General features: G+C 73.1%; 103 protein-coding genes, 3 tRNA genes, 3 rRNA genes, 1 other RNA gene and 1 pseudogene (2 of these 111 running past the window's edge). 39 read left to right on the top strand and 72 right to left on the bottom strand.

What is annotated here, in order from left to right; genetic code table 11:
• The 35 genes from ATL31_RS15760 to ATL31_RS15590 all read right to left on the bottom strand — a co-directional run.
• On the bottom strand, window positions 1-358 hold the beginning of the coding sequence (locus tag ATL31_RS15760) for an HAD-IIA family hydrolase (protein WP_101396894.1). 584 nt of this gene lie to the left of the window's left edge; 358 of the gene's 942 nt are visible here — the first part of the coding sequence; it begins with the start codon at window positions 356-358; its stop codon lies off the left edge, out of view.
• A complete protein-coding gene (locus ATL31_RS15755; protein WP_101396892.1) occupies window positions 355-1,086 on the bottom strand; it encodes a tetratricopeptide repeat protein in 732 nt (243 codons plus the stop codon). The genes ATL31_RS15760 and ATL31_RS15755 overlap by 4 nt, the downstream gene beginning before the upstream one ends.
• 454 nt (window positions 1,087-1,540) lie before the next feature.
• Window positions 1,541-1,657 (bottom strand): 5S ribosomal RNA (rrf, locus tag ATL31_RS15750).
• 74 nt (window positions 1,658-1,731) lie between these two features.
• Window positions 1,732-4,849, bottom strand: a 23S ribosomal RNA gene (locus tag ATL31_RS15745).
• 340 nt (window positions 4,850-5,189) lie between these two features.
• A 16S ribosomal RNA gene (locus tag ATL31_RS15740) occupies window positions 5,190-6,713 on the bottom strand.
• The 16S, 23S and 5S rRNA genes sit together here, the layout of an rRNA operon.
• 673 nt (window positions 6,714-7,386) lie before the next feature.
• Window positions 7,387-8,661, bottom strand: coding sequence for a tyrosine--tRNA ligase (gene tyrS / locus ATL31_RS15735; RefSeq protein WP_101396890.1), 1,275 nt, complete (start codon window positions 8,659-8,661; stop codon window positions 7,387-7,389).
• A 231-nt stretch (window positions 8,662-8,892) separates the two neighbouring features.
• Window positions 8,893-9,498 (bottom strand): DNA-3-methyladenine glycosylase, encoded by a 606-nt coding sequence (locus ATL31_RS15730; protein ID WP_425440343.1) that lies wholly within the window; start codon window positions 9,496-9,498, stop codon window positions 8,893-8,895.
• Between the two features lie 2 nt (window positions 9,499-9,500).
• On the bottom strand, window positions 9,501-10,952 hold the full coding sequence (gene argH / locus ATL31_RS15725; RefSeq protein WP_101396886.1) for an argininosuccinate lyase: 1,452 nt from the start codon (window positions 10,950-10,952) through the stop codon (window positions 9,501-9,503).
• Window positions 10,949-11,452, bottom strand: coding sequence for an arginine repressor (locus ATL31_RS15720; protein WP_101396884.1), 504 nt, complete (start codon window positions 11,450-11,452; stop codon window positions 10,949-10,951). Before ATL31_RS15720 ends, argH begins: the two co-directional genes overlap by 4 nt.
• Window positions 11,449-12,396: an ornithine carbamoyltransferase gene (gene argF, locus ATL31_RS15715; protein ID WP_101396882.1), complete on the bottom strand. Its 948-nt coding sequence runs from the start codon at window positions 12,394-12,396 to the stop codon at window positions 11,449-11,451. Before argF ends, ATL31_RS15720 begins: the two co-directional genes overlap by 4 nt.
• Window positions 12,393-13,589, bottom strand: coding sequence for an acetylornithine transaminase (locus tag ATL31_RS15710; protein WP_101396880.1), 1,197 nt, complete (start codon window positions 13,587-13,589; stop codon window positions 12,393-12,395). Before ATL31_RS15710 ends, argF begins: the two co-directional genes overlap by 4 nt.
• On the bottom strand, window positions 13,586-14,494 hold the full coding sequence (gene argB / locus ATL31_RS15705; RefSeq protein WP_245862793.1) for an acetylglutamate kinase: 909 nt from the start codon (window positions 14,492-14,494) through the stop codon (window positions 13,586-13,588). The genes ATL31_RS15710 and argB overlap by 4 nt, the downstream gene beginning before the upstream one ends.
• 65 nt (window positions 14,495-14,559) lie before the next feature.
• Window positions 14,560-15,711 carry a bifunctional glutamate N-acetyltransferase/amino-acid acetyltransferase ArgJ gene (gene argJ, locus ATL31_RS15700; RefSeq protein ID WP_101396878.1) on the bottom strand — a complete coding sequence of 384 codons (1,152 nt, stop codon included), beginning with the start codon at window positions 15,709-15,711 and terminating at the stop codon, window positions 14,560-14,562.
• A 49-nt stretch (window positions 15,712-15,760) separates the two neighbouring features.
• Window positions 15,761-16,804, bottom strand: coding sequence for an N-acetyl-gamma-glutamyl-phosphate reductase (gene argC, locus ATL31_RS15695; protein ID WP_101396876.1), 1,044 nt, complete (start codon window positions 16,802-16,804; stop codon window positions 15,761-15,763).
• A gap of 66 nt (window positions 16,805-16,870) precedes the next feature.
• On the bottom strand, window positions 16,871-17,686 hold the full coding sequence (locus ATL31_RS15690; RefSeq protein WP_245862555.1) for an SDR family oxidoreductase: 816 nt from the start codon (window positions 17,684-17,686) through the stop codon (window positions 16,871-16,873).
• Window positions 17,683-20,232, bottom strand: a complete 2,550-nt coding sequence (pheT, locus tag ATL31_RS15685) for a phenylalanine--tRNA ligase subunit beta (RefSeq protein ID WP_101396874.1) — start codon at window positions 20,230-20,232, stop codon at window positions 17,683-17,685. Before pheT ends, ATL31_RS15690 begins: the two co-directional genes overlap by 4 nt.
• On the bottom strand, window positions 20,232-21,326 hold the full coding sequence (gene pheS, locus ATL31_RS15680; protein ID WP_101396872.1) for a phenylalanine--tRNA ligase subunit alpha: 1,095 nt from the start codon (window positions 21,324-21,326) through the stop codon (window positions 20,232-20,234). Before pheS ends, pheT begins: the two co-directional genes overlap by 1 nt.
• Window positions 21,327-21,557: 231 nt before the next feature.
• Window positions 21,558-22,691, bottom strand: a complete 1,134-nt coding sequence (locus ATL31_RS15675; protein WP_245862552.1) for an MFS transporter — start codon at window positions 22,689-22,691, stop codon at window positions 21,558-21,560.
• Window positions 22,692-22,866: 175 nt separating this feature from the next.
• Window positions 22,867-23,934 (bottom strand): sensor histidine kinase, encoded by a 1,068-nt coding sequence (locus ATL31_RS15670; protein WP_101397742.1) that lies wholly within the window; start codon window positions 23,932-23,934, stop codon window positions 22,867-22,869.
• Window positions 23,935-23,944: 10 nt separating this feature from the next.
• A complete protein-coding gene (locus tag ATL31_RS15665) occupies window positions 23,945-24,754 on the bottom strand; it encodes a TrmH family RNA methyltransferase (protein ID WP_101396868.1) in 810 nt (269 codons plus the stop codon).
• 14 nt (window positions 24,755-24,768) lie between these two features.
• Complete coding sequence (gene rplT / locus ATL31_RS15660) at window positions 24,769-25,146, bottom strand: 50S ribosomal protein L20 (protein WP_101396866.1); 378 nt, start codon at window positions 25,144-25,146, stop codon at window positions 24,769-24,771.
• A gap of 45 nt (window positions 25,147-25,191) precedes the next feature.
• Window positions 25,192-25,386 (bottom strand): 50S ribosomal protein L35, encoded by a 195-nt coding sequence (gene rpmI / locus ATL31_RS15655; RefSeq protein WP_055812035.1) that lies wholly within the window; start codon window positions 25,384-25,386, stop codon window positions 25,192-25,194.
• Window positions 25,387-25,435: 49 nt separating this feature from the next.
• A complete protein-coding gene (gene infC / locus ATL31_RS15650; protein ID WP_245862549.1) occupies window positions 25,436-26,128 on the bottom strand; it encodes a translation initiation factor IF-3 in 693 nt (230 codons plus the stop codon).
• Between the two features lie 323 nt (window positions 26,129-26,451).
• Entirely contained in the window at window positions 26,452-27,195 is a 744-nt protein-coding gene (locus tag ATL31_RS15645) for an SseB family protein (protein WP_101396863.1), read from the bottom strand.
• Window positions 27,192-27,935 (bottom strand): bifunctional 1-(5-phosphoribosyl)-5-((5-phosphoribosylamino)methylideneamino)imidazole-4-carboxamide isomerase/phosphoribosylanthranilate isomerase PriA, encoded by a 744-nt coding sequence (priA, locus tag ATL31_RS15640; RefSeq protein WP_101396861.1) that lies wholly within the window; start codon window positions 27,933-27,935, stop codon window positions 27,192-27,194. The genes ATL31_RS15645 and priA overlap by 4 nt, the downstream gene beginning before the upstream one ends.
• A gap of 61 nt (window positions 27,936-27,996) precedes the next feature.
• Window positions 27,997-28,638, bottom strand: coding sequence for an imidazole glycerol phosphate synthase subunit HisH (hisH, locus tag ATL31_RS15635; RefSeq protein WP_101397740.1), 642 nt, complete (start codon window positions 28,636-28,638; stop codon window positions 27,997-27,999).
• On the bottom strand, window positions 28,635-29,294 hold the full coding sequence (locus tag ATL31_RS15630; protein WP_101396858.1) for a hypothetical protein: 660 nt from the start codon (window positions 29,292-29,294) through the stop codon (window positions 28,635-28,637). Before ATL31_RS15630 ends, hisH begins: the two co-directional genes overlap by 4 nt.
• 4 nt (window positions 29,295-29,298) lie before the next feature.
• Window positions 29,299-29,913, bottom strand: coding sequence for an imidazoleglycerol-phosphate dehydratase HisB (hisB, locus tag ATL31_RS15625; protein WP_101396856.1), 615 nt, complete (start codon window positions 29,911-29,913; stop codon window positions 29,299-29,301).
• Window positions 29,910-31,034 (bottom strand): histidinol-phosphate transaminase, encoded by a 1,125-nt coding sequence (locus tag ATL31_RS15620; protein WP_101396854.1) that lies wholly within the window; start codon window positions 31,032-31,034, stop codon window positions 29,910-29,912. The genes hisB and ATL31_RS15620 overlap by 4 nt, the downstream gene beginning before the upstream one ends.
• Window positions 31,035-31,209: 175 nt before the next feature.
• Entirely contained in the window at window positions 31,210-31,800 is a 591-nt protein-coding gene (locus ATL31_RS15615) for a hypothetical protein (RefSeq protein ID WP_101396852.1), read from the bottom strand.
• Window positions 31,801-32,219: 419 nt separating this feature from the next.
• Window positions 32,220-33,569 carry a histidinol dehydrogenase gene (hisD, locus tag ATL31_RS15610; protein ID WP_101396850.1) on the bottom strand — a complete coding sequence of 450 codons (1,350 nt, stop codon included), beginning with the start codon at window positions 33,567-33,569 and terminating at the stop codon, window positions 32,220-32,222.
• A gap of 46 nt (window positions 33,570-33,615) precedes the next feature.
• A complete protein-coding gene (locus ATL31_RS15605) occupies window positions 33,616-34,263 on the bottom strand; it encodes a PAS and ANTAR domain-containing protein (RefSeq protein ID WP_245862789.1) in 648 nt (215 codons plus the stop codon).
• A 68-nt stretch (window positions 34,264-34,331) separates the two neighbouring features.
• Window positions 34,332-37,328, bottom strand: a complete 2,997-nt coding sequence (locus tag ATL31_RS15600; protein ID WP_101396845.1) for a bifunctional [glutamine synthetase] adenylyltransferase/[glutamine synthetase]-adenylyl-L-tyrosine phosphorylase — start codon at window positions 37,326-37,328, stop codon at window positions 34,332-34,334.
• A 10-nt stretch (window positions 37,329-37,338) separates the two neighbouring features.
• Window positions 37,339-38,676 carry a type I glutamate--ammonia ligase gene (glnA, locus tag ATL31_RS15595; protein WP_101396843.1) on the bottom strand — a complete coding sequence of 446 codons (1,338 nt, stop codon included), beginning with the start codon at window positions 38,674-38,676 and terminating at the stop codon, window positions 37,339-37,341.
• A 132-nt stretch (window positions 38,677-38,808) separates the two neighbouring features.
• On the bottom strand, window positions 38,809-41,121 hold the full coding sequence (locus ATL31_RS15590) for an immune inhibitor A domain-containing protein (protein WP_101396841.1): 2,313 nt from the start codon (window positions 41,119-41,121) through the stop codon (window positions 38,809-38,811).
• A 198-nt stretch (window positions 41,122-41,319) separates the two neighbouring features.
• On the opposite strand from ATL31_RS15590, the gene panB reads away from it, so the two are divergent.
• Together panB and ATL31_RS15580 are read left to right on the top strand one after the other, a co-directional pair.
• Window positions 41,320-42,204, top strand: coding sequence for a 3-methyl-2-oxobutanoate hydroxymethyltransferase (panB, locus tag ATL31_RS15585; RefSeq protein WP_101396839.1), 885 nt, complete (start codon window positions 41,320-41,322; stop codon window positions 42,202-42,204).
• 8 nt (window positions 42,205-42,212) lie between these two features.
• Window positions 42,213-42,887, top strand: a complete 675-nt coding sequence (locus tag ATL31_RS15580; RefSeq protein WP_211284048.1) for a class I SAM-dependent methyltransferase — start codon at window positions 42,213-42,215, stop codon at window positions 42,885-42,887.
• A 4-nt stretch (window positions 42,888-42,891) separates the two neighbouring features.
• Here the strand turns inward: ATL31_RS15580 and ATL31_RS15575 are convergent, their stop codons facing one another.
• Window positions 42,892-43,092: a methionine aminopeptidase gene (locus ATL31_RS15575; protein ID WP_101396837.1), complete on the bottom strand. Its 201-nt coding sequence runs from the start codon at window positions 43,090-43,092 to the stop codon at window positions 42,892-42,894.
• Between the two features lie 42 nt (window positions 43,093-43,134).
• Between ATL31_RS15575 and map the strand changes: the two genes are divergently transcribed.
• Both map and ppgK read left to right on the top strand, forming a co-directional pair.
• Window positions 43,135-44,010: a type I methionyl aminopeptidase gene (map, locus tag ATL31_RS15570; protein ID WP_101396835.1), complete on the top strand. Its 876-nt coding sequence runs from the start codon at window positions 43,135-43,137 to the stop codon at window positions 44,008-44,010.
• A complete protein-coding gene (gene ppgK / locus ATL31_RS15565) occupies window positions 44,007-44,786 on the top strand; it encodes a polyphosphate--glucose phosphotransferase (RefSeq protein ID WP_101396833.1) in 780 nt (259 codons plus the stop codon). Before map ends, ppgK begins: the two co-directional genes overlap by 4 nt.
• A 4-nt stretch (window positions 44,787-44,790) precedes the next feature.
• Here the strand turns inward: ppgK and ATL31_RS15560 are convergent, their stop codons facing one another.
• Window positions 44,791-45,447: an MBL fold metallo-hydrolase gene (locus ATL31_RS15560; RefSeq protein ID WP_101396831.1), complete on the bottom strand. Its 657-nt coding sequence runs from the start codon at window positions 45,445-45,447 to the stop codon at window positions 44,791-44,793.
• Between the two features lie 50 nt (window positions 45,448-45,497).
• The gene (locus tag ATL31_RS15555; RefSeq protein WP_158239858.1) at window positions 45,498-46,181 is read right to left on the bottom strand and encodes a cobalamin B12-binding domain-containing protein; all 684 of its coding nucleotides are present in this window, start codon (window positions 46,179-46,181) and stop codon (window positions 45,498-45,500) included.
• Between the two features lie 262 nt (window positions 46,182-46,443).
• Between ATL31_RS15555 and ATL31_RS15550 the strand changes: the two genes are divergently transcribed.
• On the top strand, window positions 46,444-47,169 hold the full coding sequence (locus ATL31_RS15550) for a ZIP family metal transporter (protein WP_425440342.1): 726 nt from the start codon (window positions 46,444-46,446) through the stop codon (window positions 47,167-47,169).
• A 42-nt stretch (window positions 47,170-47,211) separates the two neighbouring features.
• Here the strand turns inward: ATL31_RS15550 and ATL31_RS16350 are convergent, their stop codons facing one another.
• From ATL31_RS16350 to ATL31_RS15540, 3 genes are all read right to left on the bottom strand, one after another.
• Window positions 47,212-48,069, bottom strand: coding sequence for an alpha/beta hydrolase family protein (locus tag ATL31_RS16350; protein WP_158239857.1), 858 nt, complete (start codon window positions 48,067-48,069; stop codon window positions 47,212-47,214).
• 416 nt (window positions 48,070-48,485) lie between these two features.
• Window positions 48,486-48,866: RNase P RNA component class A (gene rnpB, locus ATL31_RS15545), an RNA gene on the bottom strand.
• A gap of 45 nt (window positions 48,867-48,911) precedes the next feature.
• Window positions 48,912-50,360 (bottom strand): RNB domain-containing ribonuclease, encoded by a 1,449-nt coding sequence (locus ATL31_RS15540; RefSeq protein ID WP_101396827.1) that lies wholly within the window; start codon window positions 50,358-50,360, stop codon window positions 48,912-48,914.
• A gap of 32 nt (window positions 50,361-50,392) precedes the next feature.
• Between ATL31_RS15540 and ATL31_RS15535 the strand changes: the two genes are divergently transcribed.
• From ATL31_RS15535 to ATL31_RS15525, 3 genes are all read left to right on the top strand, one after another.
• Window positions 50,393-51,139 (top strand): YaaA family protein, encoded by a 747-nt coding sequence (locus ATL31_RS15535; protein WP_101396825.1) that lies wholly within the window; start codon window positions 50,393-50,395, stop codon window positions 51,137-51,139.
• Window positions 51,136-52,233 carry an SLC13 family permease gene (locus tag ATL31_RS15530; RefSeq protein WP_101396823.1) on the top strand — a complete coding sequence of 366 codons (1,098 nt, stop codon included), beginning with the start codon at window positions 51,136-51,138 and terminating at the stop codon, window positions 52,231-52,233. Before ATL31_RS15535 ends, ATL31_RS15530 begins: the two co-directional genes overlap by 4 nt.
• Window positions 52,234-52,322: 89 nt before the next feature.
• Window positions 52,323-53,210, top strand: coding sequence for an oxygenase MpaB family protein (locus tag ATL31_RS15525; protein WP_211284047.1), 888 nt, complete (start codon window positions 52,323-52,325; stop codon window positions 53,208-53,210).
• On the opposite strand, the gene ATL31_RS15520 is transcribed toward ATL31_RS15525, so the two are convergent.
• From ATL31_RS15520 to ATL31_RS15510, 3 genes are read right to left on the bottom strand one after another with little or no spacing between them, the layout of a single operon-like run.
• Complete coding sequence (locus ATL31_RS15520) at window positions 53,194-53,661, bottom strand: SRPBCC family protein (RefSeq protein WP_101396821.1); 468 nt, start codon at window positions 53,659-53,661, stop codon at window positions 53,194-53,196. The genes ATL31_RS15525 and ATL31_RS15520 overlap by 17 nt on opposite strands.
• Window positions 53,662-53,710: 49 nt before the next feature.
• Window positions 53,711-54,937, bottom strand: coding sequence for an O-succinylhomoserine sulfhydrylase (locus ATL31_RS15515; protein ID WP_101396819.1), 1,227 nt, complete (start codon window positions 54,935-54,937; stop codon window positions 53,711-53,713).
• Window positions 54,938-54,944: 7 nt separating this feature from the next.
• Window positions 54,945-55,358 (bottom strand): rhodanese-like domain-containing protein, encoded by a 414-nt coding sequence (locus tag ATL31_RS15510; protein ID WP_101396817.1) that lies wholly within the window; start codon window positions 55,356-55,358, stop codon window positions 54,945-54,947.
• Between the two features lie 220 nt (window positions 55,359-55,578).
• On the opposite strand from ATL31_RS15510, the gene ATL31_RS15505 reads away from it, so the two are divergent.
• Entirely contained in the window at window positions 55,579-57,045 is a 1,467-nt protein-coding gene (locus tag ATL31_RS15505; RefSeq protein ID WP_101396816.1) for an HNH endonuclease signature motif containing protein, read from the top strand.
• Window positions 57,046-57,060: 15 nt separating this feature from the next.
• Here the strand turns inward: ATL31_RS15505 and ATL31_RS15500 are convergent, their stop codons facing one another.
• From ATL31_RS15500 to ATL31_RS15460, 9 genes are all read right to left on the bottom strand, one after another.
• Window positions 57,061-57,534, bottom strand: a complete 474-nt coding sequence (locus ATL31_RS15500) for a GNAT family N-acetyltransferase (RefSeq protein ID WP_101397728.1) — start codon at window positions 57,532-57,534, stop codon at window positions 57,061-57,063.
• A gap of 13 nt (window positions 57,535-57,547) precedes the next feature.
• Entirely contained in the window at window positions 57,548-58,507 is a 960-nt protein-coding gene (locus ATL31_RS15495) for a reverse transcriptase-like protein (protein WP_101396815.1), read from the bottom strand.
• Window positions 58,504-59,244, bottom strand: a complete 741-nt coding sequence (locus ATL31_RS15490; RefSeq protein WP_101396814.1) for a zinc ribbon domain-containing protein — start codon at window positions 59,242-59,244, stop codon at window positions 58,504-58,506. The genes ATL31_RS15495 and ATL31_RS15490 overlap by 4 nt, the downstream gene beginning before the upstream one ends.
• Window positions 59,241-60,092: a Nif3-like dinuclear metal center hexameric protein gene (locus ATL31_RS15485; protein WP_101396813.1), complete on the bottom strand. Its 852-nt coding sequence runs from the start codon at window positions 60,090-60,092 to the stop codon at window positions 59,241-59,243. Before ATL31_RS15485 ends, ATL31_RS15490 begins: the two co-directional genes overlap by 4 nt.
• A 1-nt stretch (window position 60,093) precedes the next feature.
• Window positions 60,094-60,166, bottom strand: a tRNA-Val gene (locus ATL31_RS15480).
• Window positions 60,167-60,228: 62 nt separating this feature from the next.
• Window positions 60,229-60,708 carry a peroxiredoxin gene (locus tag ATL31_RS15475; protein WP_101396812.1) on the bottom strand — a complete coding sequence of 160 codons (480 nt, stop codon included), beginning with the start codon at window positions 60,706-60,708 and terminating at the stop codon, window positions 60,229-60,231.
• A 51-nt stretch (window positions 60,709-60,759) separates the two neighbouring features.
• A complete protein-coding gene (locus tag ATL31_RS15470; RefSeq protein WP_101396811.1) occupies window positions 60,760-61,200 on the bottom strand; it encodes a DUF3052 domain-containing protein in 441 nt (146 codons plus the stop codon).
• A 37-nt stretch (window positions 61,201-61,237) separates the two neighbouring features.
• Window positions 61,238-62,794, bottom strand: coding sequence for a PH domain-containing protein (locus ATL31_RS15465; RefSeq protein ID WP_101396810.1), 1,557 nt, complete (start codon window positions 62,792-62,794; stop codon window positions 61,238-61,240).
• Window positions 62,791-63,309 carry a PH domain-containing protein gene (locus ATL31_RS15460; protein ID WP_101396809.1) on the bottom strand — a complete coding sequence of 173 codons (519 nt, stop codon included), beginning with the start codon at window positions 63,307-63,309 and terminating at the stop codon, window positions 62,791-62,793. The genes ATL31_RS15465 and ATL31_RS15460 overlap by 4 nt, the downstream gene beginning before the upstream one ends.
• A gap of 64 nt (window positions 63,310-63,373) precedes the next feature.
• On the opposite strand from ATL31_RS15460, the gene fdhD reads away from it, so the two are divergent.
• The 3 genes from fdhD to ATL31_RS15445 all read left to right on the top strand — a co-directional run bounded on the left by fdhD (window position 63,374) and on the right by ATL31_RS15445 (window position 67,427).
• Window positions 63,374-64,201, top strand: coding sequence for a formate dehydrogenase accessory sulfurtransferase FdhD (gene fdhD, locus ATL31_RS15455; protein ID WP_101396808.1), 828 nt, complete (start codon window positions 63,374-63,376; stop codon window positions 64,199-64,201).
• A 137-nt stretch (window positions 64,202-64,338) separates the two neighbouring features.
• Window positions 64,339-67,122, top strand: coding sequence for a pyruvate dehydrogenase (acetyl-transferring), homodimeric type (aceE, locus tag ATL31_RS15450; protein WP_101396807.1), 2,784 nt, complete (start codon window positions 64,339-64,341; stop codon window positions 67,120-67,122).
• A gap of 2 nt (window positions 67,123-67,124) precedes the next feature.
• Entirely contained in the window at window positions 67,125-67,427 is a 303-nt protein-coding gene (locus ATL31_RS15445; protein WP_101396806.1) for a thiamine-binding protein, read from the top strand.
• 107 nt (window positions 67,428-67,534) lie between these two features.
• Here ATL31_RS15445 and katG read toward each other — a convergent pair whose 3' ends face one another.
• Entirely contained in the window at window positions 67,535-69,790 is a 2,256-nt protein-coding gene (gene katG, locus ATL31_RS15440; protein WP_101396804.1) for a catalase/peroxidase HPI, read from the bottom strand.
• Window positions 69,791-69,819: 29 nt separating this feature from the next.
• Window positions 69,820-70,251 (bottom strand): Fur family transcriptional regulator, encoded by a 432-nt coding sequence (locus tag ATL31_RS15435; RefSeq protein ID WP_101396802.1) that lies wholly within the window; start codon window positions 70,249-70,251, stop codon window positions 69,820-69,822.
• A gap of 125 nt (window positions 70,252-70,376) precedes the next feature.
• Here ATL31_RS15435 and argG point away from each other — a divergent pair, with 125 nt between their 5' ends.
• The 7 genes from argG to ATL31_RS15400 all read left to right on the top strand — a co-directional run bounded on the left by argG (window position 70,377) and on the right by ATL31_RS15400 (window position 77,350).
• Entirely contained in the window at window positions 70,377-71,804 is a 1,428-nt protein-coding gene (gene argG, locus ATL31_RS15430; RefSeq protein WP_101396800.1) for an argininosuccinate synthase, read from the top strand.
• 46 nt (window positions 71,805-71,850) lie between these two features.
• The gene (locus tag ATL31_RS15425; protein WP_245862545.1) at window positions 71,851-73,038 is read left to right on the top strand and encodes a PucR family transcriptional regulator; all 1,188 of its coding nucleotides are present in this window, start codon (window positions 71,851-71,853) and stop codon (window positions 73,036-73,038) included.
• A gap of 98 nt (window positions 73,039-73,136) precedes the next feature.
• Complete coding sequence (locus ATL31_RS15420; protein ID WP_101396798.1) at window positions 73,137-74,051, top strand: ACP S-malonyltransferase; 915 nt, start codon at window positions 73,137-73,139, stop codon at window positions 74,049-74,051.
• Entirely contained in the window at window positions 74,048-75,064 is a 1,017-nt protein-coding gene (locus ATL31_RS15415) for a beta-ketoacyl-ACP synthase III (RefSeq protein WP_101396796.1), read from the top strand. The genes ATL31_RS15420 and ATL31_RS15415 overlap by 4 nt, the downstream gene beginning before the upstream one ends.
• 79 nt (window positions 75,065-75,143) lie before the next feature.
• Window positions 75,144-75,389 carry an acyl carrier protein gene (locus ATL31_RS15410; RefSeq protein ID WP_055811906.1) on the top strand — a complete coding sequence of 82 codons (246 nt, stop codon included), beginning with the start codon at window positions 75,144-75,146 and terminating at the stop codon, window positions 75,387-75,389.
• Between the two features lie 99 nt (window positions 75,390-75,488).
• The gene (gene fabF / locus ATL31_RS15405) at window positions 75,489-76,730 is read left to right on the top strand and encodes a beta-ketoacyl-ACP synthase II (protein WP_101396794.1); all 1,242 of its coding nucleotides are present in this window, start codon (window positions 75,489-75,491) and stop codon (window positions 76,728-76,730) included.
• A gap of 56 nt (window positions 76,731-76,786) precedes the next feature.
• Window positions 76,787-77,350 carry a hypothetical protein gene (locus ATL31_RS15400; protein WP_101396792.1) on the top strand — a complete coding sequence of 188 codons (564 nt, stop codon included), beginning with the start codon at window positions 76,787-76,789 and terminating at the stop codon, window positions 77,348-77,350.
• A gap of 43 nt (window positions 77,351-77,393) precedes the next feature.
• Here the strand turns inward: ATL31_RS15400 and ATL31_RS15395 are convergent, their stop codons facing one another.
• The gene (locus ATL31_RS15395) at window positions 77,394-77,909 is read right to left on the bottom strand and encodes a DUF3145 domain-containing protein (protein ID WP_101396790.1); all 516 of its coding nucleotides are present in this window, start codon (window positions 77,907-77,909) and stop codon (window positions 77,394-77,396) included.
• 221 nt (window positions 77,910-78,130) lie between these two features.
• Between ATL31_RS15395 and ATL31_RS15390 the strand changes: the two genes are divergently transcribed.
• A tRNA-Ile gene (locus ATL31_RS15390) sits at window positions 78,131-78,207 on the top strand.
• Here the strand turns inward: ATL31_RS15390 and ATL31_RS17015 are convergent.
• A pseudogene (locus ATL31_RS17015) lies at window positions 78,164-78,460 on the bottom strand (hypothetical protein); the annotation flags it as partial. The gene ATL31_RS15390 and the pseudogene ATL31_RS17015 sit on opposite strands and share 44 nt — an antisense overlap.
• A gap of 146 nt (window positions 78,461-78,606) precedes the next feature.
• Here ATL31_RS17015 and ATL31_RS15380 point away from each other — a divergent pair.
• The 3 genes from ATL31_RS15380 to ATL31_RS15370 all read left to right on the top strand — a co-directional run bounded on the left by ATL31_RS15380 (window position 78,607) and on the right by ATL31_RS15370 (window position 83,056).
• Window positions 78,607-80,673 carry a hypothetical protein gene (locus ATL31_RS15380; protein ID WP_101396788.1) on the top strand — a complete coding sequence of 689 codons (2,067 nt, stop codon included), beginning with the start codon at window positions 78,607-78,609 and terminating at the stop codon, window positions 80,671-80,673.
• A gap of 550 nt (window positions 80,674-81,223) precedes the next feature.
• On the top strand, window positions 81,224-82,411 hold the full coding sequence (locus tag ATL31_RS15375) for an IS30 family transposase (RefSeq protein WP_425440338.1): 1,188 nt from the start codon (window positions 81,224-81,226) through the stop codon (window positions 82,409-82,411).
• 216 nt (window positions 82,412-82,627) lie between these two features.
• Window positions 82,628-83,056 (top strand): hypothetical protein, encoded by a 429-nt coding sequence (locus ATL31_RS15370; RefSeq protein WP_143598408.1) that lies wholly within the window; start codon window positions 82,628-82,630, stop codon window positions 83,054-83,056.
• 180 nt (window positions 83,057-83,236) lie between these two features.
• Here ATL31_RS15370 and ATL31_RS15365 read toward each other — a convergent pair whose 3' ends face one another.
• Window positions 83,237-84,223, bottom strand: a complete 987-nt coding sequence (locus tag ATL31_RS15365) for an aldo/keto reductase (RefSeq protein ID WP_101396784.1) — start codon at window positions 84,221-84,223, stop codon at window positions 83,237-83,239.
• Window positions 84,224-84,505: 282 nt separating this feature from the next.
• On the opposite strand from ATL31_RS15365, the gene ATL31_RS15360 reads away from it, so the two are divergent.
• From ATL31_RS15360 to ATL31_RS15350, 3 genes are read left to right on the top strand one after another with little or no spacing between them, the layout of a single operon-like run.
• Window positions 84,506-85,723 carry an alpha-hydroxy acid oxidase gene (locus tag ATL31_RS15360; protein ID WP_101396782.1) on the top strand — a complete coding sequence of 406 codons (1,218 nt, stop codon included), beginning with the start codon at window positions 84,506-84,508 and terminating at the stop codon, window positions 85,721-85,723.
• Window positions 85,724-85,743: 20 nt separating this feature from the next.
• Window positions 85,744-86,745, top strand: coding sequence for an acetamidase/formamidase family protein (locus ATL31_RS15355; protein WP_245862541.1), 1,002 nt, complete (start codon window positions 85,744-85,746; stop codon window positions 86,743-86,745).
• A 33-nt stretch (window positions 86,746-86,778) separates the two neighbouring features.
• Window positions 86,779-87,537 (top strand): SDR family NAD(P)-dependent oxidoreductase, encoded by a 759-nt coding sequence (locus ATL31_RS15350; protein WP_101396778.1) that lies wholly within the window; start codon window positions 86,779-86,781, stop codon window positions 87,535-87,537.
• Between the two features lie 42 nt (window positions 87,538-87,579).
• Here the strand turns inward: ATL31_RS15350 and ATL31_RS15345 are convergent, their stop codons facing one another.
• Window positions 87,580-88,986 carry an NAD(P)/FAD-dependent oxidoreductase gene (locus ATL31_RS15345; RefSeq protein WP_101397724.1) on the bottom strand — a complete coding sequence of 469 codons (1,407 nt, stop codon included), beginning with the start codon at window positions 88,984-88,986 and terminating at the stop codon, window positions 87,580-87,582.
• A 132-nt stretch (window positions 88,987-89,118) separates the two neighbouring features.
• On the opposite strand from ATL31_RS15345, the gene ATL31_RS15340 reads away from it, so the two are divergent.
• From ATL31_RS15340 to ATL31_RS15325, 4 genes are all read left to right on the top strand, one after another.
• The gene (locus ATL31_RS15340) at window positions 89,119-89,859 is read left to right on the top strand and encodes an amino acid ABC transporter ATP-binding protein (protein WP_101396776.1); all 741 of its coding nucleotides are present in this window, start codon (window positions 89,119-89,121) and stop codon (window positions 89,857-89,859) included.
• A gap of 70 nt (window positions 89,860-89,929) precedes the next feature.
• Entirely contained in the window at window positions 89,930-90,769 is an 840-nt protein-coding gene (locus ATL31_RS15335; RefSeq protein ID WP_101396774.1) for a glutamate ABC transporter substrate-binding protein, read from the top strand.
• Window positions 90,770-90,865: 96 nt separating this feature from the next.
• Window positions 90,866-91,531: an amino acid ABC transporter permease gene (locus tag ATL31_RS15330; RefSeq protein WP_101396772.1), complete on the top strand. Its 666-nt coding sequence runs from the start codon at window positions 90,866-90,868 to the stop codon at window positions 91,529-91,531.
• Window positions 91,528-92,397 carry an amino acid ABC transporter permease gene (locus tag ATL31_RS15325; RefSeq protein ID WP_101396770.1) on the top strand — a complete coding sequence of 290 codons (870 nt, stop codon included), beginning with the start codon at window positions 91,528-91,530 and terminating at the stop codon, window positions 92,395-92,397. The genes ATL31_RS15330 and ATL31_RS15325 overlap by 4 nt, the downstream gene beginning before the upstream one ends.
• A 52-nt stretch (window positions 92,398-92,449) precedes the next feature.
• On the opposite strand, the gene ATL31_RS15320 is transcribed toward ATL31_RS15325, so the two are convergent.
• The 7 genes from ATL31_RS15320 to ATL31_RS15290 all read right to left on the bottom strand — a co-directional run bounded on the left by ATL31_RS15320 (window position 92,450) and on the right by ATL31_RS15290 (window position 99,117).
• Window positions 92,450-92,522 (bottom strand) — tRNA-Asn (locus ATL31_RS15320).
• Window positions 92,523-92,607: 85 nt separating this feature from the next.
• Window positions 92,608-93,138, bottom strand: a complete 531-nt coding sequence (locus ATL31_RS15315; RefSeq protein ID WP_101396768.1) for a hypothetical protein — start codon at window positions 93,136-93,138, stop codon at window positions 92,608-92,610.
• Entirely contained in the window at window positions 93,135-95,075 is a 1,941-nt protein-coding gene (gene dnaG / locus ATL31_RS15310; protein ID WP_101396766.1) for a DNA primase, read from the bottom strand. Before dnaG ends, ATL31_RS15315 begins: the two co-directional genes overlap by 4 nt.
• Window positions 95,076-95,119: 44 nt before the next feature.
• Window positions 95,120-96,361, bottom strand: coding sequence for a deoxyguanosinetriphosphate triphosphohydrolase (locus ATL31_RS15305; protein ID WP_101396764.1), 1,242 nt, complete (start codon window positions 96,359-96,361; stop codon window positions 95,120-95,122).
• Between the two features lie 4 nt (window positions 96,362-96,365).
• Window positions 96,366-97,034 carry a YdeI/OmpD-associated family protein gene (locus tag ATL31_RS15300; RefSeq protein ID WP_245862538.1) on the bottom strand — a complete coding sequence of 223 codons (669 nt, stop codon included), beginning with the start codon at window positions 97,032-97,034 and terminating at the stop codon, window positions 96,366-96,368.
• Window positions 97,035-97,102: 68 nt separating this feature from the next.
• Window positions 97,103-98,320: a tRNA dihydrouridine synthase DusB gene (gene dusB / locus ATL31_RS15295; RefSeq protein ID WP_101396762.1), complete on the bottom strand. Its 1,218-nt coding sequence runs from the start codon at window positions 98,318-98,320 to the stop codon at window positions 97,103-97,105.
• Window positions 98,317-99,117, bottom strand: a complete 801-nt coding sequence (locus ATL31_RS15290; RefSeq protein WP_101396760.1) for an alpha/beta fold hydrolase — start codon at window positions 99,115-99,117, stop codon at window positions 98,317-98,319. Before ATL31_RS15290 ends, dusB begins: the two co-directional genes overlap by 4 nt.
• A 54-nt stretch (window positions 99,118-99,171) precedes the next feature.
• On the opposite strand from ATL31_RS15290, the gene ATL31_RS15285 reads away from it, so the two are divergent.
• Together ATL31_RS15285 and ATL31_RS15280 are read left to right on the top strand one after the other, a co-directional pair.
• Window positions 99,172-99,780 carry a dihydrofolate reductase family protein gene (locus ATL31_RS15285; protein ID WP_101396758.1) on the top strand — a complete coding sequence of 203 codons (609 nt, stop codon included), beginning with the start codon at window positions 99,172-99,174 and terminating at the stop codon, window positions 99,778-99,780.
• A gap of 49 nt (window positions 99,781-99,829) precedes the next feature.
• Entirely contained in the window at window positions 99,830-100,663 is an 834-nt protein-coding gene (locus ATL31_RS15280) for a sulfurtransferase (RefSeq protein WP_211284046.1), read from the top strand.
• Window positions 100,664-100,679: 16 nt separating this feature from the next.
• Here ATL31_RS15280 and ATL31_RS15275 read toward each other — a convergent pair whose 3' ends face one another.
• Complete coding sequence (locus ATL31_RS15275; RefSeq protein ID WP_101396754.1) at window positions 100,680-102,446, bottom strand: SigE family RNA polymerase sigma factor; 1,767 nt, start codon at window positions 102,444-102,446, stop codon at window positions 100,680-100,682.
• A 112-nt stretch (window positions 102,447-102,558) separates the two neighbouring features.
• On the opposite strand from ATL31_RS15275, the gene ATL31_RS15270 reads away from it, so the two are divergent.
• Together ATL31_RS15270 and ATL31_RS16470 are read left to right on the top strand one after the other, a co-directional pair.
• Complete coding sequence (locus ATL31_RS15270) at window positions 102,559-104,355, top strand: HSP90 family protein (RefSeq protein ID WP_101396752.1); 1,797 nt, start codon at window positions 102,559-102,561, stop codon at window positions 104,353-104,355.
• Window positions 104,356-107,202 (top strand): hypothetical protein, encoded by a 2,847-nt coding sequence (locus ATL31_RS16470; protein ID WP_158239855.1) that lies wholly within the window; start codon window positions 104,356-104,358, stop codon window positions 107,200-107,202.
• 18 nt (window positions 107,203-107,220) lie between these two features.
• Here the strand turns inward: ATL31_RS16470 and ATL31_RS15260 are convergent, their stop codons facing one another.
• Window positions 107,221-108,627: a glycine--tRNA ligase gene (locus ATL31_RS15260; protein WP_101396750.1), complete on the bottom strand. Its 1,407-nt coding sequence runs from the start codon at window positions 108,625-108,627 to the stop codon at window positions 107,221-107,223.
• Window positions 108,628-108,639: 12 nt separating this feature from the next.
• On the opposite strand from ATL31_RS15260, the gene ATL31_RS15255 reads away from it, so the two are divergent.
• From ATL31_RS15255 to ATL31_RS15235, 5 genes are all read left to right on the top strand, one after another.
• Window positions 108,640-108,984 carry a DUF6703 family protein gene (locus ATL31_RS15255; protein WP_342749484.1) on the top strand — a complete coding sequence of 115 codons (345 nt, stop codon included), beginning with the start codon at window positions 108,640-108,642 and terminating at the stop codon, window positions 108,982-108,984.
• 61 nt (window positions 108,985-109,045) lie between these two features.
• Window positions 109,046-109,948 carry a metal ABC transporter substrate-binding protein gene (locus tag ATL31_RS15250; RefSeq protein WP_101396746.1) on the top strand — a complete coding sequence of 301 codons (903 nt, stop codon included), beginning with the start codon at window positions 109,046-109,048 and terminating at the stop codon, window positions 109,946-109,948.
• On the top strand, window positions 109,939-110,760 hold the full coding sequence (locus tag ATL31_RS15245) for a metal ABC transporter ATP-binding protein (protein WP_245862535.1): 822 nt from the start codon (window positions 109,939-109,941) through the stop codon (window positions 110,758-110,760). Before ATL31_RS15250 ends, ATL31_RS15245 begins: the two co-directional genes overlap by 10 nt.
• Window positions 110,757-111,743: a metal ABC transporter permease gene (locus ATL31_RS15240; protein WP_101396744.1), complete on the top strand. Its 987-nt coding sequence runs from the start codon at window positions 110,757-110,759 to the stop codon at window positions 111,741-111,743. Before ATL31_RS15245 ends, ATL31_RS15240 begins: the two co-directional genes overlap by 4 nt.
• Entirely contained in the window at window positions 111,740-112,159 is a 420-nt protein-coding gene (locus tag ATL31_RS15235) for a Fur family transcriptional regulator (protein WP_101396742.1), read from the top strand. Before ATL31_RS15240 ends, ATL31_RS15235 begins: the two co-directional genes overlap by 4 nt.
• On the opposite strand, the gene ATL31_RS15230 is transcribed toward ATL31_RS15235, so the two are convergent.
• The 4 genes in view from ATL31_RS15230 to ATL31_RS15215 are tightly spaced (at most 48 nt apart) and all read right to left on the bottom strand, a layout consistent with a single transcriptional unit that may run on beyond the window.
• A complete protein-coding gene (locus ATL31_RS15230; RefSeq protein WP_101396740.1) occupies window positions 112,143-112,937 on the bottom strand; it encodes an isoprenyl transferase in 795 nt (264 codons plus the stop codon). The two genes, ATL31_RS15235 and ATL31_RS15230, sit on opposite strands and share 17 nt — an antisense overlap.
• Window positions 112,934-113,659 carry a DNA repair protein RecO gene (gene recO / locus ATL31_RS15225; protein WP_101396738.1) on the bottom strand — a complete coding sequence of 242 codons (726 nt, stop codon included), beginning with the start codon at window positions 113,657-113,659 and terminating at the stop codon, window positions 112,934-112,936. The genes ATL31_RS15230 and recO overlap by 4 nt, the downstream gene beginning before the upstream one ends.
• A 48-nt stretch (window positions 113,660-113,707) precedes the next feature.
• The gene (locus ATL31_RS15220; RefSeq protein WP_245862532.1) at window positions 113,708-114,589 is read right to left on the bottom strand and encodes a DNA-3-methyladenine glycosylase 2; all 882 of its coding nucleotides are present in this window, start codon (window positions 114,587-114,589) and stop codon (window positions 113,708-113,710) included.
• A gap of 41 nt (window positions 114,590-114,630) precedes the next feature.
• Window positions 114,631-114,651: the end of an SDR family NAD(P)-dependent oxidoreductase gene (locus ATL31_RS15215; RefSeq protein WP_101396734.1), read on the bottom strand. Its footprint extends 666 nt past the window's final position; 21 of the gene's 687 nt are visible here — the last part of the coding sequence; the start codon falls outside the window, past its right edge — the gene reads right to left on this strand; it ends in the stop codon at window positions 114,631-114,633.

The following is a 114,651-nucleotide window of genomic DNA, read 5'->3' as shown; positions in this document are numbered from 1 at the left end:
CGAAGCCGTCATGGTCACGCGGGGCGACGCCGACGAAGCCCGCCGCCTCGAGCGCGACGACCACACCCGGGCCTCCGACAGCGAGCACCCTCGAGCCCGCCTCGGCGTCGCGGACCAGGAGCCACGCCGCGGCGTCGCTGCTGGTGACCACCTGCTCGGGGGTGCACCCGAGCCCGAGCTCTTGGAGGTGGGCAGCCACGTCCGCCGGCGGCCGCGAGGCGTTGTTGGTGGCGTAGACCACCGGCACGGTCAGTGCACCGAGCGCGTCGACGGCATGCGGGACCGCCGCCGGGCCGCGGTACACCACGCCGTCGAGGTCGCACACCAGCGCGGCGTACCGCGCGGCGAGGCTGGTCACGCCGGCGTGGGTCGGCCGTCGCCCTCGGCCGACGGCGGCTCCGGCGACGGCACCACGTCGTCCTCGTCCGGCCCGAGGTCGGTGAGGTCGATGCCGTCGAGCTCGTCGAGGCGCTCGACCGCGTCGGTCTCGTTCTCGATGTCGCCCTCGACCGCCTTCTGGAACCACTCCCGCGCCTCGTCGACGCGGCCCAGTGCCACCAGGGTGTCGGCATAGGCGTAGTGCAGACGGTGCACGCCGGCCTTGGACCCGCGCTTGAGAGCAGGGACCTGGAGGGCGAGCAACGCGGCGTCGAGCTGGCCGAGGTCGCGGCGGACACCGGACACGACGATCGCGAGCTCGAGCCGCTCGTCGTCCGCGAGCGTCCGCGCCTCCGGGGTGGCGGCGAGCTCGAGGGCCCGCGAGTGCCGACCCAGCCCCCGCTCGCAGTCGACCATCAGGGGCAGCAGGTGCGAGGAGCCACTCAGCCGCCGCACAGTACGGAACTCGTTCAGCGCACGCGCGAAGTCACCCATGCGGTACGCCACCATCCCCAGGGCCTCGCGCGCCGCGGGAACGCGGCCGGCGCGGCGCACGGCGGTCTCGGCGTGCGCGAGGGCGGCCTCGATGTCGTCCGCCTCGAGCTGCACCGCCGCCATCACCAGATGTTTGGCGACCCCCTCGGCGTTCTCCTTCGAGAGGGTGCGCAGCTGGACGTGCACCGAACGGTCGAGCTCCTTGCCGGTCACCTCGTCAGGGATACGCGGCTCGGGAAGCCGCGGGCCCTTGGGCGTGAGGCGGGACGAGCCGCGCTGCTGGTCGCCGGCCGCGCTCGGGCCGTCACGTCGCGGTCCGCGGTCGTCACGGGCGCCGGGCGGTCGGCCCCCGTCACGACGCCGCGGGTCAGCACCACGGCCGGCATCCGAGGATGGACCGCCTCGACGGTTCGCCGGGGGCCCGTCCTGGCGGCGCGGCCCACCGCCGCCACCCCGCTGCCCGTCGGGCCGCCCGGATCCTGCGCCTCGCGGGCGCTGCTGGTCGTCTGCCACGGATGGTCCTTCCTCGTCCTGCTGGGCGGCCCGTGCCGCGGGTGTCAGTCTACGAAGGCCAGGGCCGAAAGCGTCACCGCCGTAGCCGGCCTCTTGCCGGAAATGGACATGAGAAAGGGCCCGTCGCGAACGACGGGCCCTTTCTGGAAAGTATGTCCGGCTGCGTCCTACTCTCCCACACCGTCACCAGTGCAGTACCATCGGCGCTGAAGGGCTTAGCTTCCGGGTTCGGAATGGAGCCGGGCGTTTCCCCTTCGCTATGACAGCCGAAACTCTATGGAGATGTCAGTCTTCCCGACCGTATCTCGGGAACTGCACAGTGGACGCGAACAAAAGTCTTGAGTGTGAGTCAAGTTATCGGCTTATTAGTACCAGTCAGCTACATGCATTGCTGCACTTCCACATCTGGCCTATCAACCCGGTAGTCTAGCCGGGAGCCTCTCGGGGTAAACCCCATGGAAACCTCATCTTGAAGCGTGCTTCCCGCTTAGATGCTTTCAGCGGTTATCACTTCCGAACGTAGCTAATCAGCGGTGCCCTTGGCAGGACAACTGACACACCAGAGGTTCGTCCATCCCGGTCCTCTCGTACTAGGGACAGCCCTTCTCAAGTTTCCTACGCGCACAGAGGATAGGGACCGAACTGTCTCACGACGTTCTAAACCCAGCTCGCGTACCGCTTTAATGGGCGAACAGCCCAACCCTTGGGAGCAACTCCACCCCCAGGATGCGACGAGCCGACATCGAGGTGCCAAACCATGCCGTCGATATGGACTCTTGGGCAAGATCAGCCTGTTATCCCCGGGGTACCTTTTATCCGTTGAGCGACGGCGCTTCCACAAGCCACCGCCGGGTCACTAGTTCCGACTTTCGTCCCTGCTCGAGATGTCTCTCTCGCAGTCAAGCTCCCTTGTGTACTTACACTCGACACCTGATTGCCAACCAGGCTGAGGGAACCTTTGAGCGCCTCCGTTACATTTTAGGAGGCAACCGCCCCAGTTAAACTACCCACCAGGCACTGTCCCTGATCCGGATCACGGACCGAGGTTAGATATCCAGAACGACCAGAGTGGTATTTCAACGTTGACTCCACACACACTGGCGTGCATGCTTCACAGTCTCCCACCTATCCTACACAAGCCGTACCGAACACCAATACCAAGCTATAGTAAAGGTCCCGGGGTCTTTCCGTCCTTCTGCGCGTAACGAGCATCTTTACTCGTAGTGCAATTTCGCCGAGTTCGCGGTTGAGACAGTGGAGAAGTCGTTACGCCATTCGTGCAGGTCGGAACTTACCCGACAAGGAATTTCGCTACCTTAGGATGGTTATAGTTACCACCGCCGTTTACTGGGGCTTAAATTCTGAGCTTCGACCCTAAGATCTAACCCGTCCTCTTAACCTTCCAGCACCGGGCAGGCGTCAGTCCGTATACATCGTCTTGCGACTTAGCACGGACCTGTGTTTTTAGTAAACAGTCGCTTCTCCCTGGTCTCTGCGGCCCTTTCCCCTAGGACGTGAAGTCCTTCAAGGTCTGGGCCCCCCTTCTCCCGAAGTTACGGGGGCATTTTGCCGAATTCCTTAACCACGATTCACTCGATCGCCTTGGTATTCTCTACCTAACCACCTGAGTCGGTTTGGGGTACGGGCGGCTAGAACCTCGCTAGAAGATTTTCTTGGCAGCATAGGATCACCCTGCTTCCCGCATACGCGGTCACTATCAGGTCTCAGGATATGTGTGACACGGATTTGCCTATGTCACTCCCTACACCCTTGGACGTGGACTACCATCGCCACGCGGAGGCTACCTTCCTGCGTCTCTCCATTGCTTGACTACTACAACCTAGGGTCGCGCGCTCCACTCAGGTCGTCACCCGAAGGATCAGACAAGAGCTTCAGGCGCTTAGCATCAGAAGGTTCGTCATGGGCGGTTCTTCGCCGGTTCCGGAATATCAACCGGATGTCCATCGACTACGCCTGTCGGCCTCGCCTTAGGTCCCGACTTACCCAGGGCAGATTAGCTTGACCCTGGAACCCTTGGTTATTCGGCGGACGGGTTTCTCACCCGTCATTCGCTACTCATGCCTGCATTCTCACTCGTGTGGCCTCCACAGCTGGATCACTCCGCCGCTTCCCTGGCCACACGACGCTCCCCTACCCATCGACACGCTTGGACCGTGAACCCTCAGGTGTCACGGCCGGGCAATATGTCAATGCCACAGCTTCGGTGGTGTGCTTGAGCCCCGCTACATTGTCGGCGCGGAATCACTTGACCAGTGAGCTATTACGCACTCTTTAAAGGGTGGCTGCTTCTAAGCCAACCTCCTGGTTGTCAATGCAACTCCACATCCTTTCCCACTTAGCACACGCTTAGGGACCTTAGATGGTGGTCTGGGCTGTTTCCCTCTCGACTACGGAGCTTATCCCCCGCAGTCTCACTGCCACGCTCTCACTTACCGGCATTCGGAGTTTGGCTAACGTCAGTAACCTGGTAAGGCCCATTAGCTATCCAGTAGCTCTACCTCCGGTAAGAAACACGTGACGCTGCACCTAAATGCATTTCGGGGAGAACCAGCTATCACGGAGTTTGATTGGCCTTTCACCCCTACCCACAGCTCATCCCCTCAGTTTTCAACCTAAGTGGGTTCGGTCCTCCACGACGTCTTACCGTCGCTTCAACCTGGCCATGGGTAGATCACTCCGCTTCGGGTCTAGACCCAGCGACTCATTCGCCCTATTCGGACTCGCTTTCGCTACGGCTTCCCCACACGGGTTAACCTCGCCACTGAGCACTAACTCGCAGGCTCATTCTTCAAAAGGCACGCTGTCACCCCACAAGGAGGCTCCAACGGATTGTAGGCACACGGTTTCAGGATCTATTTCACTCCCCTCCCGGGGTGCTTTTCACCTTTCCCTCACGGTACTTGTTCACTATCGGTCACCAGGGAATATTTAGGCTTAGCGGGTGGTCCCGCCAGATTCACACGGGATTTCTCGGGCCCCGTGCTACTTGGGATGGTTCTCTGGAGTTCGCGTCATTTCGTCTACGGGGGTCGCACCCTCTGTGCCGGACCTTTCAATGTCCTTCGACTATGGCGCGAATTTTTGACTCCATGTCAGCTTGTCAGCACTGACTGAGAAGTCCCACGACCCCGACCATGCAACGCCTGACAGCTATCACACATGATCGGTTTAGCCTCTTCCGCTTTCGCTCGCCACTACTCACGGAATCGCGGTTGCTTTCTCTTCCTGTGGGTACTGAGATGTTTCACTTCCCCACGTTCCCTCTACCCGCCCTATGTGTTCAGGCGGGAGTGACTGGACTTGCCTCCAGCCGGGTTTCCCCATTCGGAAATCCTCGGATCACAGTCTGGTTATCGACTCCCCGAGGCTTATCGCAGATTCCTACGTCCTTCTTCGGTTCCTGGTGCCAAGGCATCCACCGTGTGCCCTTAAAAACTTGAGCCACAAAGATATAAGATGCTCGCGTCCACTGTGTAGTTCTCAACATACGGGCGGGCCTTCGTCGGTCTCGGCGCCTACCGGCAATGCCGGCGGTTCGTCCGCAACGAAGGTCCTGGGCCGTAACGGCCTGAGGTGAGCGTTTCCGCCCGAGCCCTCAGGACCCAACAACGTGTCAGGCACTGTGCCTCACCCGGTCGTTGTCCACTCTCCCGAAGGAGCTGTACTGACGAACCGGCCGAAGCCCAGTGCCAAATAATCGATGTTCCACCCTTGAGCTCCTGGTGCTCGACATGTGCGAACAAACCAGGCTCTGGATCGCAGTTGCGACCAGTGCTCCTTAGAAAGGAGGTGATCCAGCCGCACCTTCCGGTACGGCTACCTTGTTACGACTTAGTCCCAATCGCCAGTCCCACCTTCGACGGCTCCCTCTCAAAGAGTTGGGCCACCGGCTTCGGGTGTTACCGACTTTCGTGACTTGACGGGCGGTGTGTACAAGGCCCGGGAACGTATTCACCGCAGCGTTGCTGATCTGCGATTACTAGCGACTCCGACTTCATGGGGTCGAGTTGCAGACCCCAATCCGAACTGAGACCGGTTTTTTGGGATTCGCTCCACCTTGCGGTTTCGCAGCCCTTTGTACCGGCCATTGTAGCATGTGTGAAGCCCAAGACATAAGGGGCATGATGATTTGACGTCGTCCCCACCTTCCTCCGAGTTGACCCCGGCAGTCTCCTATGAGTCCCCGCCATTACGCGCTGGCAACATAGAACGAGGGTTGCGCTCGTTGCGGGACTTAACCCAACATCTCACGACACGAGCTGACGACAACCATGCACCACCTGTATACCGACCTTGCGGGGCACCCATCTCTGGGTGTTTCCGGTATATGTCAAGCCTTGGTAAGGTTCTTCGCGTTGCATCGAATTAATCCACATGCTCCGCCGCTTGTGCGGGCCCCCGTCAATTCCTTTGAGTTTTAGCCTTGCGGCCGTACTCCCCAGGCGGGGAACTTAATGCGTTAGCTGCGGCACGGATCTCGTGGAATGAGACCCACACCTAGTTCCCAACGTTTACGGCGTGGACTACCAGGGTATCTAATCCTGTTCGCTCCCCACGCTTTCGCTTCTCAGTGTCAGTTATGGCCCAGAGACCTGCCTTCGCCATCGGTGTTCCTCCTGATATCTGCGCATTTCACCGCTACACCAGGAATTCCAGTCTCCCCTACCACACTCTAGTCTGCCCGTACCCACTGCAAGTCCGGGGTTGAGCCCCGGATTTTCACAGCAGACGCGACAAACCACCTACAAGCTCTTTACGCCCAATAATTCCGGACAACGCTCGCACCCTACGTATTACCGCGGCTGCTGGCACGTAGTTAGCCGGTGCTTCTTCTGCAGGTACCGTCACTTTCGCTTCTTCCCTGCTGAAAGAGGTTTACAACCCGAAGGCCGTCATCCCTCACGCGGCGTCGCTGCATCAGGCTTTCGCCCATTGTGCAATATTCCCCACTGCTGCCTCCCGTAGGAGTCTGGGCCGTGTCTCAGTCCCAGTGTGGCCGGTCGCCCTCTCAGGCCGGCTACCCGTCGTCGCCTTGGTGAGCCATTACCTCACCAACTAGCTGATAGGCCGCGAGTCCATCCCAGACCGAAAAACTTTCCAGACGGTAGAGATGCCTCTCCGTCTCGTATCCGGTATTAGCTCCGGTTTCCCGGGGTTATTCCAGAGTCTGGGGCAGGTTACTCACGTGTTACTCACCCGTTCGCCACTGATCCGGTAGAAGCAAGCTCCCACCTTCACCGTTCGACTTGCATGTGTTAAGCACGCCGCCAGCGTTCGTCCTGAGCCAGGATCAAACTCTCCGTTGATGTTTGACTCTCGGCAGAACCGAGAAATCGTTACCCTGTGGAGGGTTGTTTCACTGGCTGAGCACGAACAACCAGCTTTCGCTGTTGTTCGTTGTCCAACCAAAGGATTTTCGTGCATCGATCCGTCTCACCGGCCTGTGGCCGGCTCCTCCGGGACGATGCGACGAGGTAATTGGCATCGATTTTTGACACGCTGTTGAGTTCTCAAGGTTCGGACGCGCACCCACGATTGGCTCAGTGAGCTCGTCGTCGGGGCTACTCCGTGTGTTCTCCCAGTCGCTGGAAGCAACCGGTCAAACGTACCCGCGTCCATGCTTGGGCGTCAAATCCGTGACCCGCTCGATGAGCGGCCGGGTTGATCGCGCTTGGATCTCTGCGGTGGTTCCCACTCTAGCATCCCTTCCGGGGCGCTTCCTCCACCAGGCTTTCCGGCCGCTGTGCGTCCGGGCGAACCCTTCGGAGTGGGAGTCAGCTCGTGGGACCGGCCTACTTGGTGCGGGGCTGTTCGGCCCTGCCGCTTGGTGTCCGTTCCTCCCTCTCGGGCTGACGTCGAGAACATTAGAGGACGATTCGCGGCGAACACAAATCGCCCTGCCCCGGAGACGGGTCCGCCGCCGCCGCACAGCCCCAATTCGGCTGTGCGACAGCGGCGGAGAGTCGCTGAGGAACCTGCTCAGGTGGCGTCGGGACCCGTCAGACGGCCCGCCGCGAGGTTCTTGCGCCCCCTCCGAAGCACCACCACGTCGCCCGGGAGCACGTGCTCGGTCGTCAGGACCATCTCCGGGTCGGTCACCTTGCGGCCGTTGACCGATGCTCCGCCCTCGCCGATGGTTCGACGGGCCGCGTTGCGGGAGTCGACGAGCCCCACGGCCACCAGGGCGTCGACCAGGGACATCCCCACGGCCACCGGTCCCCCGGGCAGCTCGGCCGTGGCGTCGCGCAGCGTGGCGGCATCGAGGCCGGCGAGCTCGCCCTTGCCGAACAGCGCCTCGCTGGCCGCCTGGACCGCCGCCGTGGCCTCGGCCCCGTGCACCAAGGTGGTGACGTCGGCGGCCAGGGTCCGCTGGGCCGCGCGCTTCCACGGCTCCTCGGTGACCTGCCGCTCCAGCGCGGCCACCTCGTCGCGGCCGCGGTCGGTGAACACCCGCAGCAGCGTGCCCACCGAGGCGTCCTCGACGTTGAGCCAGTACTGGTAGAAGGCGTAGGGGCTGGTCATCACGGGGTCGAGCCAGATCGCGTTGCCCGCGCTCTTGCCGAACTTCTCGCCCGAGGAGTCGGTGAGCAGGGGCGTGGTCAACAGGTGCACCGACCGGCCCTCGACCCGGTGGATGAGGTCGGACCCCGCGGTGAGGTTGCCCCACTGGTCGTTGCCCCCGGTCTGCAGCGTGCACCCGTACTGCCGGTACAGCTCGAGGTAGTCGAGCCCCTGCAGGAGCTGGTAGCTGAACTCGGTGTACGAGATCCCCTCGTCGCTGTTCAGCCGGGCTGCGATGGCGTCCTTCTTGACCATCTGGTTGACCCGGAAGTGCTTCCCCACGTCGCGCAGGAAGTCGAGCGCACTCAGTCCGGCGGTCCAGTCGAGGTTGTCGACGAAGACCGCGGGGTTGGCCCCGCCGTCGTCGAGGAAGGGCCGCACCTGCCGTTGGATGTTCGCCACCCACGCGGCCGTCTGCTCCTTGGTCTTGAGGACCCGCTCCGCCGACGGCCGGGGGTCGCCGATCAGGCCCGTCGAGCCGCCGACCAGGCAGATGACCCGGTGCCCGGCCCGTTGCAGGTGCCGCAGCACCACCAGCTGCACCAGGTTGCCGAAGTGCAGGGACGGCGCGGTGGGGTCGAAGCCGCAGTACGCCGTGATCGGGCCCCCCGCGAGTGCCTCACGCAGCGCGGACTCGTCGGTGGTCTGCGCCACCAGTCCCCGCCACTGCAGCTCGTCGAGGATGTCGGTCACGGTGCTGGTCCTTCCCGCTGGGTGCACACCGGCGGCCACCGGCGCCTCCAGCCTGCCATGCAGCACCCCCGGCACGGCGCCGGCACCACCGGATGGGACGACGGTGCCCCGCTGCCACGACGCCGCCGCCCTCCTGCACCGCGACGGTGGACGTGGTGGTCCGCGCGTCGCTGGTGACGCGGGTCGCGACGGCCGAGCACGGCGCGGGGCTGCGCGACCTGATGCAGCGGCTCAGTCCCGTCGGCGCCGCACCGCGGGGCGGTAGACGCTGACGGTGGGCTCGTCCGCCAGCCAGAACCGCCACGGGAAGTCGTCGCCGTCGCCGCCGGGCCCGCTGACCCCCACGCGCGGGCCGGTGCGCACCGCGCCGGTCGGGGGCGGTTCGGCCGGTGGCTCGAGGCGCCCCGGCCCGGCGGGGTCGAGCAGGTCCAGGCCGTTCTCGTCGCGCCCGAAGGCCAAGGTCCTGGCCAGCCGGGCCGGCCCTCGCGCCCAGTCGCGCTCGCGCACGCCGGGCCGCCGCGCGGCCGCCACCTCGTGGCCGGCGACGACCTCGCCCGCGCGCAGCAGGACGGCCGACGCCTGCCCCTCGGGGCCGGTGACGACGTTGGCGCAGAAGTGCATCCCGTACGTGAAGTAGACGTACAGGTGCCCGGCCGGGCCGAACATCACCGCGGTGCGCGGGGTGCGGCCGCGGAAGGCGTGCGAGCCGGGGTCGACCGCACCCGCGTAGGCCTCGACCTCGGTGAGCCGCAGCGTGACCCCGGCGTGGGTCAGGCGCGCGCCGAGCAGCGCGGGCGCGACCTCGAGGACGGGGCCCGCGAGCACGTCGCGCCGGATGCTCACCGGGCCTGCGGAACCGCCGCCGCCCAGCCCCGAGCCCGCCCGACCGCCGCGACGACGCGCTCGAGCTGCTCGGCCACCCGCACCGGTGCGGTACCGCCCTGCCCGGACCGCGAGGCCAGCGACCCCTCCACGGACAGCACCTCGCGCACCCCCGGCGTCAGGTGCTCGCTGACGGCGGCGAGGTCGTCGTCCGAGAGGTCCCAGAGCTCGATGCCGCGCACCTCGCACACCCGCACGCAGGCCCCGGCCACCTCGTGGGCGACCCGGAACGGCACCCCCTGCCGGACCAGCCACTCGGCGATGTCGGTGGCGAGCGAGAACCCCTGGGGGGCCAGGGCCGCCAGCCGGTCGGTGTTGAACACCAGGGTGGCGACCATCCCCGAGAAGGCCGGCAGCAGGACCTCGAGGGTGTCGACCGCGTCGAAGACCGGCTCCTTGTCCTCCTGCAGGTCACGGTTGTACGCCAGCGGCAGGCCCTTGAGCGTGGTCAGCAGCCCGGCCAGGTCACCGACCAGCCGGCCGGCCTTGCCGCGGGCGAGCTCGGCGACGTCGGGGTTCTTCTTCTGCGGCATGATGCTCGACCCGGTCGAGTACGCGTCGTCGAGGGTGACGAACGAGAACTCCTTGGTGGCCCACAGGACGACCTCCTCGGCCAGCCGCGAGACGTCGACCGCGGTCATCGCGCAGACGAAGGAGAACTCGGCCACGAAGTCGCGCGACGCGGTGCCGTCGATGGAGTTCTCGACCGCGCCGGTGAAGCCCAGGTCGGCGGCCACGGCCTCGGGGTCGAGCCCCAGGGAGGAGCCCGCCAGCGCGCCCGAGCCGTACGGCGAGACCGCCGCGCGGGCGTCCCAGTCGCGCAGCCGGTCGACGTCGCGCAGCAGCGCCCATGCGTGGGCCAACAGGTGGTGCGAGAGCAGCACCGGCTGGGCGTGCTGGAGGTGGGTGCGCCCCGGCATCGCCACCCCGAGGTGCTCGCGCGCCTGCGCCACCAGGGCGTCGACCACGTCGAGCACCAGCCCGGCGACGACCCGCGCGTGCTCGCGCAGGTACATCCGGAACAGCGTCGCCACCTGGTCGTTGCGCGAGCGCCCGGCCCGCAGCCGGCCGCCCACGTCGGCGCCGGCGCGCTCGATGAGCCCGCGCTCCAGCGCCGTGTGCACGTCCTCGTCGTCCTCGGCCGGGACGAACGCGCCCGAGGCCACGTCCTGGCGCAGGCGCTCGAGCGCGTCGAGCATGGCCTCGAGGGTCGCGTCGTCGAGCAGCCCGGCGGCGTGCAGCACCCGGGCGTGCGCCCGGGACCCCGCGATGTCGTGGGGAGCCAGGCGCCAGTCGAAGTGCGTCGACTTCGACAGTGCCGCCAGCGCGTCGGCCGGGGCGCCGGTGAAGCGCCCGCCCCAGAGGCTGACGGGGGCGGCGGGGCCGGGAGCGGCGTCGGGCGGGGTCACGGGGTGTCCTTCCGGGTGTACGACAGGAGCCGGGCGACGACCTCGCGGCTGCGCGCGGACCCGGACGTGATGACCATGATGGTGTCGTCGCCGGCGATGGTGCCGAGGACCCCCTCGACGGAGGTGTGGTCGATGGCCGACGCGAGGAAGCTGGCGGCCCCTGGCGGGGTCCGCAGCACGACGAGGTTGGCGGAGTGCTCGGCCGAGACCAGCAGCTCCTGGCAGCGCGACGCCAGCCGCGAGCTGCGCTCGTCGTCGTCGGTGGCGGCCCGCACGGTGCGGTCGCCCCCCTCTCCCGGCACGGCGTAGACGAGCGACTTGCCGACGCGGACGCGCTCGGCGCCCACGTCGACCAGGTCGCGCGAGAGGGTGGCCTGGGTGACCTCGATGCCGTCGGCCGCCAGCAGGTCGAGCAGCTCGGTCTGGCTGCGCACCGGCGTGGCCATCAGGATCTCGACGATGCGCTGGCGCCGGGCGGCCCGCGAGGTCGAGACGGTCATCGCGACCCCTCGGCCTGCTCGAGCAGCCACGCCAGCAGCGCCTTCTGCGCGTGCAGCCGGTTCTCGGCCTCCTGCCACACCAGCGAGCGGGGGCCGTCGATGACCTCGGCGGCCACCTCGAGGCTGCGGTACGCGGGCAGGCAGTGCAGGAAGACGGCGTCGGGGCCGGCCTGCGCCATGAGGGCCTCGTCGACGGAGAACCGCGCGAAGGGGCTCGCCGCGCCCTTGCGCTGGTCGGACTCGGCCTCCTGGCCCATCGACACCCACGTGTCGGTCGCGACCACGTCGGCGCCCCGCACGGCCTCGACGGGGTCGTCGCTGACCAGCACCGAGCCCCCGGTCTCGGCGGCCCGCTGCCGGGCCCGGGCTAGCACGTCGGCGGCGGGCTGGTGCGACGTGGGGGTGCCCACGCGGACGTGCATCCCGGCCGTCGCGCCACCCAGCAGGTAGGAGTGGGCCATGTTGTTGGCCCCGTCGCCGACGTAGGTCAGCGTGCGCCCGGCGAGGTCGCCGAGGGCCTCACGCACGGTCAGCAGGTCGGCCAGGATCTGGCAGGGGTGGTAGTCGTCGGTCAGCGCGTTCACGACCGGGACGCCGGCGAAGGCCGCCATCTCCTCGAGCCGGCTCTGCGCGAAGGTGCGCCACACGATCGCCGCCGACTGCCGCCCGAGCACCCGGGCCACGTCGGCCACCGACTCCCGCTCCCCGACGCCGGCCAGCCGCCCGTCGACCACCATCGGGAAGCCGCCCAGGGCCGAGACCGCACCGACGAACGACACCTGGGTGCGCAGTGTCGGCTTGTCGAAGAGGATCGCGACGGTGCGCGGGCCCTCGAGAGGGCGCTCCGCGAAGGGCGCGGCCTTCAGGGCCGCCGCGCGGTCGAGCACCGCGGCCTGCTCGGCGGGCGTGAGGTCGTCGTCGCGCAGGACGTGGCGCAGGGTCATCGGGTCTCCTCCGTCGCGAGGTCGAGCAGCCCGGGCAGGGCGTCGACGAACAGGTCGAGCTGGTCGGCGGTGACGACCAGCGGCGGGGCGAGCCGGATGGCGTCGGGGGACACCGGGTTGAGGATGAGGCCGGCCTCGCGCCCGTGGGCCGCGACGGCCGCGGCCCAGGGCCCGGCGAGCGTGACGGCCCGCAGCAGCCCACTCCCCCGGATGCCGGTGACGCGCGCGTCACCCAGACCGAGCACGCGCTCCCCGAGGTGCTCCCCCATCGCCCGGACGTGCTCGAGCAGCCCCTCGGACTCGATGGTGTCGAGGACGGCCAGCCCGGCCGCGCACGCCAGGGGGTTGCCGCCGAAGGTCGACCCGTGCTGGCCGGCGCCGAGCATCGCCGAGACGTCGGGGCCGAAGGTCACCAACGCCCCGATGGGCACGCCGCCGCCCAGGCCCTTGGCCAGCGTCATCGCGTCAGGGACCACGCCGGCCTGCTGGAACGCGAACCAGGCGCCGGTGCGCCCCACGCCGGTCTGGATCTCGTCGAGGACCAGCAGCGCGCCGGCCTCGGTGGTCAGCGCCCGGGCGGCCCGCAGGTACTCCGGCGTCGACGGGACGACGCCGCCCTCGCCCTGGATGGGCTCCAGCACCACGGCCGAGGTCGCCGGACCGACCGCCGCCTCGAGGGCCGCGACGTCGCCCCAGGGCACGTGCACGACGCCGGGCAGCAGCGGCTCGAACGGCTCGCGGTAGGCGGCCTTGTGGGTCAGGGCCAGCGCCCCGGTGGTGCGCCCGTGGAAGGCACCCTCGGCGGCGATGATGCCGGTGCGGCCGGTGCGCCGGGCCAGCTTGACCGCCGCCTCGATCGCCTCGGCGCCGGAGTTGCAGAAGAAGACCGCCGACCCCTCGGGGGCGCCGGCGACGGCCAGGATGCGCTCGGCCAGCTGCACCTGCGGGACCGAGGTGTAGAAGTTCGACACGTGCACGAGCTGGCCGGCCTGCTTCGAGACGGCCGCCACCAGCGCGGGGTGGTTGTGGCCGAGGGCGTTGACGGCGATGCCGCCCACGAGGTCGAGGTAGCGCCGGCCGTCGACGTCCCAGACCCAGGCGCCGTCGCCGTGCTCGAGCACCAGCTGCGGGCGGCCGAACACCTGCATCAGCGAGCGCTCGTAGCGGGCCAGCAGGTCGTCGGTGGCGCTCATGTCCCGTCCCCGTCCCGGTCCGGCAGGACCATGGTTCCGATGCCCTCGGAGGTGAACACCTCGAGGAGGAGGCTGTGCGGCTGGCGGCCGTCGACCACGTGGGCCTGCGGTACGCCGGCCTCGACGGCGCGGATGCACGCCTCGAGCTTGGGGATCATCCCGGCGTCGACCCGGGTCAGCAGCTCGCGGGCGGCGCTCAGGCGCAGCTGCGACAGGAGCGAGCCGCGGTCGGGCCAGTTCGCGTAGACGCCCTCGACGTCGGTGAGCACCACCAGCTTGCGGGCGCCCAGGGCCACGGCGAGCGCGGCGGCCGCGGTGTCGGCGTTGACGTTGAGCACCTGGCCCTCGTGGTCGAGGTCGGGGGCGACCGTCGAGACCACCGGCACGCGGCCGGCGTCCAGCAGGTCGATCACCGCACCCGGGTCGACCTGCACCACGTCGCCCACCAGGCCGAGGTCGTGCTCCTCGCCGTCGACCGTGACGCCACGCCGGCGCGCCCCGAACAGCCCGGCGTCCTCGCCCGAGAGCCCGACGGCCACCGGCCCGTGCTGGTTGAGCAGCCCGACGAGCTCGCGCCCGACCTGGCCGGTGAGCACCATCCGGACGACGTCCATGACCTCGGGGGTCGTGACGCGCAGGCCGCCGCGGAACTCCGACTCGAGGCCGAGGCGGTCGAGCATCCCCTTGATCTGCGGGCCACCGCCGTGGACGACCACCGGCCGCAGCCCCGCGTACCGCAGGAACGCGACGTCCTGGGCGAAGGCGGCCTTGAGGGCGTCGTCGGTCATGGCGTTGCCGCCGTACTTGACGACGACGAGGGCGCCGCGGAAGCGCTCGAGCCACGGCAGGGCCTCGACCAGGGTGGCGGCCTTGCTCTGGGCGACGCGCAGCGCGGCGGCGTCGATGGCCCCGCGGAGCGCCTGCTGCTGCGGGGCCGTCAGGGGGACCTCGGGGCCGGTCGAGAGCGTGCTCACGTCGAGTACGCCGAGTTCTCGTGGACGTAGTCGTGCGTGAGGTCGTTCGTCCACACGGTCACCCCGGCATCGCCGGCGTGCAGCTCGACCACGACGTGCACCTCGCGCGCCGACAGGTCGACCAGCGTGCGGTCCTCGCCCACGCCTCCCGCCCGGCAGACCTGGACGCCGTTCATGGTGACGTCGAGGGTGGAGGGGTCGAAGGCCGCGGCAGTGGTGCCGACGGCGGCCAGCACCCGGCCCCAGTTGGGGTCGCCGCCGAAGACGGCGCACTTGAAGAGGTTGTTGCGGGCGACGGCTCGCGCCACCTCGAGCGCGTCGGCCTCGGAGGCCGCCGAGCGCACCTCGACGGCGATGTCGTGGTGGGCGCCCTCAGCGTCGGCGACCAGGGCGCGGGCCAGCTCGGCGCACACGGCGGTGACCGCCTCGGCCAGGTCGTCGTCGGCCACCGCCACCCCGGAGGCACCGGAGGTCAGCAGCACGACGGTGTCGTTGGTGGACATGCAGCCGTCGGAGTCGACCCGGTCGAAGGTGGTGCGGGTGGCGGCGCGCAGGGCCCGGTCGAGCTGCCCGGCGTCGGCCACGGCGTCGGTGGTGACCACGACCAGCATCGTCGCCAGCGCGGGCGCGAGCATCCCCGCGCCCTTGGCCATGCCGCCGACCGCCCAGCCGTCGCGCCGCGCCTCGGCGGTCTTGGGGCGGGTGTCGGTGGTCATGATCGCCTCGGCGGCGGCCGGGCCCCCGTCGGCGGCGAGACCGGCCGCCGCGGCGTCGACCCCCGCCAGCAGCCGGTCCATGGGCAGGCGCTCGCCGATCAGGCCGGTCGAGCACACCACGACGTCACCGGCGGCGACGCCCAGAACGCCGGCGACGTGCTCGGCCGTGCGGTGGGTGTCCTGGAAGCCCGGGGCCCCGGTGCAGGCGTTGGCGCCGCCGCTGTTGAGGACCACGGCGTCGGCGCGCCCGTCGGCCACGACGGTGCGAGACCAGGTGACCGGGGCCGCCTCGACCCGGTTGGCCGTGAAGACGGCCGCCGCGTGGTGGTCGGGCCCGTCGTTGACGACGAGGGCGACGTCGGGCCGGCCGGAGGCCTTGAGGCCCGCGACGACCCCGCTGGCCCGGAAGCCCCGGGGGGTGGTGACCGACATCAGCGACCTCCGGTGGGGACGAGGGACGAGGGGACGGGACCCGACCGGCTCACGGGGCGACCCCCGCCAGCGGCAGCCCCGTGGTCTCGGGCAGCCCGAGCGCGAGGTTGAGGCACTGCACGGCAGCGCCGGCCGTGCCCTTCGTGAGGTTGTCGACGGCGGCCACGACCACGGCCCGTCCGACCCGCTCGTCGAGCGCGACCTGGAGGTGCACACAGTTGCTGCCCAGGACGCTGCCGGTGCTCGGCCAGCGCCCCTCGGGCAGCAGGTGCACGAACGGCTCGTCGGCGTAGGCCGTGGCCCAGGCGGCGCGCAGGGCCTGCGGGTCGAGCCCGGCGTCGGTCACGCGAGCGGTGCAGGTGGCCAGGATGCCGCGGGGCATCGGCGCCAGGGTGGGGGTGAACGACACCTCGACCTCGGGGCCGCCCACCTCCTGGAGGTTCTGCTCGATCTCCGGCGTGTGCCGGTGCACCCCGCCGACGCCGTAGGGCGACATGGCGCCCATCACCTCGGAGCCGAGCAGGTGGGCCTTGGCCGCCTTGCCGGCGCCGCTGGTGCCGGAGGCCGCCACGACCACGACGTCGCGCGGCTCGAGCAAGCCGGCGGCCAGCCCGGGGGCCAGGGCCAGCGAGACGGCCGTCGGGTAGCAGCCGGGGACGGCGATGCGCCGGGCGCCGCGGAGCCGGGCCCGTTGCCTGCCGTCGGCGGTCGGCAGCTCGGGCATCCCGTAGGGCCACGAACCCGCCCACGGGGTGTCGTAGTAGGCCTCCCAGCTCCACTGGCTCCGTAGCCGGAAGTCGGCGCCACAGTCGACCACGACGACCTCCTCGCCGAGCTGCGCGGCCAGCGCGGCCGAGTGCCCGTGCGGCAGCGCCAGGACGACGGCGTCGTGCCCGGCCAGGACCGCCGCCGTGGTCTCCTCGAGCACCCGGTCGGCCAGCGGCGTCAGGTGCGGATGCACCGCTCCGAGCGGCTGGCCGGCATTGGCCGAGGCCGTGACAGCGCCCACCTCCAGCCCGGGATGGGCCAGCAGCAGCCGCAGCACCTCTCCCCCGGCGTACCCACTCGCTCCGGCGACGGCGACCCGCATCATGTGCATGACTATACAGAAGTCTCTATCTCCATGCACGCGCCGCCCGGGTCGGCGCACCGACGCCCGTCAGGCCAGCGGGTCGTCCGGGCGCAGCACCAGGTCGAGCATCCGCTCCCCCGGCTCGAGCCCGCGCTCGGCCAGGGCCCGCAGCGAGGCCGGGGTGTCGACCCCCGCGCGGACGAACCGGCCCGAGAAGGCGTCGAGCTCCCCGGAGGCCAGCGCCAGCACGAGCGCCGTCACCTCTTCGGGCGAGGTCCACTCGGTGCGCCCCGCGTGCGCCGTCATCCCGTCGGTCATCTCGGTGCGCACGACGCCCGGCATCAGGTCGAAGGCCCGCAGACCCCGGTCCCAGCCGGCCAGGTGCGTCGAGCCGGTGACCCGGGCCAATGCCGTCTTGCTGACGTTGTAGGCGCTCGCCTCGGCGCCGGCGCGCCGCCCGGCCCCGGAGTTGAGGTTGACGATGCGGCCGCCCCCGGCCGCGAGCATCGTCGGCGCGACGAGCCACGTCATCAGGTAGCTGCCCAGGACGTTGACCTCGACGGTGCGCCACCAGTCGTCGGGGTCGGAGGCCAGGAGGTCGACCTCGGCGTCGAGGACCCCCGCACTGTTCACCAGGAGGTCGATGCGCCCCTGCCGCTCGACGACCTCGTCGACCCAGGCCGTCAGGGCCGCGCGGTCGGTGACGGGGGCCACCGTCGACGACCCGCGCTCGACGACCCAGCCGGCGTCCTCGAGCGCCATCGCGACCGCCCGCCCGATGCCGCGCGAGGCACCGGTGACGACGGCGACGGGACGACCGCCGCGGCCGGCCTCCTCGTCGGTGTCGGGCTCGGGGGTCACGTCGCCGTCGTCGTCGACCGGCTCGTCGATGACGTCGCTCACGCGCGCTGGACCGCCCCGTGCGCAGCCCCGGCGGCGGCCACCGCCCCGTCCCGCAACCGCGAGACCTCCTCGGTCGTGAGCGTCCGCTCGCGGGAGCGGAAGGTGAGCCGGTAGGCCAGGGACCTGCGCCCGTCGCCCACCTGGTCACCCTCGTAGACGTCGAAGAGCTGCACCGACTCGAGCAGCTCGCCGCCGCCGGAGACCAGCGCCTCGCGCACGGCCGCGGCCGGCACCGCCCGGTCGACGACGAGCGCGACGTCGCTCTGGGCCATCGGGTAGGTGGCCAGGGTGGTGGCCCGCACGGTGTGGTCGGCGGCCGCGGTGAGGACGTCGAGGTCGAGCTCGCCGCCCACCGTCCGGGCCGGCAGGCCGAGCGCGGCCACGACCTTGGGGTGCAGTTCGCCGACGTGGCCGAGGGCGGTCCCGTCGGCCAGCGCCACGCGGGCGCACCGGCCGGGGTGCCAGGGCATCACGGCGTCGGCGGTGACGACCAGGTCGACCGCCAGCGCCTGCCCGAGGGCGTCGACGAGCTCGACGACGTCGGCGACGTCGGCCCGCCGCCCGGAGCCCCACCAGCCGGCGCGGTCGCGGTCGCCGGCCAGCAGCATCGCGAGGTGACGGGGCTGGGGCGGCACCGCGGCGCGGATGGTGGCCAGGACGTCGTCGGCGGGCCGCAGCCCGACGTCGACGGTGGGCGCGACCTGCTGGGGACCCGCGAGCGCGGTGACCAGGCCCTCCTCGAAGAGGGCCACGTCCTTGGCGCCGCGCGAGACGTTGCGCCGCACCGCCTCGACCAGGGTCGCGACGAGGCTGGTCCGCATGAACGGCTCCTCGTCCGAGAGCGGGTTCGCGATGCGCACGGTGCGCGCCGTCTCGGCGTCGACGTCGAGACCGAGCGCGGCGAGCCGGTCGGCCCCGACGAACGGGTCGCTCCAGACCTCCGAGAGGCCCTGGGCCGCCAGCAGGTCGCCGACGACACGGCGGACCCGCTGGGCGTGGGTCAGCCCCGCGCCGCCGGGCGGCGTCGGCAGCACCGACGGGATGCGCTCGTACCCGTGGATGCGCGCGACCTCCTCGACCAGGTCCTCGGCGGTGGTGAGGTCGGGGCGCCACGTGGGCGGCTCGACGGTGAGCACGTCGCCGTCGGCCCGCACCCGACAGCCGATCTGCTCGAGGATGCCGGTGACGCGCTCGGCGGGGTACTCGATGCCGACGATGCGCGAGGGGAACCCGAGCGCCATCGTGATGGGCTCGGGCGCCGCGGGGGTGCCGAGGTCGGTGACCCCGGCGTCGGCGGTGCCCCCGCCGTAGCGGACGAGCAGGTCGACCGCCAGCTGGGCCGCGGCCGGCGCGAGCGCCGTGTCGACGCCGCGCTCGAAACGGCGGGAGGCCTCCGAGGGCAACCGGTGCCGGCGCGCGGAGCGGGCGATGGACACGGCGTCGAAGTGGGCCGCCTCGATGAGCACGTTGGTGGTCGTGGGGCCGATCTCGGTCGACTCACCGCCCATGACGCCCGCGATGTTGATGGGCACGTCGCGGCCGTCGACGATGAGCAGGTCCTCCGGGTCGAGGGTGCGCTCGACGTCGTCGAGGGTCCGCAGGGTCTCGCCGCGGCGGGCGCGGCGCACGCCGACCGCGCCGTGCAGGCGGTCGAGGTCGAAGGCGTGCAGGGGCTGGCCGAGGCCGAGCATCACGTAGTTCGTCACGTCGACGGCCAGCGAGATGGGGCGCATGCCGGCCTCGACGAGGCGGGCCGTGAGCCAGGCCGGGCTGGGGGCCGCGACGTCGACGCCGCGCACCACGCGGGTGACGTAGCGGTCGCAGCCCACCCGCCCGCGGATCGGCGCGTCGTCCGACAGCGTCACGGGGAAGCCGTCGGCGGTGCCCGCCGGGGCCGCGGCCGCCAGGGCGAGCGCGGGGTCGGTGAAGGCCGCCCCGGTGGCGTGGCCGTACTCGCGGGCCACGCCGCGCACCGAGAAGCAGTAGCCGCGGTCGGGGGTGACGTTGACCTCGACGGTCTCGCGGTCGAGCCCGAGGATCGCGATGGCGTCGGCCCCGGGGACGCAGCGGGCCAGGGTCTCGTCGTCGCCCGCGAAGCGGCGGGTGAGCACGATGATGCCGTCGTGGTCGTCACCGAGGCCGAGCTCGCGCTCGGAGCAGATCATCCCGGCCGAGACGTGGCCGTAGGTCTTGCGGGCCGACACCGCGAGCGGCCCCTGGGGGGTGGGCAGCACGCCGCCGGGCAGGATGACGGGGACGAGGTCGCCCTCGACGAAGTTGTGGGCGCCGCAGACGATGCCCTGGGGCTCGCCGGTGCCGTTGGCGTCGCCGACGTCGACCTGGCACCAGTTGATGGTCCTGCCGTTCTTCTGCGGCTCCTTGACCAGCGACAGGACCCGGCCGACCACGAGCGGGCCGGTCACCCCGCCGCCGTGCAGGCCCTCCTCCTCGAGGCCGACCGCCACCAGAGCGGCGGCGACGTCGACGCCCGTGGCGTCCGGGGGCACCGCGACGTACTCGCGCAGCCAGTCGAGCGGAACCCGCATCAGATCTCCATCCCGAACTGTGCGTCGAAGCGCACGTCACCCTCGATCATGTCGCGCATGTCGCTGACCCCGGTGCGGAACATCAGCGCCCGGTCCACGCCCATCCCGAACGCGAACCCGGTGTAGCGGTCGGGGTCCACGCCGCAGGCGGTCAGCACGTTGCGGTTGACCATCCCGCAGCCGCCCCACTCGATCCAGCCGGTGCCCTTGCAGGTGCGGCAGTCGGGGTCCTCGCCGCGGCAGACGAAGCAGCGCAGGTCCATCTCGGCGCTGGGCTCGGTGAACGGGAAGTACGACGGGCGCAGCCGGGTCGTGATGCCCTCACCGAACAGCTCGGCCGCGAGGCGGTCGAGGGTGCCCTTGAGGTGCGCCATGGTGATGCCCTCGTCGACCGCCAGGCCCTCGACCTGGTGGAAGGCCGGCATGTGGGTGGCGTCGAGCTCGTCGGTGCGGAACACCCGCCCGATGGCCGCGACGTAGACCGGCACCCCGCGCTCGAGCAGGGTGCGGGCCTGCACCGGCGAGGTGTGCGTGCGCAGGACGAGGCCGCCGTCGGGCGGGTCGACGTAGAACGTGTCCTGCATCTGGCGCGCCGGGTGGTCGACGTCGAAGTTGAGGGCGTCGAAGTTGAACCACTCGGCCTCGATCTCGGGGCCCTCGGCGATCTCCCAGCCCATGCCCACGAAGAGGTCGGCGATGCGCCGGCTCATCAGCTCGATGGGGTGGCGCCGCCCGAGCGGGCGGCGGCCCGGGGGCAGGGTGACGTCGACGGCCTCCTCGGTGAGGATGCGCTCGTCGCGCTCGGCCTCGAGCTCGGCCTGGCGCGCGGCGAAGGCCTGCGACACCCGGCCGCGGGCCTGCCCGACCCGCTTGCCGGCCTCGGCCTTGGCACTGGGGGGCAGCGCACCGATCTCGCGGTTGGCGAGCGCCAGCGGGCTGCGGTCGCCCTGGTGGGCACCGCGCGCGGCCTTGAGCTCGTCGAGGGTGCTGGCCGCCGAGGCAGCCGCGAGGGCGTCGTCGACGGCTGCCTCGACCGCCTGGGGGTCGAGCACGGCGACCTCCACGGGGTCGTAGCTGGTGTTGGGTCCGGACATGACTTCCACTTCGTCGTCGGTGGGGCGCGGGCCGAGTCTAGGGAGCGGCGCGCCGAAGGCGGGACAGGGTGCGGACCCCCGGGACCACGTGCCCCCGCGACCGAACGGCCGGAGAGCGGGCCGCAGCGCTCAGGACGCGCGCGACATCGGGCCCGAGGGCCGGGTAAATCGCCGCGGAGCACTGGTCACCCGGCCAGCCTAGTCCGCCGACGCACGCGTCGCAGGGCCGGCTCAGACCGGGGTGTCCACCCGCTCGGCCGGGCGCGCCGCAGGGCGGCGCGAGACCAGGAGGGAGACCAGGCCGAACCCCACCCCCACGGCGGCGATGGCGAGGAAGCCCGCGCCGGGGCCGTGGCCGTCGAGCGCCCAGCCGGCGAAGGGCGCCCCGACGGCCCCGCCGGCGGTGATCGACGAACCGTGCCAGCCGAGGGCCTCGCCGCGTGCGTTGGCCGGCACCAGGCGGCTGGCCTCGGCGACGGTGGCCGTGATGGTGGGGGCGCACAGCACGCCGGCCACGAAGGCCAGCACGGCCAGCTCCACCGGCGAGGTGGCGAAGGCCATCGGCGCGGTGACCAGGCCGAGGGTGACCAGCAGCCAGGTCGAGGGGATCTCGCGCGACAGGGCGCCGTAGACCAGGCCGCCGATGAGCGAGCCGAGCCCCCAGACCGCGAGCACCAGCCCGAGCTCGGGCACGGCGTCGAAGGCCCGCATCATCGCGACGAAGCCGAGGTCCGAGCCGGCCAGGACCAGCGTGGCCACGGCGCCGATGACGCACACCGCGAGGAACCGCGGCCGCATCCAGGTGCGTCGGGGCGGGGGCACCGCGCCGGGGCCGTCCTCGGAGTCGGCGCGCAGCGGCGGGTCGGCCACCCACAGCACCGCGCCCGCGAGCACCCCGATCATCTGCACCACGAAGAGCACCGGCGCGGTGCCCCACACCGTGGACGCCCAGACCCCCACGGCCGGCGCCACCATGAAGCACAGCTCGAGGGCGGCGGAGTCGAGGGAGATGGCCGTACGACGGTCGCGCTCGGGGACGGCGGCGATGATCGCCTGCCGGATGACCGAGAACGTGGGCACCACGAACAGCCCCGCGACCACCACGAGCACCAGCAGCGGGTAGTAGCCGACCCACGGGGCCAGCCCCCAGCACACGCCGGAGACCAGCAGCGAGGGCGCGACGACGCGCCGCAGCCCCAGCTTGTCGAGCAGCCGCCCGCGCCACGGCCCGCTGACCGCGATCGAGATGGTGGCGGCCGCCGCGACGACCCCGGCCTCGACGTACGAACGGCCCAGGGTGGTGACGACGTGGATGGTGACCAGGATGCTGGTGGCGAAGACCGGGGTCCGCACGAGGGTGCCCATGATGAGTGCCTGACGAAGCCCCCGACGTGCGAGGACGCGCCGATACGGCGCAAGGGTGATGGCACTCACGCACACACCTTGGCAGTCGCCAGGCCTCCCCGCCATTCGAGCGGCTTGGGAGCATCCGAAGGTCTGCCCCGGTCGGTCCGACCGGCCATCCCTCGCAGGGCGGCGGTCAGTCGCCGTCGGGGAAGGTCGCGCGCAGCCGGGCCCCGCCGGTGGGGCCGTCCTCGACCACGACCTCGCCGCCATGGGCCTCGACCAGCCCGCGCACCAGGTAGAGCCCGAGCCCGGTGCCGTGCTTGGCCCCGGCCTGCCAGAACCGCGAGAACACCAGCTCGCGGTGCTCGGGCCGGATGCCGTCGCCGTCGTCGGAGACCACCACGTCGGCCGCGGCCGGGCCCTCCCACGAGGCGCGCTCGACGCTCATCCGCACCCGTCCGCGCCCGTGCCGCACGGCGTTGTCGACGAGGTTGGTGAGGACCTGCTCGAAGCGGTCGGGGTCGGCCCACACCACCTCGACACCCTCGCCGACCTCGATCTCGAACTGGTCGCGCTCGGCGCCGGCCGCGACCCGGCGCTCGACCTGGGCCTCCAGCCGGGGCAGCACGGTGAGCGGCTGGGCGTGCACGGTGAGCCGGCCGACCCCGATGCGCGAGGTGTCCAGCAGCTCGGTGATGAGGCGGGTCACCCGGTCGGCGTCGGCCTCGATGGTCTCGAGCATGAGCCGCTTCTGGTCGTCGGTGAAGCGGTCCCAGTTGCGCAGGAGGGTGGAGCTGAAGCCCTTGACGCCGGTCAGCGGCGAGCGCAGCTCGTGGGCCACGGACGTCAGCAGCGCCGCACCCTCCTTCTCGGAGCGGCGGCGGCTCTCGGCGTCGCGCAGCCCGAGGACCACGGACGTGACCGGCTGTCCCTTGCCCGGGCGCACGTACTTGGCCGTGACCAGCAGCTCACGCCCCGACGGGAGCACCAGCAGCCGCTCACGGTGGCCGGTGCGCGACGGCAGGCCCGACCAGGGGTCCGCCAGGTCCCACCACGAGTCGCCCCCCAGGTCCTGCAGCGGGAGGGCCTCACGCAGGTCGCGCCCGAGCAGGTCCTGCGCGCGCAGCCCGGTGATGCGCTCGGCGCGGCTGTTCATGAAGCGCACGGTGCGCGCGGGACCGACGGCGGCCACCAGCCCGTCGGGGATGAACTCCAGCCCGTTCGCGGCCAGGTCGTCCGGCACCCTGAACGGCTCCACCATGGCGGGCACGTTACCTCGCGGTCGGGCCCGATCGCTGGACGCTTGCCGACGCGTAGAGGCAGATCGTGGCGGCCATCGCCAGGTTGAGCGACTCGGCCCGCCCGTGGATGGGCACGCGGACCACGTCGTCGCACCGCTCGCGGGTCTCGGCGGGCAGCCCCCACGCCTCGTTGCCCATCACCCAGCAGTGCGCGACGGCGAGGTCGGCGTCGGGCAGCAGGGTGGCGCCGGCGCCGTCCGCGGCGTAGGTACGCACCCCGGCGGCGGAGAGGGCCGCGAGGGTGGCGTCGGTGTCGAGACCGGTGACCACGGGCAGGTGGAACAGCGACCCCGCGGTGGAGCGCACGACCTTGGGCGAGAGGACGTCGACCGAGGACTCGCTGACCAGGACGGCGTCGGCGCCGGCGGCGTCGGCCCCGCGGATGACGGTGCCGGCGTTGCCGGGGTCGCGGACGTTGGTCAGCAGCACCAGCAGGCGCGGCGCCGCCGCGAGCACGTCGTCCAGCGTGGGCTCGGCGACGTCGACGACGGCCAGCACGCCCTGCGGGGCCTCGGCGTCGGCCATCGCGGCCAGCACCTCGGGGCTGACCTCGTGGACCCAGAGGCCCGCGGCCCGCGCGGGCACGACGATGTCGGCGTCGTAGCGGACGGCGGCCTCGGGCGTGACGTAGACGTCGCGCACCCGGTCGGCGGCGTACCGCACGACCTCGCGGACCCCCTGGGGCCCCTCCACGCCGAAGCGGCCGGTGCGCTGACGCACCGACCGCTTCCGGAGGGCGCTGACCGCCCGGACCCGGTCGGCCCGGGGGTTGGTCAGCACCGTGTCGCGCCCGCTCAGGCGGAGGCCTTCGCCGGCGCCGGCTGGTTGGCCTTCGCGATCTCGACGAGCGCGGTGAACGCGGCCTCGTCGTTGACCGCGAGCTCGGCGAGCATGCGGCGGTCGACCTCGACCTCGGCGGCCTTCAGGCCCTGGATGAACCGGTTGTAGGTCATCCCGTTGGCGCGGGCCGCGGCGTTGATCCGCTGGATCCAGAGGCGACGGAAGTCACCCTTGCGGGCCCGGCGGTCGCGGTAGGCGTAGCCGAGGCTGTGCTGGACCTGCTCCTTGGCCTTGCGGTACAGCCGCGAGCGCTGCCCGCGGTAGCCGCTGGCCCGCTCGAGGACGACCCGGCGCTTCTTCTGGGCGTTGACCGCCCGCTTCACGCGTGCCACGTGAGTACTCCTTGCTCGTTGTGCTCGTTCGGGGGGTGGGTCGGCTCAGCGGCCGAGGAGCTTCTTGATCTTCGAGAGGTCGTTCTTGGCGACCAGGATGTCCTTCGAGAGGGCGCGCGCCTTCTGCGGGGTCTTCTCGTGGAACTTGTGGACGTGGCCGGCCTGCTCGCGCATGACCTTGCCGGAGCCGGTGACCCGGAAGCGCTTCTTGGCGCCGCTGTGCGTCTTGTTCTTCGGCATGGTGCCGATCTCCTTGCGTGGTGTGCTGTCTGGTTCTGGGGGTCGTGCGTCAGCCGGCGTCGGTGCGGGCGGGGTCCTCGGGCTGGTCGGCCTCGGTCGCCTCGGCCTGCGGGGCCTCGGGCTCGGTGCCCTCGACCTCGACGGTCTCGACCTGGGTCTCCTCGACCTCGGCCTCGAGCGGCTCGTCGACGGTCGCCGACTCCTCGCCGGGTGCCTCCGGACGCGCGGTGGCCGCGTCGTCGCGGCGCTTGCGCTGCTCGGCCATCGCCTGGGCCTTCTTCTTGGTCGGCGCCAGCACCATGACCATGTTGCGGCCGTCCTGCTTGGGCGCCGACTCGACGGTGCCCAGCTCGATGACGTCCTCGGCCAAGCGCTGGAGCAGCCGGAAGCCCAGCTCGGGGCGGGACTGCTCGCGACCGCGGAACATGATCGTCACCTTGACCTTGTCCCCGCCGCCGAGGAACCGGACGACGTGGCCCTTCTTGGTGCCGTAGTCGTGCGGGTCGATCTTCGGGCGGAGCTTGATCTCCTTGATGACCGTGTTGACCTGGTTCTTGCGTGCCTCACGGGCCTTCATGGCGGCTTCGTACTTGTACTTGCCGAAGTCCATGAGCTTGGCGACCGGGGGCTTGGCCATCGGGGCGACCTCGACGAGGTCGAGATCCGCCTCCGCCGCGAGACGGAGCGCGTCCTCGACGCGGACGATGCCGACCTGTTCGCCGTTGGGGCCGACCAACCGCACCTCCGGAACCCGGATGCGGTCGTTGATGCGTGGCTCGCTGATGTGCTTCTCCTTCGTCGCGGAACGTCTCTCGACCGGGGCACGAGAAAGGCTCCTCGCGCCGGGTGCGCGGGGAGCCTCGTTCCGACCGGTCGGCGACGGGATACCACGACACGCTCACGGTGGAGCGCGCGTGACGTCTCGCCACGGACCGGGAACCCGGCGACCTCGAGGGTCGACGCGGGTGGAAGCGGAGCTTCTCTTGCACACCACCCCGAGCTGCAGGGCGGTCGGTCAACACCCGAGGCTACCAGCACGGCCGGCCGGGCCCGAAATCGTGGCCCTCAGACGATGCGGAAGGCGAGCCCGTCGACCCGGGCCCGCAGCTCGCCGTCGGTCGCGAGCCGCTCGCCCACCCGGGTCGCGACCGCCCGGACCTCCTCGGGGTCCAGCCCCGGAGCCAGGGTCAGGACGATGCCGAGCACGCCCTCGCCCGTCGGCGCGCCCTCCTCGAGGGCGTGCCCCACCACGGCCGGCTCCTCGGCGAGGGCAGCGGCCACCCCGCGGGCCACGAACGCGTCGGCGTGCGGCGGGTCCCAGGGCCGGTCCTGGGCCAGGGCCCACACCATCGAGGGGCGCAGCACCCGCGCGGCGGGCCCGGCGACGTCGACCACCAGGACGTCGCACCCCTCGGAGACCGCGGCCTGGGCGGCGCGCGCGGGCGTGACCGGCACGGGGCGCGCCGCGGCGTCCCACGCGGCCAGCGAGGGCGCGCCGGTGAACACCGGCAGCGCCCGCCGGCCGTCGGGGGCGACCAGGGTCACGACGGCCATGTCGACCCCGGCATCGACGGCGTGCTCACCGGAGGTGTCGACGTCGGTGGGTTCGGCGACCACGGGGACCAGCAGCCGCGAGGCCTCGAGCGCCCGCATCAGCGTGGTGTCGTCGGTGTCCTGCGCCAGCGCGGCCAGCAGGGCCGGGTCCGGGTCGCCGGTGTCGGTCTCGAAGCCGCTGGGGCTCAGCTCGCGCCCGCTCCACGGGACGGCGGCCGAGTCGGCCGGCCCCGGCGCCTCGGAGTCGGGCGTCACGGGCGGCCCGCGACGTCGAGCGCCTCGGGCAGGGTGAACGCCCCGCGGTAGAGGGCCGACCCGACGATGGCGCCCTCGACCCCGTCGCCCACCAGCCCGCGCACGGCCGCGATGTCGTCGAGGGTCGAGATGCCCCCGGAGGCCACCACGGGGCGGTCGGTGCGGGTGCAGACGTCCTGGAGGAGGCGGAGGTTGGGGCCCTTCATCATCCCGTCCTTGGCCACGTCGGTGACCACGTAGCGGGCGCAGCCCTCGGCATCCAGGCGGGCGAGGGTCTCCCAGAGGTCGCCGCCCTCGCTGGTCCAGCCGCGGGCGGCCAGGGTGCTGCCCCGCACGTCGAGACCCACGGCCACCCGGTCGCCGTGCTCGGCGATGGCGCGCGCGGTCCACTCCGGGTCCTCCAGGGCGGCGGTGCCGACGTTGACCCGGCGACAGCCCGTGGCCAGGGCCCGCGCGAGGCTCTCCTCGTCGCGGATGCCCCCGCTCATCTCGACGTGGATGTCGAGCCGGCCGACGATCTCGGCCAGCAGGGCGGCGTTGGAGCCGCGCCCGAAGGCGGCGTCGAGGTCGACCAGGTGGAGCCACTCCGAGCCCTGCTCCTGCCAGCGCAGCGCGGCCGCCACCGGGTCGCCGAACTCGTCGCCGCTGCCGGCGACGCCCTGCACGAGCTGGACGGCCCTCCCCTCGACGACGTCGACGGCGGGCAGCAGCTCCAGGCGGGGCTGGTCGGTGGGGCTCACGCGGGGTCCTCCGGGTCGGTGCGGGGGGTCTGGGCGCCCCAGTCTGCCGGGCGCGGCGACGTCAGAGCGAGCGGACCCAGTTCTCGAGCAGGGCCAGCCCCGCCTCGCCGGACTTCTCGGGGTGGAACTGGGTGGCGGCCAGCGGCCCGTTCTCGACGGCCGCGACGAACCGCTCGCCGTGGGTGGCCCAGGTGACCCGGGGGGCCACGACGGCGAAGGTGTCCTCGGGCGGCGGCAGCTCCCAGGTGTGGGCGGCGTAGGAGTGCACGAAGTAGAACCGCTCGCCCTCGACGCCGGCGAACAGGGTGCTCCCGGCCGGGACCTCGACCTCGGACCACCCCATGTGCGGCACCACGGGCGCCTCGAGACGGGTGACGGTGCCGGGCCACTCCCCCACGCCCTCGACCGGTGCGGCGCTGGGCTCGCGCGACCCCTCGAACATCACCTGCATCCCCACGCAGACCCCGAGGACGGGGCGCCCACCGGCCAGCCGGCGGTCGATGATGTACGGCCCGTCGGCCGCGGCGAGGCCGGCCATGCAGGCGTGGAAGTTGCCGACGCCGGGCACGAAGAGCCCGTCGGCGTCGAGCGCGACGTCCCGGTCGGCGGTGAGGGTGACCGCGGCCCCGACGTGCTCGAGGGCCCGTACGGCCGAGCGGACGTTGCCGCTGCCGTAGTCGAGGACGACGACGGAGCGGCTCACGGCGCCTCGTCCCCCGAGCGCCGCGGGGCGGCGCCCCAGGCGGCCTCCCACTCGGCGCGGTGCTGGGCCTCGTCGGCCATCAGCCGGTCGAAGAGCTGCACGCCCCGGCCGCCGGGCTCGACGTCGCTGGCGCCGGTGCAGTCGCCGCGCACCAGCAGGTCGCGCCCCGGCAGGCCGAGCAGCCCGAGCACGGCGACCAGCACGTCGAGCGGGTCGCCCTCGACCGAGCGCAGCACGGCCGCGACGGCTCCGGGCTCGGCCCGCCCCCCTGAGGCCGCCACCAGGGCCGGCACTCCGAGGCGGGGCAGCGAGGGGGTCTCGACGACACCGGCGCCCGGCTGCCAGACCAGCCACTGCTGCGAGGCCCGCAGCCCCGAGGGCTGCAGCGAGAAGGTGGCCTTGCCGTGCAGCGCGAAGAACCCCAGCACCGGGCGAGCACCACGGGGCGCCGGCCGGGCGGCCAGGACCTCGAGCGCGACGTCGAAGGGGCGCGCGCTGCGGGCGGTGTGCTCGGCCACGGTGACGCCGGTCCAGCCCGCGAGCGGGGCCATGGTCGAGGCGACCAGCCCCTTGCGCAGCCAGCGGCCGACGGACGCCGGAGGGCGGCGCACGAGCAGCAGCCCGTGCCCCGCGCCGGTGCGGACGTCGTCGGCCACGGTGCTAGAGCGCACCCTTGGCGCTGGGGACGCCCTCGACGCGCGGGTCGCGCGCGACGGCCGCCCGCAGCGCCCGCGCCAGCGCCTTGAACTGGGCCTCGACGACGTGGTGGGGGTCGCGCCCGGACAGCACGCGCACGTGCAGGGCGATCTGGGCGTGGAAGGCGAAGGACTCGAGCACGTGCCGGGTCAGCGAGCCGACGTAGTGGCCGCCGATGACGACGTACTCCTGCCCGGCGGGCTCACCCTCGTGGACGACGTAGGGACGGCCGGCGACGTCGACGACGGCCTGCACCAGCGCCTCGTCGAGCGGGACGGTGGCGTCACCGAAGCGGGCGATGCCGGACTTGTCGCCGAGGGCCTCGCGCACCGCCTGCCCGAGGACGATGGCGACGTCCTCGACGCTGTGGTGGGCGTCGACATGGGTGTCGCCCTCGGCCGAGACGGTGAGGTCGATGAGCGAGTGCTTGGCCAGCGACAGCAGCATGTGGTCGTAGAACGGGACGCCGGTGCTCACCTCGCCCCGCCCGGTGCCGTCGAGGTCGACGCTCACCTCGACGGTGCTCTCGGACGTCGCGCGCCGCACGGTGGCCGTGCGGTGGCTCGGGGCGGTGCTCACGGGGCTGCTCCTGCGTGGGTGGGGACCAGGGCGGCGAGGGCGTCGAGGAAGGCGCTGGTCTCCTCCGGTGTCCCTGCCGTGACACGAAGATAGTGGGCGATGCCCACGTCGCGGACGAGGACGCCCCGGTCGAGCAGCCCCTGCCACGTGGCGTGGCTGTCGGCCAGGCCCCCGAAGAGGACGAAGTTGGCGTCGCTGGGCACCGGGGACAGTCCCATCCGGGCGATCTCGTCGACGATGCGGTCGCGCTGGGCGCGGACCGCGTCGACGGTCTCGAGCATCAGGTCGGCGTGGGCGAGGGCGGCCAGCGCGACCGCCTGGGTCGGCGTGGACAGGTGGTACGGCATCCGGACCAGGCGCAGCGCGTCGACCAGGGCGGGGTCGGCGGCCAGGTAGCCGACGCGGCCCCCCGCCAGGGCGAAGGCCTTGCTCATGGTGCGGGTGACCACCAGGCGGGGCCGGCCCGCGAGGAGGGTGAGCGCGCTGGGGGTACCGGCGCGGGCGTACTCGGCGTACGCCTCGTCGACCACCACCAGGCCGTCGGCGGCGTCGTACACGGCCTCGACGACGTCGAGGCCGAGCGCCGTGCCGGTGGGGTTGTTCGGGGAGCAGAGGAACACCACGTCGGGGCGGTGTTCGCGCACCTGCACGACGGCCGAGGCGGCATCCAGGTCGAAGGCCCCGGCGCCCGCGACGCCGCGCATCCCGTCGACCCAGGCGGTGCCGGTGGTGGTGGTGATGATGGGGTGCATCGAGTAGGCCGGCGTGAAGCCCAAGGCCGTGCGGCCCGGCCCACCGAAGGCCTGGAGCAGGTGCAGCAGGACCTCGTTGGAGCCGTTGCCGGCCCACACCTGGGCCGGGTCGACGGTCGTGCCGCTGCGGCCGAGGTAGGCGGCCAGCGCCTCCCGCAGCCGGGTGAACTCCCGGTCGGGGTAGCGGTTGAGCCCCGCCGCGGCCTCCTCGACGGCCGCCGTCATCGCGGCGACCACGACCGCGGGCACCGGGTACGAGCTCTCGTTGGTGTTGAGGGCCACCGGCACGTCGAGCTGCGGTGCGCCGTAGGCCGTGCGTCCGCGCAGATCGGGCCGGAGCAGCGCGTCGACGACCTCCCGAGCATCCATGCCCAGAGTCTAGGAGGGGGCGCCCACGCGCCGCCCGCGGCGACCACGGACCGGCTCGGCCGGGGCCGGCGGTCGAAGTCGTTCAACCGCGCCTGGACGGCCTGGACCTCGTGGACGCCGGTGGTGGCCTGGGAGCGCCTTCAGGCCCATCCCGATGATTCTCGAGCGCCGCGATCTAATTGAACTCGAGGTGGCACGGGATGGAGTCGTCGGACTTCGCCTTGCAGCTCGTGACCCACTCGTCCACTCCTCCGTAGGGCAGGAGGACGACCGGAGCCGCCGGGAAGATGCCCTTCGGGTTCTTCGGTGTGGCTTGCGACCAGCGGATGGCGTAGAACGTCCGGCTCTCGCCGATCGGCGTGGTCATGGGCTTGAGATCGCCGCTCCCCTTGAGGTCGCTTCCTTGCTGGCAGTACGTCCACGCCAGGTTGTCGTAGTTGAACCGCGAGTTGTCGAGCCAGAGTTCGTTGCCCGTCCACGGGAAGCCGGCCGGGGACGTGTCGGCGGTCTTCGTCGTGATCAGGTATGCCTGGACCCACACGTTGTCCGGGTCTGGCAGTTCCGCGAGCAACGACGTCGTGTCGCAGCCGGCGAAGTCGGACATCTTTGCCGTCGTGGCGTCGTAGAGATCGATCTGTGCGGTGCCGGTGTAGCCCTCCTCGGTCTTCATCTCGAGCGTGATCGACTGAGCCGGCTTCGGACCCTCGAGGGTCGGCTCCGGGTCCGGCAGCGGGTTCCTGTTGGCATCGTCGGCGAGCTGCTGCATCTCGTCATCGGTCAATGACGGCGAGGTAGAGGCACTAGAACCTGCGGAGGACGGTGCGGCGGGGGAGTCTGCCCCAGCACCACCACAAGCCGACAGCGCGAGTGCAGCGACGATCGGGATCAGAAGGCTGTGCTTCACATTCTTCCCTTCCGGGGGACCGTGTCGTTCGTTTCACCGACGGACACCTGGGGCTCGGCACCGACGACTGTAGGGGGGGCGTGGCGTGCCGCGGGGCCGGTTCGACGGGTTTGGGGTTCACGGAACTTGGATCTGCCAGCGCTGACCTGAGCTGGTCGCGAGGACCCCGAGGGTGGCGAGCGCACGTCGTGCTGCCGCGGGCTCGCGGCGTTCCGCGCGTCGTTCCTGCCACGGGCGTCGTGGACGAAGGGCCGAAACGGCTGGCGCGTGCGCTTCGCCCGTCAGGCGCCGGGCTCGACCTCGGGCACCCGCGCCAGCACGGCCTCACCGTGGGCCGGCAGGTCCTCGGCCCGGGACAGTGACACCACGTGGCCCCCGACGTCGCGCAGCGCGGCCTCGTCGTACTCGACGACGTGGATGCCGCGCAGGAACGACTGCACCGACAGGCCGCTGCTGTGGCAGGCACAGCCACCGGTGGGCAGGACGTGGTTGGAACCCGCGCAGTAGTCGCCGAGGCTCACCGGCGCCCAGGGGCCGACGAAGACGGCGCCGGCGTTGCGGACCCGGGCCGCCACGGCGGCGGCGTCGGCGGTCTGGATCTCGAGGTGCTCGGCGGCGTACGCGTTGACCACGTCGAGCCCGACCTCGAGGTCGTCGACCAGCACGATGGCCGACTGCCGGCCGGCCAGGGCCTCGGCCACCCGCTCGGTGTGCTTGGTGGCGGCCACCCGGCGCACCAGCGCCGCCTCGACCGCCTCGGCCAGGGCCGCGTCGTCGGTGACGAGCACCGCGGCCGCCAGCGGGTCGTGCTCCGCCTGCGAGACGAGGTCCGACGCCACGTGCTCGGCGTCGGCGGTGGCGTCGGCCAGCACCGCGATCTCGGTCGGTCCGGCCTCGGAGTCGATGCCGATGAGGCCCTTGAGGAGCCGCTTGGCGGCCGTGACGTAGATGTTGCCCGGGCCGGTGACGAGGGACACCGGCTCGCAGACCGCCCCGTCCTCCTCGAACCCGTAGGCGAAGGCCGCGACGGCCTGGGCCCCGCCCATCGCGTAGACCTCGTCGACCCCGAGCAGGGCGCACGCGGCCAGGATGGTGGGGTGCGGCCAGCCGCCGTGGTCGCGCTGCGGCGGGCTGGCCACGGCCAGGCTCGGCACGCGCGCCGCCTGCGCCGGCACCACGTTCATGACCACGCTGCTGGGGTAGACGGCCCGGCCGCCGGGGACGTAGAGCCCGACCCGGTCGACCGGCACCCAGCGCTCGGTGACGCTGCCGCCGTCGACCACGCGGGTGGTGTGGTCGGTGCGCCGCTGGTCCTCGTGGACGATGCGCGCACGCCGGATGGACTCCTCGAGCGCGGCCCGCACCGCGGGGTCGAGCTCGGTCAGCGCCGCGGCGACGACCTCGGCCGGCACCCGCAGCGAGGGGGGCGCTCCGCCGTCGAACCGCTCGGCGGCCTCGGCCAGCGCGACCGCTCCCCGGTCGCGCACGTCCTCGACGATGGGCCGGACGGTGGCGAGCGCGGCCTCGACGTCGAACTCGGCGCGTGGCAGGGCGGCGCGCAGCTCGCGCAGGCCCGGGCGGGAGCCGCGCAGGTCGAGTCGCGCGATGACACCGGTGGCGTTCTGGGGCATGGGGCCAGTCTAGGTTTCGCGGACGTCCCGCCCGCGCGCGCCCGGGTCAGCCCGTCTCCTCCTCCACGACGGCCGCGGGGCGCAGCGCCGCCTCGAGCACCCGCAGCATCGACTGCTCGGTGCCCGGGGCGGACTGGGCCGCCAGCAGGGCCGCCACCCGTCGGGCGACGACCGCGAGCTTGACGTTGCCGCGCTGGGAGTAGCGCACCAGCAGCCCGAACGCGGCGTCGGCGTCGACGCCGTAGGTGAACATCAGTGCCCCCTTGACCTGCTCGATGGCGGCCCGGTCGAGGGTCGCCGCCATCACGGCCTCGTCGGCCGCCAGGCGCGAGGCCCGGCTGACGTCGAAGGCCAGCCCGACGAGCCGGCGCGCCTCACCCGTCTCGTCCCGCTCCACGTCGGCGGCGAAGGCGACGGTGCGCTCGACGCCCTCGTCGTCGCGCAGCCGGTACTGCCCCGAGACCGGGGCGACCTGCGCGATGGCCCGCTCCAGGGCCGCCCGCACCACCGGCGCATCGGCGGGGTGCATCCGCTCGAAGACCAGCTGGGTGGGGTCGACACCCTCGTCGTGCAGGCCGAGCATGGTGAACATCTGGTCGTCCCAGTACCAGCGCTGGGTCGCATAGTCGTACCAACCGTCCGCGAACGCCGGGGCGGGCCCCTGACCTGCGGAATCGTCCACGTGGCGGTCCATCGTCGTCACGGCAGCAGGATGCCACGGGCTGGCCGCCGATGGACACTCTTCGTCCCGCGGCGCGGCGCTCAGGGGCCGTAGAACTCCGCCTCGAACGCCGCTCGGGCGCGCCGCGCCACGCGCCGGTAGCGCTCGCCGAGGTCCTGCCCCGTCCCCGCCTCCATCCCGATGATGCGCGCCACCCCGTCGGCGTCGCGGTCGTAGGTCGGCACCGCGTCGACCGCGCGGCCGCGGAACAGCACGCTGGCGTTGCGCATCCGCGAGGCCAGGGTCCACGAGGCGGCCAGGGCCTGAGCGTGGTCCTCGTCGACCAGACCGAGGCGCCGCGCGGCGTCGAGCGCGTCGAGGGTGGACGCCGTGCGCAGCTCGGGATGCTCGTCAGCGTGGCGCAGCTGCACCAGCTGCACCACCCACTCGACGTCCGAGAGGCCGCCGTGGCCGAGCTTGAAGTGCGTCTTGCGGTCGGCGCCGCGGGGCAGCCGCTCGGCCTCGACCCGCGCCTTGAGCGTGCGGATCTCGCGGACCTGACCGGCGTCGAGGCCGCCCTCGGGCCAGCGCAGGGGTGCGATGAGCCCGAGGAAGCGCTCGGCCAGCCCCTCGTCGCCCGCCACCGGGGTGGCCCGCAGCAGGGCCTGGGCCTCCCACACCAGTGACCAGCGGGCGTAGTACTCGCGGTAGGACGCCAAGGAGCGCACCAGCGGCCCGTTCTTGCCCTCGGGCCGCAGCCCGGCGTCGACGTCGAGGGTCGGGTCGGGCCCCGCGCGCCCCAGCAGGGCGATGACCCGGCGCACGACGTCCATCGCCTGGTGCTGGGCGGCGTTCTCGTCGGCGCCCGGCAGGGGGTCGTGCACGAAGAGCACGTCGGCGTCCGAGCCGTAGCTCTGCTCGCGGCCCCCGAGCCGGCCCATCCCGACGACGAGCAGCCGGGTCAGGGGTGGCTGCCCGGCCTCGGCGCACACCGCCTCGTGGCAGACCTCGAGCGTCACCTCGAGCAGGGCCGAGGTGAGGTCGGCCATGGCCGCCCCGAGGTCGGCCAGCGTCAGCGCCCCCGAGAGGTCGGCGACCGCGATCCGGAACAGCTCCGAGCGCCGGATGGTGCGGGCGGCCAGCACCGCCGCCTCGGGGTCGTCCTTGCGCCCGGCGGCCGAGCGCATCCGGCGCAGCACCTCCTCGCGCGAGCGCGGCGTCATCCCCGCCTGGTCGGCGAGGAACTGCACGCACTCGGGCGCCTGCTCGAGCAGGGCGGCCGCCCACCGGCTGCGGGCCAGGGTGTGGGCCAGCCGCTCGGCCGCCGACCCCTCGTCGCGCAGCAGCCGCAGGTACCAGTGCGTGGCGCCGAGCTCGTCGCTGATCCTGCGGAAGGCCAGCAGCCCGGCGTCCGGGTCGGCCTCGTCGGCGAACCACCCGAGCATCACCGGAAGCAGCTGGCGCTGGATGGCCGCCCGCCGGCTCACCCCCGAGGTCAGCGCCTCGAGGTGGCGCAGGGCGCCGGCGGGGTCGCGGAAGCCCAGCGCCGACAGCCGCTCGCGGGCCGCCTCCGGGGTCAGCCGCACGTCCTGGTCCGACAGGCGAGCCACCGCCGAGAGCAGCGGCCGGTAGAAGATGCGCTCGTGCAGCCGCCGCACCTCGCGCCGTCGGGCCCGCCACTGCTCGAGGACGGCCTGGTCCGGCGCGGTGCGGTGGCCCAGGGCCCGGCCGAGGCGGCGCAGGTCGGCGTCCGAGGTCGGCATCAGGTGGGTGCGGCGCAGCCGGTACAGCTGCACCCGGTGCTCGAGCGCCCGCAGGTAGCGGTAGGCGGCGGCCAGCGTGGCCGCGTCGTCGCGCCCGACGTAGCCGCCGGTCGAGAGCGCCTCCAGCGCCTCGAGCGTGGTGGGCCCGCGCAGGGTCTCGTCGGCGCGCCCGTGCACCAGCTGCAGCAGCTGCACCGAGAACTCCACGTCGCGCAGGCCGCCGGCGCCCAGCTTGATCTGCCGGTCGGCCTCGGCCTTGGGGATGTGCTCCTCGACGCGGCGGCGCATGGCCTGCACGTCGGGCACGAAGTTCTCGCGGGTGGAGGCCTGCCACACCATCGGGCCCACGGCCTCCAGGTAGGCCCTGCCCACCCCCTCGTCACCGGCCACCGGGCGGGCCTTGAGCAGCGCCTGGAACTCCCAGGTCTTGGCCCAGCGCTCGTAGTAGGCCCGGTGGCTCGCCACGGTGCGCACGAGCGGCCCGTTCTTGCCCTCCGGCCGCAGGGCGGGGTCGACCTGCCACAGCGACCCGGCGGCGGTCGAGGCCGAGCACAGCCGCATGAGCCGGGTCGCCAGGTCGGTGGCCACCGCCAGGGCCTCGGCCTCCGGCACGCCATCGGCGGCCTCGGCCGCGAACACCACGTCGACGTCGGAGATGTAGTTCAGCTCGCGCCCGCCGGTCTTGCCCATCGCGATGACCGCCAGGCGAGTGGTGTCGGCGGCGGGGCCCACCTCGGCCCGGGCCGCGACCAGCGCTGCCTCCAGCGCCGCGCTCGCCAGGTCGGCCAGCGCGGCCGCCGTGGCCACGAGCACGGCGCTGGGGTCCTCGCTGGTCAGGTCGATCGCGGCGATGCCCAGCAGCTGCTCGCGGTAGCCGATGCGCAGCGCGTCGGCGGGGGTGTGCTCGCCCGGCTCGCGGACCGCCGCGACCAGGCGCTCACGGCGCACGCCGGCGGCGACGGGCGCGGCCTCGGTGACGGCCGTCCAGTGCTCGGGGTGTGCCACGAGGTGGTCGGCCAAGGCGCTGGAGCCGCCGAGGACCGCCAGCAGCCGGCGGCGCGCCACGGTCTCCTGCTGCAGCGCGCTGACGACCTCGGCGCGCAGCCCGGGCACCCGGTCGGCGGCCTCCATGAAGCGCACCAGCCCCAGCAGCGCGCCGTCGGGGTCGGCGGCCCGCGAGAGGCCCTCGCTGAGGCCCCCGGCGTCGATCCGGTCGGGGGTGCCGGCGATGCCGTCGAGCGCGGGGTCGTCGAGCAGCGCGTTGGCGCGGCCGGGGTCGTCGAACCCCAGCCGGGCGACGCCGGCCGGGACGGACTCGGGCGGCCGTGAGCTCACCGGTGAGCCCTCACAGGCTCGGCAGGTACCGCTCGAGCTCGAAGGCCGTCACCTGGTTGCGGTAGTCGGCCCACTCGGCGCGCTTGTTGCGCAGGAAGAAGTCGAAGGTGTGCTCGCCCAGGGTCTCGGCCACGAGCTCGCTGGCCTCCATGGTCTGGATGGCCTCGACCAGGCTGGCCGGCAGCGGCTTGATGCCCATCGCGCGGCGCTCGGCGTCGGTGAGGGCCCACACGTCGTCCTCGGTCTCGGGCGGCAGCTCGTAGCCCTCCTCGATGCCCTTCAGCCCGGCCGCCAGCAGCACGGCGAAGGCCAGGTACGGGTTGCACGCGGTGTCGATGCTGCGGATCTCGACGCGGGTGCTCTGGCCCTTGTCGGGCTTGTACATCGGCACCCGCACCAGGGCCGAGCGGTTGTTGTGGCCCCAGGTGAGGTACGACGGCGCCTCGGCCCCGCCCCACAGCCGCTTGTAGCTGTTGACCCACTGGTTGGTGACGGCCGCGGTCTCGGCGCCGTGCACCAGCAGGCCCGCGATGAACTGCCGGCCCACCTTCGAGAGCTGGTAGGGCGCTCCGGGCTCGTGGAAGGCGTTGGTGTCGCCCTCGAACAGCGAGACGTGCGTGTGCATCCCCGAGCCGGGGTGCTCGGCGAACGGCTTGGGCATGAACGAGGCGTAGATGCCCTGCTCGAGCGCGACCTCCTTGACCACCGTGCGGAAGGTCATGATGTTGTCGGCGGTGGTGAGGGCGTCGGCGTAGCGCAGGTCGATCTCGTTCTGCCCGGGCGCCGCCTCGTGGTGGCTGAACTCGACCGAGATGCCCATCGTCTCGAGCATGGTGATGGCGGCCCGCCGGAAGTCGGCGCTGGAGCCGTGCGGGGTGTGGTCGAAGTAGCCCGAGGTGTCGATGGGCCGCGGGCGCTTCCCGGGCTTCCACCCCTGCTCGAGGAGGAAGAACTCGATCTCGGGGTGGGTGTAGAAGGTGAAGCCCATGTCGGCGGCCTTGGCCAGGGAGCGCTGCAACACGTGCCGGGGGTCGGCCATGCTCGGCGTGCCGTCGGGCAGGGTGATGTCGCAGAACATCCGGGCCGTGCCGTTGCTCTCGCCGCGCCAGGGCAGCACCTGGAAGGTCGACGGGTCGGGCTTGGCGAGCATGTCGGACTCGTAGACCCGCGCGAAGCCCTCGATGACCGAGCCGTCGAAGCCGATCCCCTCGGCGAAGGCCCCTTCGAGCTCGGCCGGGGCGATGGCCACCGACTTCAGCGTGCCGAGGACGTCGGTGAACCACAACCGGACGAACCGGATGTCGCGCTCTTCGATGGTGCGGAGGACGAACTCCTGCTGACGGTCCATGGGTCGAATCCTGCCTCATCCCACGTTTCGTCGGGATGACGTGACACGCGCCGGGGCCGCCGGTCCGTGGACGCCGAAGGGGGCCCGGGCGACTGCCCGGGCCCCCTCCGTGGGAGCGGGATGCTCGTCAGGTCACTTGAAGGCGACCTCGACCATGAGCGTCCGGCCGTTGCGCGTCGACTTCTCGACGGTCATCGACGTGCCCGAGCCCGCGACCTTGGTCGAGCTCCACGGGTTCAGCGGCGACCAGTACTTCGTCGGGTTGCTGTCGTCGAAGGTCGGGATGCCCTTCGAGGACGGAACCGTGGTGGGCGTGCCGTTCTTGTGGAACGTCACCCGGTCGGTGCGCTCGAGGCCGAAGGTGGCGTCGAACGGCTGGCGACGGTTACCCAGCAGCGTCCCGTCGGCGAAGATCACCGGGTTGGGGCGCGCGTCGACCGGGAGGACCAGGCCGGAACCGGGGTGGGTGCTGGTGTTGTTGTCACCGAACGCACCGTTGGCGAACCAGACGAGCAGGCCGTTCTGGTACGGGAACCGCTCGACCCAGTCGGGGCGGGTGTTCGCGAACCCGAAGTTGTACGGACCCGTCCTCAGGGTCTTGTCGTACCCGCTGTAGGTGCGGTTCTCGGCCAGGTACATGTCCCGCACCTGGCGCGAGGTGGTGCCGCTGGTGATCTCGAAGCCACCCGCCGCCGTCCACGCGCCGGCGCCGGCCTCCACGTCGTCGGTCGTGGCGGTGGTGCCCACCGTGGTGGTGATGTCGTCGACGAAGGCCTCGCTCGCGACACCGCCGTCGGTGGCGACCCGGAAGCGGAACTTCACGGCCTGGCCGGCGTACGCCGACAGGTCCCAGGTGCGCTGGGTCCAGGCGAGCGCGTTCTCCGCGTCGCCGTCGACCGACCCGTCGATGCCGTCACCGACCGGGGCCCACGTCGCCCCGCCGTCGGTGGAGACGTCGCCGTAGAGGTAGTCGTAGTCGATCTCGAGGCTCCCCGAGACCCACGCGCTGACCGAGCCGGAGGTCGCACCGGTGAGGTCGACGTCCTCGGCCAGGGTCGAGCTCAGGTTGTTGCCCAGCCCGGACCACCACTCGGCGGTGCCGGAGTGCGGGGTGTTCTTCTTCGTGACGACGGTGCGCTCGGGCAGCGGCACGACGATGGCCTGCGCCTCGCTGGCGGTCACCTTGTCGGCGGAGCCGAGCTTGACCTCGGTGTCCTGGCCGTAGGGCACGACCACCGGGTCGAGCCAGCCGAGCTGCAGCTTCTCCCAGGCACCCATGTAGCCGGGCGTGGTGCCGATGGAGTCCTTGCCCTTGTTCAGCCACGAGCCACCGGACATGAGCGTCCAGAAGCCGGTGCCGTTGTCGCCACCGGCGGTGTCGTAGAGGTCGGGCAGGCCCAGGTCGTGGCCGAACTCGTGCGCGAAGACGCCGAGGCCGCCGTTCTCGGGCTCGGTGGTGTAGTCACCGATCCACAGGCCGGAGTCGCCGAGCGGCACGCCGCCGAGCTTGTTGTTGGCCGGGCCGGTCACGCCCTCGTCGGTCGAGTAGGCGTACCAGCGGTGCGACCAGATGGCGTCCTCGCCCTGGGTGCCGCCACCGGCCTCCTCGCCCTCACCGGCGTGGATGGCCTGGAAGTGGTCGATGTAGCCGTCGGGCTCGTTGAAGTTGCCGTCGCCGTCGTAGTCGTACCGGTCGGCCTTGTCGAACTGGGCCAGGTACTCCTTGATCTGCGCGTCGCTCTTGCCGGCCTTCTTCTGGTCGTCGTACCAGGCCTGCGCGGTGTCCCTCACGAACGGCCAGTAGGTGCTGGCGTCGGAGTACTTGTTCGAGCCGTAGCGGGCCTCGTTGTAGGGCACCTTCACCCAGTCGGAGACGTCGCCCTTGGCCAGGAACCGGCCGTTGGACTGCTTGAGGTAGAAGTCCTTGAACGACTCGCCGTCGCCGAACATCATGTCCAGGTAGTGCTGGCGGCTGAAGTCCGGCTGCCAGTACGTGGAGTTGTCCTTCTTGCGGTCGGGCGCGGCGATCTGGTTGTGCACCGGGCCGGCCGTGCCGCCGGTGGCGCCGTTGACCTTGTCCCCGAAGTCGACGAGGACGGTGAAGATGTCCTCCTCGCGGTCGACGGGGTAGTTGACGTACTTCGTCCTCCCGTCGCCCTTCCCCTTGCGGTTGGTGTCGCCCTTGCTGCTCTTGACCGCGATCACCCGGTTGCCGTTGATCGTGGTGGTCTTCGCCGTCCCGGCCACGAGCTGCTTGACCGCGTCCTCGCGCAACGCGGCCTGGCGCTCCGCCAGCGGGTTGGGCAGGTTGTCGTGCCGTGCGGCCGATGCCTTCTCCGGGGTGTCCGGACCGGCAGGCACCGCTTGCGCCGTGGTGGGCGCGAGCGTCAGGGCGAGGGCCGCGGCGGCCACCCCTGACAGCGCGCTGATGTGTCGTCTCGTCACGAGATCTCCTCCATGAGTGTCCGTCCGTGCCCCTGTCAGTGCGCGGACCCGGGCGACGTAATCACAGTTTTCTCTCAGGAACCGTCAGCGCTCGGTCATTTCTTGGTCAAGGGCCGGTCAAGAGGGCCCACCGCGGCCGGGTGCGACCTCTCCCGGAGGCCGACGTGCGGACGCCGGCGGCGGGCCTACCATCGACGGATGAGCGAGCCCACCACGCCCTCCCCGTCCGCGCCGGCGCCGGAGTCCGTGGCCCCCTACGGCACCGGCGCCCAGGCGGCCCCGCAGCGCCGGGTGCGGGTGCCGCACCTGCTGGCGATGAAGGAGCGCGGCGAGCGCTGGGCCATGCTCACCGCCTACGACATGTACACCGCCGAGATCTTCGACGAGGCGGGCATCCCCGTTCTGCTGGTGGGCGACTCGGCCGGCAACAACGTCTACGGGTTCGAGACCACCGTGCCCGTCACGGTCGACCACCTCGTGCCGCTGGTGCGCGCCGTCACGAGCGCCGCGCGGCGCGCCATGGTCGTCGCCGACCTCCCGTTCGGCTCCTACCAGGCGAGCCCGCAGCAGGCGCTCGCCACCGCGACCCGGTTCATGAAGGAGGGGCTCGCGCACGCCGTGAAGCTCGAGGGCGGCCAGGCGATGGTCCCCGAGGTCGAGCTGCTGGTGCGCGCCGGCATCCCGGTCATGGGACACATCGGCTTCACCCCGCAGAGCGAGCACGTGCTGGGCGGCTACAAGGTCCAGGGGCGCGGCTCCGGTGCCGACCGGCTGCTCGAGGACGCCCTGGCCCTCGAGGCGGCGGGCTGCTTCGCCGTCGTCATGGAGATGGTGCCCGCGCCGGCGGCCGCGGCCGTCACGGCGGCCCTGCGCATCCCCACCATCGGCATCGGGGCCGGCCCCGACTGCGACGCCCAGGTGCTGGTCTGGCAGGACATGGCCGGCCTGCGCGGCGGCCGGGCGCCGCGCTTCGTCAAGAAGTACGCCGACCTGCGCGGTGACCTGCTGGGCGCGGCCCGCAGCTACGCCGCCGACGTCGCGGGCGGGACCTTCCCCGCCGCCGAGCACTCCTTCGAGGCCTGAGGAACGCGGTGAGCACCGAGGAGCGTCCGAGCGGCATGTGGAGCCCCGACAACCCCGCGCCGCGCCCGGGGCCGACGACCCGCTGGGCCGGCCACCAGCGCGGTCCGGCCGCGGCCCGCGCCTACCGGCAGCGCTTCCTGGACCTCGCCGCCGCCGGGCAGGACGTGCACGGCGAGGCCCGCTTCGTGACCGAGCTCGTGCCGCCGCCCTCGCGGGTCCTCGACGCCGGGTGCGGCTACGGGCGGGTGGCCAGCGAGCTGACGCGGCTGGGCCACTACGTGGTCGGCGTCGACGCCGACCCCGACCTGGTGGCCCTGGCGCGGGAGGACCGCGACACGCGGTTCCTGGTCGCCGACCTCTCGACCCTCGACCTGCGCGCCGAGCAGGAGTTCCACGTCGTCCTGCTGGCCGGCAACGTGGTGCCGTTCCTCGCCGACGGCACCCTGCCGGCGGTGCTCGGGCGGATGGCATCGCACCTCACGCCCGGCGGGTACCTGGTGGCCGGGTTCGGGCTCGCCGGAGCCCTGCCCGAGGGGGCGGCGCCCGTGGCGCTGCCCGACTACGACCGCTGGGCGCGCGCCGCGGGGCTGTCGTACATCGGCCGGTGGTCGACCTGGGACCGGCAGCGCTTCACGCCCGAGAGCACGTACGCGCTCTCGGTGCACCGCCTCCTCGGCGGCTGAGGGCTCAGGCGGGGTCGGACCCGCCTGCGCCGCGCTCGTCCCACTCGCGGTCCTCGGCGTCCCACGCCTCGGTGCGCTCCTTGGCGCTCTGCAGGGCGTTGCGGGCGGCGTCCTCGGTGGCGTACGGCCCCAGGACGTTCGCGTCCTGGCTGCGGGTCTCGTCGGTCTCGACCTGGCCGGTGTCGACGTTGAACCAGTAGGGCATCGCGGGTCTCCTTCGTGCGGACGGTCTGCCTAGACTCACCGTATGCCGTCGACCTCCGCCCGTGTCGCTCCCGGCCGGCTCTCCCCGCGGCGCGCCGTCCCGGCCTCCATCCCCCGCCCCGAGTACGTCGACCGGCCGCAGCCCGCCACCTACACCGGCCCCGAGGTCAAGGACGCCGACACCATCGCCCGGATGCGGGTCGCGGGGCGCATCGCCGCCGACGCCATGGCCGTCGCCGCCGCCGTCATCGCCCCCGGGGTCACCACCGACGAGATCGACCGGGTCGGCCACGAGTACCTCCTGGACCACGGCGCCTACCCGTCGACGCTCGGCTACCGGGGGTTCCCGAAGTCGCTGTGCACCTCGGTCAACGAGGTCGTCTGCCACGGCATCCCCGACGACCGCCCGCTCGAGGACGGCGACATCGTGAACATCGACATCACCGCGTTCGTCGACGGCGTGCACGGCGACACCGACGCCACCTACCTCGTCGGCGACGTCGACGAGGAGTCGCGCCTGCTGGTCGAGCGCACCCGCGAGGCGATGATGCGCGGCATCCGCGCCGCGCGGCCGGGGCGCGAGGTCAACGTCATCGGGCGCGTCATCGAGTCGTACGCCAAGCGCTTCGGCTACGGGGTGGTGCGCGACTTCACCGGGCACGGCATCGGCACCGCGTTCCACAGCGGCCTGATCATCCCGCACTACGACGCCGCGCCGGCGTACTCGACCGTCATCGAGGCCGGCATGACCTTCACCGTCGAGCCGATGCTCAACCTCGGCACGCCCGACTGGGAGATGTGGGACGACCGGTGGACGGTCGTCACCAAGGACCACCGACGTTCGGCACAGTTCGAGCACACCATCCTCGTCACCGAGGACGGTCCCGAGATCCTCACCCTGGGAGAGGCAGCAGCATGAGCACCGGACACCCCCTCGGCATCGACGTCGGCGGCAGCGGCATCAAGGGCGCGCCCGTCGACCTCGAGAAGGGCGACTTCGCCCAGAAGCGGCTGCGCATCGACACCCCGCTGGTCTCGACGCCCGAGGCGGTGTGCGAGGTGATCGCCCTGGTGGTCGAGCACTTCGACGAGGTGCGCAGCGACTCCCCCATCGGCGTCACGATCCCCGGGGTCGTGCAGCACGGCGTGGTCAAGACCGCTGCCAACATCGACAAGTCGTGGATCGGCTGCGAGATCGAGAAGCTGCTCGAGGACCGGCTCCAGCACGACGTCGTCGTCGTCAACGACGCCGACGCCGCGGGCGTGGGCGAGCTCAACTACGGCGCGGCCCGGGGCCACGACGGGCTCGTCATCCTCACGACCCTCGGCACCGGCATCGGCACCGCCATCTTCAACCAGGGTGTCCTGGTGCCGAACTCCGAGCTCGGGCACCTCGAGATCGGTGGCTCCGACGCCGAGCCGCGCACCGCGAGCTCGGCCAAGACCCGCGAGGGCCTCAGCTACGCCGAGTGGGCCGAGCGCCTGCAGCTGTACTACCGCCACCTCGAGGACCTCATGTGGCCCGACCTGTTCGTCGTCGGGGGCGGGGTCTCCAAGGACGCCGACGAGTTCCTGCCGCTGCTCGACATCCGCACCCCGATCATCCCGGCGACCCTGAAGAACAAGGCCGGCATCATCGGCGCTGCGGTGCTGGCCGCCGCCTCGCAGCGACGGCACGGCCGGCACACCGGCTGACGCCTCACTCCCCGGCGCGGAACTCCGTGGCGCCCCGGCCGGCGAGGTCGTGGATGCGGGTGTTCGGCCCGCCCAGCTGCGCGGCCTGGCCCAGGTAGAGGGCGCGGCCGCGCGGCTGCAGCAGCCCGTCGTGCACGGGCACGGCGTGCGGGGCGTCGAGGCGGCGCAGGAAGGCCGTCATCTCGCGGCTGCGGGCCCACGGGGCCTGCAGCGGGAACGCGAGCACGTCGACGGAGCCGGGCTGCCCGTCGAGGGCGTCGCCGGGGTGGAACACGCTGGGCTCACCGTCGGCGTCGAGGCGCACGCCGACGTTGGGGATGCGCGGGATGTCCTCGTGGATGAGGGCGTGGGTGTCGCCGACCGGGGTGAGGGTGACCGCACCGACGGTGGTCGGCCCGCGGTGCGCCTCGGCCTCGACGCCCAGCCCCGCCAGGACGTCGACGCTGCCCGGGTCGCTCAGCACCCGCGCCCCGGCGTTGGCCCGCAGCAGGTCGCCGACCCGCTCGGGGTCGAGGTGGTCGGGGTGCTGGTGGGTGACGACGACGGCGTCCAGGTCACGCACGTCGGAGAACCCGTCGGCGAAGGTGCCGGGGTCGATGAGGACGCGGGCGTCGGCGATCTCGACGAGGAGGCAGGCGTGGCCGAGGTGGGTGATGCGCATGGGCCCACGCTAGGGGCCGGGCCGCACGCGTGGGGCGCCGTGGTCGGGCGTCAGCCGACGGCGGGCTCGCTGCGGTGATCGATGGTCGGGACGTCGGCGTCGGCCCGGACGGCGGCGTCGACGATCTCGGCCGCCTCGACCAGGTCGTCGGGGAGCACGGTGACCCCGGCCGGGACCTCGGTGAGACCGGCGGCGCCCGCGCCCGCGATGAAGAGCGGGACGGTCCGGCCCAGCCGGGCCAGCGAGGGCAGGCGCGCCTCGAAGGAGGAGCGGCGGACCCCGGCGAGCACGCAGGCGTCGGCCTTGAGGAAGCGGGCGGCCTCACCGACCGCCGTCATCGGGGAGTTGGCGCCCAGGCTGACCACCCGCCACCACCGGGCGTGCAGCATGGCCCCGAACAGCTCGAGCGGGAGGTCGTGCAGCTCCTTCGGGGGGCAGGCCAGCACGACCGTGCGCGCCTGCGCGCCCTGCACCGGCAGTCGCAGCTCGCCGAGGACGCCGCGGAAGGCGCTGGAGACGAAGTGCTCGTGCACCACGCCGAGCCGCCCGGCCTCCCAGTCGTCGCCGACCTGCTTGAGCACGGGCATGATCACGCGGGTGACCGTGGCGTCGACCCCGGAGGCCAGCAGCGCGTCGAGGAGGAGGTCACGCACGGTGCCGCCGTCGAGCTCCCGCGTCGCGGACATGACGAGCTCACGCGCCGCCGCGAGGTCGGTGGCGGGGTCCGGGGTCACTGCGCTGCTCCTGGCTGCCGAGGTGATGGAAGGTGCAACATAACCGCCGGAGACCGGATCCATGCGCCGTGGGTCCGAGAACCGCCCGTTCGCAGGCCCCGCCCGGACCCGGCGGACCCGACCGCCGGTCGAGCGGCGGCCCGGCCGTAAGGTCGGAGGGAGACCCCCGCGCGACGCCCCCTGGGCCGGTCGCGCTCGTCCCCCGAGCATCCGCACCCGCAGGCAAGGAGTGAGCCCCGTGAACGTCGCAGTCCAAGCCGGGATGTGGGGGCTGCTCGCCGGCGGCGCGCTCGTCGTCGGGGCGCTGGTCGCCTGGTTCGTCCACGTCCCCCAGAAGGTCATCGCCGGGATCATGGCGTTCGGTGCCGGGGTGCTGATCTCGGCGCTGGCTTTCGACCTCGTCGACGAGGCCGAGACGACCGGGGGCCTGGTCCCCACCATCGGCGGCTTCCTCGGCGGTGCGGCCGTCTATGTGGCCGCCAACGTGCTGCTGGCGCGCCGCGGGGCGCGACACCGCAAGCGCTCCGGTGAGCAGCAGCCCTCCGAGGACGAGCAGGAGGGCAGCGGCGCCGCCATCGCGATCGGCGCGCTCCTCGACGGCATCCCGGAGTCGGTCGTGCTCGGGTTGTCCCTCCTGGGTGGTGGGGGCGTCGGCGTGCCGGTGCTGGCCGCCATCTTCATCAGCAACCTGCCCGAGGGGCTGTCCAGCGCCGCGGGGATGAAGTCCAACGGGCGCAGCATCCGGTACGTCTTCGGGGTCTGGGTCGGGATCGCCGTCGCCAGCGGCCTGGCCGGGCTGCTCGGCGTCCTCCTCCTCGACGGCGCCGCCCCCGAGACCATCGCGGTCATCACCGCGGTGGCGGCCGGCGCCATCCTGGCGATGATCGCCGACACCATGATCCCCGAGGCGTTCGAGCGGACCCACCTCTACGCCGGGCTCCTCGCCACCCTCGGCTTCATCACGGCCTTCACGATCGGGCGCGCGTAGGCGCCGAGGAGACCACCCAGCCGGGAGAGGGCGCAGCCGCGATCAGAACGAGACCGCCTCCTGGTCGTGACCGGGGATCTGGTACGTCATCTGGAACCCGCAGCCCGCCCCGAGCGGGCCGCCGAAGGAGCTGAGATAGGCGCCCGCGTAGAACTGCTGCTGCACCGTGAGGGGACCCAAGCCGCGGACCAGGTTGCCAGGGACCTGCTGGGCCATCCCCTGAGCCTGGGCCGCGGGCGCCCAACGCCCTAGGAACATCGTCACCAGGTCGGCAGCGACAGAGGGCGTCTCGAGGCACGGGCCTCGCTGCGCGGCGCACGGGGAGCTGTGCGGCATCAGGTAGTCGTAGTGACCCCCTCCCGTCAGGACCGCCCGGTAGCGGGGCAGGGGCAGCTCCTGGAACCGGCCGAGGTCGACATCCCCCTCGCTCGCATCCTTGACGAACAGCATGGGAGCGGCGATCGCGCGCTGAGCCTCCGTCGGGTCGCCGAAGGACCCGTGCCAGTCGCCGCTGAGGGAGACGTAGGCCTGGACGCCCTGGTCGGCGGCGACCAGCCCGGCCAGGACGCTGCCCCGCGAGTGCCCGACCATCACCGTCGCGGGCGCAGCAGCGACGAGCCCGCCATGCACCCACCGCGTCCGGACCCACCGCATCACCGACCGGACCAGCGCCACCTCCGCCTCGGATGCAGCCCGGCCCGAGAGCCGGGGAACCACCACGACGTAGCCCGCCCGTGCGAGCTGCATGGCCAACGGGCTGTTCGCCCAGGCGAGGTAGTGGGTGTCCTGGGCCGCCTTGCACTCACCGTGCAGGAGCACCACGAGCGGGTAGGCGCCACAGCGATGCAGGATCTGGGCGTTCTGGGGACTGCCGTCGATCGACGGGAACAGGATGCTCATCGACGTCGGCGGAAAGATCCCTGCGTGCAGACCCCCCGGGTCCAAGGTCGCCGTCGCCCTCGCGGTGCCCTGCACCTCGTCCGGCCGGCGGTCGGTGCCCGGCTCGTCCGTGGGGACCCGAGCCGACGCCATGGGTGCGACCACCGGCGGGCCGACGTGGTGGACTCCCCAGAACACCGGTGCCAACGCGTGGGGTTGCCACGGGATGGCGCAGCCGTCCTCCTCCCGCTGCTGGAGCGCGCGACCGGTCGCCGCCACCAGGTCCCGCAGCACATCGAGAAGGCCCATACCGCAGTATCCGACCGCCCCCTCGCCGCGGCAAGAGCCCGACCCGTCGGCTCCGGCACTCTCACGCGGCGTACTGAGCCGCTCCGCGAGAGCCCGAAGGCGGGAGGGAGAGGCCATCCCCGTGGGGGTGGACGAGTCGGGCTGTAGGCCGGGTTCTGTCCCGCGCCGCCGTTGCCGGTGACGCGGTGACGGTCATCCATCTCGGGTGGCCGTTACCGACCACCTCCAGCGCCCTACCCGTGTGCTCGGACGGGCCGCCCTCGAACGCACACTGTCTGGGCTTGCTCCGGATGGGGTTTACCGAGCCGACCTGGTCACCCAGGCCGCTGGTGGTCTCTTACACCACCGTTTCACCCTTACCCCGCCCGCTCGCGCGGCCGGGGCGGTCTGTTCTCTGTGGCACTGTCCCGCGGGTCACCCCGGGTGGCTGTTGGCCACCATCCTGCCCTTCGGAGCCCGGACCTTCCTCGGCGGTGGTTGCCCACCGACGCGACCGTCCGCCCGACTCGTCCGCGCCCAGTGTAGGGGCCGCCGGGCGACGCCCGGCGCCGGCCTCAGGCCGGGGTGAGCACGACCGACCCCGCGGCCAGGTCGACCTTCTCGACGCGCACCGTGACGGCGCTGCCGAGGGCGGCGCGATCGCCGGTGACCTTGGCCAGCACCGGCAGGTCGACGAGCTGGACCTCCATCCCCTTCTCGAGATGGTCGACGACCACCGCCTCCAGGGTCTGCCCCTCGCGCCCGGCGAGCACCGCGGCCTCGGTGGCGTCGGCGCAGGCCCGCTCGGCCGCACGCGCCACCCGGTCGGACGCCGTCATCAGCTCGGGCACCAGCGGCAGGGCCTCGCGGATGCCGGCCGGCACCGGCGCCCCCCGGCCGACGGCCTCGCAGACGACCAGCCCGAACCGGTCGACGAGGCGCCGCAGCGGGGCGGTGACGTGGGCGTACGGGGCGGCGACGGCGGCGTGCTCGCGCTGCTCGGGCGGGGTGCCGTCGAAGGCGGTGTAGCCGGCGCCGCGGAACAGCGAGGTCGCCTCATGGATGAGCGCGAGGTGGTGCGGGTCCGTGCGGTCCAGCCCGCGCACCAGGTCGCCGTAGGTCACCCCCTGCGGCCAGTCGACCCCGAGGCCGCGAGCGGCCCGACGGAAGCGCGCCACGGCATCCTCGGTGGGCGCCGGCATGGTGCGCAGGATGCCGACCCCGGCCTCCAGCATCATCGCGGCGGCGGCCATCCCGGTGAGGAGCGACAGCTGGGCGTTCCACTCCTCGGCCGGCACCGGCGGGCGGAACTCGAGGGTGAAGCCGCCGTCGGGCCGCTGGGCGACCTCCTGCTCGGGCATCGGCAGGTTGGCGCCACCGCGGGCCTTCTCCTGGGCGATGCGACGCTCCCCCACCTCCTTGAGCAGGAGCAGCATCGGGTCGCCCGAGCCGTCGTCGACGCCCCGCTGCACCCCGGCGTAGTCGAGCCGCTGGGTGCTGCGGACGAGGGCACGGTGCACTTCGGAGGCCGTGAGCACGCCCGCGCCGTCGAGCCGCAGGTCCCACACGAAGGCGGGCCGCACCTCGCCCGGCAGCAGGCTGGCCGCCGCCTCCGACAGCACCGGCGGATGCAGCGGCACCCGCTCGTCGGGGCAGTAGACGGTCTGCCCGCGCTCGCGGGTGACCCGGTCGAGGGCGCCGTCGAGGGCCACGAACGACGGGACGTCGGCGATGGCGTACCGCACCCGGTGGCCGTCGCCATCACGCTCGATGTGCAGCGCCTGGTCGAGGTCCATCGAACCGGGCGGGTCGATCGTCACGTAGGGGACGTCGGTCTCGTCGCGGCCCGGAGGGTCGGGCGGGGATGCCGCCACCGCCTCGGCCTCGGCGAGCGCGTCGGGCGGGTACGGGCCGTCGATCCCGAGCTCGGCGCGGATGGCGGCGTAACGCGCCCGCAGCGCGCCCTCGACCCCCCGGTCGGTGTCGACGTCGACGGGGCGGAGCACGATCCTGGGACGCGGCATGAGACCCAACCTAACCTCCGTACGCTGGGCCGGTGCTGATCCTGCTCCCTCCGTCGGAGTCGAAGTGGAACCGCCCGCGCGGGCGGCCGGCCGACCCGGACACCTGGTCCTTCCCCGCCCTCGGCCCCACCCGTCGCGCGGTCGCCGACGCCCTGGCCGCGGTGAGCGCCCGCAGTGAGGCGACGACGGTCCTCGGGGTGTCCGAGGCGCTGCGGCCCGAGGTCGACCGCAACCTCCTCCTGGAGTCCCTGCCGGCCACGCCAGCCGCCCAGGTCTACACCGGCGTCCTCTACGACGCCCTCGACCTGGCCTCGATGGATGCCGCGGCGCGGCGGCGGGCCAACCGGTGGCTGGTGGTCGTCTCGGCGCTGCACGGCGCGGTGCGCCCCACCGACCGCATCACCGCGTACCGGCTGGCGATGGGCGTCGACCTCCCGGGCGTCGGGGCGCTGGCCCCGTTGTGGCGCAGTGCCCTCGACGCGCCGCTGACCGAGGCCGCCGGCAACGGCGTGGTCGTCGACTGCCGTTCCGCCGCCTACGCCGCGGCCTGGCGGCCCGGGCCGGAGGTCGCTCCGCGCTGGGTGCAGGTGCGAGTGCCCGGGGCCAGCCACCACGCCAAGCACACCCGCGGTCTCGTCGCCCGGCAGCTCTGCGTCTCCGGGGTCGCGGCCCGGTCGGTCCCTGCCGTCGCCGACACCCTGGCCGGCGCCTTCGAGGTCGAGCTGCACGAGCCGGCCCGCCGCGCCGCGCCCTGGGTCCTCGACGTGCAGGCGCCGTGAACGGGGCGGAGGCCGTCGCCCTCACCGAGCGCCTGCTGCCCGTCGTCGTGTTCCTCCTCGCCATCACCGTGACCGCCGAGCTGTCGGAGCGGGCCGGCGTCTTCGACGTCGCAGGGCACGGGGTGGCGCGGCTGGCCGGCGGGCGCCGCTGGGTCTTGTGGGTGCTGTTCTCGGCGCTGGCCGTCGTCGCGACCGTCGTGCTCTCGCTCGACACCACGGCCGTCCTGCTGACCCCGGTCGGGCTCGCCGTGGCGGCCCAGGTGGGCCTGGACCCGCGGCTGCTGGCGGTCACCACCCTCTGGATCGCCAACACCGGCTCGCTCCTGCTGCCGGTCTCGAACCTCACCAACCTGCTGGCGCTGCACACCCTCGAACGCGACGGTGCGGGACACGCCGACTACGTCCGGGCCGCCGCCGCCCCGGCGCTGGTGGCCGTCGCCGTCACCCTCGCCCTCGTCGCGCTCCTGCACCGGCGCAGCCTGCGAGGGCGCTACACCGCCGCCGCCCCGCCGGCCGGGCACGACCCGGTCCTGCTGCGCCTGGCCGCGGGAGTGTGTCTCGTCATCGGGCCGCTGTTCGCGCTCGGCGCCCCGCCGTGGCTGGTCGCCCTCGCCGCCGCCGGGGTGCTGCTGGCCGTCACGGCCTGGCGCGACCGCGCGCAGCTGGCCGGCCTGGCGGTGCCGTGGCTGATGGCGGCCGGCTTCGTGGCGGTGTCGGTGGTGGTCGACGTGCTCCAGCGCCACGGCCTGTCCGACCTCGTCACCGCGACCCTCCCCCGCGGCGAGACGGCCGGCGCCCTGCTGGCGGTGGGCGGCGCCGGTGCCGGGCTCTCGAACGTCGCGAACAACCTGCCGGCCTACCTGGCACTCGAGCCGGTGGCGGGCGGCTCCGTCACCCGCCTGCTCGCCCTGCTCGTGGGCACCAACGCCGGGCCGCTGGTCACGCCGTGGGCCTCGCTCGCGACCCTGCTCTGGATCCAGCGCTGCCGGGCCCGCGACGTCGTCGTGCCGTGGCGCTGGCTGGCGCCGGCCGGGCTGCTGTGCGCCGTCCTCGTCGTCACGTCCTCCGTCCTGGCCCTGGCCGCCGTCCGCTGAGCCCCAACCTTCGACAGCCGGAAGCGGGAACGACCGCCCGGCCGTTGCACCGGGTGGACACCAGTGGGGAACCGACGGATGGAGCACACGTGACGGTGATCGACGGCATCGGCCGGGCGGCGCAGCGGCGCCTCGGGCACGCCCTGCGAGCACGGGTGGCGGGCGACGACGCGAGCGAGCGGGCCGCCGTCATCTGGGGCCGGGCCGGCGAGCGGTGGTTCACCCCCGAGGACCCCGTGTGGCGGGTGCACGCCGACGCCGCGATGTTCCCGGGCGGGGTGGCCGCGCTGCTCCTGCAGTCGCTGCACCCGTCGGCCATGGCCGGCGTGGCCGGGCACAGCGGCTACCGCGGCGACCCCTGGGGCCGCCTGCAGCGCACCTCGGGCTTCCTGGCCACGACCACCTTCGGCACCGTCGAGGACGCCGAGGCCGCGATCGCGCGGGTGCGCGGCATCCACGAGCGGGTCCGCGGCAAGGACGACGACGGCGTGGCCTACCGCGCGTCCGACCCCGACCTGCTGCGCTGGGTGCACGTCGCCGAGGCCTGGAGCTTCCTCACCGCCTACCAGCGCTACGCGGCCGACCCGCTGACGGCCGCCGAGTCCGACCTGTACGTCGAGCAGGCGGCCCGGGTCGCGCGGCTGCTCGGGGCCACGGACGTGCCCACCGACGTGGCCGGCCTGCTGGCCGCCCTCGACGGGTACCGGCCGGTGCTGCGCGCCACCAGCGCGGCCCAGGACGCGGCGAGCTTCCTGCTGCTCGACCCTCCACTGCCGTGGACGGCGCGCCCCGGCTACGCGCTGATCGCCTCGGGTGGCGTCGCGATCCTGCCGGGATGGGTGCGCCGTGAGCTGCGGCTGCCGGTGCCGGACCCCGTAGCGGGCGCGGCGGGGCTGCTGGGCCTGGTCGGCACGCGTACGGTGCGCTGGGCCATGGCCGGTGTCGCCGAGGAGCGGCGGGTCACGCCGCGGCGGTGACGATCTCGTCGATGCGCTCGAGGGTGGCGGCCATGTTCCGGCGCGTCATCGGCTCCATCCGGCGCACGAACAGCTTGCTCGGCGCGGCCTCCTTCGTGATGTCCCAGCTCTCGGTCACCAGGGTGCCGCCCTCGACGGGCTCGAGCACGTAGCGCCAGATGCGACCGCCCAGGAACGGCGAGGCCGGCCCCTCGGCCAGGGTCTGCCAGGCGATGCGCCGGTTCTCCTCGAGCTCGACCACGGTGTTGCTCGTGCGGTAGGGCAGCCCGATCTTCATGTCCATCCCGAAGCGGTCGCCGAGGCCGAGGCGCCGCCCGCCGCTGCGGGCGCCCTGCACCGAGCCGCCCCCGTCGATGCGGGCGTGGCCGGCCGGGTCGACGAGCAGGTCGAAGATGGGCTCGGGAGGCGCCGGGATGAGGCGCTGGACGGAGACGACGTCGCGGGAGGGCATGGTCGCGACGCTAACAGTCGGGGGAGGCGTGCTCCGCCACCCCCGGAGGTCAGCGGCGGCCGGTGTCCAGGGTGGCCTCGGCGGCGGCCAGGGCCCGGTCGAGGTCGGCGGTGAGGTCGTCGACGTCCTCGAGACCGACGGAGATGCGCACGGTGCCGTCGGTGATACCCACCTCGGCGCGCGCCTCGGGCGAGAGCCGGCGGTGCGTGGTGGTGGCGGGGTGGGTGGTCATCGACTTCGCGTCGCCGAGGTTGTTCGAGATGTCGACGATCCGGAAGGCGTCGAGCATCGCGAAGGCCGCGTCCTTGCCGCCCTCGACCTCGAGGGTGAGCACGGTGCCGGCGCCGCCCTGGAGCTGGCGCAGCGCGAGCTCGTGCTGGGGGTGGCTCGCGAGGTGCGGGTACACGACGCGGCGGAGCCCGCGCCCCTCGCCCTGCCAACGTTCGAGGGTGGTCGCCAGGCTGAGCGCGCTGCCGGCCATGGCCCGCACCCGCAGGTCGAGGGTCTCGAGGCCCTTGGTCAGCACCCACGCGTTGAACGCCGACATCGACGGCCCGGTGTGCCGCATCAGGTTCTTGACCGGACCGCGCACGAAGTCGGCCGGGCCCAGGACGGCCCCGCCGAGGACGCGGCCCTGGCCGTCGATGTGCTTGGTCGCCGAGTACACGACGATGTCGGCACCGTGGGCCAGCGGGTGACTGAAGACCGGCGTGCCGAACACGTTGTCGACGACCACCCGGGCGCCGGCGGCGTGGGCCAGCTCGGCGACGGCGGCGATGTCGACGAGCTCCTGCATCGGGTTGCTGGGGGTCTCGAAGAACACCGCCGTGGTCGGCGTCGCCAGCGCCCCGCGCCACTGGTCGAGGTCGGTGCCGTCGACGAACACGGTCTCCACCCCCCAGCGCGGCAGGATCTCGTCGAGGATGACGAAGCACGAGCCGAAGAGGGCCCGTGAGGCCACGACCCGGTCACCGGCACCGCACAGCGCGGCCATCGCGGTGAAGACGGCCGACATCCCGGACGCGGTGGCGAAGCAGGCCTCGGCACCCTCGAGCAGGCTCAGCCGGTCCTCGAACATCGACACCGTGGGGTTGCCGTAGCGGCTGTAGATGTAGTGGTCGACCTCGTCCTTGAAGGCGGACTCGGCCTGGGCGGCGGACTCGTAGACGAACCCCGAGGTGAGGTACAGCGCCTCGGCGGTCTCGTCGAAACCGCTGCGGCTCAGGCCACCCCGGACGGCGAGGGTGCGCGCGCGGGCGTCGTCGGGCAGGGGCACGGCGACCTCAGCCCTGCCGCCACGGGAGACCGGAGTTCTTCCACCCGCCGACGGTGCGGTGCTGCTCGGGGTCGTGCGGCCCCTCGAACCCGTCGACGACGTTGTAGGCCGGGCCGAGGCCCGCGGCCGTCAGGGCCTCGGCGGCCGCGCGGGACCGGACTCCGCTGCGGCACAGCAGGTACACGGGCCGACCGGCCTCGAGTCCGGCGGCGCGTACCTCGTCGACGAAGGCGCCGTTGAGGGCACCGTCCGGGTAGCGCGACCACTCGACGAACGCCACCTCGCGGCCGGCGCCGGCCAGGTCGGGCACGCCGACGTAGGTCCACTCGGCCTGCGTACGCACATCGACGAGCAGGGCGTCGTCGGGGCCGGTGGCCGCCGCGAACGCCTCCTCCGGAGTGACGTCACCTGCGTAGCTCATCCTCCGAGGGTAGGACGGCGGCCGCGAGATCGCCGTGGCGTCTCAGTCGGTCGGCACGCGGGCGGCGGGGAGACGACCCGTGATCGAGGCCGAGAAGGGGTCGGAGCCGGCCTCCACGCCGATCCGGGAGCCGCCCGATGGTTTCAATATCGTTCTGCTGCAGGCGTACACCGGTCGAGGAATCCTTGCTATCGCACGCGTGTTCGGGTATCATTGCTCCATGGACAGGGGGCGGCTCAGCAGCCGTATCGCGGCCGCGCGTGCGGAGGTCGCAGCACTGGGTCGCGAGCTGGCCGAGCACGGCCGAAGCCTGGATGCGGGCGAGTGTTACGAGCTGGCCGGTGAGGCGCAGAAGCTGGCGAACGCCGCTGATGGTCTCGTGTCCGTGAGTGCCGCGTTGGGGGCTCGGGTCGAGGTGCGGCTGTCGGGGGACGGGCCGGTGGAGCGGACGCATGCGGTGGGGTACGTGGACCAGATGGCGCCCAGCCTCGTCGCTCTAGAAGCGGGCCTGACGGAGGGGCTGGCCGGAAGGAAGGTCCACCTCGGCGCGGCCCTCGGTGAGCGGTTCCCCCTGGTCCGCGACCGGGTCCTGGCCGGTGACGTGGCGGCGGCGACGGCGCACAAGGTGGTCGACGCCTGTGCGGGGCTGGACGTCGAGGCGTGCGGGCGGGTCGATGCCGAGGTGTCGGGTCGGTTGGCCGACCTGGACCCGGCCCAGGTGACCGCGCACGTCCGCCGCGTCGCGACCCGGGTCGCGGCCGACCAGGTCGCCGCGCAGGTCGCGAAGACCCGCCGCACCCGGACGGTGGAGGTGCGGCCCGGCCCGGACGGCCTGACCGACGTGTACGCGCTCCTCCCCACCGCGACCGTGGCCGCGGCCTGGGCGGCGACCGAGCAGCTCGCGTCCGAGTACCGGCAGGTCGACGACACCCTCACCCTGAGCGAGGCCCGGGCGGACGCGTTCGGCGACCTGCTCCTGCGCAACGTGACGGTCAGTGCCTCGGTCACCCTCGGAGTGCCGGTGGTCACCGACCGACCCGCGCCCGAACCCGCAACCGTCGAGACCATCGAGGTCCCCTGGGCCGACGACGACACGGTCATCGACGCCTACACCGGCGAGGAGACCCGCTTCGCCGACCTCCCCCCGGAGGCACAGCGGCTGTTCGAGACCACGACCATGACCGTCGACCCGGACCTCACCCCGGTACCCATGGCGCAGGTCAGCCCCGGGTTCGCGGTCTCCGGCACGCAGCTGCCCGGGCTGGGCTGGGTCGACGCCGCCACCGTCGCCAACCTCCTCAAGACCCTCCCGATGGACGTCGCGCGGGCCGTGCTCGACGCCGACAACGGCACCCTGGCGTCCCTGACCACCAGCGCCTACCGCCCACCCCGGGCCATGCGCGACTTCGTCACCACCCGGGACGGGACATGCCGCATGTGGGGCTGCCCGAGACGCGCCGAGTACACCGACCTCGACCACACCAAACCCTGGCCCGACGGCGCCACCTCACCGACCGACCTGGCGTGCCTGTGCCGGCGGCACCACCGGCTGAAGCAACAAGGCCGCTGGCGCCCCACCCTCGACCCCGACGGCACCCTCACCTGGACCTCACCCTCCGGCACGCGCCGCGTCACCGAACCGACCCACCGCATCCATGTGCCGGCCGATGACGCCCCACCGTTCTGAGCAACCCGTCCGGGGTCAGACGAGGTCCAGTTCGAAGCGGCGCAGCACCGGGTGCGGAGGGAAGAGCGACCACGACACCTCGTCGGTGCGCCGCCACCCACGCCGCTGGTAGAACCGGATCGCCCGGTGGTTCTCGTCGAACACCCGCAGCCAGACCTTCCGATGCCCCTGCTCACGGAGGAGTCCGACCACCGCGTCGTGCACGATCCCCGCCACCCCGCTCCCCCACGTGGAGACGGCCGTCCCGAAGTGGAACAGCTCGTCGCCCCGGGTCGCGGCGAAGCCGACCAGCTCACCGGCCCGGACCGCGGCCAGGCAGTCGGTGCGGGCGTCGGCCAGCTCGGCCACCCAGCGCCGCCGCACCTCCTCGGTCGGGAACGGGTGCTCGTCCTGGGGGAAGACGTGGGCCAGGGCGGCCACGCTCCCCTCCCGCTGGAGGGGCAGCAGCGCGTCCAGGTCGTCCGGGCGAAGCGGTCGCAGCACGGTCACGGGGCCGACCACGTCAGGTGCGGTTGGTGAAGGCGACCGACACGTCGTCGTCGCCCCACACCTCGACCCCGGCCAGCGACCCCGCCGCCACGGCCAGCCGGGCGCGGCGCTCGTCGGGGATGCCCAGCACGTGGGCCAGCACCGCCTGCACGACCTCGACGGGGCACACGACGACGGTGGTGCCGCCGCGCGCGACCACGCGGTCCCACGCGTCGACCACCTCGCCGGTGGGCGACCAGGCGGCGTCCACGACCGAGCCCACATCCAGGAGGTCCCCCACCTCGGCCGCGGTCTCGACGGCGTCGTCAGCCGGTGCGGTGACCAGGCAGCGCGGGGCACCGCCGAGCAGCCGCTGCACCGACGCGGCGGTGGTCGAGCGCGCCGCGTCCGACCTGGCCTCGGCCACGAGGACGACCCGCACCGGCGTGCCGGCCCGCCGCGGCACCGGGGCGCACGCGGCCGCGCTGGCCCCTCCGGTGGGACCCTCGTCCGCCGCATCGTCACCGGCCGCGTCCGACGACGCGCCGCCGCCGTCGTGGCGCCGGTCGACGGTCAGCCCGTCCATCCCGTCGTTCGACAGGGCGTCGGCGTCCTTGTTCTCGGCCCGTGGGATCCACTCGTACCGCACCGAGCCGCCGGCATCGCGGATGGCCGTGACGAGGTCACGCGCCTGCAGCGCCAGGCGGCGCATGTCCTCGTGCTTGATCTTCCAGCGCCCGGCCATCTGCTCGACCACCAGCTTGGAGTCCATCCGCACCAGCACGGTGGCCCCGGGGTCGATGGCCGCGGCCGCCTCGAGCCCGGCGATCAGCCCGCGGTACTCGGCGACGTTGTTCGAGACCTTGCCCAGCGGCTCGGCCCGCTCGGCCAGCAGCGCGCCGGTGGCCGTGTCGCGCACCAGGGCTCCGTACCCGGCGACGCCGGGGTTGCCCCGCGACCCGCCGTCGGCCTCGACGGTGAGCCGCCGGCTCACAGCCCGGACTCGGCGGTGCGCACCAGGATGCGGCGGCACTCCTCGCAGCGCAGGACCTCGTCCTCGGGCGCCGAGCGCAGACGCTGGAGCTCGACGGGGTTGATGTCGAGCTGGCAACCGCCGCAACGGCGCTGGCGCAGCTCGGCCGCACCCATCCCGCCGGAGCCCGCGCGGATCTTCTCGTAGAGGGTGACGAGCTCGTCGCCCACGTCACCCACCAGGGTGTCGCGGGGGGCCGCCACCTGGCCGGCCTCGGCGTCGAGCCGCGCCAGCGCCTCGTCGCGGGCGGCCTCGAGGGCCCGGATGCGCTCGGTCAGCTCGCCGCGACCGCGCTCGAGCTCGCGCACGTCGTGCTCGGCGGCCTCAGCGCGCTCCATCACCTCGAGCTCGACCTCCTCGAGGTCGCTCTGCCGGCGGGCGAGCGAGACCAGCTCGTGCTGGATGGCCTGCAGGTCCTTGGCGGTGCCGGTACCGGCGTCGAGGCGGGCCTGGTCGCGGGCGGCGCGGTCGCGGACCAGCTGGACGTCGGACTCGGCGCGGGCGACCTCGCGTTGCACGTCGTCGAGCTCGGTGCGCGAGCGCACCAGCTGGTCGTCGATCAGCCGGGCCTTGCCCTCGAGATCCGCCAGCTCGGCGAGCTGCGGGAGGGTGCGCTTGGCGTGCGCGATCTGGTCGAGCCGGGTGTCGACCGCCTGGAGGTCGAGCAGCCGCAGCTGGCGGGTGGGCTCGGCTCTCACGGGGTACCTCTTTCGTCGGCACCGACGACGAACGTCCAGGGGTCGGTGCGCACTGTGCTGATGTGGGTCTCCACCCTAGTGGCGGCGCCGCCGAGCCCCGCGCGCAGCGCCCGCTCCGCGCGGGCCAGCCACACCTGCTCGCTGGCCCAGTGCCCGGCATCGACCAGGTAGGGCGGCCCGCCGCGCGACTCCTCGCGGGCCTCGAGCACGGGATGGTGGCGCAGGTCGGCCGTCACGTAGACGTCGGCACGGGCGGCGCGCACGGCGTCGAGCTGGTCGTCGCCGGCCCCGCCCAGCACCGCCACCCGGCGGACCGCCGCCTCCGGAGGGCCTGCCACCCGGAGGCCCACCGCGGTGGCCGGCAGCCGTGCCGCCAACCCCTCGGCGAAGGCGCGCAGAGGCATCGCTGCCGGCAGGTCGCCCACGCGCCCCAGCGGCCGGTCCTCGACCAGCGCCAGCGGCTCGACGGCATCCAGGCCGCAGGCCTCGGCGAGGGCCACGCAGACCCCCTCGGCCGCGACGTCGGCGTTGGTGTGCGCCACGTAGAGCGCGACGTCGCCGACGACGAGGTCGGTGACGGTCGCACCCTTGGCCGACGTCGTGGCCACCGAGTGCACCCCGCGCAGCAGCAGGGGGTGGTGGGTCAGCAGCAGGTCGGCACCCAGGTCACGGGCCTCGGCGACCACGGCCAGGGTGGGGTCGACGGCCAGGTGGACGCGCCGCACCGGCTGGTCGGGGTCGCCCGTCACGAGCCCCACCCGGTCCCAGGACTGCGCGGTGCCGGGCGGGTAGAGCCGCTCGAGCACGTCGAGCACCTCCCGCAGGGTCAGGGGTGCATCGTCGCTCACGTGGGCCCGGCCGGGATCGAACCGACGACCGACGCGGTGTAAACGCGGCGCTCTACCAGCTGAGCTACAGGCCCTCGGCGGCCCACCCTGCCACGGGCGGATCCGGCCGAGCCGACATTGTGGCAGGTCGGCGTGCTCAGGCCGACAGGCCGGCGGCCTCGAGCCGCAGCCCGCTGAAGTCGCGGGGCTCCCCGGTGCCGTTGACCAGGGTCCACGCGATGCGCCCGTCGCGGCCGACCAGGAAGGTGCCGCGCAGGGCGGCCCCGGTGGTCTCGTCGAGCACGCCGTAGGCCCGCGCGACGCGGCCGTGCGGCCACGCGTCGGACAGCAACGGGAAGAAGTAGCCCTGGATGTCGGCCCAGGCACGTGCGCTGTAGACGGCGTCGCAGGAGATGCAGACGACCTGGAGGTCGTCGCTGACGAAGTGCTCGAGGTGGTCGCGGATCTCGTCGAGCTCGCCGGTGCAGATCCCCGAGAACGCCCACGGGTAGAACACCACGACCACGTTGCGGGTGGCGGTCAGCTCCGAGAGCGAGACGTCGGCGCCGTTCTGGTCCCTGAGGGTGAAGTCGGGCGCGAGGTCTCCCACACCGAGGGGCTGGTCGGGGGCGCTCATGGGACCCATCCTGCCAGGGAAGGGGGGCTCATGACCTCCGCGCCCGCACGGTCAGCGTCGCGCGGCGCTCTTGGGGGCGACCAGCTTGTGGGCGCGCCAGGAGTCGGCCGCGTTGAACGTGCCCGAGAGGTGCAGGCCGGTGACGACCGCCGCCTCGTCGATGTCGCTGGCGTCGACCTCGTCGCCACCGCGCGGGGTCAGCAGGACGACGAAACCGCCCTCCTGGAGGACACCGACCATGTCGACGAGCGCGTCGCCGAGGTCGCCGTCGTCGGGGCGGAACCACAGCAGGACGGCGTCCGCGACGCCGGTGTACTCGTCGTCCTCCATCTCGGCACCACAGGCCTGCTCGACCGCGAGGCGGAAGTCATCGTCGACGTCGGAGTCGTAGCCGAACTCCTGGACCACCTGGTCGGGGGCGAAACCGAGCCGTTCGACGGCGCCGGAGCCCGCCGACCCTGGGTCGACCGGGGGCGGGGCGGGGGTGTTCACGCGACCAAACCTCTCACATCGGATGCCGTGCGGTGCACTAGTCCACCAACGGCGCGCCCCGGTGCGCAACCGGTTCGGCGGGTTCGGTCGGCAGGATGCCGCCGGTCGGCCCCGGCGCGGCGGTGGGCACGGCGCGCCGGGCGTCGCGGGCCCGCGCACCGACCAGGGCGAGGAAGGCCTCGGCGTCCTCGGCGCGCAGGTGCGGCGCCCGCGGCGAGACCGGCCCCGGGGTCGAGACGACACGAGCGGTGGCCAGCCCGAGGCGCATCTGGAGCGGACCCTGGTCGAGGGCGAGCGACTGCACGCGGGCGTGCGGCACGACGACGGCACTGCGCGACCAGCGGCCCGAACGCAGGTGCAGCGCGGTATCGGAGACGGCGTAGCCGCTCCGCCGCCACGACCAGGGGTCGAGGACGCGGGCGGCCCGGGGCGGCCCGACCCAGCCGGGCTCACCGCCCTCCCCCTCGAGCGCGGCGGCGACGTACGGGTCGTCGGGGCGCACGCCCAGGGTGGCCAGCACGCGCAGCGCGTCGTCGAGCGTGCCGACCGGCAGCAGGGTGGTCTGGTCGTCGCCGTCGGCCCCCTCGGAGCGGGCGCCGGCCACGTTGACGCGCACCCGCCACCAGCGGAACGGACGCCACCACAGCGGCTGGAGCACCTCGACCGCCTGCACCCGGTGCAGCGGCACGCTCGAGGCCCGCAGCTCGGTGAGGCCGTGGTGCACCCGCAGCGCGGTGTCGGTGCGCGACAGCGAGAAGTTGCCGTGGACGAGGAGCTCCTTGACCCGCCCCACCGCAAGGCCGAACACCACCGGCACCAGGGCCGGCGCACTGGCCAGCACTCCCGCCCCCAGCTCGAAGACCCCGGCTCCGAGCAGGAGCGCCACCCCGATCAGGCCCAGGACGAGCGTCGCGGGGTGCAGGACGGTGGCGACGAAGAGCCGTCCGTTGGGCACGTCGACCACGGGGACCGGCCCCGCGCCGAGCGGAAGGGCCTCGACCGGCACCGGCCGGCGCTCGTCGGCGCGGCCGGCGAGGTCGAGCAGGTGGGCCCGCACCTCCTCGGCGCGGGCGGCGTCGAGGAAGGCGAGGGTGAGGTGGGAGTCGGACCCACCGGCCGACTGCACGACGACCTGCGACAGGCCCAGCAGCCGCGCGAGCAGCGGCCGGGTGGTCTCGACCGCCTGCACCCGTTCGAGGGGGACCTGCCGGTGCTGGCGGTACAGCACGCCCGAGCGCAGCTCGACCTGCCCGCGCGCCACCCGGAAGCGCGAGAACCGCCAGCTGACCCAGCCGGCGGCCGCCACCGCGGCGATGACCAGCAGCAGCCCGGCGAGCGCCAGCAGCGGGTGGGCGAGGACGGCCGTGGTCTCGTCGGGACCGTCGCCGGAGGCGTCGCTCGCGCTCGTGGGGTCGAACGCGCCCAGCACGCCGTCGACGATGCGGCTCGCGGCGTAGCCGAGCACGGCCAGCAGGACCACCCCGCCCTTGAGCAGCGGAGTGAGCGGATGCAGCCGCTGCCATCCCTCGTCCGCGCCCGGACCGCCCGGAGCGCCCGGCCCGCCCGGAGCCTCCGGCGGCGACGCGTCGGTCACAGGCCGGCCCGCTGGGCCTCGCCCCGCGCGGCGAGCCGGGTGCGCAGGGCCTCCGCCTCGGCGGTCGGCAGCCCGGGCAGCGAGCCGCCGCTCTCGGGCGAGGCCGTGTGGATCTCACACGACGCCAGCCCGAACGCCCGCGCCAGGGGCCCGGACTGGATGTCGACGTACTGGAGGCGCCCGTACGGCACGCTGACCAGGCTGCGGAAGAGCCGGCCCTTGCGGATGACGATCTCGTCGTCGAGCTCGACCCACGAGATGGCCGCCACCTGGCGCCGGACCACCCACACGCCCCATCCGGCCAGGAGCAGCAGCGCCACGGCGCCGAGCCAGACCCACGGGGTGAGGAGCAGCGCCAGACCCACGCAGACCAGGAAGGGAGGCAGGAGCACGACGGCGAGCACGACCAGGCGCACGGTGGCCAGGGCCGGCGACACCGGGCGCCACGAGGGCCCCGCGCCGCGCAGCGTGACCGCCACCGGCTCGGCGGGCGGGCGGTCGGGCGGCACGGACATGACGCCAGTCTGCCCGAGGGCCCCGACCGGCCGCCGGTGCCCGAGGGTGTGTTTGGATTCCCCCATGGGCCGGGTGACGACACGGGTGCCGCGCACGCGCTACGACGTGGTGCGGGGCGACGCCGTGGCGCGCCCCGACACCGTGGCCGTCGAGGAGCCGCTCGAGGTGCGGGTCGACGGCGCCACCGTGACCACCACCATGCGCACCCCCGGCGACGACTTCGACCTCACCCTCGGCCACCTGCTCACCGAGGGGATGATCGCCTCCGCCGCCGACGTGGCGGCGATGATGCACTGCACCGACGTCGGTCCGGACGGCTCCCCGACCTTCAACGTGGTCGAGGCCGCCCTCTCCCCCGGCTCGGCCCTGCTGCGCCCGGCGCGAGAGCGCACCCAGGCCATGACCAGCGCCTGCGGGGTGTGCGGCTCGGCCTCGGTCGACGCCGTGCGCACCGCCGGCCGCTTCGACGTCGCGAGCGACCCCGCGACCTTCGACCCCGCCGTCGTCGCCGCCCTCCCCGAGGCGCTGCGCACCCACCAGGCCGGTTTCGAGCGCACCGGGGGGATGCACGCCGCCGGGATCGCCGCCGCCGACGGGGCCCTCCTCGCGGTGCGCGAGGACGTCGGGCGGCACAACGCCGTCGACAAGGTGGTCGGCGCGGTCTCCCGCGAGCGCGAGCTGCCGCTGGCCGGCACCGTGCTCGCGGTCAGCGCCCGCGCCAGCTTCGAGATCGTGCAGAAGGCGGCCGTCGCGGGCATCCCGGCCGTCGTCGCCGTGGGCGCCCCCACCTCGCTGGCCGTCGAGCTCGCCACCGAGCTCGGCATCACCCTCGTGGCGTTCACGCGGGCCCCCCGGTTCTCGGTCTACGCCCGCGCCGACCGCCTGGCCTGAGGGGCGCGGGCACCCGACCCTCGACCCGTACCGTCCAGTAACCCGGGCCGGATTGTGACGCAGCCGCGTCGGGGTGAAGGATGGGAACGTCGGCTCCCGACCGGGGCGCGGCCATCGACCGGTGAAAGGACGAGCGCGTGGCACTCCACGAAGACGTCGGCCCCATCCTCAACGGCATCCCCACCCACCTGCCGGACATCGACCCGAGCGAGACCGACGAGTGGCTCGAGAGCCTCGACGCCGTCATCGACGGGCCGGGCCGGACGCGGGCGCGGTACCTGATGCTGCGCCTCCTCGAGCGGGCCCGCGCCATGCAGGTCGGCGTGCCGTCGCTGACGACCACCGACTACGTCAACACCATCAGCCCCGAGCAGGAGCCGTGGTTCCCCGGCGACGAGGACACCGAGCGCCGCTTCCGCGCCCTCCTGCGCTGGAACGCCGCCATGGTCGTGCACCGCGCGCAGCGCCCCGGCATCGGGGTCGGCGGCCACATCTCGACCTACGCCTCGGCCGCGACGCTCTACGAGGTGGGCATGAACCACTTCTTCCGCGGCAAGGACCACCCCGGCGGCGGCGACCACATCTACTTCCAGGGTCACGCCTCGCCCGGGATGTACGCGCGCGCCTACCTCGAGGGCCGCATCTCCGAGGACCGCCTCGACGGTTTCCGGCAGGAGAAGAGCCACCTCGTCGACGGCGAGCCGCTCGCGCTGCCCAGCTACCCCCACCCGCGCCTGATGCCGGACTTCTGGGAGTTCCCCACGGTGTCGATGGGCCTGGGCCCGATGAACGCGATCTACCAGGCGCAGTTCGACAAGTACCTGCACAACCGCGGCATCAAGGACACCAGCGACCAGCACACCTGGGCCTTCCTCGGCGACGGCGAGATGGACGAGCCCGAGTCACGCGGCCTGCTCCAGCTCGCGGCGCAAGAGGAGCTCGACAACCTCACCTTCGTCATCAACTGCAACCTCCAGCGCCTCGACGGCCCGGTGCGCGGCAACGGCAAGATCATCCAGGAGCTCGAGGCGTTCTTCCGTGGCGCCGGCTGGAACGTCATCAAGGTCGTCTGGGGCCGCGGCTGGGACCCGCTGCTGGCGGCCGACGGTGACGGCGCCCTGGTGCACCTGATGAACAGCACCTCCGACGGCGACTACCAGACCTTCCGCGCCAACGACGGCAAGTACGTGCGCGACCACTTCTTCGGCCGCGACCCGCGCACCCGCAAGATGGTCGAGGACTGGTCCGACGACGACGTCTGGTGGAAGCTCAAGCGCGGCGGCCACGACTACCGCAAGGTCTATGCGGCGTACAAGGCGGCGCTGGGCCACACCGGCCAGCCCACCGTCATCCTCGCCAAGACCATCAAGGGCTACGGCCTCGGTCGCAGCTTCGCGGGGCGCAACTCGACGCACCAGATGAAGAAGTTCACCCTCGACGACCTCAAGGGGCTGCGCGACTCCCTGGCCATCCCGGTCACCGACGCCCAGCTCGAGGCCGACCCGTACAACGCGCCGTACTACCACCCCGGCGCCGACGACCCGGTGATCCAGTACGCCCTCGAGCGGCGCGCGAAGCTCGGCGGCGGCCTGCCCGAGCGCCGCACGACCCACATCCCCATCCACCTGCCCGACGACGCCGCCTACGCGCAGGTCAAGAAGGGCTCGGGGAAGCAGGAGATCGCCACCACGATGGCGTTCGTGCGTCTGCTGAAGGACCTCATGCGCGACAAGGAGTTCGGCAACCGCATCGTGCCGATCATCCCCGACGAGGCGCGCACCTTCGGGATGGACAGCTTCTTCTCGACCATCAAGATCTACAACCCGCACGGCCAGCGCTACACCCCGGTCGACGCCGACCTGATGCTGGCCTACCGCGAGGCCAAGGACGGCCACATCCTCCACCTCGGCATCAACGAGGCCGGCTCGATGGCGGCCTTCACCGCGGTGGGCTCGAGCTACGCCACCCACGGCGAGCCGATGATCCCGATCTACGTCTTCTACTCGATGTTCGGCTTCCAGCGCACCGGTGACTCGGTGTGGGCCGCGGCCGACCAGATGACGCGCGGGTTCCTCATCGGGGCCACCGCGGGGCGCACCACGCTCACCGGCGAGGGCCTGCAGCACGCCGACGGGCACAGCCCCCTGCTGGCGTCGACCAACCCGGCGGTCGTGCACTACGACCCGGCCTTCGCCTACGAGATCGCCCACATCGTGCAGGACGGCCTGCACCGGATGTACGGCACCGACGAGTCGATGACCGAGGCCGAGCGCAACCTCATCTACTACCTCACCGTCTACAACGAGCCGATGCGCCAGCCGGCCGAGCCCGAGAACCTCGACCGCGAGGGGCTGCTCAAGGGCATGTACCTCTTCGACAGCGGCTCGACCGAAGGCCTGTCCGACGACGCCCCGCGCGTGCAGCTGCTGGCATCGGGCGTCGGGATGCCGTGGGCCCTCGAGGCCCAGGAGCTGCTGCGCAACGACTGGAACGTCGTCGCCGACGTCTGGTCCGTCACGTCGTGGAACGAGCTGCGCCGCGACGGGCTCCGCTGCGACGAGGCCGCGTTCCTGCACCCCGAGTCCGAGGCGCCCACCCCGTGGGTCACCTCGCAGCTCGCGGGCCGCAAGGGCCCGGTCATCGCCGTGTCCGACTACATGCGGGCCGTGCAGGACCAGATCCGGCAGTGGGTGCCGGGCGACTTCCACTCCCTCGGCGCCGACGGGTTCGGGTTCTCCGACACCCGCCCGGCCGCGCGGCGCTTCTTCCACATCGACGGGCCGTCGATGGCGGTGCGGGCCCTCCAGGCCCTGGCCGAGCGCGGCGAGATCGACCGCTCGGTGCCGCTCGAGGCGGCGCGCCGCTACCGGCTGCACGACGTGACCGCCGGCCGCTCGGGCAACGAGGGCGGCGACAGCTGAGGATGATCGCCGCCTTCAGCATCGCCCCCGCCTCCCCCGACGACACCGGGTCCTACGCGGCCGCGGTCGCCGAGGCCGTCGGCATCGTCCGCGCCAGCGGCCTGCCGCACGAGACCAACGCGATGTTCACCAACCTCGAGGGTGAGTGGGACGAGGTGTTCGGCGTGCTGAAGCAGTGCGTCGACGCCATGACCGCGCGCCACCCGCGGGTGTCGCTGGTCGTCAAGTGCGACATCCGCCCGGGGCACACCGGGATGCTGACGTCCAAGGTCGAGCGCGTCGACGAGATCCTCGGCGACGCCTGACCCGACCCCGGGGTGCGACCCCGACCCCCGGGTACGACGACGGGCCCCGGACGCACAGTGCGTCCGGGGCCCGTCGCGTGAGCCGGTGGGTCCGAGGACCCGCTGGGTCAGCGCACGTCGTACCGGTCGAGGTCCATGACGTGGCTCCACGCCGCGACGAAGTCGGCGACGAACGTGTCCTTCGCGTCGTCGGCCGCGTACACCTCGGCCACCGCGCGCAGCTCGGAGTTCGAGCCGAACACGAGGTCGTTGCGGGTGCCGGTCCAGCGGGCCTGGCCGCTGGCGCGGTCGACGGCCTCGAAGGTCGTCTCGTCCTCGCCGGTGCGGTGCCACTCGACGCCCATGTCGAGCAGGTTGACGAAGAAGTCGTTCGTCAGCTGCCCGGGACGCTCGGTGAGGACGCCGTACGCGCTGCCCTGGTGGTTGGCCCCGAGCACCCGCAGGCCCGCCACCAGGACGGCCATCTGCGGGGCGCTCAGCGCCAGCAGGTTGGCGCGGTCGACGAGGTGGTACTCGGCCGGGAGGCGGGTGCCGCCCTTGCCGAGGTAGTTGCGGAACCCGTCGGCGGCCGGCTCGAGCCACGCAAAGGACTCGACGTCGGTCTTGTCCTGCGTGGCGTCGGTCCGGCCCACGGTGACCGGCACCGAGACCGAGTGCCCGGCGTCGCGGGCGGCCTTCTCGACCGCCGCGGCGCCGCCGATGACGACGAGGTCGGCGAACGAGACCCGCTTGCCACCGGTCTGGGCGGCGTTGAAGGCCTCCTGGACGCCCTCGAGCGCCGAGACGACCGGCGCCAGGCGGCCGGGCTCGTTGACGTCCCACGACCGCTGCGGCTCGAGGCGGATGCGGCCGCCGTTGGCACCGCCGCGCTTGTCGCTGGCGCGGAACGACGAGGCCGAGGCCCAGGCCGTCCAGACCAGGTCGGCCACCGAGACCCCGGTGGCGAGCACCTGCTCCTTGAGCGCCTGCACGTCGTCGTGCGTGACGAGCTCGTGGTCGACGGCCGGCACCGGGTCCTGCCAGAGCAGCTCCTCGGACGGGACCTCCGGGCCGAGGTAGCGCTGGATCGGGCCCATGTCGCGGTGGGTCAGCTTGAACCACGACCGCGCGAAGGCGTCGGCGAACTCGTCGGGGTTCTCGAGGAAGCGGCGCGAGATCTCGCCGTAGACCGGGTCGAAGCGCAGCGCCAGGTCGGTCGTCAGCATGGTGGGCTGGCGGCGCGGCGAGTCCGGCGACGGGCCGGGCACGGTGTCGGCGCCGCCGTTGTCGACGGGCCGCCACTGCCAGGCACCGGCAGGGCTCTTGTACACCTCCCACTCGAAGCCGAAGAGGTTCTCGAAGTAGAGGTTGCTCCACTCGGTGGGGCGCTGGGTCCAGGTGACCTCGAGGCCGCTGGTGATGGCGTCGGCGCCCTTGCCGGAGCCGTAGCCGTTCTTCCAGCCGAAGCCCATCTGCTCCAGGGGGGCGCCCTCGGGCTCGGGCCCGACGTTGACCTCCGGGTCGGCCGCACCGTGGGTCTTGCCGAAGGTGTGACCGCCGGCGATCAGGGCCACGGTCTCCTCGTCGTTCATCGCCATCCGGCCGAAGGTCTCGCGGATGTCGCGGGCCGCCATCAGCGGGTCGGGGTTGCCGTTGGGGCCCTCGGGGTTGACGTAGATCAGACCCATCTGCACGGCGGCGAGCGGGCTCTGCAGCTCACGGTCGCCGGTGTAGCGCTCGTCGCCGAGCCACTCGCGCTCGGGGCCCCAGTAGACGTCCTGGTCGGGCTCGTAGACGTCGGCGCGACCGCCGGCGTAGCCGAAGGGCTCGAAGCCCATCGACTCCAGCGCCACGTTGCCGGCGAGGACGATGAGGTCGGCCCACGAGATGTTGCGGCCGTACTTCTGCTTGACGGGCCACAGCAGGCGGCGGGCCTTGTCGAGGTTGCCGTTGTCGGGCCAGGAGTTCAGCGGGGCGAAGCGCTGCATCCCGGCGCCGGCGCCACCGCGGCCGTCCTGCACCCGGTAGGTCCCGGCGCTGTGCCACGCCATCCGGACCATCAGGCCGCCGTAGTGGCCGAAGTCGGCCGGCCACCAGTCCTGCGAGGTCGTCATGAGCTCGGTGAGGTCGGCCTTGACCGCCGCGAGGTCGAGGTTGCCGAAGGCCTCGGCGTAGTCGAAGTCCCCGCCCAGCGGGTTCGCGACCGGGGAGTTCTTGCGCAGGACGGCGAGGTTCAGCTGCCCCGGCCACCACTCGCGGTTCGTACCGCCGGCGACGGGCTCGGGGAAGTGGCCGTCGTGGGCCACCGGGCACCCGGACGACGATGCCTGGGCGACCTCCTCGTCCTCGTTCATGTCGCCGACCTTGGCGTCGTGCTCGACCATGGGTGTCCTTCCGTGGGGTGGTGGGGAACTCAGGAAACAGGGACGGCCGCGCACCGCGGGCACAGCCCCCGGTACACGACCTCGGCCTCGTCGATCTCGAAGCCGTGGTTCTCGGCGGCGGTGAGGCACGGGGCCTCACCGACGGCGCAGTCGACGTCGGCGATGGTCCCGCAGGACCGGCACACGACGTGGTGGTGGTTGTCCCCGACCCGCGCCTCGTAGCGGGCGAGCGAGCCGGGGGGCTGGATGCGGCGGATGAGCCCGGCGTCGGTGAGGGCCCGCAGCACGTCGTACACGGCCTGGTGCGAGACCTGCCCGAGGTCGCGCCGGACCGCCGTCATGATGGCCTCGGTGTCGGCGTGGGGATGGTCGTGCACGGCCCCGAGCACGGCCAGCCGGGGGCGGGTGACGCGCAGGGCGGCGTCGCGCAGCATCCGGTCGTAGCGGGCCTCGGTCGACATCCCCTCAGCATGCCGCCTGTTCTGGAACAGGTCAAGAAATGGTGATGAACGGCGCGTGGCGGCGGCACCCACGGCGAGGGTCGGCCGATTCGCTGAATATTCCGAGTCCTGCATATACTTGCATCGTGTCCAAGGTCCTCACGTCCCTGCCCGTCGGCGAGCGCGTCGGCATCGCCTTCTCCGGAGGTCTCGACACCTCCGTGGCCGTCGCGTGGATGCGCGAGAAGGGGGCCGTGCCCTGCACCTACACGGCCGACCTCGGCCAGTACGACGAGCCCGAGATCGAGACGGTGCCCGACCGGGCCGGGCAGTACGGCGCCGAGGTCGCGCGCCTGGTCGACTGCCGCAGCGCGCTGGTCGAGGAGGGGTTCTCGGCGCTGGCCTGCGGTGCCTTCCACATCCGCACCGGGGGCCGCACCTACTTCAACACCACCCCCCTGGGCCGCGCCGTCACCGGCACGCTGCTGGTGCGGGCCATGCAGGCCGACGACGTCGAGATCTGGGGCGACGGCTCGACGTTCAAGGGCAACGACATCGAGCGGTTCTACCGCTACGGCCTGCTCGCCAACCCGAACCTGCGCATCTACAAGCCGTGGCTCGACGCCGCGTTCGTGACCGAGCTCGGGGGCCGGCACGAGATGAGCGCCTGGCTCACCGAGCGCGACCTGCCATACCGCTCGAGCCAGGAGAAGGCCTACTCGACCGACGCCAACATCTGGGGCGCCACCCACGAGGCCAAGACCCTCGAGCACCTGGACGAGTCGATGGAGGTCGTGGAGCCGATCATGGGCGTCCGCTTCTGGGACCCGAGCGTGGTCATCGAGACCGAGGACGTCACGGTCCGCTTCGCCCAGGGCCGCCCGGTGGCGATCAACGGGCACGAGCTCGAACCGGTGGCACTGGTCGACGAGGCCAACCGCGTCGGGGGCCGGCACGGCCTCGGCATGTCGGACCAGATCGAGAACCGGATCATCGAGGCCAAGTCGCGCGGCATCTACGAGGCCCCCGGCATGGCCCTGCTGCACATCGCCTACGAGCGCCTGCTCAACGCCGTGCACAACGAGGACACGATCGCGAGCTACCACCAGGAGGGGCGCCGCCTCGGCCGGCTGCTGTACGAGGGCCGCTGGCTCGACCCGCAGAGCCTGATGCTGCGCGAGGCCATCCAGCGCTGGATCGCCTCGGTCGTCACCGGCGAGGTCACCCTGCGGCTGCGGCGCGGCGAGGACTACTCGATCATCGACACCCGCGGCGAGAACTTCAGCTACCACCCCGACAAGCTCTCGATGGAGCGCGTCGAGAACGCGGCCTTCGGCCCCACCGACCGCATCGGCCAGCTGACGATGCGCAACCTCGACATCGCCGACAGCCGCGCCAAGCTCGAGCTCTACGCCAGCCAGCCGGTCGACCAGGGGCAGCTCCTCGTCGAGAACGGCACCCTGTTCGGCGAGCTCCCCGCGGGCGGCTACGACCGCATCACCGACAACCCGGCGGCCGAGGACGCGCAGGACCGGGCCCTCGACCACGCGGCGATGGAGTCGGGCACCGACTGACCCGCTGAGCCCGCGCTTGTCCGGCCCGCACAAATACACTGGCCGGATGAGCCCCGCCCCCACCCGGCCCTCCGAGGAGACCCGCACCCGGGTCGTCCGGGCCGCGGGCGATCTCGGGGCGGCCGCCGTGCGGCAGATGGAGGCCGACCACGCCTGGTTCCGGTCGCTGTCGGCCGAGGACCGTTCGTGGGTCGGGCTGGTGGCGCAGGCCGGCATCTCGAGCTTCCTGGAGTGGTTCGGCGGCGACCAGAGCCGGGCCGCGGTGCTGGCCGACGTCTTCGGCACCGCACCGCGCGAGCTCACCCGCTCGATCAGCCTGGCGCAGACCCTCGACCTCATCCGCACCGTCATCGCCGTGGTCGAGCGCGACATCTCGGGCCTGGCCGCCCCCGGTGAGGAGGACCTGGCCCGCGAGGCCGTCCTGCGCTACAGCCGCGAGGTCGCGTTCGCCGCCGCCGAGGTGTACGCCGAGGCCGCCGAGGCCCGTGGCGCCTGGGACGCGCGCCTGGAGTCGCTCGTGGTCGACGCCGTCATCCGCGGCGAGGCCGACGACTCGATGCAGTCGCGCGCGGCCGCCCTCGGCTGGGGGGCGGTCTCGTCGGTCGCCGTCGTCGTGGGGTCCACCCCGCCCGGCGCCACCGGCAGCGTGCTCGGGGAGCTGCACCGCACCGCCCGGCGCGTGGGCTCCGAGCTGCTGGTGGCCGTGCACGGGCCGCGGGTGGTCTGCATCGCGGGCAGCGTGGCCGACCCGATGGCCCTGGCCACGGCGCTCGACCCGCACCTCGGCGCCGGCCCGCTGGTCGTCGGGCCCACCGTGCCGCACCTGTTCGCCGCCGGGCGCAGCGCCCGGGCCGCGATCTCGGGCCACACCGCGGCGCCCGCGTGGCCCGAGGCCCCGCGCCCGGTGGCGGCCGACGACCTGCTGGCCGAGCGGGCGCTGCTCGGCGACATGCCGGCCCGCAACGCCCTGCGGGCCCGGATCATCGCGCCGCTGGCCGACGCCGGCGGCGGCTCGCTGCTCGACACCGCCGCGGCCTGGCTCGACCGCGGGCTGGGCGTCGAGGGCACCGCCCGGCACCTCATCGTGCATCCCAACACGGTGCGCTACCGGCTGGCCGGCATCGAGAAGGCCACCGGCTACGACCTGGCCGACGCCCACGACGCCCAGACGGTGCGGATCGCCCTGGCCATGCACCGCCTCGGCCCGGTCGCCCGCGTCGCCACCGCGCGCTGACCCCGCTCAGCCATTTGTGGGAACCCCACAGAACGGGCCGGTCAGGTTCGTCCCCCTTCGTCACGGTTCGGTCACGGCCGGCACGCCACGCTGGAGGGGTGATCGTCATCGTCTGCCCCGGCCAGGGGTCCCAGACCCCCGGCTTCCTCAGCCCGTGGCTCGAGCTCCCCGGCACCCGTGAGCATCTGGGCGCCCTCGCCGACGCCGCGCAGGTCGACCTCGTCGCCCACGGCACCACGTCCGACGAGGAGACCATCAAGGACACCGCGGTCGCCCAGCCGCTGCTGGTCGGGGCCGGGCTGCTCACGCTGCGGGCCCTCGGCGGCCCGGCCGGCGCCGGTGCCCTCTCCGGCCACTCGGTCGGAGAGATCACCGCCGCCGCGGGGGCGGGCGTCCTGGCCGAGGACGACGCGATGCGCCTGGTCGCCCTGCGCGGACGCGGGATGGCCGAGGCCAGCGCCGCCACTCCCACCGGGATGAGCGCGGTGCTGGGCGGCGATCCCGACGAGGTACTGGCCGCCGTCGCGTCGCACGGTCTCACCCCCGCCAACGTCAACGGCGCGGGCCAGGTCGTGGCCGCCGGCGCGCTCGACGCCCTCGCGGCCCTGGCCGCCGAGCCCCCCACCCGCGCCCGGGTCATCCCGCTGAAGGTGGCCGGCGCCTTCCACACCTCCTACATGCAGCCGGCCGTCGACGCGCTGGCGGCGGCCGCGGCCGGCCTCTCCCCCGCCGACGCCACCGTGCCGCTGGTCAGCAACCGCGACGGTGAGATCGTCACCGACGGCCGCGAGGTGCTCAACCGGCTCGTCGCCCAGGTCTCGAACCCCGTCCGCTGGGACCTGTGCATGGAGCGGTTCGCCACCCTCGGCGTCACCGCCCTCATCGAGCTCGCCCCCGCGGGCACCCTCGTGGGCCTGGCCAAGCGGGCCCTCAAGGGTGTCGAGCTCTTGGCCCTGAAGTCCCCCGACGACCTCGAGGCCGCCCGCACCCTCGTCCAGGAGCACTCCGCATGACCGTCACCTCCAAGGGCTTCGCCGACCGGCTGACCGCGCGCCCCGTCACGCACTCGCGGATCACCGGCATCGGCGGCTACCGGCCGCGCCGGGTCGTCCCCAACAGCGAGCTGGTCGAGCGCATCGACTCCTCTGACGAGTGGATCCGCGAGCGCAGCGGCATCATCGAGCGCCGTTTCGCCGGCGAGGGCGAGTCGGTGATCGACATGTCCGTCTTCGCGGCCACGCCGGCGCTCGAGATGGCGGGGGTCGCGCCCGAGGACATCGACGTCGTCCTGCTCGCCACCGTGAGCTGGCCGTACCAGACCCCGGCCGCGGCCCCGATGCTCGCCGAGCGGCTCGGCACCAAGGGCGCGGCCTTCGACATCTCGGCCGCCTGCGCCGGGTACTGCCACGGCATCGCCGTCGCCTCCGACCTCGTGCGCACCGGCACAGCCCGCCACGTCCTGGTCGTGGGCGTCGAGCGGCTCTCCGACTTCACCTCCCTCGACGACCGCGGCACCGCCTTCATCTTCGCCGACGGTGCGGGCGCGGCCGTGGTCAGCCAGAGCGACACCGTCGGCATCGCACCGACGGTGTGGGGCTCCGACGGCGCCAACTGGGAGGCGATCTCGCAGACCGAGTCCTGGATCGACGTGCACCGCAAGGGCCTGGAGTGGCCGCACATCGGGATGGCGGGCCAGACCGTGTTCCGCTGGGCGGTGTGGGGCATGGCGCCGGTGGCCCAGCAGGCGCTCGACGTGGCGGGCATCACCGCCGACCAGCTCGACGCCTTCATCCCGCACCAGGCCAACGTGCGCATCATCGACGCGATGGCCAAGAAGCTGAACATGCCGGCCGACATCCCCATCGCCCGCGACATCGCGTACACCGGCAACACCTCGGCGGCCTCGGTGCCGCTGGCGATGGAGCGGATGGTGCGCCAGGGCGAGATCCCCAGCGGCGGCCTGGCCCTCCAGATCGGCTTCGGCGCGGGCCTGTCCTACGCCGCGCAGGTCGTCGTCATCCCCTAGGCGACGCCCCACCCACTCCCGTGGGCCCACGGGTCATCCGGGCCGAGCAGCACCGCATCCCCCACAGAAGGAGAGAGCAATGGCAGACCAGCAGGAGATCCTCAGCGGCCTCGCCGAGATCGTCAACGAGGAGACCGGGCTCGACCCGGCCGAGGTCCAGATGGACAAGTCCTTCACCGACGACCTCGACATCGACTCCCTCTCGATGATGACGATCGTCGTCAACGCCGAGGAGAAGTTCGGTGTGCGCATCCCCGACGACGAGGTCAAGAACCTCACCACCGTCGGCGACGCCGTCACCTTCATCCAGAACAACCAGGGCTGACGCCCGGCCGTCGCCCCCGGTAGCGTCCCCTCCACGGGGCGCCCGGGGGTGACCCCGGCGGGCGATCCCCGCCACGACCACCTGAGGAGCAGCTGACCCATGAGCGAGCGTCGCGTCGTCGTCACCGGACTCGGTGCCACCACCCCACTCGGCGGCACCATCGCCGAGACGTGGGAGGGCATCCTCGCCGGCCGGTCCGGCGCCAAGCCCCTGGACCAGGAGATGCTCGACCGCTACGAGCTGCCCGTCCACTTCGCCTGCACCATCGCGCAGGACCCGTCCGAGGTCCTCACCAAGGTGCAGATCCGGCGGATGGACCCCAGCGCCCAGTACGCGGTCATCGCCTCGCTCGCCGCCATGGAGGACGCCGGCTCCCCCGAGGTCGACCCCGAGCGGCTCGGCGTCGCGATCGGCACCGGCATCGGTGGGGTCTGGACCCTGCTCGACCAGTGGGACAACCTGCGCGAGAAGGGCGTGCGGCGGGTCTTCCCGCTCGCGGTCCCCATGCTCATGCCCAACACCTCGGCCGGCAACGTGTCGCTGCTGCTCGGCGCCCGCGCCGGCGCGCACACCACGGTCTCGGCCTGCGCCTCCGGCGCCGAGTCGATGGGCACCGGCTACGACATGATCCGCGGCGGCCGCGCCGACATGGTGGTGGCCGGCGGCACCGAGTGCGCCACCCACCCCATCTGCTTCGCCGGGTTCTCCCAGATGCAGGCGCTCTCGACCCGCAACGACGACCCCACGGCCGCCTCCCGCCCCTACGACACCGGGCGCGACGGCTTCGTCATGGGTGAAGGCGCCGCCGTGATGGTCCTCGAGGAGTACGAGCACGCCAAGGCCCGCGGTGCCCGCATCTACGCCGAGTTCGCCTCGATCGGGATGTCGGCCGACGCGCACCACATCACCGCCCCCGAGCCCGAGGGCGCGGGCGCCAGCCGCGCCATGCGCGAGGCCGTCGAGCGGGCCGGGCTCACCGCTGCCGACATCGTGCACATCAACGCCCACGCCACCTCGACACCGGTCGGCGACGTGGCCGAGGCCAACGCGATCCGCCGCGCCTTCGGTGACGCGGTCGACGGGATGCCGGTGAGCGCCACCAAGTCGATGACCGGGCACCTGCTGGGTGCGGCCGGGGCCCTCGAGGGGCTGCTCACCGTGCTGGCGGTGCACCACCGCACGGCGCCCGCGGCCATCAACATCGACGACCTCGACCCGGCGATCGACCTCGACGTCATCCGCGATGAGCACCGGGCGCTGCCGAGAGGCGACATCGCGGCCCTGAACAACTCGTTCGGGTTCGGCGGCCACAACGTCGCTCTCGTCATCAAGAGCCTCTGACCGTCCGTCCGGGCGGATCCGGGCCCTCGACGGCTCCCCTCGGCTAGCGTGACCGCGTGGACGCCCCCTCGGAGGTCACCGCCCGCGAGCCGGTCGTGACGCAGTACGCGGCCAGCCCGGCAGTGGCCGAACGGGAAGCCGACGCGCTGGCGCGCTGGCTGGCCCGTCGTCCCGGACGCCGCGCCCGGCTCGCCCGGCAGGTGGTGCTGGTCACCGTCGGTCTCGCCCTCGTCGCCGGCGGAGTGGTCCTCGGGGGTGGCGCAGACCCGGCCCCCACGGCCGCGATGTTCGCCGCCGCCGCCATGGCCTACGCCCTGCTCGCGGTCCTCGCGGGCCCACGGGCCCTGCGGCGCCGCTGCCGCCGCCTGTTCGGGGCCCGGGTGGTGCCGGGGTCCGTGGTGACCGCCACGTTCGACAGCGCGCGGGTCGAGGTCGACACGTCGTCGGCGACGCACCGGATCGACCTCGACACCGTGGTCGCGGCCACCTGGGTCGGGCGCGACCTCGTGGTGGAGTGCCCGGGGTCGATGTGGATGGTCCTGCCGGGCGAGCTTCTCAGCGACAGCGCGGTCGCGGTGCTCTCCGGGGCTCTCGGCCCACGACTGCGCATGCTCCCCTGATCGGCGACGCCGGAGCGGTCCGCCGGCGACCGGCGCCGGCCGGTCAGCCGACCTGGTGCAGCCAGCGCACGGGAGCGCCGTCGCCGGCGTAGCGGAACGGCTCGAGCTCGTCGTCCCACTCGAGGCCGAGGAGCTCCTCGATCATCTCGCGCATCGCCTCGGGGCTGCCCTGGCTGAGGACCACGACCTCGCGGAGGCGGTCCTCGTTGACGACGGCGTCGCCGTTGGCGGAGGTCCAGGTGTGGTGGATGCCGAGCCGGGGGGTGTGCGACCAGCGCGAGCCGTCGCACCCGGGGCTGGGCTCCTCGGTGACCTCGTAGCGCAGGTGCTCCCAGCCGCGCAAGGCCGACGCCAGGCGCGCGCCGGTGCCGGACTCGGAGGCCCAGCTGAGCTCGGTGCGGACGAGCCCCGGGGCGGCGGGCTGCTCGGTCCACTGCACGGTGACACCGGCGCCGAGGACTCCCTCGAGCGCCCAGATGATGTGCGGGCAGAGCGCCTTGGGCGTGGAGTGGATGTAGACCACCCCACGCGTTGCGGTGCGCGGCATCGCGACAGACATCCTGGCCTCCTTCACGTGCGGTGGACGTCTTCCCCAACGCCAGTGCTCGTGGTCGGCCGGTCGTGTGCTGCCGGTGTTCGTGTGCGGGCACGCTCGGGTGCCGTTGTGCGTCACATCATGCACCACCGGGCTCACAGACACCAGCCTTCACAGCGATCCCGCCGGATGGCGCCGCGCCCGCGGCGATAGGCTCGCCGGGCCGCGGCGCCGTCCGTGGCCGCGGGGCGTTAGCTCAGTCGGTCAGAGCAGCGGACTCATAATCCGTCGGTCGTCGGTTCAAGCCCGACACGCCCCACCAGACGTTTACGCAGGTCAGCGCTGCCACGACGCCGCTGCCAACATCGTGATGCGACCTCTCCCGGCCCGATGTGGCGCGTTCGTGGCACAAGATCGTCCAACGCGTCCGCCACGCCGTCGAGCTCGTCGCCGAACAGCCCGGCGTAGATGTCCAGCGTCATCGCGGCGGAGGCGTGACCCAGCATGCGCTGGACGGCCTTGACGTTCGCCCCGGCGGCGAGGGCCCGGGCGGTGGCATGCAGCCGCCGCAGGTGGGGGTTGTCCCGGGACTCGGTGTCGAGCGGACCGACCCGAATCGCGCTCGTGGGCGTGCTGTTCACGGCTACCATCTCCGAACAGCCCCGCGCGGGCCATCTCATCCATCTGGGGGAACTCCATGCTTCGTGGTGCCTTGAGTGCCGTGACCGTGAGCGTGGTGCCGGCCGCCCTCATGGTGATGCCGGCCGCCGCGCATGCCGCTCCCGGCGCCCTCCCCTCGCCGGCGACAGCGGTCAGCGCGCTTCGGGTGCCGGGGGGTGGGGTCGACCTGAGCTGGGACCTCCCGACCGACTACGGCGACGGCGGTCTCACCGGTTTCGTGGTGCACCGGTCGTCGGCCGGCATGGACACCAGCTACTCCGTGCCCTTCTCGGTGTCCCTGTCGTGGTCGGAGCCGGATGCGCCGCCGGACGCCACGTACGCGGTGTCGGCGGTGACCACGGTGGGCGAGGGTGACGCAGGAACCCCCGTGGCGCAGACTCCGGTCAGTGAGTCCCTGATCGCCGCGGCTGCAGATCGCGACGGCGGCCCGGTGCGGATGACTGAGTGGGCCCTTCCCCAACCGGTCGCGAGTGTCTCGAGGCCCGCCGGCCCGGGTCAGAGCGACGCCTCAATGGGCCTGGCGCTGTCTCCCGACGGCAGGATGCTCCTCTCGACCCGGCCGACCTCCGGAGGTTGGCAGCTGTGGTCCGAGCCCGTCGACCGCTCCACGCCTCCGGTCCTGCTGTGGGCCACCGCGGCCGTGCTCGACCACCCGGCCTGGTCACCGGACGGGACCCGGGTGGCGGTCGGTACCCAGGCCTCGGTCCCCTCGACCTTCGTCCTGCCCGCGACGGGTGGGACACCGACCCGGGAGATCCCCGGGACCACCGATCCCTCGTGGATGCCCGACAGCAGGACGCTCGTCGTCAACCACAAGACGGGAGGTCTGGGGCTGCCGCTGGCGCTGGTCGACGCGACGTCCGGTGTCCAGATCGGGTCGCTGGCCGGGACGGACGGGGCGATCCGCCCCGAGGTGTCGCCGGGGGGACGCTGGATCGCGTTCACCCGCCTGTACACGGACGACGTCCTGGCGCGCGGGACCTACGTGATGTCCGCGTCCGGCGGAGTGGCGCGCGCCGTGCCCGACGACACCGTGGCCTACGACGTGACCTGGTCCCCTCGCGGCGACGAGCTCGGCATGGTCCTCTCCGGCCCGGCCTTCCCCAGCAGCGTCTACAGGTCGACGATCGGCGTCGACGGAACCCCGTCGGCACGCTCCGCCGACCTGGGCGCCCGCGTCTACCAGAATCTCCAACGCGCGGCCTGGGCCGGCGCGAGAGTGGCCATCGGCCCGACGCCGACGACCACCGGCCCCAGCAGCGCCCTGCCGCTCGACGTCTCCGCCCTCCCGGCAGGCACCACCCTGACCTGCGCCGTCGACGCGGCGGCCGCGGCTTCCTGTGACGGCGCGTACCATGCCGGAACCCTGCCGTCGGGACGGCACCTCCTGGTCGTCCGCTCCCACGAGCCCAGCGGCCGGGAGACCGTCGCCGCCAGGACCTTCACCCACGACAGCACCGCTCCGCTCCTGCGCCTCGTCTCCCCCGTCGTGGCCGTTGCCCTGACGCCGACGCTGGCCGCGTCGTACTCCGCGACCGACCCCTCCGGTGTCGCGAGCTACGACGTCAGGTTCCGCCGGGCCCCGCGCAGCGGCCTCTTCGGCGGGTACGGCACCGTGGCGAACGGCACCACGTCGACCCGGGTGAACGTGCCCCTTGCGGTGGGATACCAGACGTGCTGGTCGGTGCGGGCTCGCGACCGGATGGGGAACACCTCGGCCTGGAGCGCTCAGAGATGCACCGTGCGCCCGCTCGACGACCGCTCCCTGACCCGGGCGACAGCAGGGTGGACGCAGCAGAACACCAGCTCCTCGTACCTCGGCACGAACACCTACTCGACCCGCTCGGGCGCTCGGCTCACCCTGGCGTCGGTGAGTGCGCGCCAGGTTTACCTGGTGGCGACGCGATGCTCCACGTGCGGCGTCGCCACGGTGTACATCGGCTCCACCAAGATCGGGTCGGTCTCCCTCGCGTCCTCGACGACCCGGCGACAGAGCGTCCTCGCCCTGCCCGTCACCTCGCTGCGCAGCGGGACGCTCTCCGTCGTGGTGACCTCCGCGACCGGGAAGCTGGTCCAGATCGACGGCGTCGCCGTGCGGACCCTCTAGGTGTCCTCGGTCGGGACGTTGGTGACCGGCAGGTTCACAGTGCCCACAGCTGGCTCGTTCGCGGTCCTCGGGCCTTCGCGGGCCTCGGCCAGGACCGCGCTCGAGCAGCAATTGTCCTGGTGGGGCTCACGGTTGCTGTCGCAGTCGTCATGCAGGGGTGCAGCTCGCGCGACGTCGTCGATTTCGACGGGGACAACGGTGGCACCGGTTCACATCGACGGTCACGGCAACGCCAACCATCGCCCTTGTCGACCTGGCCCGCCCCACCGGACGGCTGGCAGTACTGGCGGTAGTCCCACCTGACGCTGCATTCCCGCCGCGTATCGACCGATCGGATAGCGGCAGATCGGGATGAACGGACCCACGGACAGGCAGTGGGCCACTTCCGACCTGTAGGCCACGCTCACAGGACGACGCAGCACGTTCCACTGCCTGTATGTGGGTCCGCCCCGCCCGCAGGGACCGCAGAATCCGAGGTCTCGGCGGACGTCGAGAGGCCACAACATGCCCGGGATCGAGCTGCGGCCTCAGGGGGTGAACGCAACACGACCTGTGGAGGTGTGTTGTGACATTGAAGTTGGCTCGTCGGTTTGAGGACGCGTTCTGGCGTGAGTACCGGCTCGATGGTGACGTGCTGCGGTCCGCGGCTGTGGCTGGGGTCGGATCGAGCATCGCGGGGCGGTGGGTCCGCGAGTCTGGTGGCGTGATCAGGATGCGGGTTGCGGACTCTGGCCACCGGCTCAGCTTCGAGGAGCGTGAGGCGATCGAGGAGATGCTCGCCCGGGGCCATACCCAGGCGGAGATCGCGCGCGAGATCGGGCGGGCGCGGTCGACGATCAGTCGGGAGATCGCGCGCAACCTTCGCCCCAAGGGCCGCACCAGCGCCGGGACGGTGCGGATGCGGCCGTACTCGGCGCGGATCGCGCAGCTGAAGGCTGAGCAGCGGGCCCGCCGGCCCAAACCGACCAAGCTGTCCGGGCACCGGGTGCTCGCGGCGACGGTGCAGGCGTGGATCGGCGGGACCGAGCGGATGAGCCCTCAGCAGGTCAGCAACCGGCTCAAGGTGCTCTTCCCCGATGATGAGTCGATGCGGGTCTCCCACGAGACGCTCTACCAGGAGCTGTACGTCCAAGGCCGTGGCCACCTGCGCGCTGACCTGCACCACGCGCTTCGCACCGGTCGGGCCCGTCGGGCCCCGCGCAAGGCCGCCAAACGGCCCCGGGTGCCCGGGGAGCTGCTGATCGCGAATCGACCCAAGGACGTCGACGCCCGCACCGTGCCCGGGCACTGGGAAGGTGACCTGATCATCGGCAAGAACAGCGCCTCGGCGATCGGGACCCTGGTCGAGCGCACCACCCGGTTCGTGATCCTGCTTCACCTACCAGGGCGGCACGACGCCGAATCCGTCGCCGACGCCATCGCGCAACAGATCACCGCCCTACCCGAGCACCTGGCCCGCTCCCTGACCTGGGACCAAGGCGTCGAGCTGGTCGGCTCCCACCAACGAGTCCGTGCCGAGACCGGGCTGAGCGTGTGGTTCTGCGACCCCGCCTCGCCCTGGCAACGCGGCAGCAACGAGAACACCAACGGGCTCCTTCGCCAGTACTTCCCCAAGGGCACCGACCTGTCCGTGTACACCCAAGAAGACCTCGAGACCGTCGCAGACGGACTCAACGCCCGACCCCGCATGACCCTGGGATGGCGTACCCCAGCCGAAGCCCTCGCCGAAGTAGCCTGAAACCAACCCGTTGCGCTCACCGATTGAGACCGCCAGCGATTTCTTCTGCGTGTTGCGACCTCTCGACGTGCAGACCGGGAACGTCCGACATTCGGCATGTGAGTGAAGATCCAGGAGCCCGCTGGGCCCCGCGACAGGGACCCCGCGCCTCGCACCCTCCGCGCACCCCCCGCTGAATCCGCGTACGCCCACGTCCTCTCGATCTACCCTGCGTGCGTGCCCTCAGAGTCGTTGCTTGCCGCTGCCAGGACGCTGCTCGACGCCGATCCGGATGTCGCGTGGAAGCTCGACGAGCACGACAAGCTGCTCGTGACCCTCCGATCCGATCCACGTCGGTGGTTCAGCCTCGACGTCGGCAGCGACGCGTTCCCTCTCGACCTGGGCCAGCGGTACTCCATCCCGGAGTACGAGTACGACGTGGAACACCAGCCCGACGCGGTGCGGAAGCAGCTCAGCCGAGGTCTGGCGTACCTGCACGGACGCGGCGACGAGGTCACGAAGAAGCGCGGAAGCACCGAGATCTCCTGGACGCTGACCCTGCCAGACGGAACCGTCGCCAAAGCCTGGCGGACACCCCTCCAGCGCCTCCGACACCGTCTGACCGGAAGAAGCCGACTCGTGCAGACGGGCCAGATTCCCGGCTGACCTCACCAAGAGCCGCCGACCTTGGTTGTGGCGCGTTCGTGGCACATCTGAACAGAACGTGGCCCCGGCGACGCGAAGCCCATCGCAAGCAACCAAGCACGAGCTGGGCGTTGACCGACCCCGGCGGGATACCCCTTCGCGCTCATCATCCGTCGGTCGTGGGTGCTCTGCGCGGAGTGCTCACCAGAGGTCGTGAACCGAGGCCTTCAGGCGGCGGTCGTACAGCTCGGTGACCGCTGCGGTGAACTCCTCGCCGAGTGGGGGCACGGAGCCTGCGGTCGCGTTCTGCCTGGCCTGCTCCGGGGAGCGGGCGCCGGGTATCACGGTGGTGACGCCGTCCAACTGGGCGACCCACGCCAGCGCTGCGCGGGCGGGTGACAGGCCACGCGCGGCAGCGAGGGCCGAGAACTCCCTGGCTGCGCGTACGCCTTCGTCGTAGTCGACGCCCGAGAAGGTCTCACCCCGGTCGAAGGCCTCGCCGTGCCGGTTGTAGCTTCGGTGGTCGTCGGCGGCGAAGGTGGTCGACTCGTCGTACCGTCCCGACAGCAGGCCACTGGCCAACGGGACTCGCGCGATGATGCCGACCCCGGCTTCGAGCGCCGCGGGCAGGACCCGCTCGAGGGGCTTGAGACGGAAGGCGTTGATGATGATCTGGACCGACGCCACCGACGGCCGCGCGATCGCAGCCAGCGCCTGGTCGGCGGTCTCGACGCTGACGCCGTAGGCGGCCATCACCCCCTCCGCCACGAGAGTGTCGAGGTCGTCGAACACCTGGTCGCTGTCGATCACCTCGGTCGGGGGGCAGTGCAGCTGGACGAGGTCAAGGGTGTCGGTCCGCAGGTTCGAGCGCGAGCGGTCGGTCCAGGCACGGAAGTTCGCCATCGAGTAGTTCCCCAGGCTCTGGTCGGCACGCCTGCCCATCTTCGTGGCCACGAACGTGTCGAGCCCCGGGTGCGCCGCGAGGAACTCGGCGATGCATTGCTCGCTGCGGCCGTCACCGTACACATCGGCTGTGTCGAACATCGTCACGCCGGCCTCGGCCGATGCCTCCAGAACCGCCCGGGCATCATCGGGGCGAACCTCGCCCCAGTCGGCACCCAGCTGCCAGGTACCCAGGGAGATGACCGAGACCGCGCGCCCCGTCCGCCCGAGGACACGCGAGGGCATCGCGGAGCCTCGCGCTTCCTGGTTCGAGGACAGGTCGGTGCGGGAGTCAGAGTCCATAGTGCCCTCCTGGGCGATCAGCAGCGGCGGCCAGGACGTTCGGCCGGATCCGGGGCGGCGAAACCTTGGGCCCACCCCATGGTGGCAGTCGAGGCGTCCGGTCTGCCTGGGTGCCCGTCCCACTCGCCGGACACTTCCGGCGGGGCAACACGCTCTCTGGGCTGCTCGCTCCGCCTTCCGTGTCCGCCGACGCGGGGAAGACCGCGGATCCTGTAGAACGGCGGGATGACAACGCGCCGTCGCCCCCGGTGGTCCGAGCTGCAGGAGGTCCTGCGTCCCGCGCGGGTCCCGCTGGACACCACGGACCGGCGGCTGGCCCGAGCGGCCTCCATCGCCGACCTGCGCCGGCTGGCCCGGCGGCGCGCCCCGCGCGCGGTCTTCGACTACACCGACGGTGCCGCCGGCGAGGAGCTGAGCCTGTCGCGCTCCCGGGAGGCCTACTCCCGTGTCGAGTTCTCGCCGCGGGTCCTGCAGGACGTCTCGGGCGTGGACACCTCGACGACGATCCTCGGCAAGGCATCCGCGGCGCCGTGGGCCTTCGCCCCCACCGGGTTCACCCGGATGATGCACACGGAGGGCGAGTCCGCGGTCGGTCGCGTCGCGGCGCGCACAGGCATCCCCTACGCCTTGTCGACCATGGGCACGACCTCGATCGAGCAGCTCGCCGCCGCCGCGCCCGACGCGCGTCGGTGGTTCCAGCTCTACCTCTGGCGGGACCGCGAGGCCAGCCGCGACCTCGTCGCGCGGGCGCAGGCCGCCGGCTACGAGGCGCTCGTGCTCACCGTCGACACGCCCGTGGCCGGCCCGCGTCTTCGCGACGTCCGCAACGGCCTGACGATCCCACCGACCCTCTCCCTGAGGACCTTCGCCGAGGGGTCCGTGCACCCGGCGTGGTGGTGGGACCTGCTCACCACCGAGCCGCTCGAGTTCGCGTCGCTCAACCGCTTCGACGGGACCGTCGCCGAGCTCGTCGGCACGATGTTCGACCCGGCGGCCTCGATGGCCGACCTGGGCTGGCTGCGGGAGGTGTGGGACGGACCGTTGGTCGTCAAGGGCATCCAGACCGTCGCCGACGCGCAGGCGGTGGTCGACGCCGGCGCCGACGCGGTGGTCGTGTCCAACCACGGTGGGCGCCAGCTGGACCGGGCTCCGGTCCCGCTGGAAGTCCTCCCGTCGGTCGTGGACGCCGTCGGCGACCGCGCCGAGGTCTACGTCGACGGCGGCATCCTGTCCGGGAGCGACATCGTCGCCGCCGTCGCCCTCGGGGCCAGGGCCGCGCTCGTCGGCCGCGCCTACCTCTACGGGTTGATGGCCGGCGGCGAACGCGGGGTCCAGCGCGCCGCGCAGATCCTGCAGCAGGAGGTCACCTCCACCCTTGCCCTGCTCGGCGTCTCACGGGTGTCCGACCTGGGTCGCGACCATGTTCGTCTGCGCCAGGGCTGAGGTAGTTTCCGAGGATGGAGATGATCGAGTTCACCCCCACCCGCGAGCAGTACGTCTACACCTTCGGTGGCGTCGCTCCGCAGATGCGGGTCAAGCCCGGCACGGCGCTGCGGCTGTGGTCCGACGACGCGTTCGGTGGGGCACTGCGCACGGTCGAGGACCTGTCCAGTGCCAAGGTCGACCTGCGGTTCGTCAACCCGCAGACCGGCCCCTTCTACGTCGAGGGCGCTGAGCCCGGCGACACCCTCGTGCTCCACCTCGTCGACCTCGTACCCGCGCGCGACTGGGCCGCCTCGGCGGCCATCCCCTTCTTCGGCGGGATGACCGGCACGGACCGCACCGTGAACCTCCAGCCCGCGCTCCCGGACACGACCTGGATCTACGAGCTCGACCGCGACCGCAACACCGTCGCCTTCACGGCCCGGCACAGCGACCACCGCGTCGAGCTCCCCGTCGAACCGATGCTCGGCACCGTGGGCGTCGCTCCGGCCGGAGGCGAGGTGCGCTCGTCGCTCGTGCCCGACCGCTTCGGCGGCAACATGGACACGCCCGAGATGCGCGCCGGCGCCACGGTGTACCTCGGGGTCAATGTCGAGGGCGCGATGTTCTCGGTCGGCGACGGCCACTACCGCCAGGGTGAGGGCGAGGCGTGCGGCACTGCCGTGGAGGGGGCGATGACCACCACCCTCATCGTCGACCTCGTCAAGGGCCACGCCCCGGGCTGGCCCCGCATCGAGACCGACACCCACCTCATGGCGATCGGGTCGAGCCGGCCGATGGAGGACTCCTGGCGCATCGGCAACGCCGAGCTCGTGCACTGGGTGAGCGAGCTGTGCGGCCTCCACGTCATGGACGCCTACCAGCTGTGCTCGCAGATCGCGCAGGTCCCGGTCGCCAACGTCGTCGACGCCAACTACAGCGTGGTGGTCAAGGCGGCCAAGCGGCTGCTCCCCCGCGCGGAGGCCTACGGGGGCATCCATGCGGAACTGCGCGCTCGCGCCCGTTCCCTCGGCCCACTCTGACCGCCCGCACCCCTTCCCCGAAAGGCTCCACCCATGGATCTGCGACTCAACGGAACCCGCGTCCTCGTCACCGGGGGCACGCGCGGCATCGGCCGCGCGGTCGTCGAGGCCTTCCTGGACGAAGGGGCCGTCGTCGGCTTCTGCGCCCGCAGCGCCGAGGAGGTGTCGGCGACCCAGGAGGCCTTGAGCGAGCGCGGCGACGTCACCGGCTCCACGGTCGACGTCGCCGATGCGGCGGCGCTGGCTGCCTGGGTGAACCGGTCTGCTGACACCTTCGGCGGCCTCGACGTCGTGGTGGCCAACGTCAGCGCGCTGGCGATCCCGGACACGGAGGAGAACTGGGAGCTCAGCCTCAGCGTCGACGTGATGCACACCGTCCGGCTCGTCAAGGCGGCGATGCCGCACCTGGAACAGAGCCCGGCCGCCTCGATCATCGCGATCTCCAGCGTGTCGGGGCGCGAGTCCGACTTCGCCTCGGGCCCCTACGGGACCGCGAAGACCGCGATCATCGGCTACATCCACGGCCTCGCGATGCAGCTGGCACCGCAGGGGATCCGTGCCAACACCGTCTCCCCCGGCAACACCTACTTCCCGGGCGGTGTCTGGGAGAGCATCGAGGGCGGCGACCCGGACCTGTTCAGGACGGCGGTCGAGCTCAACCCCACGGGCCACATGGGTACGCCGCAGGAGATCGCCGCACCGGTGGTGTTCCTGGCCAGCCCCGTCGCCAGCCGGATCAGCGGCACCAACCTCGTCGTCGACGGGGCCCTGACCCGTGGGATCCAGCTGTAGGAGCGCCGCCGCCGGCCCGGGCGTCCGAGCGGCGCTCGCGGATCAGCTGTCGAAGCCGATGCCGACCGCGTCCATCCCGCGCAGCCAGAGGTTGCGCCGGCCGGTGCGGTCCTCCGCGGCCAGGCTCGCCCGGGTCAGGCGCACCCCGACGCTCCGCAACGGCTCCGGAGGGAACGGCAGCGGCTTGCGCCGGACCATCTCGAGCCGGGTGAGCTCGGTGTCGCGCCCGTCGACGAGGTCGAGCGCGACCCGCGCCCCGAAGCGCGTCGAGGCCACCCCGAGCCCGGTGTAGCCCACGGCGTACGCCAGCCGGCCGCCGAAGGCGGTGCCGAACACCGGGGTGAAGCGCGACGTGGTGTCGATGACGCCCGCCCACCGGTGCGTGAACCGGATGCCCTCGAGCTGCGGGAAGATCTCGAGGAAGTGCCGCGCCAGCAGCTCGTGGGACGCCGACTGCTCGAACCGCGGGTCGATGCGCCCCGGGAAGTGGTAGTTCGCGTCGTACCCGCCGAAGAGCACCCGGTCGTCGAGGGTGCGCCGGTAGTAGTGGAACTGGTTGCCCGCGTCGGTCAGCCCCTCGCGGCCCCGCCAGCCCACGGCATCCAGCTGCGCGGCCGACAGCGGTTCGGTCATCAGGACGTGGTCGTAGACCGGCAGCGTGTACCAGGCGAGCCGGCGGAGCACCCCGCGGAAGGCGCCGGTGCCGACGACGACCTTGCGGGCGCGCACGCTCCCCCACTCGGTCTCGACCCGCAGCCGCGAGGTCTCCTCCTCGAACCCGGTGACGGCGGTGTCCTCGTGGATGCGCACGCCGAGGCGCTCCGCCGCCGCCGCCAGCCCCCACACCAGTCGGGCGGGATCGACGAGGCCGACGGTGGGGTCGTGCATGCCCCCGAGGTACCGCCGCGAGTCGACCCGGGCCCGGGCCGCCGGGCCGTCGAGCAGCTCGACCGGTACCCCGTGCGCCCGGTGCAGGTCGTACGCCTCGCGCACGGTCGCGACCTGCCGCTGGTCGAGGGCCAGGGTCAGCTCCCCCGGGACGTGCAGGTCGGCGTCGATACCGTGGCGCTCGACCGCCTCCTGGAGCCCGGCGAAGTTCTCGGCCCCCAGCCGTTCCAGCGTGGCGATCTCGCGCGGCCAGCAGCCGACGCCCTGGGCGAGCCCGTGCGTCAGCGACGGCGAGACGAACCCGCCGTTGCGCCCGGATGCCGCCACGCCCAGCCGGCCGCGCTCGAGCACCACGACGTCGCGCGACGGGTCCTCCTCCTTGGCCTGCAGGGCTGCCCAGAGTCCGGTGAAGCCGCCGCCGACGACCACGAGGTCGGCGCGGTGGCCGAAGCCGGTGAGCGCGGGGCGCGCTGCGGGGCGCAGGGCGGGGCGGTCGGTCCAGAACACGTCGGGTACGGCGTCGGCGAGCGAGGCGCGGACGGCGGCGGGCGCGACGGACATGCCCAGCATCATGCCCTGCCCCGTCCCGAGCCCCACCACGCGACCTCGCGCTCCGTCTCGGGTTGGTCACGAATCAGGGTTTCGGGGCATCAGCATTCCCTCAGGTACCTCGCCCTCGCTAGGTTCGAGGCCATGAGCCAGCCCCTCGTCGTCATGAAGGACGTCAACAAGCACTTCGGCGACCTCCACGTCCTGCAGGACATCAACCTCGAGGTCGCCACCGGCGAGGTCGTCATCCTCATCGGGCCCTCGGGCTCCGGCAAGTCCACGCTGTGCCGCACCATCAACCGCCTCGAGACCTTCGAGTCCGGCTCGATCACCATCGACGGCAAGGAGCTGCCCGAGGAGGGCAAGGACCTCGCCGCCCTGCGCGCCGACGTGGGGATGGTCTTCCAGTCCTTCAACCTCTTCGCGCACAAGACCATCCTCGAGAACGTCACGCTGGGGCCCATCAAGGTCCGTGGCCTGAAGAAGGCCGACGCCGAGAAGCGGGCGCGCGAGCTCCTCGACCGGGTCGGCATCGGGCACCAGGCCGACAAGTACCCCGCGCAGCTCTCCGGCGGCCAGCAGCAGCGCGTGGCCATCGCCCGCTCGCTCGCCATGGACCCCAAGGTGATGCTCTTCGACGAGCCGACCTCGGCCCTGGACCCCGAGATGATCAACGAGGTCCTCGACGTCATGGTCGAGCTCGCGCGCAGCGGCATGACCATGGTCGTCGTCACCCACGAGATGGGCTTCGCCCGCAAGGTCGCGAACCGCGTGGTGTTCCTCAGCGAGGGCCAGATCGTCGAGCAGAACACCCCCGAGGCGTTCTTCACCAACCCCCAGAGCGAGCGCGCCAAGGACTTCCTCGGGAAGATCCTCACCCACTGAACCCCAGGGCCGGCCGGCAAGGGCCACCCGAGAGCGACCACGCGTCGACGACACCAGGAGGAACCACCTCATGAGAAGCACCCGGATCGGACTCATCGCCGCGGCCGCGGCCCTCGCCCTCGGGGCCAGCGCCTGCGGCTCGAACAGCTCGGACGGCGGCGCCTCGGGCGGCTCCGGCGGCGACAGCATCAAGATCGGCATCAAGTTCGACCAGCCCGGCCTCGGGCTGAAGAAGGGGGACGAGTACACGGGGATGGACGTCGACGTCGCCAAGTACGTCGCCAAGGAGCTCGGCTACGACGCCGACAAGATCGAGTGGGTGCAGTCGCCCAGCGCCCAGCGCGAGAACCTCATCTCCACCGGCCAGGTGAAGCTGATCTTCGCGACGTACTCCATCACCGACGCGCGCAAGGAGAAGGTCTCCTTCGCCGGGCCGTACTTCGTCGCCGGCCAGGACCTGCTGGTGCGCGCCGACGACAGCTCCATCACCGGCCCCGACACCCTCGACGGCAAGAAGCTGTGCTCGGTCACCGGCTCCACGTCGGCGCAGAAGGTCAAGGACAAGGTGCCCGGGGTCAACCTCCAGGAGTTCGGCACCTACAGCGAGTGCGTGGCGGCGCTGGTCTCCAAGGGCGTCGACGCCCTGACCACCGACGACACCATCCTGGCCGGCTACGCCGCGCAGGAGCAGTACAAGGGCAAGCTCAAGGTCGTCGGGAAGCCGTTCTCCGAGGAGCGCTACGGCGTGGGCCTGAAGAAGGGCGACACCGCCCTGTGCCAGAAGGTCACCGACGCCATCAACAAGATGATCAGCGACGGCTCCTGGCAGAAGGCCGTCGACGACAACCTGGGCCCGGCCGGCTACAAGCCCCCGGCCGGCAACCCCCCCACCCCCGACGCCTGCGCCTGACCGTCCCCGCCCACGGTCCGCGCGTGACACCGCCCGCCTCCTCGGCGGGCGGTGTCACGCGGCACGGACCACGACCCCCGGCCGAAAGGTGAGCTGATGGGTGACATCCTCGGCAACTACGACGTGCTCGGCGCCTTCTGGGTGACGATCCAGCTGTCCGTGCTGTCGGCGATCGGGGCCCTGGTCCTCGGGACGGTGATCGCCGTGCTGCGGGTCTCGCCGGTGGGGGTGCTGCGGGCCCTGGGTTCGCTGTACGTCAACCTGGTGCGCAACACCCCCCTGACGCTGCTGATGGTCTCGAGCATCCTCGGGCTCAGCTACATCCTCGGCCTGCAGTTCTCGCAGGACGCGACGCGCAACGCGTACTGGTGGGCCGTCGTGATGCTGACGATCTACCACGCGGCCTTCGTGTGCGAGGCCATCCGCAGCGGGGTCAACACCATCCCCGCAGGGCAGGCCGAGGCCGCCCGCTCGATCGGGCTGACCTTCGCCCAGTCGATGCGCGAGGTGCTCCTGCCCCAGGCCTTCCGCGGCAGCGTCGCGCCGCTGGGCTCGACCCTCATCGCGTTGATCAAGAACACCACCGTGGCCGCGGTCATCCTCGGTACCGCCGAGGCGGCCGGGCTGCTCGCCAAGATCACCGAGAACGAGGGGGCCAGCCTGCCGACGTTCTTCCTCTTCGCCCTCGGCTTCGTCATCCTGACCCTCCCGCTCGGCATCGGCATCACGTCCCTGTCGCGCCGCCTGGCGGTGAAGCGATGAGCACCGAGAACGTGCTGTTCGACGCACCGGGCCCGCGCGCCCGGCTGCGGCACCGCATCCTCACCGGCGTGGGGGTGCTGGTGCTGCTGGCGCTGGCCTGGGTGGTCTACGGGAAGCTGAAGAGCACCAACCAGCTCGAGGGCTACCTCTGGCAGCCGTTCGTCACCGACCCCGCGCTGTGGCTCGACTACCTCCTGCCGGGCCTGTGGGAGACCGCCAAGGCCGCGGCGGCCTCGGTGGTCCTCGCCGGTATCTACGGCATCGTCTTCGGGATGGGGCGCCTCTCGAGCGTCCGTGCGGTCCGCTGGGTCAGCGGTGTCGTCGTCGAGTTCTTCCGCTCGGTGCCGGTGCTGCTGATGATGGTGTTCTTCTTCTTCGGCTGGTTCGCCACCGCCACCTGGCTGCCGAACGAGTACGCCCCGATGGCGGCCGTCGTCCTGGCCCTGACGCTCTACAACGGCTCGGTCATCGCCGAGCTGGTCCGCTCGGGCGTGCACTCCCTCCCCCGCGGTCAGGAGGAGGCCGGGCTGTCGATCGGGCTCACCCCGAACCAGACCCTGGTCAGTATCCAGCTCCCGCAGGCCCTGCGGGCCATGCTGCCCGCGCTCATCGGGCAGCTGGTCGTGGTGCTCAAGGACACCGCCCTCGGCACGGTCGTGCTCTACCCCGAGCTGCTGACCGCCGCCAAGACCGTGGGCTCGGCCTACGCCAACACCGTCCCCGCCTACGTGGTCGCCGCCGTGGTCTACATCGTGATCAACTACGCGCTCACGAAGGTGGCCGGCTACGTCGAGGGCCGGATGCAGCGCAAGCGGCGCAGCGCCGGCACCCCGCGTGCGGCCGCCGTTGCGGTCGACGCCGCCTGAGCTCAGGACACGCAGAAGGGCCCGCACCGTACGGTGCGGGCCCTTCTCGATGCTCCCCCGGTTGGACTCGAACCAACAACCCTCCGGTTAACAGCCGAATGCTCTGCCAGTTGAGCTACAGGGGAAGGGCCACCACGGGATCGCCGCGGCAGCGACGCAACGATAGCAACCCGGCGGGGCGGGACGAAATCGGCCCCGGCACGCCAGGGCTCAGGCCAGGCCGACCTGCTCGCGGACCCGCGCCAGCCCGGCGCGGACCCGCTCGGACACGCCCGGATCGGTGGCGCGCACGCCCTTGCCGAGCACGGCCTGCGAGAGCAGGGCGTCGGTGGCGAGGTCGCGGCGGACCACCACCTTGGCGGTGTGCCGACCCCCGAGGTCGATGGTCTCGGCCAGCACCACCGAGGCCTGCACCCGCTCGCGGAAGGTCTCGGGCAGCATCCCGGGCTCGGTGAGGACCAGGCGCAGCGCGGGCTCGGCGTCGACCCACTCGACCCGCAGCTCGCCGGTCTCGCTCATGCTGCCGGCGTCGACGAGGTGCCACGCGCGGGCCACCACGACCTCCGGCTCGCCGTCGTCGGGGGTGCGCACCACGTAGAGCCGGTGGCGGCCCGCAACGACGGTGGTGCCACCGGAGGCGCGCGCCCACGCCAGCAGCCGCTCGCCCTCGCTGGGGGCGATGACGCCGGCGACATCGGCGGGGACCTCCGGCCGGCGCAGGCCCGTCCAGCGCAGCCTCACGACCCCACGCCCTCTCGCAGACGGACGCGTTCGAGCTCGAGGGCGTGCAAGGCGGTGGTCCTCTCGCGTAGGGACGACTGGTCGGACGCCGGGTCGTTCTGGATGCGGCGCAGGGTGGACATCGCGTCGGCGATGCGCCGCCCCAGGTGGGCGTCGCGCACCCCGACGACGAGGCTGTCGAGGTAGCGCCGCGGGGGCAGCCCCGTGGAGCTGTCGAAGCGCACCGGCAGCGGCGCCACCGACAGCTCCGACACCAGCGAGCGCACCGTGACGGGAGCGGCCTCGCCGACGGCGGCGACCCAGGCGGCGGCCGAGCCCACGCGATGGCCTCGGGCGGCCGCGATGCGCACGCCGTCGAGCACCGCCCGGTGCGCGGGCGCGGTGAGGACCTCGGGCTCGAGCGCCTCGACGACGGCGTCCGGGAACTGGCCGGGGTACTGGAGCAGGGCCTGGAGCAGCTGGCGCTCGGCGGCCACGACCGGGTCGCGCAGGTCGGGCGGGGGAAGGCCCGGGCCGCCCTCGCCGGGCCCGGGCTCGGGCACCTCGTCGGTGCCCACGCCACGGCGGTCGGGGGTCTCGTCGGGCGGCGCGAGCCGGCCGGCCTTCTTGACCTCGGTGGCCATCTGCTCGACCTCGACCCCGAGCCAGCCCGACACGGTGCGGATGTACTCGGGGCGCAGGCTGGTGTCGCGGATGGAGCCGACGATGGGCGCGACCGACTTCATCGCCTGCACGCGCCCCTCGGCGGTGTCGAGGTCGAAGCGCGCGATGGTGGTGCGCACCGCGAACTCGAACATCGGCACCGCGGCGTCGACCAGGGCCGCGACCGCGGCGTCCCCCTTGGCCAGGCGCAGGTCGCAGGGGTCCATCCCGTCGGGCGCGACGGCCACGAACGACTGGGCGGCCCAGCGCTGGTCCTCGCCGAAGGCCTTCATCGCGGCCTTCTGCCCCGCGGCGTCGCCGTCGAAGGTGAAGACGACCCGGGCCGGCGCGTGGTCGGCCTCGTCGCGCATGATGCGGCGCAGCATCTTGATGTGGTCGACGCCGAAGGCCGTGCCGCAGGTGGCGACCGCGCCCTCGACGCCCGAGAGGTGGGCGGCCATGACGTCGGTGTACCCCTCGACGACGACGGCCCGGCGGTCGGCCGCGATGGCCTTCTTGGCGAGGTCGAGCCCGTAGAGCACCGAGCTCTTCTTGTAGATGGGCGTCTCGGAGGTGTTGAGGTACTTCGCCGCGATCCGGTCGCCGTCGAAGAGCCGGCGCGCCCCGAAGCCCACCGTGTCGCCGGTGGTGTCGCGGATGGGCCACATCAGCCGCCCCCGGAACCGGTCGTAGAGCCCCCGGCTCCCCCGCCCGCTGAGGCCGGCGGTGGTGAGCTCGTCCTCGGTGAAGCCCCGCTCGCGCAGGTGCCGGGTCAGGGCGTCACCGTCGGCCGGAGCGAAGCCCACACCGAAGCGCTCGACCGCGGCCGAGCCGAAGCCGCGCTCGCGCAGGAAGTCGCGCCCGACCCGGGCGTCCCCCCGGGTCCGGTCGAGCAGGGCGGCGGTGTAGAACTCCTCGGCCACCCGGTGGGCCTCGACGAGCCGCGAGCGCTTGCCGAGCGAGGTGCCCCCTTCGCGGGGGCCGCCGCCCTCCTCGTAGCGCAGCTCCATCCCGAGCTTGGCCGCCAGGCGCTCGACCGACTCGGTGAAGCTGAGGTGCTCGACCTTCTGCACGAAGTCGAGGACGTCGCCGCCCTCGCCGCAGCCGAAGCAGTGGTACGTGCCGACGGTCGGGCGCACCGTGAAGCTCGGGGTCTTCTCGTCGTGGAACGGGCAGAGCCCCTTGAGCGACCCCACGCCCGCCGGGCGCAGGGTCACGTGGTCGCGGACGACGTCCTCGATGGACGAGCGCTCCTTGACCGACGTGATGTCGTCGGCCCTGATCCGACCCGGCACTCGACCTCCCTGTGGTGTGTCCGTGAGTCTAGGTCGTGCGCCCGTCAGCCCGCCGGGCGGCGGCACCAGCGGCGGTGCAGCTCGAGGGCGCGGACGTCGGTGAGGGAGGCCACCTGGTCGACGACCACGCGCAGGGCGGCCCCGTCGTCGCCGGCGGCGTCGAGGTCGGCGCGCAGGTCGGGGTCGAGGCGCGCGGGGTCGGCCTGGAAGGCGGCCACGAGCTCGGCGACCACCTGCCGCTGGGTCTCGTACAGGGCCACCCGCTCGGCGGCGTGCATCACGTAGTGGGCCGACACGGCCTTGAGCACCGCGCATTCGGCGCGGGCGCGGGTGGGGACGACGAGCGCGGCCTCGTGCCGGACCAGGGCGGCGTCCCCGTTGGCCTCGCGGGTGGCGGACTCGACCGTGACCGCGAACCGGCCGATGAGCCGCGAGGTCATGTCCTTCAGCGCGGCCAGGGCGCGCCGGCTGCCGTCGTGGGCGGTGGGCACGACGCCCGAGGCCAGGATGCGCTCGAGGGCGGCGCGGAGCTCGTCGTCGCCGAGGTCGGGCTCGTACACCCGGGTGGCGACGGCCAGCACGGCGTCGACGTCGGCGGGGTCGCGCAGGCGCCGCGGGTCGAGCCACCCCGACGCGATGGCGTCCTCGACGTCGTGCACCGAGTAGGCGACGTCGTCGGACCAGTCCATCACCTCGGCCTCGAACGCCCGCCGGCCGGTCGGGGCTCCCTCGCGGAACCAGGCGAAGACATCGAGGTCGTCGTCGTAGACGCCGAACTTGGTGGTGGGATGCGGCGCCTCGCCCCGGCGCCAGGGGTACTTGGTGGCGGCATCCAGGCTGGCGCGGGTGAGGTTGAGGCCGGCCGGGCGGCCGTCGGGGTGGATGCGCTTGGCCTCGAGGCGGGTCAGGATGCGCAGCGTCTGGGCGTTGCCCTCGAAGCCGCCGATGCCGGCCGCCACGGTGTCGAGGGCCGACTCGCCGTTGTGCCCGAACGGGGGGTGGCCGAGGTCGTGGGCCAGGCACGCGGTGTCGACGACGTCGGCGCTGCAGCCGAGCGCCTGCCCCAGCTCGCGGCCGATCTGGGCGACCTCGAGGGAGTGGGTGAGCCGGTTGCGGACGAAGTCGTCGGAGGACGGCGCGACGACCTGGGTCTTGGCGCTGAGCCGACGCAGCGACGCCGAGTGCAGCAGCCGCGCGCGGTCGCGGGCGAAGTCGTCGCGGTCGGAGCGCTTCTGCGCGGGGTCCTCGGCCACCCAGCGGTCGCGGTCGCGCGCGGAGTAGGTCACGGGCTCACCCTAGGCGGGCCGCCTCCGCGGCGGCGGCGGCCCGGGCCACCCAGGTCGGCGGGGTGCCGTAGCGCTGGAGCTTCACCATCCGGCCGGCGGCGCAGTCGGCGACCAGCTGGGCCATCCTCCGGTCGCGGGTGGCAGCCTGCTTGGCGGTGAGCACCCAGTTGACGACGACCTTGCGGTAGCCCGGGGTGGCGACGTGCCAGAACGCGGTGGCGGCGGGGTCGGCGGCCAGCAGGGCGGCGTAGTGCTCGGGCAGCTCGAGGGTGCGGGTCTCGTAGGCGTAGATGCCGCTGCGGTCCTCGCGGCGGCGCTCGAAGGCCGCGAGGCCGGGCGGCTGCATCCGGCCCTGCGCGGTGAGCTCGGCGACGGCGTCGATGTTGACGGTGGACCAGGTGCTGCCGGCCTTGCGGGGGGTCCAGCGCTGCCGGCGGGCGTCGTCGTCGACCCGTTCGGCCCGGGAGTCGATCCAGCCCCAGCAGAGGGCTTCGCGCACGGCCTCGGCCCAGGTGATGCCGCCCTTGCCGGAAGCCTTCTTGTACAGGCCCATCCAGAGCTCGGTCGCGGTGTCGTGGTGGGCCGCCAGCCAGCGCCCGAACTCGGCGCCGTCGCGGAAGAACAGCGCCGGTCGCTCGGGCGTGCCGCCCGGGGTCCCGATCCGCTCGCTCACACCCCGAGGCTAGCGAGACCCACCGACGGACGGCCGCCCCCGAGAGCGCCGAGGCGGATGCGCGGGCGTCAGCCGCCGGAGACGCTGAGCTCGGCCTGGGCCACCTGGGCGCGCTGGGCGTCGTCGAGCTCGCGCGAGCGCAGCCAGTGCTCGGGCAGGGCCACGACCCGGGGCGAGCCGGCGCGTCCGCGCTGGCCCTCGGCGGGCTCCCCGGGCCACCGCGCGTCGAGCTCCATCCCGCCGATGAGGTCGTCGAGGGCCTGGAGGCTGTCGACGAGCGCGAGCCGGTGGCGCACCTCGGAGCCGGCCGGGAACCCCTTCAGGTACCAGGCGATGTGCTTGCGGATGTCGCGACAGCCCCGCCCCTCGTCGCCGTCGTAGAACTCGACCAGGTAGCGCGCATGGCGCCGGAGGGTCTCGGTGACCTCGCGCAGCCCGGGCGTGACCCGCGCGTCGGAGCCCGCGAAGGCCGCCGCGAGGTCGGTGAACAACCACGGCCGCCCCAGGCACCCGCGCCCCACCACGACACCGTCGCAACCGGTGCGCGCCACCATCGCGAGCGCGTCCTCGGCCGACCAGATGTCGCCGTTGCCGAGCACCGGGACGGAGGCCACGGCCTCCTTGAGCCGGGCGATCGCCGACCAGTCGGCCTGCCCCGAGTAGGCCTGGGCGGCGGTGCGCGCGTGCAGGGCCACGGCGGCCACGCCCTCGGCCTCGGCGATGCGGCCGGCGTCGAGGTACGTGACGTGGTCGGCGTCGATGCCCACGCGCATCTTCACGGTGACCGGCACGTCGTACGCCGACGCCTCGCGGACGACGGCCCGCACGATGCCGCGGAACAGCTCGGTCTTCCACGGCAGCGCCGCGCCGCCGCCCTTGCGGGTGACCTTGGGGACCGGGCAGCCGAAGTTGAGGTCGATGTGGTCGGCGCGGTCCTCGGTGACGAGCATCCGCGCGGCCAGGCCGGCCGTGGCGGGGTCGACCGAGTACAGCTGCACCGACCGGGGCTGCTCGTCGGGGTCGTGCGAGATGAGGCGCAGCGTCTCGGCGTTGCGCTCGACCAGGGCGCGCGTGGTCACCATCTCGGCGACGTAGAGGCTGCTGGCCCCCGACGCGCCGCCGGCCTCGAGCCCGGCCGTGCCGTACTCGCGGCAGAGCCGGCGGAAGGCGCGGTTGGTGATGCCGGCCATCGGCGCCAGCACCACGGGTGAGCCGATGACGTGGCGCCCGATCTGCAGCGGGGGCAGCACCGGGGTGGGCGTGGGGGCGGGGGCGGTGGTCGTCATGGCGGCGTCCATTCTCCCCCGAGCGGGCGGCCGGGCGTGAATCGGGCGTGGCCGAGCCCCTCCTCCTCGGCCTCGGCGCGGGCCCACACCACGAGCTCCCAGAGCGCGGCGGCGACCTGGGCCGGATGCGTCAGCGGCACCACGTGCAGCCCGCGCGGCACCGTGACCACCCGCACCCACGGCGCCGACCGGGCGGCCCGGCGGAAGCGCGGCACGTCGACCCGGAGCTGGTCGAGCTGGCCGTTCACGAGCAGCACCGGGGCGGTGACCTCGCGCAGCATCCCGGGCCGGCACTCCCCCATCACGGCGGCCCACGCGGCGGGGATGCCGTCGAAGCCGTAGCCCGCCTCCTTGACCGCCGCGGCGAAGGCCGGGGGCAGGAGGGCGTCGAACTCGCGGTCCAGCGCGCGCGCCATCCGGTCGGCCCCGAGCCGCTGCTCGACCCGGGCCAGGCCGCGGTACACCAGCGCGCCGAGGCCGGTGGGAACCGCCGACGCCCCGAGCAGCGCCAGGCCCGACAGCCGCCGCGGGTGGCGTGACGCCCAGGCCAGCGCGAGGTAGCCGCCCAGGCTGTGCCCGGCCAGCACGACGGGGGTGCCGTCGTCGGGCCCGACGGCGTCGTCGACCGTGGCCAGCGCGGCCGCCCAGGTGAAGTCCTCGCCGCGGCGGGCGCCGTGCGCCGGCAGGTCGGGGGCCACGACCTCGACGTCGGGGCCGAGGTAGTGGGTGTAGCGCGACCACACCGCCCGGTTGACCTGCGACCCGTGCAGCAGCACGAGGCGGACGCGGCGGGCCATCCCGCCATTCTCGCGCACCGACGATTCCGCGCCGTCGCTGCGGTCTACTGGTGCATGACCTTCACCACCGCCCACCTCTCCGTCTCGCTCGACGGCTTCGTCGCCGGCGCCGACCAGAGCCGCGAGGACCCGCTCGGCCGCGGCGGCTTCTCGCTGCACCACTGGCACATCGACGACGACCTGCACCCGGTGGACCGCGCCTGGACCGAGCGGCTGCTGCGGCCCCGCGGGGCCTACGTGATGGGACGCAACATGTTCGGCCCGGTGCGCGGGCCGTGGGAGTCGCAGGAGGAGTGGCGCGGGTGGTGGGGCGACGAGCCGCCCTACCACGCACCGGTGTTCGTCCTGACGCACCACGCCCGGCCACCGCTGGAGATGGAGGGCGGGACCACGTTCCACTTCGTCACGGGCGGTCTGCCGCAGGCCCTGGCCGCCGCGCGTGCGGCCGGTGACGGCGACGTCGACATCGCGGGGGGCGCCTCCGCCGTGCGGCAGGCCCTGGCGGCCGGCGAGCTCGACGGGCTCACGCTCGACCACATCCCGGTGGCTCTGGGCGCCGGCGAGCCGCTGCTCACGCCCGACCTCGCGGATGTCGGGCTGGAGCCGGTCGAGGTCGAGGCCTCCCCCGGTGCGGTCCACGTCCGTTACCGGGTCCGGCGCTGACCCGCCACGTGCGGCGGGGCGGGGGGCGGCCCGGTGGTTGGATGGCGGCGTGAGCGCGCTGATCTCCGCCGACGACCTGGCCGTGGCCCTCGCCCGCGAGGAGGTCCGCGTCGTCGACGTCCAGTACAACCTCGTGGGGACGCCGGGGCGCGAGCTCTACGCCGAGGCACACCTGCCGGGTGCGCCGTTCCTCGACCTCGACACCGCCTTGGCGGGGCCTCCGGGCGACCGCGGCCGGCACCCGCTGCCCGACCCCGAGGTGCTCCAGGCGGCGCTGCGTGCCTGTGGGCTCGACGACGACACCGAGGTGGTCGTCTACGACCAGCGCACCTCGCTGTCGGCCGCCCGGGCCTGGTGGGTGCTGCGGTGGGCCGCCCATCCGCAGGTGCGGGTCCTCGACGGCGGCCTCGCGGCCTGGGTGCGCGCGGGGCACCCGGCCACGAGCGAGCCTGCGGCGCCCCACCCCGGCACCCTCACGGTGCGCCCCGGGTCGGTGCCGGTGCTCGGCCCGACCAGCGCGGCCGAGATGGCGCGGGCGGGCGTGCTCCTCGACGTCCGGTCCGCCGAGCGCTACCGCGGTGAGGTCGAGCCGATCGACCCCGTGGCCGGGCACGTCCCGGGCGCCGTCAACCTGCCGATGACCGAGCTGCTGGCCGACGACGGCACCTTCCTGCCGCCCGACCGCATCCGGGCCCGGGCGGCGCAGGCCGGCGTGCACCGCGACACCCCGGTCGGGACCAGCTGCGGCTCGGGCGTGACCGCCGCCCAGATGGCCCTGGCCCTGCACACCGCCCGTATCGACGCCATCCCCTACGTCGGCTCGTGGAGCGAGTGGGTGGCCGACCCGGCGCGCCCGGTCGCCACCGGGCCCGAGCCCGGCTGACCGCCGCCCCCACGCCTCAGAGGGCCCAGACGCCGGTGAACGGGTCGTCCGACGCCCCGTCGGCCGGGTAGGCCGGGGTGGTCACGGTCGCCACCCGGTAGAGGCGCGCCTCGATGACGTCCCAGGCCAGCAGCCGCAGCACCGGCCGACCGCTCTCGTCGGTCGAGAGCGACTCCAGCAGGGCGGTGTCGCGCGGCCCCCAGCCCAGCGGCCGGTAGGCCTCGGCCATCACCCCGCGTGCCGTCGACGCGGCCAGGATGCGCAGCCGGGGCCGCCCGTCGCGCTGCACGGCGGCCAGGCCCTGCTGCCGGCCGCCGGTGCTCGGCACCGGCCCGAGGTAGACCGCCCCGCACGTCCAGCCCTCGGTGTTGGACACGCAGCTGCCCTGCACCTCGAGCGCGGGCCCGTCGACCGAGGTGGTGTCGACGATGGTGCCGCGGCCGGAGAACCCGCGTACCACGGTGCCCCCCTCGAGCGCCTGGAGGTCGGCGAACCCGGCGTTCACGGGCAGGATCGTGCTCGACACCTCCCCGGTGCGCGTGTCGACGAGCCAGTTGTCCTTGCCCCCCGTGGCGACCACCGTGCGGCCGTCGTTGGCCCAGCCGGCACCGGTGAGGTGCTGCTCGGGCACCGGGTAGCGGTGGGCCCTCGCGCTGCGCAGCTCGAGCACCACCACGCCGCCCGGCTGGGCGAAGGCGACGCGGTGCCGGTCGTCGTCGATCGCCCGGGGGCCCAGCGGGTAGCCACGGTTGCCGTCGGGGTCGGTGGTGCTCCGTAGCGGCGCCATCGACACCAGCAGCGGCGCAGGGGTCTGCCGGGGCAGGAACACCGCCGGCTGGTAGCGGTCGACGTCGACGCGCAGCAGGAAGACCGCCCGCACCGACGCCCGGGTGCCGGCGGGCGAGAGCGCCTCGAGCGCGTCGCGCCCGGGGCCGAGCCGCTCGGGCAGGGCCAGCTCGGCGGCGTCGGGGTAGGGCGGGAGGGACGGCTCGTCGTCGGGCGCCGGCGCCAGGTGCACCGTGGCGCCGGCCAGCGGCACCTCGGGGAGCCGGCCCTCGGCCAGGGGCGAGGTGGGCGACGGACGAGGGCGGACCGGCGTGCCGGAGGGCCGAAGCGCGAGCGCCGTCGCCCCGGCGGCCACGACGGCCCCGCCCGCCAGCACCACCCGGCGCCGGGTCGTGCGCCGTCGCGCCCGCGCGGCCTCCACCGCCTCCGGGCCGAGGTCGGCGTCGGGGACGGCCTCGGCCACGAGCTCGAGCAGGTCGCGCGCCTCGTCCTCGGTCGCCGGGCGGGGCTCCGGCCGTTCGTCGACCGCGCCGAGCCGCGCCAGCACGAGCACCGCGTCGTCGTGGACCTGCTCCACCGGCACGCCCAGGATCTCGGCCGTCGCGGTGTCGGCCCGGTCGTCGAGCCAGCGCAGCGCCGCGACCGCCCGCGCCCGGGGCGGGAGGACGTCCAGGACCCGGCCCGCCGCGGACCGGCGCGCCTCCGCCCCCTCGGCCGGCCCGGGGTCGCCGCCGGCGAGGGTCTCGGGTGCCGGCGGCGCCACGGCCAGGGCCTCGCGGTAGAGCCGGCGGCGCAGGTGGCCCTCCGGCCCCTCCTCGCGCACCCGGGGCCAGTCGGCGGCGAGCGCGGCCAGGGTGCGCACCGCCGCCTCGTGCGCGGCCCGAGGATCGCGGGCCACCACGGTCGCGGCCCGCAGGACCGGGGTCTGGCGGGCGGCGGCGAACTGGAGGAAGTCGGCGACGTCGTCGCGGCGACGGCGCGCGCCCTCCCCGGTCACCGGGCCACCTTCGCGTCGCTCACGCTCCCATCGTGGACCACACCGGCCGTTCTGGGCCCGACCGGGCGTCAGCGGCACCCCACCGAGGGCCGCCATCTGGTTCGATCGAGGCATGGCCGAGGCGGACGAGGTGTTCCACGTCGACCTGCGGGGGGTCGTCGACCTCCTCTCGCACCACCTGTACTCGAGCCCGCGGGTGTACCTGCGCGAGCTGGTGCAGAACGCCGTCGACGCCTCCACGGCCCGCCGCGAGCACGACCCGTCCGCTCCGGCCACGGTGCGGGTCGTGCCGGCCGACGTCTCCGCCGACGGCCGGCTGCACGTCGTCGACGCGGGCATCGGGCTCGACGAGCACGGGGTCCGCACGGCCCTGTCGACCATCGGGGCCTCGACCAAGCGCGACGCCCTGGGGATGGCGCGCGACTCCTACCTGGGCCGCTTCGGCATCGGGCTGCTCTCGTGCTTCCTGGTCACCGACGAGATCGCGGTCGAGACCGAGACGGCCGGCGCCGCCCACGCGGTGCGCTGGCGCGGGCGCGACGACGGCGGCTACACCCTCGAGCGCACCACCGCCAGAGGGACCCCCGGCACCACGGTGTCGCTCGCCCCCCGCGGGAGCGCCGCCGAGCTCCTGCGGGCCGCCTCCGTGCTCCGCCTGGTCGCCACCTACGCCCGCCACCTCGACGTCGACCTCGTGGTCGAGACGGCCGACGGGCCGGTGCGCTGCGCCCGCGCCCGCTTCCCGTGGGAGGAGGCCGACGGCGCCCCGCTGCTCGGCCGGGCGGCGGCCTGGTGCCAGGACGTCCTCGGCTTCGCGCCCCTCGACGTGGTGCCGCTGGCCGACCCGGCGACGGGGCTGCGGGGGTACGCGTACGTCGTCCCGACCGCCTCGGCCGCGCGCCCCACGGCCCGCGTGTACGCCCAGCGGATGCTCGTGACCGAGAACGACCACGACCTGCTACCGCCCTGGGCGACGTTCGTCCGCGCGGTCGTCGACGTGTCGGGGCTCGGGCTCACCGCCTCACGGGAGGCCCTGCGCACCGACGCGACCCTCGACGCCGTGCGCGACCGGCTCGGCGCCCAGCTGCGCACGTGGCTGCTGCGGATGGCGGCCACCGACCGGCCGCGCGCCCAGGCGTTCTTCGCGGTGCACCACCTCGGGGCGAAGGCGATGGCGGCGCAGGACGACGCCATGCTCGACGTCGTCGCCGACGTGCTGCCGTGGGAGACCACCACGGGCACCGCGACCCTCACCGAGTTCGCCGCCCAGCAGCGGATCATCACCTACGTCGACACGCTCGAGCACTTCCGCCAGGTGGCCACGGTCGCGGCCGCGCAGGGCATCCCGGTCCTCAACGCCGGCTACGCCTACGACGCGGCCATCGTCGAGCGGTTCGTGGCCCGCACCCCCGGTGCCGAGTCACGCCGGATGCCGCCCGAGGAGCTCACCACGCACGTCGACCGTCTCGACGCCGACGCGGAGGCGGTGTTCCTCCCGCTCCTCGACGTCGCCCGCGCGGTGCTGGCACGGGCCGAGGCCGAGCCCATCGTGCGGCGGTTCCGGCCGGAGTCGCTGCAGGCGATGCTCCTCGTCGGAGACGCCGCCGAGCGCGACCGCGACCGGCGCTCGGTGGCCGACCTGGCCGGCCTGGCCGACGGCCCCTGGGGCGCCGCCCTGGCCTCGCTCGCGGACCCGACGGCCGCCGGGCCCGCCTTCGTGCTCAACGCGGCCAACCCCTCGGTGCGCCGCCTGGCCGGCGCCGACCCCACGCTGCAGCGCCTGGCCCTCGAGGCGCTCTACGCCCACGCGCTGCTCGCCGGCGGTCACCCGCGCACCCCGTTCGACAGCGCCCTCCTCGCGCGCGCGCTGCCCGCCCTCATCGACCACGTCATCACCGGAGGTGGCTGAATGCAGTGGGACCTCGTCTCCCCCGAGTTCGCCGACGTCTCGCTCGCCGCCGACCGCGAGCCACCCGGGCCGGCCCGCGTCCGCGGCCACCAGGCAGCCCTGCGGCTCGCCCAGCGGCACGGCTCGTTCGCCGAGGAGTACGTGGCCCGCACCGACCTGTCGGCGGCGCTCTTCCACGTCCCCGACAGCCCGGAGATGCTGACGCACGTCGCCTGGCTGCGGGGGGCCCTGGGCGCCGAGCACGGGCTGGTACAGGCCGAGCGCGACGACGTGCTCTGGAAGCTGAAGTGGGCGGTCGAGAAGATCGAGAAGCTGCCCGAGGTGCCACTGGCGGCCTGGCGGGCGGCCGTCGACGACCTGGCGGAGGCGTTCACCGGCGACGGCTACCACCTGCGCCCGGTGCACGCGGCGCGGGCGTGGCTGGCCGTGGCCCTCGACGAGCCCGCCGAGCGCGACGCCGAGCTCGCCCGGTGGCTCGAGACCCCGCGCGACGGGCGCAGCGACTGCGCGGCGTGCGAGGCCCGCGGCCAGGCCCTGCTCGCCCTCGAGTCCGACCCCCACCGCGCCCTCGAGGTGCTCGCCAGGGTGGTGTCGGGCGGTATGACGTGCGCCGAGGAGCCCCAGGTCAGCCAGTCCCACGACGCCGAGATCCGCTCGGGCCTGGGCGACCTCGACGGCGCCGCGGCCTCCTTCCGCCGGTCCTGGTACGACGTGGCCGACGACGTGGCGCTGGCCGACACCGTGGCGCGCTGCCTGCGGGTGCTGGTGCGGATGGGCAACACCGACCGCGCCTACGACCTGCTGCTCCCCCGGCTGGGCTGGCTCGACGAGCTGCACACGGCCGCCGACCGGATGTGGTTCGCCGGCACCGCCGCGTGGGTGCTGCACCACGCCCGGCGCCTCGGGCTGGCCGCCGACGAGATCGGTGGCCGTCCCATCGTCGAGGTGCAGGACGAGCTCGCCCGCGTGGCCGAGGACCTCGCGGCCCGGTTCGACGCGCGCAGCGGCACCGTCGTCACCTCGCGACGGCTGCTGGCCGCCTGCTCCGACGCGCTGGTCGCGGACGGCCCGACCCTGCCCCCGACCCACCTCACGTCCGTCCCCACCGACGCCGGCCGCTCCGCCCCGGCCCCCACGACGGGGGCCGACGTCGTGGCCCTGGCGGAGGGCGTCCGGGACGCGCAGCGGGCCGTCGACCCGGCGCTCGAGACCGCCCTCCGGGGCTGGCTGGCCGCCCGCGAACGCGTCCTGCCCGGCCTCGAGGACGGCGACGACGCCGCCGCCCTGGCAGCGGCCTCCACCCTCGACCGGGTCAGCGCCCACCTGCTGCGCGACCCCGAACGTGAGGCCGAGCGGCTCCGGCTCGCGGAGCGGCTCGCCCGCCGGGCCGGCGACGAGGGAGCGCTCCGGCACGCGCGCGGGGACCTGGCGGTGCTCGCGGTGCGCGCGGCCCTCGACGCCCACGGCCCCGGCTCCCCCGAGGCCCGGGCCGCCCGCGACGAGGCCGAGTCGCTGGCCGCCGGCGCCGAGGCCGACGGGCACGCCGAGGTCGCCGCCGCGCTCTGGCGGTGGTACGCGCTGACCACCCGCCCGGCCGACGCGGTCGCGCGGCTGCGGCACGCGGCCTCGTTGTACGCCGGGCTGGGCCTGGCCCCGCGGCAGGCCCTGTGCCTCCTCGACGCGGCCCCCTTGGCCTACGACGGCGGCCCGGCCGGCCCGACCGCCCTGGTCGAGGAGGCCGAACGCCTGGTCGGTGCCCACCCGGTCCTGCGGGGCCAGGCCCTCGACCTCCGGGCCCGGATGGCCCGGGCCGCGGGCGACCTCGACCGGGCCGCCGACCTGCACGAGCAGGCGCTGGCCGCCGTCGGGTCCGCCGACGGGCCGCGCCTGGCCGTGCTCCTCCCCTACTGCGACCTGCTGGTCGACCTCTCGGCCTGGGAACGGCTCGAGCCCCGCGCCGCCGACGCCGTCGCGGTCTCGGCCCGGCTGCGGGACCCGGTGGCCCTGGCGGTCGCCCAGCGGCACCTGGGCCTGGCCTGGGTCGAGACCGGGCGCCCGGCCGAGGCGGCCGAGCTGCTCGAGGCGGCGCTGCCCCTCATCCACCAGCACGTGCCCGACCTCGTGGGCCCGACCGCCTGGGCCCTGGGCAACGCCGACAGCGCGCTCGGGACGTGGCGCGGCGCGCGCACGGCCTTCGCCACCGCCTCGGCCGGTTTCGAGGCCGCAGGTCGGCTCGAGGAGGCGAGCCATGCGCAGTACCGGGCCGGGATGGCGGCCTGGGAGGCCGACGAGCTCGAGGCGGCGGCAGCGCACCTCGACGACGCCGTCGACAAGGCCCGGGCCGGCGGGACCACCGACGTCGTGTTCGCCGCCGCCCGCTCACGCGCGGCGCTGCAGGCCTCCGGCGAGGACCTCGACGCCGGGATCACCGCCCTTGACGCCGTTCTGGGCGACGTGGAGCGGTTCGACCGGGAGCACCCGGCCGACGACCCCGACGCCGCGTTCGACCCCGAGGTGCACGAGCCCGACATCCTGCGTCAGGGCGCGCACCTGCTGGCCCGCCGGGGGCGCACCGACGACGCGGTGGCGCGGCTCGCACGGGCCGAGGCCCTGGTCGGAGGCGACTTCGAGCGGGTGCTGCGCGCCGAGGCGGGCGCGGTGCTGGCCGACGCCGACCGGCTCGAGGAGGCCGAGCCGCGGCTGCGGGCCTCACTCACCGAGCTGCACGCCCACGGCCTGCACCGCGAGCGGGTCGAGGCGGCCGGGGCGCTCGCGCGCGCCCTCGACCGGGCGGGGCGCCCCGAGGAGGCCCGGGACGTCTGGGACGCCTTCGGCCCGGGCGCCTGAGCCCGGGCCCGCGGCGCCTCAGCAGCCGACGAGACGCTGCGCGAGGTAGCCCTCGACCTGGTCGAGCCCCACCCGCTCCTGGCCCATCGTGTCGCGCTCGCGGATGGTGACGGCCTGGTCCTCGAGGGTGTCGAAGTCGACGGTGAGGCAGAACGGGGTGCCGATCTCGTCCTGGCGGCGGTAGCGGCGGCCGATGGCCCCCGCGTCGTCGAACTCGATGTTCCAGTGCTTGCGCAGGGCGGCGGCGAGGTCGCGGGCCTTGGGCGAGAGGTCGGCGTTGCGCGACAGCGGCAGCACCGCGGCCTTGACCGGCGCCAGGCGCGGGTCGAGCTTGAGCGAGACGCGCTTGTCGACCCCGCCCTTGGTGTTGGGGGCCTCGTCCTCGCTGTAGGCGTCGACGAGGAACGTCATCAGGCTGCGCGACAGCCCGGCCGCCGGCTCGATGACGTACGGGGTGTACTTCTCGCCGGAGGTCTGGTCGAAGTAGACCAGGTCGGTGCCCGAGTGCTTGCTGTGCGTGCTGAGGTCGAAGTCGGTGCGGTTGGCGATGCCCTCGAGCTCGCCCCACTCGCTGCCGGTGAAGCCGAAGCGGTACTCGATGTCGACGGTGCGCTTGGAGTAGTGCGAGAGCTTCTCCTGCGGGTGCTCGTAGACGCGCAGGTTCTCGGGGTCGATGCCGAGGTCGGTGTACCAGCGCATCCGCTCCTCGATCCAGTACTCGTGCCACTGCTCGTCCTCGCCGGGCTTGACGAAGAACTCCATCTCCATCTGCTCGAACTCGCGGGTGCGGAAGATGAAGTTGCCCGGCGTGATCTCGTTGCGGAAGCTCTTGCCGGTCTGGGCGATGCCGAACGGCGGCTTGCGACGCGAGGCCTGCATGACGTTGAGGAAGTTGATGAAGATGCCCTGGGCGGTCTCGGGGCGCAGGTAGTGCAGCCCCGACTCGTCCTCGATGACGCCGAGGTAGGTCTTGAGCATCATGTTGAACTCGCGCGGCTCGGTCCACTGCCCGCGGGTGCCGCAGTTCGGGCAGGCGATGTCGGCCAGCGCGATGGAGTCGGGGTCGACCTCCTTGCCCTTCTTGGCCTCCCTGTCGGCCAGTGCCTCCTGCATGTGGTCGACCCGGAAGCGCTTGTGGCAGCTCTGGCACTCGGTGAGGGGGTCGGTGAACTCGCCGACGTGGCCCGAGGCGACCCAGGTCTGGCGCGGCAGGATGATCGAGGAGTCGAGGCCCACGACGTCCTCACGGCTGGTGACCATCGAGCGCCACCACTGCCGCTTGATGTTCTCCTTGAGCTCGACCCCGAGCGGCCCGTAGTCCCAGGCCGAGCGCGTGCCGCCGTAGATCTCGCCGCAGGGGAAGACGAAGCCGCGGCGCTTGCAGAGGGAGACGACGGTGTCGACGACGGACGTGGGGTTGGCCATGGCGCACAGGCTATCCGGCGCGCGACGGGCGCTCCGAACCGGTTTCGCGGCCAGCCCGTAGGGTGGTCCACCGTGTCGAGCCTGCGTGAGTCCTTCGAGCGTGCCAGCCTGCCCGCGGTGTCGTGGCTGAGCGGCCTCCCCCGCTTCGTCCCCTTCCTGGCGGTGCTGGCCCTGCTGGTGGCCGGCGTGCTGCTGCCGCCCCCCGGCTGGCTGCTCGTGGCGGTCGTCGTGCTGCTGCTCGCGTGGATCCTGGCCCTCGCCTGGCCGCGGCTCACCGGCGTCGAGCGGCTGATGCGGGTCGCCGTCATCGGGCTCGTCGTGGCCGTGCTGGTGACCCAGGCGTTCCCCCGCGCCTGAGACCCGAGCGTCGCCCTCGCCAACTTGACAACGGTTCTCATTCCTGTTGAGAATCGTTGTCATGAACCGCGTCGTCCTCGCCCTCTCCGGCGTCGCCCTGCTGGCCCTCACGGCCTGCGGCAGCGCCACCGGGTCGGGCCCGTCCGGCGACCGGCTCGCGGTGACCGCGTCCTTCTACCCGCTGCAGTGGGCCTCCGAGCAGGTCGGCGGCGACCGCGTCAGCGTGACCTCGCTGACCAAGCCCGGCGCCGAGCCCCACGACCTCGAGCTGACCCCCAAGGACGTCGGTTCCCTGGGCGCCTCGAAGGTCGTCGTCTACCTCTCGGGCTTCCAGCCGGCCGTCGACGACGCGGTGCGCAGCCAGGCGAAGGACGCCGGTTTCGACGTGGCCCCGGCCGCCGACCTCAGCATCACCGCCGCCGCGGACGGCGGGACCGGCAGCGCGCGGGACCCGCACTTCTGGCTCGACCCGGTGCGCTTCGAGAAGGTCGTCACCGCCATCGGTGAGCGCTTCGCCGCCACCGATCCGGCGCACGCCGCCGAGTACCGCGCCAACGCCGCCACGCTCGTCGGGCGGCTCGACGCCCTCGACCAGGAGCTGCGCTCCGGGCTCGCGTCCTGCCGCAGCGACGACCTGGTGACCGGGCACGTCGCGTTCGCCTACCTCGCCCAGCGCTACGGGCTGCGCCAGGAGGGCATCGCGGGGCTGAGCCCGGACGCCGAGCCCGATGCCGCCACCCTGCGCGACCTCGCGGCCTACGTCCGCGAGCACGGCGTGACGACGGTCTACACCGAGACCCTCGCCTCCCCCGCCCTGGCCGACACCCTGGCCCGCGAGACCGGAGCGACGGTGGCGGTGCTCGACCCCGTCGAGGGGATCACGTCGGCGTCGCGTGGCAACGACTACCTTGAGGTGATGCGGAGCAACCTCGCCACCCTGAGGGCCGGGCAGCAGTGCCCCTGAGCCCCGCCTCCCTCGTCGAGCTGCGGTCCGCGTCCTTCGGGTACCCCGGCCGCACGGTGGTGACCGGCGTCGACCTGACGGTGCGCCCGGGCGAGGTCGTGGCGCTGCTGGGGCCCAACGGCTCGGGCAAGTCGACCCTCGTGCGCGGCCTGCTCGGTCTCACCGAGCACCAGGGTGGGGAGGTGCTGCTGCTGGGCACCCCGCGCGAGCAGTTCCACGAGCACACCCGTATCGGCTACGTGCCGCAGCGGCACTCGCTGTCGGCGGCCGTGCGGGCCACCGTCACCGAGATCGTCGCCGTCGGCCGTCTCCCCCACCGGCCCTGGTGGCGGCCCGCGTCGAGCGAGGACCGCGACGTCGTCAGGGCGGCCATCGCCGCCGTGGGCCTGGCCGACCGGGCCGACGAGGAGGTCGCCGCGCTCTCGGGCGGGCAGCAGCGCCGCGTGCTCATCGCGCGCGCCCTGGCCGGGCGCCCCGACCTGCTCGTGATGGACGAGCCCACCGCCGGCGTCGACCAGGTCAACCAGCTCGCCCTGGCCGACGTGCTGCGGCGGCTGGCGGCCGACGGTACCTCGATGCTCGTCGTCACCCACGAGCTCGACGCCCTCTCCGACGTCGTCACCCGCATCGTCTGCATGGACGCCGGGCACCTCGACTTCGACGGCTCCCCGGCCGAGTACCGGGAGCACCTCCGGGCGCACGGGTCCGGCTCGGGCCACCACCACGACCACGACCACCCGGCGAGCTCCCCGGCCGGCCGCCGGGTGCTCGGTGACGGCCCGCTCGACCCCGCACCGAAGGCCCCCCGATGACCGAGATGCTCGACCTCGCCTTCATGCGCCAGGCCCTCCTGGCCGCGCTCCTCGCCGGGATCGCCGCCCCGCTCGTGGGCACCTTCCTGGTGCAGCGCCGGATGTCGCTGATCGGCGACGGGATGGGCCACGTCGCGCTGGCCGGCGTGGCGGTCGGCATCCTCACCGGGCAGCAACCGGTCTTCACCGCCCTGCTGGCGGCCGTGGCCGCCGGGGTCGCCATCGAGCTCATCCGGGCCTCGGGCCGGACCAGCGGCGACGTCGCGCTGGCCGTGATGTTCTACGGCGGCATCGCCCTCGGAGTGGTCCTCATCGCGAAGTCGACGGCCACCAGCCCGGCCAACCTCACGGCCTACCTGTTCGGCGCCATCCTCACGACGAGCTCCGGTGACCTCCTGGTCCTCGCGGTGCTGGCCGTGGTCGTGCTGGTCACCACGGTGCTGCTGCGGCCTCGCTTCTTCGCCGTGGCCAACGACGAGGAGTACGCGCGCGCCGCCGGGATGCCCGTGATGGCCTACAACCTCGTGCTGGCCGTGCTCACCGCGGTGACCGTGGTCGTCTCGATGCGGGTCGTCGGGCTGCTGCTCATCAGCGCCCTGATGATCATCCCCAACGCCACGGCCCAGCTGCTGGCCCGCAGCTTCGCCGCCAGCGTGCGGTGGGCGGTGCTGCTCGGCGTGCTGTGCAGCGTCGGCGGCGTGGTCGTGTCGTACCAGGCCGAGACCCCGTCGGGCGGCACCATCGTGCTGCTCGCCATCGCGGCGTTCCTCGTGGTCAACCTCGGCGCCACCGTCGTGGCGCGGCTGCGGCGCGCCGCCCACGCCCGGGCCGAGCGGCACGACCACGAGCACGGCCCGGTGTGCGGGCACGCGGCGGTCGAGCACGGCGACCACGTCGACTACCTGCACGACGGGCACCGCCACGCGGCCCACGAAGAGCACTACGACGAGCACGGCGAGCACGAGGAGGTGGGGACGCGATGACCGACGCGAGCACCCGCCCCGAGCGGCGCCCCACCCGCCAACGCGCGGCGCTCAGCGACGAGCTGGCCGGGACCGCCGAGTTCCGCTCGGCCCAGGACATCCACGCCTCGCTGTCGGCGTCCGGCACCCGGGTCGGGCTGGCCACCGTCTACCGCAACCTGCAGGCGATGGCGGCCGACGGTGAGGTCGACGTCATCCGTACCACCGAGGGAGAGTCCGTCTACCGGGCCTGCGCCAGCGAGCAGCACCACCACCACGTCGTCTGCCGGGGCTGCGGGCTGACGGTCGAGGTCACCGGCGACGCCGTCGAACGCTGGGCCGAGGCGGTCGCCCGCGACCACGGCTTCAGCCACGTACGGCACACCCTCGAGATCGACGGTCTCTGCGCCGCCTGCGCCGTCAGGGACCCGCGGTAGGAGCGTCGACGGCCCCGCCGTAGCGGCGCTCGCGGTCGACGTACTCCTGCACGGCGGCCCAGAGGTCGCGCCGGTCGTAGTCGGGCCAGAGCCGGTTCTGGAAGACCATCTCGGCGTACGCGCTCTGCCACAGCAGGAAGTTGCTGGTGCGCTGCTCACCCGACGAGCGCACGAAGAGGTCGACGTCGGGCATGTCGGGCTCGGGCAGGTAGCGGGCCACGGTGCGCTCGTCGACGCTGGAGGCCTTGAGCCGGCCGGCCGCGACGTCGTGGGCGATGCGCCCCACCGCGTCGCCGATCTCGGCCCGGCCGCCGTAGTTGACGCAGAAGTAGAGCGTCAGGCCGGTGTTGTGCCGGGTGAGCTCCTGGGCCGTCTCGAGCTCCTTGATGACCGAGCCCCACAGCCGCGGGCGGCGCCCGACCCACCGCATCCGCACCCCCCACTCGTGCAGGTGGTCGCGGCGGCGGCGGATGACGTCGCGGTTGAAGCCCATGAGGAAGCGCACCTCGTCGGGGCTGCGCTTCCAGTTCTCGGTGCTGAAGGCGTAGGCCGACAGGTGCGTGACCCCCACCTCGATGGCGCCCGCGACGACGTCGAGCAGGGCGGCCTCGCCGGCCTCGTGCCCCTTGGTGCGGGGCAGGCCGCGCTGGTTGGCCCAGCGGCCGTTGCCGTCCATGACGACCGCCACGTGCCGCGGGAGCTTCGCGGCGTCGACGACCGGAGCCACGGCGCCGCTGGGGTGCGGGAAGGGGCGCGCGTAGGGGGTGGGGCCGCTCACCGCTCCACCATACGGAGGCTGCGGATGCCGCGTTCGAGATGCCACTGGAGGAACGCGGCGGTCAGGCCGCTGCCCTCGTGGCGGTGCCGGTCGTCGGAGGCGTCGGCCGGAGCCCAGTCGCCGGCCAGCAGCGCGGCGAGCAGGCGCAGCGTCTCGGGGGCCGGGGCGGCCGAGCCGGGCGGGCGGCAGACGGGGCACACCACACCGCCGGCCGCGACGTGGAAGGCGCGGTGCGGCCCGGGCGCCCCGCACTTGGCGCAGTCGTGGAAGCTCGGGGCGTAGCCGCCGATGGCCATCGCCCGCAGCAGGTAGGCGTCGAGGACCAGCCCGGCGTCGTGGTCGCGGTCGGCCATCGAGCGCAGGGCGCCCGCCAGCAGCAGGTACTGCTGGAGCGCCGGCTCGCGCTCCTCGGTGAGCCGGTCGCAGGTCTCGAGGACCGCGACCGCCGAGGTCCACGACCGGTAGTCGCGCGAGATCGTCTCGCCCCAGGAGTCGAGGGTCTCGACCTGGGTCACGGTGTCGAGGTTGCGGCCCTCGTAGCACTGGACGTCGATGTGCATCCCCGGCTCGAGCCGCGCGCCGAAGCGTGACTTGGTGCGTCGCACGCCCTTGCCGACCATCCGCAGCTTGCCGAGGCGGCGCGACAGGACGGTGACGATGCGGTCGGCCTCACCCAGCTTGTGGGTGCGCAGGACGATCGCCTCGTCGCGGTAGAGGGGCACGGACCCATTGTCGGGGGCGGGGCCGACAACGCGGTGCTCCCCCGCCGCTCAACGCGCGGCCGGTGGGTCGAGGGCGTGGTGGGTCCAGAGGTGCACCACCGCCAGGCTGCGGTGCGGCGCCCAGGCCCGCGCCCTCCGGCCGGCCTCGGCGGCCGTGACGCCGCCCATGGCGCGGCGCAGCACCAGGTCGCCGGGCAGGAAGACGTCGGGGTCGCGCAGGCAGCGCATCGCCACGAGGTCGGCGGTCCAGGGACCGACGCCGGGCAGCGCCAGCAGGGCCGCCCGAGTGGCGGCGCGGGCGTCGTCGTCCGGGGACGGGCCGAGGTCGAGCCCGTCGGCCACCGCGCGGGCCAGGGCCACGAGGGTTCGGGCCCGCGCGCCGGTGACGCCGGTCGCCCGCTGGAGGTCGTCGGGGTCGAGGGCGGCCACCCGACCGGCCTCGGCCGGGCCACGGTCCACGCCGGCGACGGCGGCCAGCCGCCCGGCGAAGACGCGCCCTGCGGCGACCGAGACGTGCTGCCCCACGACGACGTCGGCGGCCGCCTCGAACGGGTCCGGCGCCCCCGGCACGCGCAGCAGGGGGCGGGCGCGGACGAGGGGACCCAGGTCCGGGTCGCCGGCCAGGGTCGCCGCCGCGGGCCGAGGGTCGAGATCGAGACCCAGCCAGCGCCGTCCTGCGGCGAGCGCCGCCTCGGCACCGGCCCCCCTCGCGCGCAGGGTGGCCGTCCCGGCGGCCGGCAGCACGACCTCGAGGGCGGCCCTTCCCTCACAGGTCGAGACCGGGCGACGGTGCCGCGTCCCGCCATCCGGGTCGGTGGCGACGGCGTCGACCCCGGGGACCGCGTGTGCGACCAGCCAGGCGCGCACGCCGGCCAGGTCGAGGGCGACGTCGACCTGGTCCTCCACCGTCCCCGTCCGCGTCGTCGCCACGGCGCCATCCAACCGGATGCCCGCGCGGGGACCGCGGGCGGTCAGCCGAAGTCGGTCGAGGC

Source organism: Phycicoccus duodecadis, from assembly GCF_002846495.1.
In the GTDB taxonomy this organism is placed as follows: Bacteria; Actinomycetota; Actinomycetes; order Actinomycetales; family Dermatophilaceae; genus Phycicoccus; species Phycicoccus duodecadis.
This window is presented reverse-complemented; position numbering and strand designations above follow the sequence as displayed.

Coding starts and splice junctions, on each gene's coding strand:
- ATL31_RS15720 (WP_101396884.1), bottom strand. CDS start 11,452: ATGACCGTCTCGACCTCGCGGGCCGCCCGGCGCCAGCGCATCGTCGAG.
- argF (WP_101396882.1), bottom strand. CDS start 12,396: ATGACCCTGCGCCACGTCCTGCGCGACGACGACCTCACGCCCGCCGAG.
- ATL31_RS15710 (WP_101396880.1), bottom strand. CDS start 13,589: ATGAGCGCCACCGACGACCTGCTGGCCCGCTACGAGCGCTCGCTGATG.
- argJ (WP_101396878.1), bottom strand. CDS start 15,711: ATGTCGGTCACCACCCCCCGGGGCTTCCGGGCCAGCGGGGTCGTCGCG.
- argC (WP_101396876.1), bottom strand. CDS start 16,804: ATGATGCGGGTCGCCGTCGCCGGAGCGAGTGGGTACGCCGGGGGAGAG.
- pheT (WP_101396874.1), bottom strand. CDS start 20,232: ATGCGGGTTCCGCTCGACTGGCTGCGCGAGTACGTCGCGGTGCCCCCG.
- pheS (WP_101396872.1), bottom strand. CDS start 21,326: ATGTCCGGACCCAACACCAGCTACGACCCCGTGGAGGTCGCCGTGCTC.
- ATL31_RS15675 (WP_245862552.1), bottom strand. CDS start 22,691: ATGGGCACCCTCGTGCGGACCCCGGTCTTCGCCACCAGCATCCTGGTC.
- ATL31_RS15670 (WP_101397742.1), bottom strand. CDS start 23,934: ATGGTGGAGCCGTTCAGGGTGCCGGACGACCTGGCCGCGAACGGGCTG.
- rpmI (WP_055812035.1), bottom strand. CDS start 25,386: ATGCCGAAGAACAAGACGCACAGCGGCGCCAAGAAGCGCTTCCGGGTC.
- ATL31_RS15620 (WP_101396854.1), bottom strand. CDS start 31,034: ATGGATGCTCGGGAGGTCGTCGACGCGCTGCTCCGGCCCGATCTGCGC.
- ATL31_RS15615 (WP_101396852.1), bottom strand. CDS start 31,800: ATGCAGCAGCTCGCCGACGATGCCAACAGGAACCCGCTGCCGGACCCG.
- hisD (WP_101396850.1), bottom strand. CDS start 33,569: ATGCCCCAGAACGCCACCGGTGTCATCGCGCGACTCGACCTGCGCGGC.
- ATL31_RS15605 (WP_245862789.1), bottom strand. CDS start 34,263: ATGGACCGCCACGTGGACGATTCCGCAGGTCAGGGGCCCGCCCCGGCG.
- glnA (WP_101396843.1), bottom strand. CDS start 38,676: ATGGACCGTCAGCAGGAGTTCGTCCTCCGCACCATCGAAGAGCGCGAC.
- panB (WP_101396839.1), top strand. CDS start 41,320: ATGAGCGAGCCCACCACGCCCTCCCCGTCCGCGCCGGCGCCGGAGTCC.
- ATL31_RS15575 (WP_101396837.1), bottom strand. CDS start 43,092: ATGCCCTACTGGTTCAACGTCGACACCGGCCAGGTCGAGACCGACGAG.
- map (WP_101396835.1), top strand. CDS start 43,135: ATGCCGTCGACCTCCGCCCGTGTCGCTCCCGGCCGGCTCTCCCCGCGG.
- ppgK (WP_101396833.1), top strand. CDS start 44,007: ATGAGCACCGGACACCCCCTCGGCATCGACGTCGGCGGCAGCGGCATC.
- ATL31_RS15560 (WP_101396831.1), bottom strand. CDS start 45,447: ATGCGCATCACCCACCTCGGCCACGCCTGCCTCCTCGTCGAGATCGCC.
- ATL31_RS15550 (WP_425440342.1), top strand. CDS start 46,444: ATGTGGGGGCTGCTCGCCGGCGGCGCGCTCGTCGTCGGGGCGCTGGTC.
- ATL31_RS16350 (WP_158239857.1), bottom strand. CDS start 48,069: ATGAGCATCCTGTTCCCGTCGATCGACGGCAGTCCCCAGAACGCCCAG.
- ATL31_RS15540 (WP_101396827.1), bottom strand. CDS start 50,360: ATGCCGCGTCCCAGGATCGTGCTCCGCCCCGTCGACGTCGACACCGAC.
- ATL31_RS15520 (WP_101396821.1), bottom strand. CDS start 53,661: ATGCCCTCCCGCGACGTCGTCTCCGTCCAGCGCCTCATCCCGGCGCCT.
- ATL31_RS15510 (WP_101396817.1), bottom strand. CDS start 55,358: ATGAGCTACGCAGGTGACGTCACTCCGGAGGAGGCGTTCGCGGCGGCC.
- ATL31_RS15505 (WP_101396816.1), top strand. CDS start 55,579: ATGGACAGGGGGCGGCTCAGCAGCCGTATCGCGGCCGCGCGTGCGGAG.
- ATL31_RS15475 (WP_101396812.1), bottom strand. CDS start 60,708: ATGAGCGCCCCCGACCAGCCCCTCGGTGTGGGAGACCTCGCGCCCGAC.
- ATL31_RS15460 (WP_101396809.1), bottom strand. CDS start 63,309: ATGTCCGTGCCGCCCGACCGCCCGCCCGCCGAGCCGGTGGCGGTCACG.
- fdhD (WP_101396808.1), top strand. CDS start 63,374: ATGGGCCGGGTGACGACACGGGTGCCGCGCACGCGCTACGACGTGGTG.
- ATL31_RS15445 (WP_101396806.1), top strand. CDS start 67,125: ATGATCGCCGCCTTCAGCATCGCCCCCGCCTCCCCCGACGACACCGGG.
- katG (WP_101396804.1), bottom strand. CDS start 69,790: ATGGTCGAGCACGACGCCAAGGTCGGCGACATGAACGAGGACGAGGAG.
- ATL31_RS15435 (WP_101396802.1), bottom strand. CDS start 70,251: ATGTCGACCGAGGCCCGCTACGACCGGATGCTGCGCGACGCCGCCCTG.
- ATL31_RS15425 (WP_245862545.1), top strand. CDS start 71,851: ATGAGCCCCGCCCCCACCCGGCCCTCCGAGGAGACCCGCACCCGGGTC.
- ATL31_RS15415 (WP_101396796.1), top strand. CDS start 74,048: ATGACCGTCACCTCCAAGGGCTTCGCCGACCGGCTGACCGCGCGCCCC.
- ATL31_RS15410 (WP_055811906.1), top strand. CDS start 75,144: ATGGCAGACCAGCAGGAGATCCTCAGCGGCCTCGCCGAGATCGTCAAC.
- fabF (WP_101396794.1), top strand. CDS start 75,489: ATGAGCGAGCGTCGCGTCGTCGTCACCGGACTCGGTGCCACCACCCCA.
- ATL31_RS15395 (WP_101396790.1), bottom strand. CDS start 77,909: ATGTCTGTCGCGATGCCGCGCACCGCAACGCGTGGGGTGGTCTACATC.
- ATL31_RS15365 (WP_101396784.1), bottom strand. CDS start 84,223: ATGCCCTCGCGTGTCCTCGGGCGGACGGGGCGCGCGGTCTCGGTCATC.
- ATL31_RS15360 (WP_101396782.1), top strand. CDS start 84,506: ATGACAACGCGCCGTCGCCCCCGGTGGTCCGAGCTGCAGGAGGTCCTG.
- ATL31_RS15355 (WP_245862541.1), top strand. CDS start 85,744: ATGATCGAGTTCACCCCCACCCGCGAGCAGTACGTCTACACCTTCGGT.
- ATL31_RS15350 (WP_101396778.1), top strand. CDS start 86,779: ATGGATCTGCGACTCAACGGAACCCGCGTCCTCGTCACCGGGGGCACG.
- ATL31_RS15345 (WP_101397724.1), bottom strand. CDS start 88,986: ATGTCCGTCGCGCCCGCCGCCGTCCGCGCCTCGCTCGCCGACGCCGTA.
- ATL31_RS15340 (WP_101396776.1), top strand. CDS start 89,119: ATGAGCCAGCCCCTCGTCGTCATGAAGGACGTCAACAAGCACTTCGGC.
- ATL31_RS15335 (WP_101396774.1), top strand. CDS start 89,930: ATGAGAAGCACCCGGATCGGACTCATCGCCGCGGCCGCGGCCCTCGCC.
- ATL31_RS15330 (WP_101396772.1), top strand. CDS start 90,866: ATGGGTGACATCCTCGGCAACTACGACGTGCTCGGCGCCTTCTGGGTG.
- ATL31_RS15325 (WP_101396770.1), top strand. CDS start 91,528: ATGAGCACCGAGAACGTGCTGTTCGACGCACCGGGCCCGCGCGCCCGG.
- dusB (WP_101396762.1), bottom strand. CDS start 98,320: ATGACGACCACCGCCCCCGCCCCCACGCCCACCCCGGTGCTGCCCCCG.
- ATL31_RS15290 (WP_101396760.1), bottom strand. CDS start 99,117: ATGGCCCGCCGCGTCCGCCTCGTGCTGCTGCACGGGTCGCAGGTCAAC.
- ATL31_RS15285 (WP_101396758.1), top strand. CDS start 99,172: ATGACCTTCACCACCGCCCACCTCTCCGTCTCGCTCGACGGCTTCGTC.
- ATL31_RS15270 (WP_101396752.1), top strand. CDS start 102,559: ATGGCCGAGGCGGACGAGGTGTTCCACGTCGACCTGCGGGGGGTCGTC.
- ATL31_RS16470 (WP_158239855.1), top strand. CDS start 104,356: ATGCAGTGGGACCTCGTCTCCCCCGAGTTCGCCGACGTCTCGCTCGCC.
- ATL31_RS15260 (WP_101396750.1), bottom strand. CDS start 108,627: ATGGCCAACCCCACGTCCGTCGTCGACACCGTCGTCTCCCTCTGCAAG.
- ATL31_RS15250 (WP_101396746.1), top strand. CDS start 109,046: ATGAACCGCGTCGTCCTCGCCCTCTCCGGCGTCGCCCTGCTGGCCCTC.
- ATL31_RS15240 (WP_101396744.1), top strand. CDS start 110,757: ATGACCGAGATGCTCGACCTCGCCTTCATGCGCCAGGCCCTCCTGGCC.
- ATL31_RS15235 (WP_101396742.1), top strand. CDS start 111,740: ATGACCGACGCGAGCACCCGCCCCGAGCGGCGCCCCACCCGCCAACGC.